This is a genomic window from Kineothrix sp. IPX-CK, assembly GCF_039134705.1.
Taxonomy (GTDB): Bacteria; Bacillota; Clostridia; order Lachnospirales; family Lachnospiraceae; genus Kineothrix; species Kineothrix sedimenti.
Genome location: NZ_CP146256.1, coordinates 634,386 through 749,728, shown reverse-complemented (window position 1 = coordinate 749,728; position 115,343 = coordinate 634,386). Strand labels below are relative to the sequence as shown.

The 115,343-nt window shown below is 41.1% G+C and carries 116 protein-coding genes, 1 tRNA gene and 2 pseudogenes (1 of these 119 only partly in view); 19 read left to right on the top strand and 100 right to left on the bottom strand.

The features are described from left to right. The 21 genes from V6984_RS03505 to V6984_RS03405 all read right to left on the bottom strand — a co-directional run. Window positions 1-150: the beginning of a carbohydrate ABC transporter permease gene (locus tag V6984_RS03505; RefSeq protein ID WP_342758422.1), read on the bottom strand. The gene continues 702 nt to the left of window position 1, outside the view; the window shows 150 of its 852 coding nt (coding positions 1-150); its start codon is at window positions 148-150; the stop codon falls past the left edge of the window. Window position 151: 1 nt separating this feature from the next. Further along, window positions 152-1,045 carry a sugar ABC transporter permease gene (locus tag V6984_RS03500; protein ID WP_342758421.1) on the bottom strand — a complete coding sequence of 298 codons (894 nt, stop codon included), beginning with the start codon at window positions 1,043-1,045 and terminating at the stop codon, window positions 152-154. A 157-nt stretch (window positions 1,046-1,202) separates the two neighbouring features. Then, on the bottom strand, window positions 1,203-2,525 hold the full coding sequence (locus V6984_RS03495) for an ABC transporter substrate-binding protein (RefSeq protein WP_342758420.1): 1,323 nt from the start codon (window positions 2,523-2,525) through the stop codon (window positions 1,203-1,205). Window positions 2,526-2,723: 198 nt separating this feature from the next. Next, the gene (locus tag V6984_RS03490; RefSeq protein WP_342758419.1) at window positions 2,724-3,077 is read right to left on the bottom strand and encodes a phosphatase PAP2 family protein; all 354 of its coding nucleotides are present in this window, start codon (window positions 3,075-3,077) and stop codon (window positions 2,724-2,726) included. Between the two features lie 429 nt (window positions 3,078-3,506). Continuing rightward, window positions 3,507-5,519: a beta-galactosidase gene (locus tag V6984_RS03485; RefSeq protein ID WP_342758418.1), complete on the bottom strand. Its 2,013-nt coding sequence runs from the start codon at window positions 5,517-5,519 to the stop codon at window positions 3,507-3,509. 20 nt (window positions 5,520-5,539) lie between these two features. Beyond that, window positions 5,540-7,594 (bottom strand): beta-galactosidase, encoded by a 2,055-nt coding sequence (locus V6984_RS03480; RefSeq protein ID WP_342758417.1) that lies wholly within the window; start codon window positions 7,592-7,594, stop codon window positions 5,540-5,542. Window positions 7,595-7,640: 46 nt separating this feature from the next. Further along, window positions 7,641-8,525, bottom strand: a complete 885-nt coding sequence (locus V6984_RS03475; protein ID WP_342758416.1) for a carbohydrate ABC transporter permease — start codon at window positions 8,523-8,525, stop codon at window positions 7,641-7,643. A gap of 3 nt (window positions 8,526-8,528) precedes the next feature. Continuing rightward, entirely contained in the window at window positions 8,529-9,464 is a 936-nt protein-coding gene (locus V6984_RS03470; RefSeq protein ID WP_342758415.1) for a sugar ABC transporter permease, read from the bottom strand. A gap of 118 nt (window positions 9,465-9,582) precedes the next feature. Next, entirely contained in the window at window positions 9,583-10,992 is a 1,410-nt protein-coding gene (locus V6984_RS03465; RefSeq protein ID WP_342758414.1) for an extracellular solute-binding protein, read from the bottom strand. Between the two features lie 65 nt (window positions 10,993-11,057). Then, window positions 11,058-12,167, bottom strand: a complete 1,110-nt coding sequence (locus tag V6984_RS03460; RefSeq protein ID WP_342758413.1) for a LacI family DNA-binding transcriptional regulator — start codon at window positions 12,165-12,167, stop codon at window positions 11,058-11,060. A gap of 228 nt (window positions 12,168-12,395) precedes the next feature. Next, window positions 12,396-13,697 (bottom strand): nitrogenase component 1, encoded by a 1,302-nt coding sequence (locus V6984_RS03455; RefSeq protein ID WP_342758412.1) that lies wholly within the window; start codon window positions 13,695-13,697, stop codon window positions 12,396-12,398. Next, complete coding sequence (locus tag V6984_RS03450) at window positions 13,609-14,901, bottom strand: nitrogenase component 1 (RefSeq protein WP_342758411.1); 1,293 nt, start codon at window positions 14,899-14,901, stop codon at window positions 13,609-13,611. The genes V6984_RS03455 and V6984_RS03450 overlap by 89 nt, the downstream gene beginning before the upstream one ends. Beyond that, window positions 14,898-15,647, bottom strand: a complete 750-nt coding sequence (locus tag V6984_RS03445; protein ID WP_342758410.1) for a nitrogenase iron protein NifH — start codon at window positions 15,645-15,647, stop codon at window positions 14,898-14,900. Before V6984_RS03445 ends, V6984_RS03450 begins: the two co-directional genes overlap by 4 nt. Then, window positions 15,644-16,441: an ABC transporter ATP-binding protein gene (locus V6984_RS03440; protein WP_342758409.1), complete on the bottom strand. Its 798-nt coding sequence runs from the start codon at window positions 16,439-16,441 to the stop codon at window positions 15,644-15,646. The genes V6984_RS03445 and V6984_RS03440 overlap by 4 nt, the downstream gene beginning before the upstream one ends. A gap of 62 nt (window positions 16,442-16,503) precedes the next feature. Beyond that, the gene (locus V6984_RS03435) at window positions 16,504-17,535 is read right to left on the bottom strand and encodes an iron ABC transporter permease (protein ID WP_342758408.1); all 1,032 of its coding nucleotides are present in this window, start codon (window positions 17,533-17,535) and stop codon (window positions 16,504-16,506) included. Then, window positions 17,532-18,539 carry an iron ABC transporter permease gene (locus tag V6984_RS03430; protein WP_342758407.1) on the bottom strand — a complete coding sequence of 336 codons (1,008 nt, stop codon included), beginning with the start codon at window positions 18,537-18,539 and terminating at the stop codon, window positions 17,532-17,534. Before V6984_RS03430 ends, V6984_RS03435 begins: the two co-directional genes overlap by 4 nt. A gap of 436 nt (window positions 18,540-18,975) precedes the next feature. After that, a complete protein-coding gene (locus V6984_RS03425; protein WP_342758406.1) occupies window positions 18,976-20,007 on the bottom strand; it encodes an ABC transporter substrate-binding protein in 1,032 nt (343 codons plus the stop codon). Between the two features lie 114 nt (window positions 20,008-20,121). Further along, the gene (locus V6984_RS03420; RefSeq protein ID WP_342758405.1) at window positions 20,122-20,937 is read right to left on the bottom strand and encodes an AraC family transcriptional regulator; all 816 of its coding nucleotides are present in this window, start codon (window positions 20,935-20,937) and stop codon (window positions 20,122-20,124) included. 229 nt (window positions 20,938-21,166) lie between these two features. After that, a complete protein-coding gene (locus V6984_RS03415; protein WP_342758404.1) occupies window positions 21,167-21,643 on the bottom strand; it encodes an LURP-one-related/scramblase family protein in 477 nt (158 codons plus the stop codon). Window positions 21,644-21,661: 18 nt separating this feature from the next. Next, a complete protein-coding gene (locus V6984_RS03410) occupies window positions 21,662-21,856 on the bottom strand; it encodes a YwbE family protein (protein ID WP_342758403.1) in 195 nt (64 codons plus the stop codon). Between the two features lie 119 nt (window positions 21,857-21,975). After that, window positions 21,976-22,404, bottom strand: coding sequence for an NUDIX hydrolase (locus tag V6984_RS03405; protein WP_342758402.1), 429 nt, complete (start codon window positions 22,402-22,404; stop codon window positions 21,976-21,978). 317 nt (window positions 22,405-22,721) lie between these two features. Between V6984_RS03405 and V6984_RS03400 the strand changes: the two genes are divergently transcribed. Beyond that, window positions 22,722-22,901 (top strand): hypothetical protein, encoded by a 180-nt coding sequence (locus tag V6984_RS03400; RefSeq protein WP_342758401.1) that lies wholly within the window; start codon window positions 22,722-22,724, stop codon window positions 22,899-22,901. 212 nt (window positions 22,902-23,113) lie between these two features. Here the strand turns inward: V6984_RS03400 and V6984_RS03395 are convergent, their stop codons facing one another. The 11 genes from V6984_RS03395 to V6984_RS03345 all read right to left on the bottom strand — a co-directional run bounded on the left by V6984_RS03395 (window position 23,114) and on the right by V6984_RS03345 (window position 36,005). Beyond that, the gene (locus V6984_RS03395) at window positions 23,114-25,276 is read right to left on the bottom strand and encodes a methyl-accepting chemotaxis protein (RefSeq protein WP_342758400.1); all 2,163 of its coding nucleotides are present in this window, start codon (window positions 25,274-25,276) and stop codon (window positions 23,114-23,116) included. Between the two features lie 349 nt (window positions 25,277-25,625). Then, a complete protein-coding gene (locus tag V6984_RS03390; RefSeq protein WP_342758399.1) occupies window positions 25,626-26,576 on the bottom strand; it encodes an oligopeptide/dipeptide ABC transporter ATP-binding protein in 951 nt (316 codons plus the stop codon). After that, a complete protein-coding gene (locus tag V6984_RS03385) occupies window positions 26,567-27,556 on the bottom strand; it encodes an ABC transporter ATP-binding protein (RefSeq protein ID WP_342758398.1) in 990 nt (329 codons plus the stop codon). The genes V6984_RS03390 and V6984_RS03385 overlap by 10 nt, the downstream gene beginning before the upstream one ends. A gap of 13 nt (window positions 27,557-27,569) precedes the next feature. Then, complete coding sequence (locus V6984_RS03380; RefSeq protein WP_342758397.1) at window positions 27,570-28,427, bottom strand: ABC transporter permease; 858 nt, start codon at window positions 28,425-28,427, stop codon at window positions 27,570-27,572. Next, window positions 28,427-29,389 carry an ABC transporter permease gene (locus V6984_RS03375; RefSeq protein WP_342758396.1) on the bottom strand — a complete coding sequence of 321 codons (963 nt, stop codon included), beginning with the start codon at window positions 29,387-29,389 and terminating at the stop codon, window positions 28,427-28,429. The genes V6984_RS03380 and V6984_RS03375 overlap by 1 nt, the downstream gene beginning before the upstream one ends. 78 nt (window positions 29,390-29,467) lie before the next feature. Beyond that, on the bottom strand, window positions 29,468-31,144 hold the full coding sequence (locus V6984_RS03370) for an ABC transporter substrate-binding protein (RefSeq protein ID WP_342758395.1): 1,677 nt from the start codon (window positions 31,142-31,144) through the stop codon (window positions 29,468-29,470). Between the two features lie 44 nt (window positions 31,145-31,188). Continuing rightward, window positions 31,189-32,025 (bottom strand): SDR family oxidoreductase, encoded by an 837-nt coding sequence (locus tag V6984_RS03365; protein WP_342758394.1) that lies wholly within the window; start codon window positions 32,023-32,025, stop codon window positions 31,189-31,191. Continuing rightward, entirely contained in the window at window positions 32,004-33,290 is a 1,287-nt protein-coding gene (locus tag V6984_RS03360) for an alpha/beta hydrolase (RefSeq protein ID WP_342758393.1), read from the bottom strand. Before V6984_RS03360 ends, V6984_RS03365 begins: the two co-directional genes overlap by 22 nt. A gap of 13 nt (window positions 33,291-33,303) precedes the next feature. Then, window positions 33,304-34,347 (bottom strand): amidohydrolase family protein, encoded by a 1,044-nt coding sequence (locus V6984_RS03355; RefSeq protein WP_342758392.1) that lies wholly within the window; start codon window positions 34,345-34,347, stop codon window positions 33,304-33,306. 251 nt (window positions 34,348-34,598) lie between these two features. Continuing rightward, window positions 34,599-35,066 (bottom strand): DUF2798 domain-containing protein, encoded by a 468-nt coding sequence (locus V6984_RS03350; protein ID WP_342758391.1) that lies wholly within the window; start codon window positions 35,064-35,066, stop codon window positions 34,599-34,601. A 42-nt stretch (window positions 35,067-35,108) separates the two neighbouring features. Next, window positions 35,109-36,005: an alpha/beta hydrolase gene (locus V6984_RS03345; protein WP_342758390.1), complete on the bottom strand. Its 897-nt coding sequence runs from the start codon at window positions 36,003-36,005 to the stop codon at window positions 35,109-35,111. Window positions 36,006-36,157: 152 nt separating this feature from the next. On the opposite strand from V6984_RS03345, the gene V6984_RS03340 reads away from it, so the two are divergent. Beyond that, the gene (locus tag V6984_RS03340) at window positions 36,158-37,033 is read left to right on the top strand and encodes a LysR family transcriptional regulator (RefSeq protein WP_342758389.1); all 876 of its coding nucleotides are present in this window, start codon (window positions 36,158-36,160) and stop codon (window positions 37,031-37,033) included. Between the two features lie 134 nt (window positions 37,034-37,167). Here the strand turns inward: V6984_RS03340 and V6984_RS03335 are convergent, their stop codons facing one another. The 14 genes from V6984_RS03335 to V6984_RS03270 all read right to left on the bottom strand — a co-directional run bounded on the left by V6984_RS03335 (window position 37,168) and on the right by V6984_RS03270 (window position 48,166). After that, window positions 37,168-37,641: a pyridoxamine 5'-phosphate oxidase family protein gene (locus V6984_RS03335; protein ID WP_342758388.1), complete on the bottom strand. Its 474-nt coding sequence runs from the start codon at window positions 37,639-37,641 to the stop codon at window positions 37,168-37,170. Between the two features lie 27 nt (window positions 37,642-37,668). Further along, the gene (locus tag V6984_RS03330) at window positions 37,669-38,574 is read right to left on the bottom strand and encodes an AraC family transcriptional regulator (protein WP_342758387.1); all 906 of its coding nucleotides are present in this window, start codon (window positions 38,572-38,574) and stop codon (window positions 37,669-37,671) included. Between the two features lie 147 nt (window positions 38,575-38,721). Next, window positions 38,722-39,123, bottom strand: coding sequence for a (deoxy)nucleoside triphosphate pyrophosphohydrolase (locus V6984_RS03325; protein WP_342758386.1), 402 nt, complete (start codon window positions 39,121-39,123; stop codon window positions 38,722-38,724). Next, window positions 39,120-42,131, bottom strand: coding sequence for a DEAD/DEAH box helicase (locus tag V6984_RS03320; RefSeq protein ID WP_342758385.1), 3,012 nt, complete (start codon window positions 42,129-42,131; stop codon window positions 39,120-39,122). Before V6984_RS03320 ends, V6984_RS03325 begins: the two co-directional genes overlap by 4 nt. A gap of 15 nt (window positions 42,132-42,146) precedes the next feature. After that, window positions 42,147-42,854, bottom strand: coding sequence for an HNH endonuclease domain-containing protein (locus V6984_RS03315; protein WP_342758384.1), 708 nt, complete (start codon window positions 42,852-42,854; stop codon window positions 42,147-42,149). A gap of 695 nt (window positions 42,855-43,549) precedes the next feature. Then, window positions 43,550-44,593 (bottom strand): helix-turn-helix domain-containing protein, encoded by a 1,044-nt coding sequence (locus V6984_RS03310; RefSeq protein WP_342758383.1) that lies wholly within the window; start codon window positions 44,591-44,593, stop codon window positions 43,550-43,552. A gap of 139 nt (window positions 44,594-44,732) precedes the next feature. Further along, window positions 44,733-44,975: a hypothetical protein gene (locus V6984_RS03305; RefSeq protein ID WP_342758382.1), complete on the bottom strand. Its 243-nt coding sequence runs from the start codon at window positions 44,973-44,975 to the stop codon at window positions 44,733-44,735. Between the two features lie 4 nt (window positions 44,976-44,979). After that, window positions 44,980-45,282: a hypothetical protein gene (locus V6984_RS03300; protein WP_342758381.1), complete on the bottom strand. Its 303-nt coding sequence runs from the start codon at window positions 45,280-45,282 to the stop codon at window positions 44,980-44,982. A 272-nt stretch (window positions 45,283-45,554) separates the two neighbouring features. After that, window positions 45,555-45,692: a hypothetical protein gene (locus tag V6984_RS03295; RefSeq protein ID WP_342758380.1), complete on the bottom strand. Its 138-nt coding sequence runs from the start codon at window positions 45,690-45,692 to the stop codon at window positions 45,555-45,557. Window positions 45,693-45,737: 45 nt separating this feature from the next. Next, on the bottom strand, window positions 45,738-46,016 hold the full coding sequence (locus V6984_RS03290) for a helix-turn-helix transcriptional regulator (protein WP_342758379.1): 279 nt from the start codon (window positions 46,014-46,016) through the stop codon (window positions 45,738-45,740). Between the two features lie 216 nt (window positions 46,017-46,232). Next, a tRNA-Glu gene (locus V6984_RS03285) sits at window positions 46,233-46,302 on the bottom strand. Between the two features lie 53 nt (window positions 46,303-46,355). Beyond that, window positions 46,356-46,853, bottom strand: a complete 498-nt coding sequence (locus V6984_RS03280; protein ID WP_342758378.1) for a rhodanese-like domain-containing protein — start codon at window positions 46,851-46,853, stop codon at window positions 46,356-46,358. 5 nt (window positions 46,854-46,858) lie between these two features. Then, window positions 46,859-47,176, bottom strand: coding sequence for a multidrug transporter (locus tag V6984_RS03275; protein WP_342758377.1), 318 nt, complete (start codon window positions 47,174-47,176; stop codon window positions 46,859-46,861). A gap of 171 nt (window positions 47,177-47,347) precedes the next feature. Beyond that, window positions 47,348-48,166 carry a hypothetical protein gene (locus V6984_RS03270; protein ID WP_342758376.1) on the bottom strand — a complete coding sequence of 273 codons (819 nt, stop codon included), beginning with the start codon at window positions 48,164-48,166 and terminating at the stop codon, window positions 47,348-47,350. Between the two features lie 1,291 nt (window positions 48,167-49,457). Between V6984_RS03270 and istA (V6984_RS03265) the strand changes: the two genes are divergently transcribed. The 3 genes from istA (V6984_RS03265) to V6984_RS03255 are packed head-to-tail and all read left to right on the top strand — an operon-like array spanning window position 49,458 to window position 51,961. Beyond that, window positions 49,458-50,939, top strand: coding sequence for an IS21 family transposase (gene istA, locus V6984_RS03265; protein ID WP_425324244.1), 1,482 nt, complete (start codon window positions 49,458-49,460; stop codon window positions 50,937-50,939). Beyond that, window positions 50,932-51,768: an IS21-like element helper ATPase IstB gene (gene istB / locus V6984_RS03260; RefSeq protein ID WP_342755953.1), complete on the top strand. Its 837-nt coding sequence runs from the start codon at window positions 50,932-50,934 to the stop codon at window positions 51,766-51,768. Before istA (V6984_RS03265) ends, istB (V6984_RS03260) begins: the two co-directional genes overlap by 8 nt. Before the next feature lies 1 nt (window position 51,769). Continuing rightward, the gene (locus tag V6984_RS03255) at window positions 51,770-51,961 is read left to right on the top strand and encodes a hypothetical protein (RefSeq protein ID WP_342755954.1); all 192 of its coding nucleotides are present in this window, start codon (window positions 51,770-51,772) and stop codon (window positions 51,959-51,961) included. On the opposite strand, the gene V6984_RS03250 is transcribed toward V6984_RS03255, so the two are convergent. The 4 genes from V6984_RS03250 to V6984_RS03235 form a co-directional block, all read right to left on the bottom strand. Next, the gene (locus V6984_RS03250; RefSeq protein ID WP_342758375.1) at window positions 51,925-52,836 is read right to left on the bottom strand and encodes a KilA-N domain-containing protein; all 912 of its coding nucleotides are present in this window, start codon (window positions 52,834-52,836) and stop codon (window positions 51,925-51,927) included. The genes V6984_RS03255 and V6984_RS03250 overlap by 37 nt on opposite strands. A gap of 30 nt (window positions 52,837-52,866) precedes the next feature. Further along, window positions 52,867-54,093 carry a tyrosine-type recombinase/integrase gene (locus tag V6984_RS03245; protein WP_342758374.1) on the bottom strand — a complete coding sequence of 409 codons (1,227 nt, stop codon included), beginning with the start codon at window positions 54,091-54,093 and terminating at the stop codon, window positions 52,867-52,869. A gap of 91 nt (window positions 54,094-54,184) precedes the next feature. Next, the gene (locus V6984_RS03240; RefSeq protein WP_342758373.1) at window positions 54,185-54,382 is read right to left on the bottom strand and encodes an excisionase; all 198 of its coding nucleotides are present in this window, start codon (window positions 54,380-54,382) and stop codon (window positions 54,185-54,187) included. Next, window positions 54,379-55,389, bottom strand: a complete 1,011-nt coding sequence (locus V6984_RS03235) for a replication initiation factor domain-containing protein (RefSeq protein WP_342759934.1) — start codon at window positions 55,387-55,389, stop codon at window positions 54,379-54,381. Before V6984_RS03235 ends, V6984_RS03240 begins: the two co-directional genes overlap by 4 nt. Before the next feature lie 479 nt (window positions 55,390-55,868). Between V6984_RS03235 and V6984_RS03230 the strand changes: the two genes are divergently transcribed. Continuing rightward, window positions 55,869-56,477, top strand: coding sequence for a helix-turn-helix transcriptional regulator (locus tag V6984_RS03230; protein ID WP_342758372.1), 609 nt, complete (start codon window positions 55,869-55,871; stop codon window positions 56,475-56,477). Between the two features lie 156 nt (window positions 56,478-56,633). Here V6984_RS03230 and V6984_RS03225 read toward each other — a convergent pair whose 3' ends face one another. Then, window positions 56,634-57,101: a hypothetical protein gene (locus tag V6984_RS03225; RefSeq protein WP_342758371.1), complete on the bottom strand. Its 468-nt coding sequence runs from the start codon at window positions 57,099-57,101 to the stop codon at window positions 56,634-56,636. A 135-nt stretch (window positions 57,102-57,236) separates the two neighbouring features. On the opposite strand from V6984_RS03225, the gene V6984_RS03220 reads away from it, so the two are divergent. Both V6984_RS03220 and V6984_RS03215 read left to right on the top strand, forming a co-directional pair. After that, window positions 57,237-57,479: a helix-turn-helix transcriptional regulator gene (locus tag V6984_RS03220; RefSeq protein ID WP_342758370.1), complete on the top strand. Its 243-nt coding sequence runs from the start codon at window positions 57,237-57,239 to the stop codon at window positions 57,477-57,479. A gap of 111 nt (window positions 57,480-57,590) precedes the next feature. Beyond that, the gene (locus tag V6984_RS03215; RefSeq protein ID WP_342758369.1) at window positions 57,591-57,833 is read left to right on the top strand and encodes a helix-turn-helix transcriptional regulator; all 243 of its coding nucleotides are present in this window, start codon (window positions 57,591-57,593) and stop codon (window positions 57,831-57,833) included. Window positions 57,834-57,863: 30 nt separating this feature from the next. On the opposite strand, the gene V6984_RS03210 is transcribed toward V6984_RS03215, so the two are convergent. The 10 genes from V6984_RS03210 to dinB form a co-directional block, all read right to left on the bottom strand. Continuing rightward, window positions 57,864-58,556, bottom strand: a complete 693-nt coding sequence (locus V6984_RS03210) for an MAE_28990/MAE_18760 family HEPN-like nuclease (protein WP_342758368.1) — start codon at window positions 58,554-58,556, stop codon at window positions 57,864-57,866. Beyond that, the gene (locus V6984_RS03205; RefSeq protein WP_342758367.1) at window positions 58,525-59,634 is read right to left on the bottom strand and encodes a DUF262 domain-containing protein; all 1,110 of its coding nucleotides are present in this window, start codon (window positions 59,632-59,634) and stop codon (window positions 58,525-58,527) included. The genes V6984_RS03210 and V6984_RS03205 overlap by 32 nt, the downstream gene beginning before the upstream one ends. Window positions 59,635-60,087: 453 nt before the next feature. Beyond that, window positions 60,088-61,326: a tyrosine-type recombinase/integrase gene (locus tag V6984_RS03200; protein WP_342758366.1), complete on the bottom strand. Its 1,239-nt coding sequence runs from the start codon at window positions 61,324-61,326 to the stop codon at window positions 60,088-60,090. 169 nt (window positions 61,327-61,495) lie between these two features. Then, the gene (locus V6984_RS03195; protein WP_342758365.1) at window positions 61,496-61,705 is read right to left on the bottom strand and encodes a DUF6462 family protein; all 210 of its coding nucleotides are present in this window, start codon (window positions 61,703-61,705) and stop codon (window positions 61,496-61,498) included. 4 nt (window positions 61,706-61,709) lie between these two features. Further along, the gene (locus V6984_RS03190; protein ID WP_342758364.1) at window positions 61,710-62,282 is read right to left on the bottom strand and encodes a hypothetical protein; all 573 of its coding nucleotides are present in this window, start codon (window positions 62,280-62,282) and stop codon (window positions 61,710-61,712) included. Window positions 62,283-62,481: 199 nt separating this feature from the next. After that, window positions 62,482-62,802: a helix-turn-helix transcriptional regulator gene (locus V6984_RS03185; protein WP_342758363.1), complete on the bottom strand. Its 321-nt coding sequence runs from the start codon at window positions 62,800-62,802 to the stop codon at window positions 62,482-62,484. Window positions 62,803-63,043: 241 nt separating this feature from the next. Further along, entirely contained in the window at window positions 63,044-63,304 is a 261-nt protein-coding gene (locus V6984_RS03180) for a hypothetical protein (protein ID WP_342758362.1), read from the bottom strand. A gap of 160 nt (window positions 63,305-63,464) precedes the next feature. After that, complete coding sequence (locus V6984_RS03175; RefSeq protein WP_342758361.1) at window positions 63,465-63,707, bottom strand: hypothetical protein; 243 nt, start codon at window positions 63,705-63,707, stop codon at window positions 63,465-63,467. Window positions 63,708-63,715: 8 nt separating this feature from the next. After that, window positions 63,716-63,937, bottom strand: coding sequence for a DNA-binding protein (locus tag V6984_RS03170; RefSeq protein WP_342758360.1), 222 nt, complete (start codon window positions 63,935-63,937; stop codon window positions 63,716-63,718). 17 nt (window positions 63,938-63,954) lie between these two features. Continuing rightward, entirely contained in the window at window positions 63,955-65,202 is a 1,248-nt protein-coding gene (gene dinB / locus V6984_RS03165) for a DNA polymerase IV (protein WP_342759933.1), read from the bottom strand. 280 nt (window positions 65,203-65,482) lie between these two features. Between dinB and V6984_RS03160 the strand changes: the two genes are divergently transcribed. The 3 genes from V6984_RS03160 (at window position 65,483) to V6984_RS03150 (ending at window position 66,876) form a co-directional block, all read left to right on the top strand. Further along, complete coding sequence (locus tag V6984_RS03160; protein WP_342758359.1) at window positions 65,483-66,184, top strand: LexA family transcriptional regulator; 702 nt, start codon at window positions 65,483-65,485, stop codon at window positions 66,182-66,184. Window positions 66,185-66,272: 88 nt separating this feature from the next. Then, the gene (locus V6984_RS03155; protein ID WP_342758358.1) at window positions 66,273-66,557 is read left to right on the top strand and encodes a helix-turn-helix transcriptional regulator; all 285 of its coding nucleotides are present in this window, start codon (window positions 66,273-66,275) and stop codon (window positions 66,555-66,557) included. Then, window positions 66,547-66,876 (top strand): hypothetical protein, encoded by a 330-nt coding sequence (locus tag V6984_RS03150; protein WP_342758357.1) that lies wholly within the window; start codon window positions 66,547-66,549, stop codon window positions 66,874-66,876. The genes V6984_RS03155 and V6984_RS03150 overlap by 11 nt, the downstream gene beginning before the upstream one ends. A 105-nt stretch (window positions 66,877-66,981) precedes the next feature. On the opposite strand, the gene V6984_RS03145 is transcribed toward V6984_RS03150, so the two are convergent. From V6984_RS03145 to V6984_RS03055, 18 genes and pseudogenes are all read right to left on the bottom strand, one after another. Beyond that, the gene (locus tag V6984_RS03145; protein ID WP_342758356.1) at window positions 66,982-68,802 is read right to left on the bottom strand and encodes a restriction endonuclease PLD domain-containing protein; all 1,821 of its coding nucleotides are present in this window, start codon (window positions 68,800-68,802) and stop codon (window positions 66,982-66,984) included. Further along, window positions 68,799-68,975, bottom strand: a complete 177-nt coding sequence (locus V6984_RS03140) for a hypothetical protein (protein WP_342758355.1) — start codon at window positions 68,973-68,975, stop codon at window positions 68,799-68,801. Before V6984_RS03140 ends, V6984_RS03145 begins: the two co-directional genes overlap by 4 nt. A gap of 77 nt (window positions 68,976-69,052) precedes the next feature. Continuing rightward, on the bottom strand, window positions 69,053-69,367 hold the full coding sequence (locus tag V6984_RS03135) for an HIRAN domain-containing protein (RefSeq protein WP_342758354.1): 315 nt from the start codon (window positions 69,365-69,367) through the stop codon (window positions 69,053-69,055). 247 nt (window positions 69,368-69,614) lie between these two features. After that, window positions 69,615-70,451 (bottom strand): ExeA family protein, encoded by an 837-nt coding sequence (locus V6984_RS03130; RefSeq protein WP_342758353.1) that lies wholly within the window; start codon window positions 70,449-70,451, stop codon window positions 69,615-69,617. Next, window positions 70,423-71,037 (bottom strand): Mu transposase C-terminal domain-containing protein, encoded by a 615-nt coding sequence (locus tag V6984_RS03125; RefSeq protein WP_342758352.1) that lies wholly within the window; start codon window positions 71,035-71,037, stop codon window positions 70,423-70,425. Before V6984_RS03125 ends, V6984_RS03130 begins: the two co-directional genes overlap by 29 nt. A gap of 68 nt (window positions 71,038-71,105) precedes the next feature. Beyond that, window positions 71,106-71,494, bottom strand: a pseudogene (locus V6984_RS22300) (recombinase family protein); the annotation flags it as partial. After that, window positions 71,485-72,342: pseudogene (locus tag V6984_RS03110) on the bottom strand (2-isopropylmalate synthase); the annotation flags it as partial. The pseudogenes V6984_RS03110 and V6984_RS22300, both read right to left, overlap by 10 nt. A gap of 371 nt (window positions 72,343-72,713) precedes the next feature. Further along, the gene (locus V6984_RS03105) at window positions 72,714-73,199 is read right to left on the bottom strand and encodes a cytidylate kinase-like family protein (RefSeq protein WP_342758351.1); all 486 of its coding nucleotides are present in this window, start codon (window positions 73,197-73,199) and stop codon (window positions 72,714-72,716) included. A gap of 107 nt (window positions 73,200-73,306) precedes the next feature. Beyond that, complete coding sequence (locus V6984_RS03100) at window positions 73,307-73,903, bottom strand: GtrA family protein (RefSeq protein WP_342758350.1); 597 nt, start codon at window positions 73,901-73,903, stop codon at window positions 73,307-73,309. Between the two features lie 49 nt (window positions 73,904-73,952). Beyond that, complete coding sequence (locus V6984_RS03095) at window positions 73,953-76,346, bottom strand: glycoside hydrolase family 2 TIM barrel-domain containing protein (RefSeq protein WP_342758349.1); 2,394 nt, start codon at window positions 76,344-76,346, stop codon at window positions 73,953-73,955. A gap of 11 nt (window positions 76,347-76,357) precedes the next feature. Beyond that, entirely contained in the window at window positions 76,358-76,891 is a 534-nt protein-coding gene (locus tag V6984_RS03090; RefSeq protein WP_342758348.1) for a hypothetical protein, read from the bottom strand. Between the two features lie 28 nt (window positions 76,892-76,919). After that, on the bottom strand, window positions 76,920-77,324 hold the full coding sequence (locus V6984_RS03085) for a hypothetical protein (RefSeq protein WP_342758347.1): 405 nt from the start codon (window positions 77,322-77,324) through the stop codon (window positions 76,920-76,922). Window position 77,325: 1 nt separating this feature from the next. Continuing rightward, window positions 77,326-80,241 (bottom strand): glycoside hydrolase family 3 protein, encoded by a 2,916-nt coding sequence (locus V6984_RS03080; protein WP_342758346.1) that lies wholly within the window; start codon window positions 80,239-80,241, stop codon window positions 77,326-77,328. Window positions 80,242-80,251: 10 nt separating this feature from the next. Further along, entirely contained in the window at window positions 80,252-82,663 is a 2,412-nt protein-coding gene (locus V6984_RS03075; RefSeq protein WP_342758345.1) for a glycoside hydrolase family 3 C-terminal domain-containing protein, read from the bottom strand. Between the two features lie 156 nt (window positions 82,664-82,819). Beyond that, on the bottom strand, window positions 82,820-84,139 hold the full coding sequence (locus V6984_RS03070) for an ATP-binding protein (RefSeq protein ID WP_342758344.1): 1,320 nt from the start codon (window positions 84,137-84,139) through the stop codon (window positions 82,820-82,822). After that, complete coding sequence (locus V6984_RS03065) at window positions 84,139-84,843, bottom strand: LytR/AlgR family response regulator transcription factor (RefSeq protein ID WP_425324247.1); 705 nt, start codon at window positions 84,841-84,843, stop codon at window positions 84,139-84,141. The genes V6984_RS03070 and V6984_RS03065 overlap by 1 nt, the downstream gene beginning before the upstream one ends. A gap of 210 nt (window positions 84,844-85,053) precedes the next feature. Then, window positions 85,054-86,154, bottom strand: a complete 1,101-nt coding sequence (locus V6984_RS03060; RefSeq protein ID WP_342758342.1) for a hypothetical protein — start codon at window positions 86,152-86,154, stop codon at window positions 85,054-85,056. After that, window positions 86,151-86,726, bottom strand: coding sequence for a hypothetical protein (locus tag V6984_RS03055; protein ID WP_342758341.1), 576 nt, complete (start codon window positions 86,724-86,726; stop codon window positions 86,151-86,153). The genes V6984_RS03060 and V6984_RS03055 overlap by 4 nt, the downstream gene beginning before the upstream one ends. A 93-nt stretch (window positions 86,727-86,819) precedes the next feature. On the opposite strand from V6984_RS03055, the gene V6984_RS03050 reads away from it, so the two are divergent. Next, window positions 86,820-87,023 (top strand): hypothetical protein, encoded by a 204-nt coding sequence (locus tag V6984_RS03050; protein WP_342758340.1) that lies wholly within the window; start codon window positions 86,820-86,822, stop codon window positions 87,021-87,023. Here V6984_RS03050 and V6984_RS03045 read toward each other — a convergent pair. From V6984_RS03045 to V6984_RS02980, 14 genes are all read right to left on the bottom strand, one after another. Then, on the bottom strand, window positions 86,975-87,904 hold the full coding sequence (locus tag V6984_RS03045) for a DUF5688 family protein (protein ID WP_342758339.1): 930 nt from the start codon (window positions 87,902-87,904) through the stop codon (window positions 86,975-86,977). The genes V6984_RS03050 and V6984_RS03045 overlap by 49 nt on opposite strands. A 321-nt stretch (window positions 87,905-88,225) precedes the next feature. Further along, entirely contained in the window at window positions 88,226-89,056 is an 831-nt protein-coding gene (locus tag V6984_RS03040; RefSeq protein WP_342758338.1) for an ExeA family protein, read from the bottom strand. Next, window positions 89,028-90,434, bottom strand: a complete 1,407-nt coding sequence (locus V6984_RS03035) for a DDE-type integrase/transposase/recombinase (RefSeq protein WP_342758337.1) — start codon at window positions 90,432-90,434, stop codon at window positions 89,028-89,030. The genes V6984_RS03040 and V6984_RS03035 overlap by 29 nt, the downstream gene beginning before the upstream one ends. 73 nt (window positions 90,435-90,507) lie before the next feature. After that, the gene (locus V6984_RS03030) at window positions 90,508-90,987 is read right to left on the bottom strand and encodes a DUF6431 domain-containing protein (protein ID WP_342759932.1); all 480 of its coding nucleotides are present in this window, start codon (window positions 90,985-90,987) and stop codon (window positions 90,508-90,510) included. A gap of 187 nt (window positions 90,988-91,174) precedes the next feature. Next, window positions 91,175-91,849 carry a hypothetical protein gene (locus V6984_RS03025; RefSeq protein WP_342758336.1) on the bottom strand — a complete coding sequence of 225 codons (675 nt, stop codon included), beginning with the start codon at window positions 91,847-91,849 and terminating at the stop codon, window positions 91,175-91,177. 25 nt (window positions 91,850-91,874) lie between these two features. Then, complete coding sequence (locus V6984_RS03020) at window positions 91,875-93,092, bottom strand: hypothetical protein (protein WP_342758335.1); 1,218 nt, start codon at window positions 93,090-93,092, stop codon at window positions 91,875-91,877. Between the two features lie 77 nt (window positions 93,093-93,169). After that, window positions 93,170-93,370 carry a hypothetical protein gene (locus V6984_RS03015; protein WP_342758334.1) on the bottom strand — a complete coding sequence of 67 codons (201 nt, stop codon included), beginning with the start codon at window positions 93,368-93,370 and terminating at the stop codon, window positions 93,170-93,172. A 159-nt stretch (window positions 93,371-93,529) separates the two neighbouring features. After that, a complete protein-coding gene (locus V6984_RS03010; protein WP_342758333.1) occupies window positions 93,530-94,423 on the bottom strand; it encodes an HNH endonuclease signature motif containing protein in 894 nt (297 codons plus the stop codon). Between the two features lie 11 nt (window positions 94,424-94,434). Beyond that, entirely contained in the window at window positions 94,435-96,135 is a 1,701-nt protein-coding gene (locus V6984_RS03005; protein ID WP_342758332.1) for a nuclease-related domain-containing DEAD/DEAH box helicase, read from the bottom strand. Between the two features lie 10 nt (window positions 96,136-96,145). Beyond that, window positions 96,146-98,026 (bottom strand): DUF1998 domain-containing protein, encoded by a 1,881-nt coding sequence (locus tag V6984_RS03000; protein ID WP_342758331.1) that lies wholly within the window; start codon window positions 98,024-98,026, stop codon window positions 96,146-96,148. A 4-nt stretch (window positions 98,027-98,030) separates the two neighbouring features. Further along, complete coding sequence (locus V6984_RS02995) at window positions 98,031-101,177, bottom strand: helicase-related protein (RefSeq protein ID WP_342758330.1); 3,147 nt, start codon at window positions 101,175-101,177, stop codon at window positions 98,031-98,033. Between the two features lie 9 nt (window positions 101,178-101,186). Then, window positions 101,187-103,715: a UvrD-helicase domain-containing protein gene (locus V6984_RS02990; protein WP_342758329.1), complete on the bottom strand. Its 2,529-nt coding sequence runs from the start codon at window positions 103,713-103,715 to the stop codon at window positions 101,187-101,189. Between the two features lie 2 nt (window positions 103,716-103,717). Further along, window positions 103,718-105,163: an Hsp70 family protein gene (locus tag V6984_RS02985; RefSeq protein WP_342758328.1), complete on the bottom strand. Its 1,446-nt coding sequence runs from the start codon at window positions 105,161-105,163 to the stop codon at window positions 103,718-103,720. 2 nt (window positions 105,164-105,165) lie between these two features. Further along, complete coding sequence (locus V6984_RS02980; RefSeq protein ID WP_342758327.1) at window positions 105,166-106,119, bottom strand: hypothetical protein; 954 nt, start codon at window positions 106,117-106,119, stop codon at window positions 105,166-105,168. Window positions 106,120-106,402: 283 nt separating this feature from the next. Here V6984_RS02980 and tnpA point away from each other — a divergent pair, with 283 nt between their 5' ends. From tnpA to V6984_RS02950, 7 genes are all read left to right on the top strand, one after another. Continuing rightward, a complete protein-coding gene (gene tnpA / locus V6984_RS22295) occupies window positions 106,403-106,756 on the top strand; it encodes an IS66 family insertion sequence element accessory protein TnpA (RefSeq protein ID WP_425324227.1) in 354 nt (117 codons plus the stop codon). A gap of 50 nt (window positions 106,757-106,806) precedes the next feature. Further along, complete coding sequence (gene tnpB / locus V6984_RS02975) at window positions 106,807-107,103, top strand: IS66 family insertion sequence element accessory protein TnpB (RefSeq protein ID WP_342758326.1); 297 nt, start codon at window positions 106,807-106,809, stop codon at window positions 107,101-107,103. Between the two features lie 97 nt (window positions 107,104-107,200). Beyond that, on the top strand, window positions 107,201-108,256 hold the full coding sequence (gene tnpC, locus V6984_RS02970) for an IS66 family transposase (RefSeq protein WP_342758325.1): 1,056 nt from the start codon (window positions 107,201-107,203) through the stop codon (window positions 108,254-108,256). Window positions 108,257-108,331: 75 nt separating this feature from the next. Beyond that, the gene (istA, locus tag V6984_RS02965; protein ID WP_425324244.1) at window positions 108,332-109,813 is read left to right on the top strand and encodes an IS21 family transposase; all 1,482 of its coding nucleotides are present in this window, start codon (window positions 108,332-108,334) and stop codon (window positions 109,811-109,813) included. Further along, window positions 109,806-110,642 (top strand): IS21-like element helper ATPase IstB, encoded by an 837-nt coding sequence (gene istB / locus V6984_RS02960; RefSeq protein WP_342755953.1) that lies wholly within the window; start codon window positions 109,806-109,808, stop codon window positions 110,640-110,642. The genes istA (V6984_RS02965) and istB (V6984_RS02960) overlap by 8 nt, the downstream gene beginning before the upstream one ends. 1 nt (window position 110,643) lies before the next feature. Continuing rightward, the gene (locus tag V6984_RS02955) at window positions 110,644-110,835 is read left to right on the top strand and encodes a hypothetical protein (RefSeq protein WP_342755954.1); all 192 of its coding nucleotides are present in this window, start codon (window positions 110,644-110,646) and stop codon (window positions 110,833-110,835) included. 133 nt (window positions 110,836-110,968) lie between these two features. Further along, window positions 110,969-111,571 carry an IS66 family transposase gene (locus V6984_RS02950; protein ID WP_342758324.1) on the top strand — a complete coding sequence of 201 codons (603 nt, stop codon included), beginning with the start codon at window positions 110,969-110,971 and terminating at the stop codon, window positions 111,569-111,571. Between the two features lie 28 nt (window positions 111,572-111,599). Here the strand turns inward: V6984_RS02950 and V6984_RS02945 are convergent, their stop codons facing one another. The 7 genes from V6984_RS02945 to V6984_RS22290 form a co-directional block, all read right to left on the bottom strand. After that, the gene (locus V6984_RS02945; protein ID WP_342758323.1) at window positions 111,600-111,755 is read right to left on the bottom strand and encodes a hypothetical protein; all 156 of its coding nucleotides are present in this window, start codon (window positions 111,753-111,755) and stop codon (window positions 111,600-111,602) included. Window positions 111,756-111,770: 15 nt separating this feature from the next. Next, window positions 111,771-112,889, bottom strand: coding sequence for an HpaII family restriction endonuclease (locus tag V6984_RS02940; protein WP_342758322.1), 1,119 nt, complete (start codon window positions 112,887-112,889; stop codon window positions 111,771-111,773). A 13-nt stretch (window positions 112,890-112,902) separates the two neighbouring features. After that, window positions 112,903-113,898: a DNA cytosine methyltransferase gene (locus tag V6984_RS02935; RefSeq protein ID WP_342758321.1), complete on the bottom strand. Its 996-nt coding sequence runs from the start codon at window positions 113,896-113,898 to the stop codon at window positions 112,903-112,905. After that, window positions 113,891-114,319 carry a very short patch repair endonuclease gene (locus V6984_RS02930; protein ID WP_342758320.1) on the bottom strand — a complete coding sequence of 143 codons (429 nt, stop codon included), beginning with the start codon at window positions 114,317-114,319 and terminating at the stop codon, window positions 113,891-113,893. The genes V6984_RS02935 and V6984_RS02930 overlap by 8 nt, the downstream gene beginning before the upstream one ends. Next, on the bottom strand, window positions 114,312-114,518 hold the full coding sequence (locus tag V6984_RS02925; RefSeq protein WP_342758319.1) for a helix-turn-helix domain-containing protein: 207 nt from the start codon (window positions 114,516-114,518) through the stop codon (window positions 114,312-114,314). Before V6984_RS02925 ends, V6984_RS02930 begins: the two co-directional genes overlap by 8 nt. A gap of 322 nt (window positions 114,519-114,840) precedes the next feature. Beyond that, window positions 114,841-115,122, bottom strand: a complete 282-nt coding sequence (locus V6984_RS02920) for a hypothetical protein (protein WP_342758318.1) — start codon at window positions 115,120-115,122, stop codon at window positions 114,841-114,843. A 13-nt stretch (window positions 115,123-115,135) separates the two neighbouring features. Further along, complete coding sequence (locus tag V6984_RS22290) at window positions 115,136-115,297, bottom strand: type II toxin-antitoxin system HicA family toxin (RefSeq protein WP_425324246.1); 162 nt, start codon at window positions 115,295-115,297, stop codon at window positions 115,136-115,138. Window positions 115,298-115,343: the final 46 nt, after the last annotated feature.

The following is a 115,343-nucleotide window of genomic DNA, read 5'->3' as shown; positions in this document are numbered from 1 at the left end:
TATCACTCCGCTGTCTGTCTTAAAGGAGGATACAAACAGCCATATAATAGGCACCAATACTAAAATAACCATGCCAAAGGTGAGAAGGAATCCCATCAGCTTTCCCAAGTTCCATTTTTTCTTATTTGCATAAAAAGCTTGTTTCTTCAACCTATTCGCCTCCCCTCTCCAATACAAATCTTCTAAGTACAAAGGTTATGACAGCTATAATTATAAACAGATACACGGAAATGGCGGACGCATATCCCAAATCATAGGGTGCCGTCTGAAATCCTCTGTCGTAAATATACTGCACCACGGTTTCCGTCTTATTTAACGGACCTCCCTGAGTCATTACATAAGCCTGATCAAACATCTGCAATGCGCTGATCATCGTAGTTACAATACAGAAACTGACGGTAGGCCATATGCCGGGAATAGTAATATGTATGAATTTCCGGAATAAATTAGCGCCGTCTATCTCCGCCGCCTCATAAAGGGATGCCGATACGTTAAGCACGGCTGCCGTTATCAGCGTCAATGTATATCCAAAGCCTTTCCATGCGCTGACCGCAATAATAGTGGGCATCGCAAGCGCCGGATCTTTCAAAAAGGAAACGCTTCCTGCCCCTGTCAGCCTGAGCAGATAGGGAACCAGTCCCATATTCGGATCCAGGAGCATTGACCATACAATACCTATGGCAGTCATGGAACAGACAAAAGGCAAATAATAAATAGTTCTCAGCGCTCTTGTATACCGGTTATTCTTCGCAACAAACAAGCTGAACAAAAGGGCGAGTCCTATCTGCAGAGGCACTTCGAACAGGGCAAAGTAAAGGCTGTTAAAGGTAGCACTATTTACTCTGCTATCCTTAAATAGCCTGACAAAGTTTTTCATTCCTGCGAAAGAAATATCATTCATAAAAATATTCATATTCAACAAACTGATGATCAATGAAGCACCAAGGGGAACAAAGACAAATACTGTGAGAATCAGCATGGATGGCAGGATAAAGAGGTAGGCACTTCTCTGATATTGAAGTCTGCTTTTTTTCTTTTTATTCATCACTTATACTCCTTTATAAATTGCAGCTTTCCGGTCTCTGACTTCTTAAGGGCCGGAACAGAACTGAAATAATACATACTTTACCGCTCACAGCCTTGAGGAGAAGAATCCTGACAAGTCTGTCAGGATTCTTGGGAATCAATATACTACTCGACCTCTACTGCGCGAGCACCGTATCCATGGCGGAAGATGCTTCCTTAAGAACAGCTTCCGGCGTTCCTGCACCCGTAATTATCTTTTCAAACATTGGGATCATGACATCGTTATCTATCTGGCTTGCAAGAGAATATCCCAGATTATAGGAACGTCCTATTTCCGTTGCTTTGGAAATCGAATTCAACACCTCATCGCTTTGAATCTCAGGATCCTCTGCCAAAGTTTTCGACCATACCGGGAATCCGTTTCTCTGTGACCATTCCTTTAAAATTTCATCGCTCAGCCAATACTTCATGAATTTATATGCCGCTTCCTTTTCTGCCTCGCCGGTTCCTTTCGGAATTACATAGCTGCATCCTCCTGCGGGTGAAAAGGCGCCTGCGGTACCTGACACACATGGTGCAATACCGAAATTAATTCCCTGTGCTCTCAGTCCGTTGATCTGCCACGGCCCGCTCATGTACATGGCAATCTGACCGGCCTGAAGCATAACGTCCGCATCGGAACCAGTTATGTTCTCCGGAGTTACCTTCTTATTGAATGCCAGATCCTGCAGATATTCCAAGGTCTTTAGGTTTTCCTGAGAATCTAATAAATTCTTATTCTCCGAAGGGTCATTGGCATCTCCGCCGTTTGCCCAAAGGAACTGCATATACGTTGTGTTTGTCGGCAATGCAAGGCCATATTGATTTTTGGAAGTATCCGTAAGCTTTTGTGCATATTCCGCAAGCTCATCCATTGTTGCCGGAGGCGTATCGGGGTCCAGGCCTGCTGCCTCAAATAAGTCCTTATTCCAATACAGATAAGAAACATTATACTGCATAGGTGTTCCGTAAAGCTTACCCTCCACGTAGGACAGCTCGGTTACATTTTCCAGAAAGTTGCTTTTGTCCACGCCTTCCTTCTCCCAGAAATCGCTGATATCCTCCAACGAATCGTTGCTTACATAAGGAGCGATATTTTCCACGCCGAACAGGACAATATCCGGTGCGGTTCCAGTTGCTATCGATGCCGGAAGTTTTTGCTGCAAAACATCATTGGGCATGATATCCATCTCGATCTTGATGTTATCTGTATTCGTCTTATTGTAGTTATCTACGATCTCGCGGAGAATGTCTCCGTCCGAACCCGTAAACACATTCCAGAACTTAAGCGTAACCTTATCCCCTGTCCCGGCCTTTGCCTCATCACCGGCCGCGGTTTCTGTCTGCGTTGTCTCCGCTTTCTCTCCGGTGGTTGTCTCCGCCGTACTATTACTTCCGCATCCTGCTAACAGGGAAGATACCATAGTCACAGCCAATACGATACTTAATAGCTTTTTCATTTCTATACCTCCTGAATAATAGTGTCGTGTGCGTCCACGTGTACGCACCCGCGGTTTATGGCAAATTCTTAATTAACATTTATATCTTGAATTTGCCTCTGCACTTATGTATTTTTTCATGCGTACACGTGTACTCTATAAATATTATTATGCACATTTTACAGTAAATGTCAACAATAATATCATAAAACAAAAAAATTACTTCGGATGTTCAGAACGGTGCATGCCTTTAAACAATGCATTAATTATCACCTCTGCCATATAACTAATCGTTATCCCGCAAAGCATTCCCGCAATAACATCGCTGGGATAATGAACGCCTAAATACAATCGCGATATACCAATCAAAAACGCCAGTATAAGAATCGGTATCCCTATTTTTTTAGGCAGCTTTCTGTAAAATATGTATCCTGCCGCAAATGCACTGGCCGTATGGCCGGATGGAAAGGAAAAATCTGCCGGTTTATGGATAAGCGGTACAAGGGTCGTTATTGTATCAAACGGTCTGCTTCTTTCCACCAGATTTTTCAGCACCATATTATTGATAATCATTGACAAAATTAGGGCACACATTCCCATACAGCCTATTTTTCTCGTTTTGGGGAAAACGAAAAGGAGGATAGAAATCAACGTCCATATAAATCCCCTGTTTCCTAAGTTGGTGATAAAGATAAAAATTGATGTTAAAGTATTATTTCTCAGAAAGTCTTGTATAAATAATAGGATGCTGCTGTCTAAACGAATGAAAGCTTCAATCATACCATTTGCCTCTTTTCCATTTTCTCTTCATCTTAGAAAAATATATGTGCCGCATACGAAAAAGATGAGAGTACGGAAAACGGTATTGCACTCACCGGGCAGACTCATATTTTAGATTTTGCAATGGATTATTTACTATGGACCGCACAAAAGGAAAGATAAAAAAATAAGCCGGCCGGAAATCTGTTCCGGACGACTCATTTTTAATTTTTATTACTGCATTCAGGCTTCGGATTCCACAACGATCCGAATTCCCCACGCCTCCAATACAAGAGTCTGTCCGTTTTTCACACTTTCCTCTTTCAAAAGCTCCTTTCCATCTCCATGCAGATAAGGCTGCCTGATCTCTTTTTCTGAATAATTCAGGTAAAAGTGCACCTTTCTGCCGGTTTCATTCACACCGTTTCGTATGATGACCGGAAAAGCTGCTTGTTGCTCTATTCCCCATATTCCGGTCTGTTCCAGTACTCTTTTTAAAATTTCCTTTGTGTAAGCAGGCGTAGTCAGACATGCCACATAAGTTGCCATGCCTTTTCCAAAAGCATGCTCTGTCACAGCCGCATATCTGCCCCAGAACGGATGGTCATAGTGTGCCAGTACATCTGCGCCTTCCGTTTCCACAAGCTCCATAAAAACCGTGGCACTGCATTCTTTTGCCGCTGCCGCATAGACCTGATCCGCCAGCCATACATCGTCCGGCTGTGTAAACTCGTCATACCGGATACCCAGACATTTCTGCAGGACAGCGGGCTGCCCCTCATGTCTTACTGTTAAGAACTCGTTGGCAAAGCCGCTGCGGAAGGCCGCCACAAGATGTCCGCCCCTCTCCGCAAAATCAGACAAAGCCGTTAGCAGCTTGGTGGGCGCGCTATAAAGTACAGGAACTACCAGCAGCTCATACTGTTCGAAATACTCTGCATCCTCCGGGAATAAAATATCACATTCCACATTCAGCTCATACAAAGCGTCATAGTAACGCCTTACCACGTCATTATATGTCGTCTCCCCTCCCGGCAGAGGGAATTCGCGCAGGCCGGTCAGCGATTCATTGCTGACTAAAAGCGCTGCGCGATTTTTCTTTTTCAAGTTTATAAGCGACGGACCAATCCTTGCCATATCCGCACCGATTCCTGATATCTCCCTGTAGATCCTGTTCGGTTTCAGATCATGGCTCAATATCCCTTTCCAGTACGTTTCAAAGGAATTATGAATCGAATGCCAGTGCCAGTACATGAGAGCTGCAGCACCGCTCGCTATATGGCTGAACGCATGCAGCCGGAGCTGCCCGTCATAAGGCGTCCAGTTCACATGCCCTTGTGCCTGTGTTTCCAGTACAAAATAACTCCGGCGCTTTAAGCTTCGCACCAGGTCTCCTCCGAATGCGATTTCCTTTCCGGTCAGCTTCGACTGTGTCAGATGATAGATATCGCAGCCTGCAATGTCGAGGCACTGCACTGCCTTCTTATGATCTGCCTCTGCCTGCACTCCATAAGTATAATTGCGCCATTCGAAATCCAGATTATGGGTGATGAACTGTCCCTGTCTTATATATTCCCTGACGATTCCGCTCTGCCATTCCAGAAATTCAGTAACGAGCTGCCTTCTGAATTTTTCGAATTCCGCCCGGAAGCTCCCGTTAATGGAACCTGTTGGATCGGGCACATTCTCCCAAGCATCCACCCGGTTGCTCCAGTAGGAAAAGCCAAATTCTCGATTCATTTCTTCAACATCCCCAAAGGTCTTCTTCAAATATCGTACGAACAGACGTTGTACATTCGGCCCCGATGTATGGTAATGTTTGGTCTCATTATCCAGCTGAAAACCGATAACATTGGAGTACCTTTGTACGCATTCCATTAGCTTGCGTATAATACGCTCTGCATAATAACGGTAAGCAGGACTTGTAATGTCCATATTCTGTCTGGCCCCGTATTTCTCCTTTCCCCGTTCCGTCACGGCGAGTATTTCGGGATTCTGGGACGCAAGCCAGGGCGGAATGGCATAGGTAGGCGTCCCTACTATGACACTGATGTCATATCTTCCGGCCGCCTCCAGTACCCGCTCCACGTGTGAGAAATCAAATTCTCCGCTAACTGGCTCCTGCGTGGCCCAAGTGGATTCCGCAATCCGGATCACATTGATGCCAGCCTCGCGCATCAGGCGCATATCCTCTTCCAGCCGCTCCACGGGCATATATTCATCATAATAGGCCGCCCCAAATAAAAATCTGTCCATGCTCCTTAAACACCCTTACCTTACTCCGGCAATTCGATTACCATCGTTCCATAGCCTTCCAGCTTCTGACTGCCGATAATCTCCTGCCCCGTATAAAGGTCCTTTCCTTTTTTATGCAATGTAATATCAATAGGCTCATTCTTGTAATTCAAAAGGAACATACAGCATCCCTTCTCACCGCTCCTTACCGCAATTTCACAACATTCCGGCACGGTGACCACATCGGCATAGGGGGCTGCCACACCAAGCTTCTCAAGAAAGATTCTTGCGGACCTCTCATTCCAAGCCGAACCGTAATACCATGCCTCTCCCTTTCCAAAGCGGTTACTGATCAGCGCTCCTGCTCCCGCGTAATAATCCGTCGTGTATATCGCTTTACACTCTGCCGCATTTCCGACGGGCTCCAGTAAATCCGTAAAGACACTGGCTGCAAAGCTGCTCCCCTCCCAGTCCACGTTCACAGTTTCTGCGTCCGGCGCAATGAACGAATACTCCAGTATATCGGTTCCGGTCAGTTCTCGCAGAAGTCCCGGCAGCTTAGCCATCACACATTTTCCTGTCATATCCTTATAAGCGCTTCTGCATCCAAAGACAAGCGTTCCTCCGTCTGCCACATATTTCTTCAGAACTTCCGCCCGTTTTTCATTAATAAGCGTTGGATGCGGGTAAAAGAGAACCTTATATTTGGCCAGTCTCTCCGACTCCGTTTCATCCTTCAAATACACATAATCAAAGGGAGTATGCGTCTTCTGTGCCGCTGCAGACAATGCTTCCTGACTGCTCTTTTCCACTCTCCGATGCCATGCATCCACTTCCGCATCCCACACATTATCATAATCCTTCAGTATGCCCACCTGTGCCTGATACACCGAGCCTGCTGCCATGCCCAGCTTCTTTATCTTTTCATGTACTTCACGCACTTCCTTGATCCGGCGATTCTCCCGTCCGGAATAATCCAGAATACCATGCCAGTAAATCTCCGTTCCCATGGTACAGGTACGCCATCTGAAATAGCTGACAAAGTCCGCTCCGTGAGCAATGGACTGCAGCGTCCACAGAGTAAGCTGTCCCGGCCTGGGCGCCGGCGCTTCCATATGAGTATTCCAGCCATTGGCCCCGGACTGCTGCTCCATAATTCCAAAGACCGGCGATATGGAACGCACTTCCGTCAGATTCCGGCTCCACTTTCTATCGCGCAGCTTTTCATCACCATCTTCGTACATATCCAGGCAATAGGCAAAGTTCGGATAGGAATCGTAGGTCATGAAGTCCAGGCTTTCATCCGCCATCTCATGATTATCCAGATGTCCGAAAATCCCATTGGTGGTAACGAAATCTTCTGGTTTTTTATGTAAACGTATTATTTCACTTTGTCTTTTGACAAACTTTCTCGCACTGGCCGATATAAATCTGAGGTAATCCAGCATCTCATGAGGATTGGTTGAATTGCTGTAGGTCTGCCTTGGCAGATGCACCTCCTCCCAGTCCGTATAGGTCTGGTTCCAGAAGGCTGTGCCCCATGCCTCGTTCAATCCCTCAAGCGTATTATATTTTTCCTTAAGAAAAAGACGAAATGCCTTTGTATCGCTTTCGGAATAAAAGACGTTTTTCTCACAGTTGATCTCGTTGTCGATCTGCCATCCGATGATACATTTTCTGGGACCATAATGTACTGCCAGTTCCGTCGTGATCTTCCCGGCTTTCTCCTGATAAACCGGAGAATTATAATTATAGTGCCTTCTTGCACCGTGGCGGTAAAGCACTCCGTTCATATCCGCATTCAATACCTCAGGATATTTCTCCGTCAGCCAGGCCGGAGGTGTCGCTGTGGGCGTACAAAAAATTACTTTCACCCCCACTTTCTCCGCCAAATCCAGGAACCGGTCAAAGAAATCAAACGAATATGTTCCCTCCGTTAACTCTACCTTGCTCCATGCGAACTCGGCAATCCGTACGACCTCAATCCCTGTCCCAAGCATTCTCCGCAGATCTTCCTCCCATAAATTTTCCGGCCAATGCTCCGGATAATAACAGGTTCCAAGAACCAGTCTGTCCCCTTCCAGAATCATACTCATAAATATTCTCCTTTCTTTTCGTTTCATCGCTATGTTTCTGCAGCCGTTATTCTTTTACCGCACCTGCTGTAAGGCCATCCATAAAGAATTTTGAAGCACATAAAAAGCAAATGAGAAGAGGCAGTACCGCACAGGTACTTGCGAGCATCAATGCCCCGTAATCCGTCCCCCTGTCCGATACCATGGCACGAAGCAGAAGCGGCAGCGTATACAGCTTCTCCTTACGCAGGATAATCAGCGCCTGCATGAATTCATTCCACATATTGACGAACTGCATTATTCCAAGTGACGCATAAGCCGGCTTCAGAATAGGCGCGATTACCCGGAAGAAAATCAGCCACTCACTGCAGCCGTCAATCCGCGCTGCCTCCATCAGTGATTTGGGAACATTGTTCTGACAATACTGTCTCATCCAGAAAATACCAAAGGCATTGGCACAGCCGGGAATGATCAAGGCATAATAGCTGTTTACCCATCCGAATTTACTCATCATAATAAACCACGGGATTATACCTGCCGTAGCCGGGACCATCATCGTTCCGAGCAGGATGGCAAACAGCTTGTTTTTTCCCGGAAAATCATAGACCGAAAATGCGTAGCCTCCGATAGAGCAAAAGAGCAGCACCAGAAACGTATAGGAAAAAGTAACGATACAGCTGTTCAAAAAAGCCCTCGGAAGATTGACCGCCGCCGTCATATTTTTGAAATTAGTCATCAAATTGCTTCCAAACTGCACGATTGGCGGGAAGGAATATATTTCGTTCGTAGAAAGAGTCGACATGACGAACATCATATAAAACGGAAGCAGCATAATAAGTGCAATCAATCCCAGAATAAAATAAAGGGAAATTTTCTTTCCTATCGGATGTATCACAGATAAAAGGATTAAAACAGCAGCTGTTACAGCGATCATGATTAAAAGTGTTTTCATAAGCTATCTCCCTCCTCTTCTCTTTACAGCATCCTTCTCTTCTGTCACTTTGGTCAAAATCACTGAAATTATGACGATGATAAGCGTGATCACATAAGCGATCGAGGATGCGTAACCATAGGCATTTCCACCCTGAGGCGCTTTATTGAGCAAATACATCATAAGTGTCAGTCCGCCGTTGTTCGGTCCGCCGCTCCAATTACTTCCGGTCAGGATGAAAGGCTCGGTAAATAAACTGAACATACCGATGCTGGACTGGATCAATGTAAACAATATGATTGGCTTCAAAAGCGGTATTACGATAGAAAATACCAGTTTTCCATGATTCGCCCCGTCAATCCGTGCCGCTTCATAAATATCATTGCTGATTCCCTGCATTCCGGCCAGATAGATGACCATATTCCAGCCAACCCATTTCCAGGCAAACATAATGATAACGGCCACACGAATCAGCGAGCCGTCTCCGGCAAGCCAGTTTACCGGCTCTTCTCCGAAAAAACTTAAAAGATAATTGATCAGTCCGTAATTATTTCCAAACAGATTCTGAAAGATGATGGAAATTGCAACGGAACTGGTCACCATGGGCATGAAATAAATTGTCTTGAAAATGTTCTGTCCCCTGACCAGCTTGGAATTCAAAATATACGCCAATACCAGTCCCCCTAACAGGATAGGGATATGCGCAATAATGCCGATGAGCAGTGTATTGGACAACGCCCTCCAGAACAGCGGATCCTGAAACAGGTTAAAGTAATTTCCTAACCCCAGAAAGTGCATGGCTCCGAGTCCATCCCAGCGGAAGAAGCTCAGTGCAAAGCCAGCCGCCATCGGGAATAGACCAAAAATGAGGAACAGTATATAAAACGGTGCTATGTAAACATAGGCTACCCGATATGTTTTCAACGTCTTCACAAAGCCTTTTTTCTTATTTTCCTTCACATTTCTCTTCCTTTCCTAATCCGATTGTGTGCCGCCTACCCGTAATAGAAATGGCCGGACCCTTCATCCGGCCATTCTCATTTTATCCGACAGCTCTTTCTTTGTGCTTTACCATGCTTTATTCTTCCCAGGCTCCGGCATCCTTCAGCGTCTGTATCTGCTGTTCCTTCAATTCTGCGCAAGCTGCCGTGATGTCCTTGCCGAGACGTTCCCTGATCTGCTCCGGCGTCTCTCCCGCTTCGGCTCCGGCATTGAAGGAACTGTACAGATATCCTTCCGCCGTCGTATCCATGATCGTATTGTTCACAACCGGTACTTCTGCCGCAATTTGGGCTGCAAGCGCATTCGGTGCCTGCCCTCCGAAATAATCATCCCCTTTGGTATACAGCTCAGGAGCTGCATCCCAGGCAGGCGTATAAGCCGGGAAATAATCAACGGCCTTGAACATTGCATTCTGTCCTTCTGTGGTTGCCAGCATATATTTGATGAAGGCCCATGCTGCTTCCTTATTCTGTGACTGCTCCGGAATGACAAGGAAAGAGCCTCCCCAGTTAGTAGACGGCAGACCTCCCGGAAGAGAGGCAGCGCCCCAGTGTCCGGCACCGTCCGGGTCAATATCCGTTTTTAAGAAACCGGAGAACCAGGAACCGGCTGCTACCGATACGCAGGTGCCGGCCGAATATGCTGCATAGGCCTCAGCGCTCCACATATCCACATTCATATCCCAGCCGTTATTACGGATGTCAAGACATGCCTGCAGACATTCCAGATCTCCTTCTCTTTCCAGATTCAGATTCAGCTTTTCATCGTAATAGTCGCGATTGATGAACATCCACTGGTACGGATAGGCTGCAGAAGGCAGGAGCCATCTCTCACCAGGTATGGAAACCGCCTCTGCGACCTGCAGTACACCTTCCCATGTGCTCATCAGTTCGGCAACCTCATCCGGATCAGTGGGCAGTCCGCATTCGGCAAAAACATCAGTGCGATAATAGTATAATGTGGGCCCCAGATCCCATGGTATCGCTACCAGTTTCCGTCCGTCCGAGGACGTTGCCTGATCCCATTTGAATTCAACAAAATCATTTTTTAAATCTGCTGCACCCAGCGTGTTCAGATCACACAATGCGCTGCTGTCCCTGTACTGGGAAATGTAGGCGCCTTCCACCATTGCCACATCGGGCGCCCCGCTCCCTGCGGTCAGCGCTGTCTGCAATGCCTGGTGGTGCGCAGTCGTATCTGTAAATACTAATTCCACTTCAATATTCGGATATATCTCGTTAAAGCCGGCCATCGCTGCTTCAAATCCATCGTCGCCGGAGGGCCAGCCGCCTACTTCGATATGTCCTGAGACAGAAGACGGATCCGCCTCCACCGCTTCCGCAATGGCCGCTCCCTCTTCTTTGCTTGTAGTACCGGACGCGGTACTTTCCGCGCTCTGGCTGCCTCCGCATCCCGCCAGCATAGAAGCCGACAGAGCAACACTCAGCGTCATGGCTATCAGTTTTTTTACCGTTATCTTTTTCATCGAATACCTCCTTAAAACCGTTGACTAGTTATCTATTACTCAAACCGTGCATGCTTCCGGTTTTTTCATCTTTCTATCGTTCTAACGCTTTCCCCTTCTTCAACACAAAGCGGAATCCTTGTCACGTATTTTACTTTTTTCCCTTGAAGGACATCCAATAGCACTTCCATACATCTGGCTCCCTGCATTCTAGGGTTTAACTTCAGCGAGGTCAGAAAAAGATCCGCATATTTCCTGGCATATATTCCATCAATGCCTACGATGGATACATCTTCGGGAATTCCATATCCCAGCTTCTTAAGCCCTCTGTAAAAACCAAGTGCCATATCATCATTAAAGCAGAGCGCCGCAGTAGCATCACATTTTCTTTCCCGGAAAATCTCTGCCGCCAGCATACCCTTTCCAAAAAAGTCTTCCGGTATTGTAATGTTATCCTGAATCTTCTCTTCCATGAAATTCATTACACGTTCGTCATTGATAAGACCTCTCTTGCTGATTCCAAAGTAATATTCCCTCATCTTCTCTCTCAGCTCATACTGCATAAATTCCTTGTAGGCACAAGTCCGCGCATTGGCATTCTCCAGTTCATAGGGCATAATCATCGCAATCTTACGGTGCCCTCTGTCCCACAAGTACTGCAGTACCATCCTCGTTCCCTCCCACAGATCACATTCCACTATCGGCACGGATTTTACAAAAGAAATGGAATCTCCATAGGACGCACTGACTACCGGCAGATTATAATTCTTTCCGGCTCCTTTCAAATAAACATCCGTTATCTTTTCGCTTGGGAGGATCAGCCCGTCTACCATAATGCTCCGCACACTTTTAAAATCAAGCTTGCCATGCACCACCACCATGTAATCATGCTTCTTCGCCACCTCCAGCATTCCCTCATATACTTCGATATTGAATGCGTTTTCTAATTCCCTGCAATAGAAAAGAATCTGTTTTGTCCTCTGTGTCATTAATGACATGGCTACCGGATTCGGATGATATCCCATCTGTTCTGCGATCATCAGAATCTTTCTTTTCTTTTCTTCTTCTACATATCCGCTGTTATTGAGTGCCCTCGAAACAACGGACACTGATACGCCTGCACGCTGTGCAATATCTTTTCTCGTTACCATGCTGCATTCTCCTCTGCCGCACTGTTTTTCTGCTCGCTTCCACATTTTTCGCCATTTTCCAATTTATGTATTTTGTATATTTTTACCTTGTTTTTTCATATTCTTTTGTCTCTTATGCCATCTTGTATGATAAAATTATATAGAATAAACTCATTTGTGTCCATTATATAATATGTGGTCGCGTAACCACATTGGCAATCTATTAAGAAGACATGCCGCCAAAAAAGGACAGCAAACAAATTGTCTGCTGTCCTGAATAAATTGTAATTTTTATCATGCTTCACAGGAATTTATCCATAGGTTAATCAGATTCAGAGCTCCCCGGTATCCGACAAACGGCGGTTCAAATGGGTACAGACGCCATTTAAGATCCGGATTTGAAATCTGAAGTTCCGTCTTTTTCCCACCCCATTCCAATGCCTCCGCGCTGCACATCAGCAATCCCTTATCATGCCCTTCTATAATTTCAATCCATTCTTCCTCTTTCAGATACGGAATTCCCTCCTCTTCCATTGCCGGACTGTCACACCAGCACCTGGCCTGCGGGAAGGATAATTCCGTACAGCCAAATTCAAGAATTCCCTTTACTACATCTATATGTCCGCCTAGCGACAGGGCAAGGTTCTCCGGCTCCGACCGAAGCAGCCTCTGGAAATTAGGCGAAACGGTACGGTATCTGGACCATACAAACTGCTCCTCCTTCCGGATAAACTCCCGGCTGCCTTCGTATCCGATCACCTCGGCAATTTCTTCCAGCCACGCCGTAGTACCCTTTACGCCATATGGTCTGCCGCATACATAAGGCGTCCCAAATCTTTTATACAGTTCCCGCGCTGCTTCCTTCCCTTCCCGGCGGATCACCAAATTGATATGAGCAGAGCCCATCTGCTCTATTCCGGCAATTTCCGTATCGGACGACAAAATACAAAGAGGTTCCATCTGAAATGTCTCCCTAAGCAGGCGCACCAGCTCTTCTTTGTCTTCCTGAAAGCGAAACAGGTCCGCACAGGAGCCAATCAGGTTGTATGTTCTGTTCGGAGTCAGACCGGCAGATCCGGTCAGCTCTTTCACCAGCGTGGTCAGCGTTTCTCTCACACCGTCATGCAGCTGCTTGTCAAAACCTCCGCTTCCCAATACGATTAGCCGGTTATCTGGAAATCTCGCCTGAACCTGTCTGCAAAAGCCGTGCAGATCGATGCCGATCACCTCCGGGACCGCGGAAGGTGTAAGAAAAATAACCCGCGGGTTTATCTCCTTTATCACGGTCTCAATTACCTTTTCCAGGCGCGAGGTATCTCCCATAGAAATATCCGACTCATTCAAATGCGTGGAATAAAGCCTGCATGCATCCTGAATCCCTATGCGTTTTAAAGATGTTCCCGCATACAGCATGTGTCCCATACACCCGAATTCAATCACTGCGGCATCCCTGATTGTTGCCAGCGTCCATAATACACCCATCCGTCCGGATGGAACCGGTTTAAATCTATGCAAGCCCATGGCATTCTTCCTCCTCTCCTTTATTCTGATCCAATGCCCCCATGATCCGGTCCAGTATTGCCATTGTCCGCTCATAGCCAATCATCCCGTAGAAATCAAGCATATTATCCACCCATGTCACACACTTCTCAGCATCCGCTAAATAACCGATCCCAAGATCCGGAGATAATTTCTCCAATAATCCATATGCTCCGGATTCATTGACAATCCTGCACACAAGAGGATCATATCCAAGTTTTTTAATTTCAGATACATATCGATGATCCTCCGGGTAGAATTCCTCAAGATGAAGCAAAACCGGGTACATTCCAAACTGCTGTATCAAATAACCGGTCAGAGGAATCGGCAGGTCCACCCTCAGGGTCATCAGGAATCGTTTATCACGGAGTAATTTCCCTGCCGCTTCCTCCTTCATCCTCAATGCCTGTTCATCCTCTCTAAACATACATACAATCCGGCATCCCAGGATATCTTCCACCCTCCGATACGCCTGTTCAATACCTGGCGTATCGTAGATCTCCTGCAAAGCGACACACTCGATGCCGAACTTCTGCTCCATTTTCCGCGCCATAGGCAGGGTATAGGGAGAGACTACAATATTTAATACCGCATCCGGGGCTTCTTTTATCTCTTCCATGGAAGATTTAGGACCAAGATAACGGAGCTGATAGCCCGACTCTTCAAGATAGGCAAAAAGCTTGGGTTTCGGACTATGCTCCTCCTTCGGTGACCTGCCAAGCACATTAACGCTTCTCTGATTTCTCTGCTTGGGCTGCATCAGCATAACCAATGCTTCCATCGTCTTATAGGAACCTGCAGGATAACTGATATTCTTGAACTGTCCCAGCAGAATACAGGCTGTCTTACTATTTGTCTCAGCCTCTAATTCATATGCGATGCTTTCAAAGTCTTCTCCTATCAGATCCGGAATACAGGTTCCGATTACCAGAATATCTTTCGCACCTTTTTCTTCCATTTTTCTGACAGCTTCTATTACTCCGTCCCGGCATCCGAATACAATTTCTCTGGAGTCAAGAACGTACAGCCAGTGGAGTTCCCCTTTCCTTCCCTGTGCCGACTGACTGAACATCCGGGAATAAGTTGTGCATTCCGGCATGCCTACCAACAGTGAGGATAACCCCTCAATCTCTTCACAAATTACGGAAGCCATCCTCATCGGGCAATGGGTCCCCGGCGCGACATCCGGTGTCAAAAACGGGATTCCCGCATTATTTCTAATCTCCGATAGCGGCTTCAGATGTCCGAAAGCATCCTTCATTGCTCCACCTCCAGCATCCGCGCTGCCAGTGCCTTATATTCCTCTGCCATTGAGGATTCAGGGAACGCTTCCACTACGGTTAATCCAATCTCCTCTGCTTTTTGAACAATTGGGTTTCTCGGCATTTTATGTATGATTTTTGTACCGATTTCGTCAGCGGCCCTTTGCACCAGCGCCTCCTCCTCCAGAATGTTTTTGGCATTCAGAATCAGCCCCTTTAGTGATGCGTACCCTCTGCTGCCAAAGCTTTTCACAGCATGGGCAATATTGGATGCCGCGTACAATGACATCATCTCTCCTGAGGTTACAATATACACTTCATCCGCATATCCTCCTCTGATTGGCATCGCAAAACCTCCGCAGACCACATCGCCCAGAACATCATACAAGACGATGTCAGGCGCATATACCTCGTATGCATGCAATTCATTCAGCTTCTCAAAAGCTGTGATAATCCCTCTTCCCGCGCAGCCTACCCCCGGAACAGGACCTCCTGATTCCACACAGTATACACCGCTGCTGCTTTTCACCACAAAATCTTCCAGTGCTGCATTTTCCTTGGTACGCAGAGTATCGAGCACTGTCGCGATATTTTTTCCTCCTGTCAGATTTCTCGTAGAATCTGCTTTGGGATCACATCCGATCTGCATTACGGTATATCCCATAGCGGACATCGCCGCTGCCATATTGGAAACTGTTGTAGACTTTCCAATACCTCCCTTTCCATATACTGCTATTTTTTTCATACTTCCTCCGTCTTTACCAAATCATAGGACAGGCAGATCGGCCTTCCTGTTCGCTGGTCCATTACAATCTGAGCATCAATCTGGTAAGTTTTCATTAAAACCTCTCTGGTCATAATTTCCTCCGGTGTGCCTTCTTCGAGTATTCTTCCATTCTTGATCGCAATCATATAATCTGCGTGTCTGGCCGCAAGATTAATATCATGCAGCACCACTGCGATGGTATAACCATTAGCCTCATTCAGATGCTTCAGCAATTCCAACACCTCCAGCTGATAGGACAGATCCAGATATGTGGTCGGTTCATCCAGTAATATTACATCTGTCTTCTGTGCAATTGCCATCGCGATCCACGCCCGCTGCCTTTGCCCTCCGGACAGGGTATCCACCGGAACACATGCGAGATCACTAAGATTTGTGATCCCAAGTGCCCAATCCACGATCTCATGATCTTCTGCTGACAATGCTCCAAAACCTTTTTTATGGGGATATCTTCCGTAAGAAACAAGGTCGCCGACTGTCAGGCCCTCCGGTGCCTGTACCGACTGGGGCAGAATCGCCATCCGTTTGGCCACCTCCTGTGTAGACAGACGATGAATATCTGCTCCATTCAGATACACGGTTCCTTTTCTCGGCTGCAGAATTCTCCCGAGTGCCTTTAATATAGTAGATTTTCCGCATCCGTTCGCCCCTATCATTACAGTAATTTTACCCTTGGGAATCGACATATACAGCTCTTTTACTATTAATTCTTCCCGATAGCCGATATTGAGCGCATCAGCCTTTAAAGCATCCATCCGTTTTTATCCTCCTTCTTACCGCTTATCTGCGCCAAATTTTCTCTTGTATCTATTTTCTGTCATTTTCTTTTTATAAGTAAAAAAATAAAATACGGCGCTCCAAGCAGTACCGTCATGATTCCGGTTGGAATCGAAGATGGCTGAATGATGATTCGGCCGACAGTATCTGCCAATGCAACCAGAACGGCTCCAACCAACGCACAGCCCGGCAGCAATATCTCATGTCTTGAACCAACAATTTTTCTTGTCAGGTGGGGGGCGAGCAAACCAACAAATCCGATATTTCCTCCAATCGCAACCCCGGATGCTGCCAGCATAACAGAACAGCCCAGCAAGATTCTCCTCTCTTTCTCCATAGATACGCCAAGTGAGACAGCCGTCGGATCTCCAAGACTGCATATATCCAAAAGTCTGCTTCTATACAGGACAAGCGGCATCAAAAGCAGCATCCATGGCAATACCACAAATACATGGCGCCAGCCGGCTCCCCAAAACTGTCCTGCCTGCCAGGCCGCAAAAAATTCAAACTGTGTTTCGTCCATCTTCACTACAAGCAGCGTAGTCAGCGATGATATCCCCGCCTGTACCGCTAATCCCGTCAATATCAGGCGTACCGGAGTCACCTTATCCTCTGTACGGTATGCAAGCAGATAGACTAATATTGCCGCAAGACCGGCACCTGCAAAAGAAAGAAGCGGAAGTCCCATGAGCGCCAGACCGGACTCCCCTCCAAGGAACAGGATGTACAGCATAACCATAAAGCCTGAGCCGGCATTAATTCCCAATAGTCCCGGATCCGAAAGCGGGTTGCGGGTAATACTCTGCAAAATACACCCGGAAAGTGCCAGCCCGGATCCAATCAATGTACTCAAGATAATTCTCGGCAGGCGAAACTGAAACAATATCTGTTTCTGCTGCTCTGTTCCATTTCCAATCAATGTCTGAATGGTATCCATTACCGTAAAGCTGGAATAGCCGGCTTTCATACTAAGAAATAAGGTTCCAAGCAGCAGCAGAATCGCGGCGGCGATAAAAATCTGCTGCCGTGCTGCGACTCCTTTTGCAGCATAGGACCGTCTTACTTTCTTCATCCCATTCCCCTCCTTTGCTTTCTGGCCAAATATAAAAAGAACGGAACTCCGATTAATGAGGTCAATACCCCAACGGGAGTTTCAAAAGGCGGATTAATGCTCCTTGCCGCCAGATCCGCCGCAACCATCAAAAGTGCGCCGAATACCGCACTGGCCGGAATGATATGCCGGTAGTCTACTCCCACCAGAAAACGGACAATATGAGGAACGATCAAACCGACGAAACCAACTGCACCAACAACGGATACCGATATTCCTGCCAGTATGACCATCAGTAAGGATAGAATTCTCCGGTATTTCCTGCAATTCAGTCCCAGTCCCTGCGCCACCTCTTCCCCCAGGCTCAGAAGAGTTATCTGCCTTGCTGTCATTACTGAGAAAAACAGAGCTCCAACGATTATCGGGGTCATGATTCGTATCTGATTCCAGTCGGCAGCGGACACTCCTCCCATCGTCCAAAAAGTAATACTCTGTGATACATTAAAACATAGAGCGATTCCCTGACTGAGTCCGGTCAGAAGAGCACTCACTGCCGCGCCAATGATAACCATATTGAATGATGTTTCTTTTTCCCTGCGAAGAGTCGTAATTCCATTGACAAATACGGCACTGAGTGCCGCTCCCGCAAAACAGAAAAAGATTTTCTGCAAATATGACAACCCTGAAAAAAAGGCAAAGCATATAGAAAGAGCGAAGCCTGCTCCAGCATTCAGTCCCATCAATCCGGAATCCGCCATCGGATTCCTGGTCATTCCCTGCATAATTGCCCCGGCCACCGACAAGGATGCGCCGACCAAAAGTCCGGCAATAATTCTGGGCAGACGATGATCCATCAGTATCAGATGATATTTATTCTGAGCATCAAACTGGACAATAGCTTCCCTGATTGTGGAAAGAGGTATCCGAATCGAACCCTGAGTTACGGAATAACAGGAAACCACAATCACCGCAGCCAGCCCTCCGAACAGCACATAATAATATTTTCCTCTCTTCCTTGTTTCCATCTTCTTCTCCATTCTGTTATACTCTCGCGCATCCTGCCCGAAGGGCTTTTATCTTATAGGACGTACTTTTCTATAAGGATTAGGGTGTCAAAAGGTCTTTTTTAAAAATATTCGAGTCAATATGACCAATACAAAAAGAGCGACTACGCCTATGTAAATATTTAGAAGTTCTTTCTCAGAATATTTGAGCCATACCAGAAAACAAAACTGTTTGAGCGCAGCGAGTTTTTTGTTTTCTGGTATGTTTGGCGCGAATAGACTGAGAATTAGAACTTCTTATATATTGGAATTCGGAGTAGGAGCCTTTTTGTATTGGACATATTGTCTAAAGACGTTCGCCAAAAGTCCTTTTGGCACCTTAATCCTATAAGATAAAAGCGTCAGAGGCATACCACTCTCTCCCCTGACACTCCCTGTACTGCAATTATTAATTGCTTCATTCTTCCGTATAAAGCTCCATTAACTTCTCGGCCGTCAGCTTCATTGCGAGCGGTCCATTCGAATTCATATTTTCATCAAAATAATAAATCCGGTTATTCTGTACCGCGTCCAAAGACTGCCATACGGAGGAGCTTTCGAGGCTCTGGACAAATGCTGTAGTTGCTTCATAATTATGCTGGAATACAATGTAATAGGGATCCATTTCCGCTACCGCTTCCAGCGATATAGTCTCACTGGATTCCGGATAACCCTCAGGTTTGGTCAGACCAAATGTTTCATAATAGGATGGGGTTCCAACTGCAATAAATCCTTTGCCATCAGTACGAAACAGTGCATAGCTTCTGTCCTGATACTGACTGACCTGTTCCCCGGCATCAGCAATCGTCGATTCCACTTCCGTAATAACGTCCAGTGCTTTACTTTCCTTGCCAATAATCTGCGAACAGCTTAACAGCTGATCCTGCCATGTGTCACTATAATCCAGAAGAATGACCGGAGCGATTTCGGTCAGCTGGTCATATACCTCATCTATGCCCCCATGGATGGAAAATGTGATAATGACATCTGGTGCCGATTCCAGCACTGCTTCCAGATTAACCTCCCTTGCACTTCCAAGGTCCATGATTTCCACTCCGCTCATATAAGGAGCAAACAATTCCGAGCTCTCCAACGACTCTGTCTGACCCAGAAGATTGCCAAGCGATGCGGCAGTGGGGGTTACTCCAAGAGCAAACAAATGCTCAAGATAAAATGTATGTAATAAGGTAATTCTCTCCGGCATACTTTCAAGAACAACCTCATGCCCGGCCGCATCTACTATTGTTCTTGGCCATTCTGCTACTGCTTCTTCACCGGCCGAGTCTTCCTCTGTTACTTCTTCTGCTTCTGCCGTGGGAGCCAGAGCCTCCTGAATCACCGGCACCTCTTCTGCGGAAACGTCTTCACTCTTATTCGTTCCTGCGGAACATCCTACGAGCAGCATGGACATTACTGCTGCAGATAATATGAAACTCATTGGTTTTTTCAATTTTTCTCCTCCTGTCTTAAAATAGAATTGCATGAGTTAGCCTTTTCTAACTCATGCAATTCTATCATACCGATATTTATAGATGGAATGGAGAAATCTTTAAATCACCATGGATTATTCCTTAATAACTTTCCTTAACTCGCTTGGGGAACAACCTATTCTTTTTTGAAAGATACGGCTGAAATACAAGGGATCAGAATATCCAACCTCCCCGGCAATTTCATGGACGTAAGCGTCTGTTGTCAGAAGAAGCTCTTTAGCGCGGTTCATGCGGTACAGAATCAGATAATCCCCCGGCCCCATACCGGCATACTTATGAAAAATATAGTAAAGCCGGTTCGGGGTCAGCTCATACATTTCTGCCAGATCTCCTACCGAAAGTTCCTCCGAATAATGCTCATGAATATAATCACTGATTCTTTCATAAAGATCCCTGTCATGAGAAACAAATCTTTTTTCCGTACACACGAAAATCTCCTCCAGCACGCACCGAAACAGAGTCTCCCGTTGAAATTCCGATAAAGTATCCGGGATATGGGATATCTTCCACAACCGGTTGAGCAGTCCCTTTAATCTTGGGCTGTGACCAATGGTAAGTTCAAAATGTGTATCCGGCAGCCGCAGACCATTTCTATGTTCATTCTTAACTTCATAAAGAATTGCCATATACTGCAATTCCTTGTTTCCTATTACCTTTTTATCGAGCAGCATCTCCGCTCCCCCATGAATAATCTTCTTAGGGTCGGTTATATACTGGATCCCGTTAAACCCAAACTCTGCTTTCCCGCTAATCGGAATCAAGATTCCCGGAAAAGGTGCTGTTCTTTGCCTGCCCTTTCTTCCCGGCTCAACTTTATAGCGGTATACTTCCTTCACACGAAAATCCGATTTGGCAAAGCTTTCCACCAATTGATTAAATTCAAACTCCATTTATTTTCTCACCTTTTTATCTGACTGTGTTATCTTAACAAATCCCTTTAGTTAGTTCAATCTAACCGTATTGTATCATACCTTTCCTGACTGGTATAATACATTTTCTTCCCGGTAATTTCTCATTTTCTGCTACATAAAGGTCGGTATTGCTGCTCTCCCTCTTTATCCCCAAAAGGCTGGATAAAAGCATTGGACTGACGAATAAATATTCCTGATTCCCATATATCTAAGAATTTTCCTGTATACAGTTTGCGGCATCAATGGCAATAACAAGCATCATCCCCATCAATTCATCCGCCGGATCATCTATATCTATCACATAGGTATCACCAAAATGGAGTAATTGCTTAGAAATATGTATAATGGCGCTTTCTCCGGAATACACATCATAATCCCACCCGAGGAAATCTCCTTCCACGCTCCAGCCGTTACAATCGATCTCATACTTTGGTCTGAATAGAGTAAACCGTTTCTGGATTCTTCCTCTAGTCACTCCACCAATCTCCATTTCAAATGCCGGGAGAAACGTAAACAGTTTTTGTTTTATCATCCCTATTTCATTCCGGTTGGCGTCGTATACATGGAGCTGATGCCCCAGCGCTATCAGCTCTGCTTTCACCCAAAATCTGACATTGCCGCTTTCATCATACACATCATAGGAATCTGTCCATGAAAATACACGTTGTTTTATAAGTAATTTCATATTTGCATCACCTTTCATCTATTCACAAATCTTCTGTACTCTTCCGACGATACCGCCTTCTAACATTACCTTTATCCCTCTCGGGTGATTTGCTGAATTGGTAAGTAATCTTTGTACGATACCTTCTGTCAGTTTTCCTGTTCTCTGATCCTGCTTCTGTACTACAAGCACTTTTGCACCTATTTTAACATTACTTCTAACTGTTCCATCCATCGCCTTATCTCCAATCGCTTTTTACTCTTATATACAATATTTACTAATTTAATTCTTTGCTTTTTTCTCCTTATCAGCGGTAAGGTCATAGCTTCATGGCAAAAATAGGATGATTCCTATTATATAAAACCTCTCTTTTTCGCCTCTTCCATTAATTTAGGCTGTATATTCGGATAAGTCCAGTTCTCCGGATATCCACTCATCAATATGTTTTTTTCAATTTCACTATGAAGTTCTGTTTCAAATGTTTTTACTTCTGCATAAAATAACATTCCAAAACTTTCTCGTCCTTCAAGATCATCCAGAGCCGTTACTGAATATATGCAAATTGGCCTTATATCAAACTCTTTAGCGCCTGTTTCCTCATATAATTCTCTTTTTGCCGTATCGAAGATATTTTCTCCCTTTTCTCTGTGACCTCCGGGTACTTCCAGCGTGTTTCTATCTTTGTGCTTACAATATATAAATTCTTTGCCTTTCTTTGCAATAATAACTGCAAACTTCAAAAGATTATCATCAACATCATCATAGATTTTTACAGCTGTCATTTATTCACTATTCCCTTCAAATATAACTTTATCTTAACTTTCTACAGATGATAGGTCTCTACTAATGCAACCCTAACACACTACCACATTACAATCAAGTAAAAGAGTAATCATTCCAGCCATTGTAACAAGATATTCTTATTTCTTATGTTTAGGGAATCCATCGGACAGACAGTATGAGCTGTAAGTATAGCTCGCGATGAATAACAGTACAAGTTTTGATAGTCCGGAGCATATAATAGTAATAAAGAATGTCTCTCTGTAAAGAAGATTAAAACGAAACTTATAGAAGATAAAAGCGCTAAAAAGGGAAAAATATGAGAATAACGGCAGTAGAAAGTGTAGAAACAAAGAACTGGAATGATTCCAGATTCTTGTCACAAAAAAATATGACGACACAGACAGTCCGTGAAATAAAAAATGAAAATAATAGCTTCGCTGCTACGCTGACTAAAATTATGAATAAAAAGGACACGGCAGAAGGGCCTTATACATAGGTCCCTTAGTATATCTATACCATGAATACTCTTTAATATATTTTCCGCTTTCCTGCATTGCGAACTCCCATGTCCTTGGGAAAAGACATGGGAAATCCAAGCTTTGCTATGATACTATATAAAATTCAACATATTATCCCCTCATTCTTTTGCATAATAATAATATGAATGAGAAAAAATCTTGCCACAGGCCCGGCTGATGATGAATTATATCAAATCCGGAAATATCCAATTGCTTCCGACAATTTCTGAATATCGTTCTCCAGTTCTTTAGCCTTATTCGCCATCGAATTAATGTTTTCTGTCTGCATTGCTACCGTTGCATTGACCTCCTGTGTGGTAGCTGCTGCCTGCTGGGAAATGGCCGAGATACTTTCCATAGCAATCATAGTATCTGTTCTGGACTGTTCCATTACTTTCGTTTCTACCGTAATATCCTTCATGTTTTTTGTCAGAATATTAACTTTTTCCTGTATCTCTCTAAAAACAGCTATCGTACTTTCCAGTGCACTTTCCTGTGCGAACACAATTTTCCGGGCCTGACTTGCAGATGTTGTCGTGTTTTCCGTCTGTCTTTGTACTCCGTCAATGATTCTTCGGATTCGTTCCACAGCTTCTACAGACTGATCTGCAAGCTTTCTGATTTCATCGGCTACGATAGCAAAACCTCTGCCTGCCTCTCCGGCACGTGCCGCTTCCACAGAAGCATTTAGTGATAATAGATTGGTCTCGTCAGCGATTTCATTGATAAAATCTACGACTTCATAAATACTGCGCGACTGTTTACCAAGCTCTTCCATACCATCCATTACCTGTCTGGTGATCTGTGTCGTCTCTTTTCCTTTCGTACGCAGTTCCTCTACAATATCCATTCCTTTAGCTACTGTTATATCGGTTTCTCTGGTCTTCTCCATCGTATCAGAGATATACCCCGTTACATCTTCTATCTTTGAAGACAATAGTTCCATCTGCGTTACACATCTTTGTGTATCCGCTGCCTGTGACTGATTACCCTGTCCGATTTCATCAACTGCCTGGGCAATTCCTCTTGACCCTTCCAGAATATCTTCTGCCTGATCAGACACCTCTATTGCAATCGTATGTACTCTGTCTCCGAATTCAGTAACCTGTCGGATCAACTGTCTGACCTGTTCCACCATATGGGTCAGCGCATATGCCAGTCTGCCAAGCTCGTCCTTTTTCTTATCCTGAAAAATAACCGTCATATTACCTGCCGAAGCTTTTTCAGACATTCCTACCATGCTATTGATACGATTCCCAATTCCCAGTGCTAACGTTAATCCAATAATCAGAGAAAGCAATGCTGTTGCAATCGTGATCATAATTGTAATCTGTTTAATCTGCTGCACCTGGCCGGTTATGTTTTGTTCCGGAATCATACTGCATACCATTGCGCCTGTTGTCCCTATTTTAGAATAAACAAACAACTGAGTTTGATTATTCCATTCTGTTTCCAGATAGCCATTATCTGTCTGGCCCTCCAAAGCCCTCCTGAAACACTCCATATCCTTAAAAACAACCTGAATATCTGTATCATTGCAAGTAATCTCTCTTCCGTCCGGGGTAATAAAGCTGACGATGCTGCCTTCTCCCAAATCCATTTCTTCCAGGACAGAACGTACGGTATCCATATTCAGATCAATAATAAAGAATCCGTTTCCTTTACTTAATTTTCGTACATAGGAGACCGCATAGTAATCCGATGATTTTGAAAGAAGTTCATCAAGATAGACATGTTCCCCATACCATGCTTCTTTTTTGCCGGCTGTCCATATCTGTCCCTCTTCACCTTGTGTAAAAGTCTGATAGGTATCTGCCGGCAGTTCCCCGTCCGTTGAAAAGGGTTTGGTAACAAAAGTCCGGTAACCAACCTTACTCTGTCCGCTATTAGCATCCGAGGAAATCTCTTTCGTCTTTGCCGCCGTTCCTTCTCCAATAATATGTACCCCGCTAATAGATGGTACCGCAGTCTTTATAGCCATTAAGTCTGATTTAATCTCCCGGTACATGGTATTGCTGTCTCCGGCTTGTACCGGATCCCTTGTATAATACGAAACAATCTGAGAATTATTCCCCAGTTCCTTTGCTTTTTCAGACAATGTGCTCATCGTCAGATCGAAATATTTTCCAATTGCACTCATTGTTTCTGTAGCAGAGTTTTTGTAATTATGTACAATCGTTGTTAAGGCCAGTCTGTATGATACCGTTCCCAGCAGCATGATAAATCCAACCGGAATAATAAATCCAACAATCAAATTTCTTAAGATTCCTCTGTGAAAGCTTTTTTCATGATTTACTTTGACGTTTTTTTTGCTCCTTTTTACTTCTTCTTTTTTCTCTTTTCTCACTTGCATCTGCTAAGCTCCTTCCCTTAATCCCAATACGTTTAACGTTAAACTTATCGTTTTGCATTTTTTTCTTTTACTTTCATAGCAATCCCAGTAGAATCCCCATTATTCTATAGATTACTATATAAATACAATATTTAAAATGGTTTAACGTTCAACTTAAAACTATCATTCCCACTCTGCTTTGTCAAGGAAAACCATTTTCATTTATATTCTCATATCTCTCTTGGTCTGATCACAAAATACTGTTAGATAATTTTCTCAATGAATGCAAAAAGGCTCTTCGTATCAGTATTTCTACTAATAACGAAGTGCCTAATGGTTTTGAGGTTCTACTAAATCAATCCATCCTCTCCTAATTAATATCTTTTACCCTGCAGCAAGCTACATAATGGTCTTTTTCAACCTCTTCCAGCTTTTGAGGTTGTTTACATTCCTTTATTGCGTAAGGACATCTCGCTGAAAATCTGCAGCCCTGTTCCGGATTAATCGGCGAGGTGATTTCTCCCTTTAGCTGAACCCGCTGCATGGGATGATAAATATCTGTAGATGGAATAGCTGACAGCAAAGCTTTCGTATATGGGTGAAGTGTATTTAGAAACAAAGCTTCTGTGGGCGCTTTCTCTACAAGCTGTCCCAGGTACATTACACAAATTGTATTGGAAATATGTCTTACTACAGAAAGATCATGTGTTACAAACATATATGCAATTCCTGTTTTTTCCTGAAGATCCATAAGTAAATTCAATACTTGTGCCTGAATCGAAACATCTAATGCTGATACGGGTTCATCACAAACAATAAAATCCGGATTCAGCGCTAATGCCCTGGCAATGCCCACTCTTTGACGACGCCCCCCATCTAATTCATGGGGATAGGATTGTCTTAGTCTCTCGTCTACGCCCACTAATTCCATTAATCTATGAGTCTGATCTCTTAATTCAGCTTTTGTTTTGTAAAGCTTAGAATGCCTTAAGGGTTCCATAATCGTAGATTCGATACGAATTCTCGGATTAAGGCTTGAATATGGATCCTGAAATACAATCTGCATTTTCTCTCGTACCCGCCTTAATTCATTTCCCTTTGCATTTGTAATATCATGTCCATTTAATAAGATCTTACCACCCGTTGCCTCCTGCAATCTTATCATGGTTCTTCCCAACGTGCTTTTTCCACATCCTGATTCTCCAACAACACCTAACGTTTCACCTTTTTCAATCTTGAAAGAAACATCGTCTACTGCGTGATTAAGCCCAGTTGGAACTTTAAAGTACTTTTTTAAATTTTGCACTTCAATTAATGACATGTTTTCTCCTCCTGTTTTAAGTTACAGCACCGGCAAAAATGTCCTTCCGCTATTTCAACAAATGGGATTTCGTCTTTACTGCATTCCTCTGTAACAAATGGACATCTTGGTGCAAAAGAACATCCCGTTGGCAGGCATGTGGGATCAGGCGGTGAACCGATTATCGGGTTTAATCTTTTCTGTCCCTGTGTCATGCTCGGCAGTGAATTAAATAGTCCAATCGTATATGGGTGGAATGGGGATAAAAATAAATCTTTTTTTGTTGCATACTCAATGATCTTACCTGCATAAACAACTGCAACATTATCACTTGTCTCTGCAACGACACCAAGGTCATGCGTAATCAAAATCATTGATGTATTATGCTTTACTCTTAAGGTTTTAATCAAATCCAAGACCTGTGCCTGAATTGTAACATCAAGCGCCGTGGTAGGTTCATCTGCTAATAACAATATAGGATTGCACGCTAATGCCATCGCAATAACAACCCGCTGTTTCATACCTCCTGAAAACTCAAACGGATATTCCGCATAACGTGCCTTAGGTATTCCAACTAATTCCAGCATTTCCTCAGCTTTTCCTATTGCCCCTTCCTTCGTGTAATCATTATGCAAAAGTAAGCCCTCTGTAATCTGATCACCAACAGTCATTAGGGGATTTAATGCTGTCATCGGATCCTGAAAAATCATTGCGATTTTTTCACCTTTGATTTTCAATTTCTTTGCATCAGGCATACTAATGAGCTCTTCTCCTTCAAGCCATATCTCTCCCCCGATAAGTTTGGCCGGCGGGTTAGGAAGAATGCCCAAAATCGATTTGGCAATTGTTGTTTTTCCTGCTCCGGTCTCTCCGACAAGCGCTAACGTTTCACCCTTGTTCATATCGAATGAAACTTTGTTTACTGCCTGGACTATTTTTCTGCCTGATGTATATACTACCTCCAAATCCCGTACGGATAGGAACTTTTTCTCATCATTCATTTTTTATTCCCTCTTACTTTCTTAATTTTGGATCCATTGCATCTCTTAATCCATCACCGATTAAATTAATCGCTAATACCGTCAATGCAATAAATAGTCCCGGGAACATAATTAAGTATGGATAGTTTAAAATATGAGTACGTGCATCAGCCAGCATCGCTCCCCATTCCGGAGTGGGTGGCTGAACGCCAAGTCCAATATACGAAAGCGCTGCTGCCATCGTAATAGTCATTCCGATTCCCATAGTTGCATCTACGATTACAGGAGAAATAACATTTGGCAATAAATGACGAAACATAATACTGATCTTAGAACAATTAATTGATTCTGCAGCTTCGAGGTACTCCTTTGAACGTTCGGAAAGAATCTGTCCGCGAATCAGGCGTACACCAATTGGAACATTTCCAATTGAAAGTGCGAGTACTGTATTAAAGAAACCTGCTCCTAACACAGCAGAAATCAAAATGCATAAAAGCATACTTGGCAATGATGACCAGATGTCCATGAAGCGCATGATTATTGTTTCGGCCCGGCCTCCTAAATAGCCTGCTACACTTCCAATAATTATTCCGATTACCGAACCCACAACAGCTGCACATATCCCCAGCGCCAATGAATACCGTCCTCCGTATAATAACCGGCTGAACAGATCACGTCCCATTCCATCGGTGCCCATTATATGCTTCGCGCTCGGTCCCTTAAACATGTTTTTCAAATCCATTTCATTTAATCCATATGATGCTATAAATGGTGCGAATATACACGCTGAAACAATTATAAATAATATTATAATTCCAACTTTTGCTCCTGGATTCGACCAGATTCTACTCATGGTCTCTGCAAAAAGAGAGGTCTTTTTTTCTTTTCTCATTATTTCATCCTCCTTCTCGCATTAGAATACTGCGCTTTAATTCTAGGATCTACAAATGCATAAATAAGGTCGACCAACAGCATTGAAAGTGCTGTAAACACTGCAAAAAACAGGACACATGCGCGGACTACCGGATAATCACGGCTATTAATTGCAGTAAGCAGGTAAAGGCCAACACCTGGAATCGAGAATACGCTTTCAATAACTGCCGACCCGGCAACTACACGTGCAAACCCATTTCCTATTGATGTAATAATTGGCATTAGTGCATTAGGAAGCATATGCCCATATACTACTCTGCGTTCCTTCTGTCCTTTTGCCCTTGCTGTTGTTATATAGTCCTCGCGAAAGACGCCTAAAATGCTGGCACGTGTTTGCCTTGCGTTAACTGCTATACCGCCAAGTGCACTGCAAATTATCGGCATGATATAGTACTGCGGTCCGCCAATTCCATATGATGGAAGCCATCCCAGTTGCGATGAGAATAATAGAATCATTATTAACGCCACCCAAAAATCAGGACATGAAATAAAAACCATTGCTATTCCCATGGTAAGCGAATCGTACCATTTTCCTTCATGCGTTGCAGCAAAAATGCCCATTAATAATCCAAGTGTTAAATTCAATGCCATTGCTGATAAACCAATGATCAAGGTTCTTGGAAGCCTGATAACCAATTCATGCAAAACAGGTTTATCATATACCCACGATGTACCTAAATCAAATTTAATAAATGTGTTGTACATAAATTCTCTTAACTGTTCAAAGTACGATTTATCAAGTCCTAATAAATGACGTAAATTTGCAACATCTTCCGCCTTTGCATTTCCACCGGCAATAACAACTGCCGGATCACCTGGCGTAAAATAAAGGATCGTGAAAATCACCAATGCAGTTCCAAATACGATCACCATCATCCATAACAATCGCTTTAATATATATCTTCCCATACTTTTCTCCATTCCAATGGCATACCTTAAAATAGCAGTATCCAGTTCTTCAGTATTATTAAAGACTGGATACTGTTATTTTACATAAAACTAATCAAGATAGTAGTCACATGAACCTGCTCGAAGAAATTCACTTTCACGATAAACCAGTGTTGCAAAATCCTCACTATACACTGCATTTGTTGCAGGTGAGCATAATGCATAGTAATAGCCATTTTCTAAAATGTAATTGACAAAATCTGTTTCATTTTCTTCAGTATGTCCGGCAAGTGAGTTCACATTTAGCAATTTTTCCTGTAATGTATCATCTGCAATAAATGCCATATTATATCCTGTTCCGAATTCAGTGTTGTTCATAGGACGATTCCACTCCCCGACCTGTGAACCTCCGCCAATCTGGCTGATTAAAATATCCCATTTGGCATAGTCAAGCATATCCGTCTGTGCAAGAGCCGCTTCTTCTGCTACGATTTCCACATCAATACCTGCCTGTAATAATAAAGCCTGAATCATTGTCATCATCGTCTTTATTGTCTCATCACTGGGTGCGAGTAATGTTAACGTTTCACCGTTATATCCGGACTTCGATAAATATTCTTTGGCTTTTTCAAGATCACAGGAGGCCATATAATTGTCCGGATTTTCTTCCCATGAAGAGTAATAATCACTAAAGAATGCTGTACCCAATGCTTTGGCGGCCACCGTATTTCCTGTCGCGGCAGAGATCGCTTCATTGTCAAGCGCATAATAAATCGCTTTTCTAAGGTTAACATCAGCGGTCAGTTTACCTTCATAATTGTTACACATCAGCATATACAGACCGCTGCCCTGCGTTACATAAACATCATTTCCTTCTGCATACTGGCCACCCTCCGCAAAATCGGCAAGGTTTTCAGCAGGAATATATTCAGAGTACTGGATCTGTCCTGTGCTAAGCGCTATTACATGCTGGGATGTTTCTGCAATTATATTGTATTCTATCGTCTGAACATTAGCTAAATGTTCCGGATCACGTAATTCATCTTTTTGCCAATAATCATCATTCGCTTCCAATACACAACGAGAACCTGATACAAATTCTGAAACTTTATATGGCCCCGTAGCCACAGGTGCATCCGTAAAATTACCTTCTTCATATGCTTTTTGAGAAACAATACATGTTCTGCACCATGGCCATTCCAAAGCGCCAAGGGAATCAATTGGTGCTGTCCATGTAAATCGAACGGTATAATCATCCACTTTTTCTACACTTTTAAAACTGTCGAATTTGAATGCATTGCCTGAATCAACTAAAAGATTTAAAGAAAAAACTACGTCGTCTGCTGTGATATGATTTCCCGCTGTATCATAAATGTAGTCATATATTTCTACATCCCAGTGAAGATCGTCAACTTCTGTATATCCTTTTGCCAATATCGGGATATACTCATTGTTTCTGAAATCAAAAAGTGGTTCATAGAAATTATAGTAAATAAACAATTTACTATTATCACCATTCATGGATGTCGGTCCGAGATCCTTCGGATCACTGATCATGCCTATGGAAATTTTGTCATACCGTTCATCACTTTCTGCTGTTGTTTTTCTTGAAGCATCTGCAGTCGGTGCAACAGCCGCCTCCGACATTTCCGCCGATTCAGATTCAGCTACATCATCCTGTGTCTCTGTTTTTACTGCCTGATCACCTGCGGAACTTCCGCATCCTGCGACCAGTGAAGCCGTCATTGTTGCGCATAATAATAATGCCGCGATTTTTTTTCCTTTCATATTACCCTCCTTTTGTATTTTACCCCATACGGGTTAAAATCCCACTATAATAGATTCATTCCACCACTTAGATCAAGAAAAGTTCCTGTTGTGAATTCAATTTCCTCGCTTGCAAGATAGCAAATAGCTTGTGCAAGATCTTCTGCTGTTCCCATTCTGCCTGCAGGCACATTTGGCAAGAATTTCGTTGTGTCTTTCATCGGCGGTAAAGCCTTATCTCGTATACTTTCCGGTTTTATTCGTTCTATCGGTCCTTTAACTATACAGTTTACGTTGATATGTTCACTCGCCAGCCTCGCTGCGCAATTTTTAGTTAATGATGCTACAGCGCCTTTCGCAACAGCGTTTGAAAAGCTCTCAAGAATCCCCCCCTTAACTCCTTCTACGGTAGTCATAAATATTACTCTTGCCGCTCTGCTTTTTCGAAGGTATGGCAAGCCGCTTTTTAAAAGTGTATAGCTCCCGCCCACCAGGTGATCTATACTCTTCAATAAAGTTTGTGTGTCTACAGAATCAATGCTATCCTCAACACCATCATCTCCGGTATTACAGATAATGACATCGATGGAACCAAATGTATCATAAATGTCTTTAAAAACCTCTTTATCCGACTTAGGCGGTGTCTGACATTTCCCATCTTGTACAGCCAGGCACTTCCCTCTATAATTCATTTCGTTGATTTCACTCATTAACGCCTGTGCCTGCGTCATTTGATGTGTCATCATAACAACATTCATTCCATATTTACAGAGCTCCCTGGCAGACATTATCCCGTCACCGCCCGTTGCTCCTGCAAAAACACAGGTTCTTCCTTCTAATGTTAACATTATATTTGTTCCCTCCTTTATGCGAAGTTCATTCACATGAATCTTCTCATCCAAGTACCCATGTAGTCATACAGCACTTTCTCTGTATTCCCAAAACTTCCATGTTTTTTTTCCGCTGAATGATTTGGTGTAAACATATGTCCTGCCCCGTGAATAAACGCAATTGTTTTATCTCCCATTTGAGCATTTTCAAATATCATCTCGGCTGCAAGATACTCATAGCTTCCCGTCAAGCCTATTGTTAAAAGCGGCACATCTATGTGCTTAATATTCGATATAGGAGATGCATAACAGGAATTCCAATCAACCCCGACAATATCATCTTCTTTTACTAAGAACTCATCCGTTGCGTTAATCGCCTGCGAACTCAAAAAACCTTTTACTGTAGTAGCATTAGCACCCATGTTATAAAATCTTGAAAAGCAAAAATCTATTTCCGGCGTTCTCACACAATGAATGATTTCATTTGTCACTGTGCCATCTCCGCGTAACAGATCATACGGTTTTTTAGTATGGCTTAAGAAGTGCAAATCTTCCGGAATCAATCTGTTGTTCGGTTTCGGCTGATTGCCCGCAGTAATAATAAACGGCTCGTCGTCCGCATAATTTCCCCTACCGGAATTAATTAACTCAAGTCTGTTTAATGCAAGCTTTATGAGACGTCTATTTCTGTCTGCCTGTGCCTTAAAATATTTCTCAATAAATGCTTTCGTATAATGCGCTCCTGCCGGATCATAACCATTTGCAGGATTAAAGATATCCAATTCCGGGTCAAGCCTCATCCCATTTCCCTCTTCAATGACCGCAGGATCCAGGCTTAATAATGTCATAACTCCATTTCCATAGTTCGCATCAATCAGCATAATTCCATCTGCCGGAATAAGTTCTTCCTGTATTGTCGTTGCATAAATTTTTTCATTACCGCGATAAATTTGAGCGCCTTTCTCAGCAATACTTTGGTATGCTGTCATCAGCGTTGCCCCTCCACTATGTCCCATTAAAATAACCTTTTTAACATCCGGGAGGCTCTTCAAAAAATTCATTGCTTTATTTAATGTTCTAAATTTATTTTCTATTTCACCGAATTCCGAATCACATGCCAATACTTGAAATCCCTGGCTTGCAAGCTGTGGCCCCATGTTCTGCGACATATAATTCTGGTCACAATGCATCAACAAAACCGCAATATTACTAAGTTCATTCTTCTTTTTTGCTGTGTAGTACATGCCGAGTGCACCAAAGCCCATCTCAACAAGTTGTTCCTCCACACCTTCTACAATGTCTCTATAGTAAATCCCTTTTGAATTTAAGCGATACATTTTATACCTCCTGTTATTCCTCAATTTTATAAAGCTTCTGCGCATTTTTTCCCAGAACCAGTCTCTTATCAGATTCGGAAATGTCAAGGTTACTTACAAATTCAACTCCTCCTAACAGCCATTCCTTGCGCACAGGATAAGATGTCCCAAAGATCACATGGTCTGCCCCCAGTATTTTTATTGCGCATTCCAATTGTACCTTTCCCCATGGCTGTGCATGAGACATTTCGAAATATATGTTATTTTTAAATTGCTCTTCAACTTTCTCATTATCAGTTTCAAATCGATTTACTGTTTCTGTCTTTGTCTTCTTTGGAAATAACATATTGCTGATTGCAAAAAATCCGCCTCCAAGCATAGAATGCACAAATTTAATATTAGGATACTTCACAAAAAATCCGCTAAATAGTTCTCTGCTGATCGCAAGTCCCTGGTCTACACATCTGCCATAGGAGCGTCTGACATTATTAAACTCATAAAATGAGCTATACTCCACAGGTACCGGTGTGTGATGTATATACACTGTCATACCTAATTCATTTACTTTTTCAAAAAATAAACCAAACCTTTCATCATCCAAATAAACGTCTCCATAATGTGCTGACATTTGAAGCGCATTTATATGAAGCTTATCATGGCATCTTACAAGTTCATCTATGTTTTCCCGAGTCGGGTAAGGCGGAACAATGGCAAGTGGTATTAATCGCCCATTACTCCTTTTGGCATGTTCATACATTTTATCATTGAAATATCGACTCATCGAAAGTCCCATCCATTCCTGGCAACAGGGAACTTTTAAAACTGCTTTTTCAACACCTGCAATATCTAGATCATTTAACTGATTTTCTAATATATAATCGTGCTGTGCGTAATTCAAATTTTGAAATCCTTTTGGCTTCTCTAAGACGATCTGCTTTAAACCGTTCTTTTTTGGAATTTCTTCTGAATAACCATACCATCCATATTCGCCCGGAATTTCATCTAGAAATTGTTTCATCAACTCTTCATCATCAAAAAGCTCTTCCGGAAACCAATACATATTTGCATCAATAATCATTTTTCTCTCCTAACGTGCTTTTTATAGCGCACGCACAGAAATGTATATTCGCATTATCATTTGCCATCTCGCAATATTGTGATATGACAATTTGACGAATTATTTTCTTTACGCGTCTTATAGCGCTTGTATATTTTAATAATTAATTCTATATTTCGAATTATACTTTATACACATTCCACAATCAAACCGCTTTGGATTATATTTTATGCAGTATTCGCATAAATAAAATTTTGCAACAAAATGAATAGCTATGAGATTTGTTTCTCCCTAAAAATTGTCCGAAAAATCAGTCTTACAATGGGCCCCACGTAGAAAATCTGTATGATCAAAGCAAATGGAAAATTTACCAGTAATTTTTCCAACCACAATATAATAATTTCTTTTACGAATCCATGATGATAAAATGCTACTGATAATGTCATGACCGGCGCCATAATGCAAACAGTAAAACAAGCCATCGCCACCAATATGAAAATTGGTTTATCTACTCCGGGCGTAAACACCCTTGATGTCAATTTTCTTGCAAGTGGCCCTGCTATGTATTTTTGTGCAAAAAATGCTACGATCATTTCAAACCACATTCCTTTTATTGCGTTAATAAATGTTTCATAACTTAATCCAAATTCTAACGCCATATTGTAGCAAGTCATGCAATAAACCATCGTAAACACCATAATAATTGTAAATATAAAATCTTGAAATTTTGTTTTTGGCATCTTTTCCTCCATAATAATCTTAATTTGATTTGTTTTTAGCATCTAACAATTATGTCTTTTTAAAAATTTCAAGGCCAGATCTGCCCAAATAGTGACATCCTCATTGATCAGTTCCGGATTACATGTAGAGTTCTCATTAGCCAGTGCGAGTCCATGAAATCCCTCTTCAAACACATGAATTTCATAAGGTATATGAAAAACACTTAATCTTTCAGCAAATCTGAGCGATTGCTCTGCATAAACGAGTTCATCTTTTGATGTATGCCACAAAAATATTGGTGGTGTTTTTTCAGAAACATAATAGTATGGACTCGCTTTTTTATACTGCTCTTCGGTAGCATCGACTCCAACACCTGCTTCCAAAAACATTTCAAGAAAATCTTTTTTCTTCATCCCGATGCTCGGTGAAAAAGGATTGATCTCCGGTTCACTTATGCTTCTTTCTATTTGATATAAATAATCAAGCATAGGATAACAAAGAACTACTGCATTCGGCCTTATCTTCTCAGGATCAATACCTGGTTCAAGTTGGTTCAAAATTAAATTATCATCCCATTGTGTTGCAAGAGATGCACAAACCTGCCCTCCCGCCGAGAAACCTATTACAGTTATACTATCCTGGTTTATTTTCCATTTCTCTGAATTTGTTCTAATGATCAGCATTAGCTTCGCGAGATCTGTAACGGGCTCCGGGTAACAAGCAAGCCCAGTAGCTTTCGTGATGTAATCGAGTGTGAAAACTTGATAACCTTTACTAAGAAAATACATCGCCACCGGCTGTTTCTCACGCTCAGTAATTCTCATAAATCCGCCGCCTCCGCATATTACAACAGCCGGATGCATCCTCCCCGAATCCACTTCAGCTGAATTATCAAGTAAATACATCGTATAACTCGCTCTGCGTTTATCATTCCAAACTTTTTTCTTTTCAACAATCATTTTAACCTCCGAATAGATATCCCGCTTTAGCGGAATTCCTGTTATGCTGATTTTAATTTACTTATTGTTGACAATCAATTCATCTTCATCTACAATTTATCCATAATCAGCATAAATGATTTTGTAGTTTAAAAATCAGTATGGAGGTATTTATGGATCTTGACTATATCAGGGACTTTGTTATTTTAGCTGAGGTCGGAAACTATTTGGAAGCCGCAGATCAACTATTCATTTCACAATCTTCTTTAACACGGCATATACAGCAACTGGAAAAAGACCTCGGTGCAACACTTTTTGATAGAACTACACGCAAGGTTTCATTAAATCGATATGGACAATTGTTTCTTCCTTACGCAAATAAAATGGTGCAGATTCAATATGAATATGAAACAGCGTTTTACAATGAGCTAAAAAACATAAATAGTAATTTGAATATCGGCTCTATTCCTTCAATGGTTCAATACAATATTACCGATTTGCTGATTAAATTTAAAAACAAGAATACTAGTTTTAGTTTAAATGTGATTGAAGCTGAAACACATGAGCTAAAAGAAATGCTTCGAAATAATAAATGTGATGTGGCATTTATACGCGAAACGGATTATTCAGATAACGAATTTATACGCATCCCATATTCCATTGATTCGATGGTTGCGGTTCTTCCATTAGATCACCCTCTGGCAAAATCAGATAGCATAGCTTTAGAACAATTGAAGAACGAAAAATTTATTCTTTTACCGGAACATTCACTCATGTATGATTTATGCGTCAGTGAATGTAAAAAATCCGGATTTGAACCTGAAATTGTATTTACAGGTCATAGAGGTGAAAACTTAATTGATATGGTCAGCAAAGGGGCCGGCTGCGCATTATTAATGAAACGTCCGGCGGTATTTTTATCAAATGCCAATACCGTTTTAGTCGATATCTATCCGCAAGTCTGTACAAAAATTAGCCTTTGCTATAAAAAAAATCATGAGCTTTCAATTGCTGCCCGACATTTTATCAATTGTCTGACCGCACGTTAGTTCATATATTTGCTTTAAAGATTCGGATGTATATAGAAATCTGTATATAGAAATCCCCCAAACGTAGACATCTTGCCGTTTAGGGGGATTATGTATGCTTATTTAGTTTTGGTTATCAATGCTCAAATCCTGTCCTAATCGCAAGACTTATTGATAAAATCCATGTGATATAGTTTTTCCCAATGGTTTATATTTAAAATTCCCTTTGTGAGATGAATTGCTAAAAAAACGCAATTTTCATCCTTTTCATTATTTGCCATGTCATACCACTCGGAAAAAGCTTTGCGTAGCTTGTCTCTTATTTCGACATTTCGGGGATCAAGCACCCAGCCGAGATTTTCACCTACTCCACAAGCAGTAAACATCTCAGGACAAGCCGCAATCGAAACTTCCGGGTTTTGTGCGATTTGCAGCATTTTATTTGATTTTCCATATGTGACAGCATAAAATGTACCATCTTCATAATAAGCGTCCACAACACGGACACTAGGGCAGGGTTTTCCGTCGGCACCAGACTCAAGCGCAATTGTCGCAAGCGAAATAGTGTTATCCTTGCCGCCTCCGAATTTCTCCTCCATTAATTTTAATCCTTCTTCATACATACTCATTTGTTTTCCTCCTAATTGATTTTATTATTAATCCCTTTTCTTAAAAGGAATCCACAGCTCTACATAAGCGACGTCGGACGTACTTTGGTAATACATCTCGGGGAAAAATCCATCGGCAATCAGATCGTGCTTTTTCAGCCAAAATCGAGTATACTTCATCGCTTTACCCATACAAATCTTCATCTGGCCGTGATTCTCTGCCTCAAAGCCACAGACTACATATTCCCGTACAGGCAGTTGCCAATTTGCAAGGTTGTGGTTTTCCTTATCTTTTTCGACTTCTGCACCAATAAAATAACTCGAATAACCGTCAGGCGCATCGCCGTGATAAGAAACACCGATCAAACGTCCTTTGGAAATATGCGGAATATTCGGAAGTTCCCTGAAAAATCTGTTCCAAATCTCACTAACCGTATCGACACCGGTTCTTTCGCCGAACATCTTACCATACTTGAATGGATAATATCCTGTCACACCAAGAAAAAAAATCGGCTCTTCAAGAAATTTGCGGTTCATTTCCAGAACCAATCCATCACTGATCAACGGCACGCCTTCATCTATTATGATGTAGCCAAGCAGTAAATCAGGTTTGTCAAAATTCTGTAAGCTAACAGGTTTATCGCGATACTGCGATGGGGTAATACCGTAGGTTTCCTTAAAGGCTCGCGTAAAAGTTTCGTGACTGCCAAAACCGTACTCCATTGCAATATCGATAATATGTTTTTTCTTATCACGCAGTAAAGCGGCAGCTCTTGCCAATCGGCGTAATTTAATATAATCCCGGACCGATGTTTTTACCAGTCGTGTGAATAATCGCTGATAATAAAAAAGTGAAAGTGAGGCGATTTCTGCCAGTTCTTCGATTTGCATTTCCTCGCCGATATGTTCCTCGATGTGATTCAGCGTTTTCTGTATGGCTTCCCATGCATGCATATAACATTCCTTTCCATAAAAACAGTATACCACGGACGAGAAACAAATGCTTGACCGTATCTGCCCTTTTTGGGCGAAAAAGATTTTCCGGAGGCAGTACGGGCGTGGAAAACAAATAAACTTATTATTATCCTCTTCTCGTAGTATTTACATTTTTTTCTCAATAGAATGTATTAATGATATATCCGCCGGAAGCCATTCCACAGAATCCAAGTCCTCTTTTAACAGCCACTTTGCTGCATCATGTTCTTTAAGCACCAAATCACCAGAGATTATCTCCGCCCAAAAACAATCCATCGAAAGATGAAACTTAGGATAATCATATTCTATCGTATCAATCAAGTCTCCTACTGATATCTCCGTATCTAATTCTTCCTTTATTTCTCTTTTTAGAGCCTCATGAGGAGTTTCCCCCTCTTCGATTTTGCCACCCGGAAATTCCCAGCCACCTTTGAATTCTCCATAACCACGCTGGGTAGCAAAAATTATTGGTTCTCCCTTTTCATTAACAGATTTAATCACTGCAGCCACTACTCTAACTATTTTCATCCTGTCTTCACTTTCTCTTTCTTAATCTTACTCCGTAAATAACGCAACAAATCTTCTCTAACTGCATGATGCATCTTCATCTGGAATTTCGTTATATCACGTTCTTTTCCATTATTATCCATCTTACGAGCTGGTTCTATTTCTATTACGTTAAACTGTCCCATATAATAGAAATAGATTTCTGCATCACTCTTCTTAACAAAAAGATGTTTTCGTGGTGCTGTCAATACATCCGCAACATAGGAACTATCAATTCCTCGTCCCATCTGAGAATCCCATCTAAAAATCATATTATCTTCAAAAGCATCTGCATAATCAGGCTTCCCATCTACATAATTCTTATCATCAGAGCCTTCTTCTTTATGATAAGTTACAAAAATAAATACATCATCATCTATTCGCTTCATTCCATACATTGTTGATGATAGATCCTTACCACAATTCATCAAAAGGCTTACATCACGCCTTGAATATTTTTCATACAAAACAAATGGGGTATTCTCAACTTGGTCAATGGAATACTTGTCCCTATATCTTCTAAGTCCTACTTCAACAATATCATTGATCTGTTTGTAAAACTCCATATGCTGAAGACGTTCCGCAAAACTGTTAAGCCTTTGTAATGTTCTTTTTTCATCGTAATTTATAATGTCAATATGACAATACTTTTTGTATTCATCTTCTTTGCTTACAAATTTTCCCTGCAGAATTTCTATCGCATTTTCAAAAGACATCAAGTCAACCTCATAACCATATGCCTCTTGAAACTCTTGTTTCATTTGGTCTACATAGATTACTTCATTATTAAAAAAATGCTTTAATATTTCAAGCTCATATGGCCTTAATCCGCTAAGAATCGTCTTTGATAGATATTCTAAGGTAACCAGTTCCTGCTCTGTTACCTTTCCCATATATAGTTCCTTCTCTACAAACTCCAAGAAACTTTGGTAGGTTTTATATTCCCGGATAATTACAAGCGGATCTATTTCTCCATTTTCATAAAAGTCAAAAAGATAAGGCACTCTGCCCAATCGATTTTTCAGGGAAATATAGCTTTCTTTGATAATTGATTTCATCCCCTTAATCTTATCAATGGACGAAAAAATCTTATCTTTAGCAATCTCATCAAAATGAACCGTAGAAGCTCCAGGAATTGTACTATTACCACTAATAACATATTTACGAATGGTGTCTGGATTATAAGAACGATCTCCTGACAAAGCAATTGGAATCATAAAATTATTATTATAATTACCAATAAAATCCAAAATTACAACATACTCTTTTCCCTCCGCTTTTCTAAGACCTCTTCCTAACTGCTGAATAAATACAATTGGTGACTGCGTAGGACGAAGCATAATTACCTGATTGACCTCAACAATATCTACACCTTCATTCAAAATTTCAACAGAAAAAATATAATCCAATGGTCGTATTTTATCACAAGCTTTGTCTTCATCCATTGCTAATCTTTCAAATGCTTCCTGACGTTCATCCTCCGAAGCATTGCCATTCAGAGCAATTGTTCTATATAATTTCCCGGTTGCCGGATTCATGATGTGATTAAATTTTTCAGAAAGTCTTTCGGATTCATCTAACCGGCTACAGAATATTAGCCCCTTTACTCTATCTCCACTATATCCGTAATAATTCGCTTGCTCGATAATATGTCGTATACGTTCATCACCAGTTATATGGTTAAAATCTCTTTCTGAGATATTCTTTGTTTTGATCTGCTTATCATTTATAATTGAAATATCGCTGATTCCAAAATAATGAAATGGACAAAGCATATTTTCTTCCATAGCTTGCTGAAGACGGATCTCATATGCAATCTGATAATCAAAAATTTCGTAGATATTTTTACTCTCAATATTATCATCTCGCTTATCAGGCGTTGCCGTCATACCAAGCCAAAGCTTAGGTTTAAAATAATTCATTACCTTCTGATAAGTATCTGCAGATGTATGGTGAGCTTCATCCAAAATAATACAATCAAATTCTTCCGAAGCATATTCTAATAAATGCTCATCTCTATTTAATGTTTGAACTGTTGCAAACACATAATCACAATCGTATTCATGATATCCTGCACCAGCTAAACCCATCGATACTGACTTTGCAAATACCTTTTCATAAGATTTCTTTGTCTGACGTGCAAGCTGTCCTCTATGAACTAAAAACAATACCCTCTTAAAGCCAAGCTCACGCATGGCAAAGGCTGAAGCATAAGTTTTACCTGTTCCCGTTGCTGAAATTAGAAGAGCTTTTTTCTCACCAGACTCTAATATTTTTCTTAGATTTGTAATAAATCCAATCTGCATACTGTTTGGTTTTAATCGATATTTTTCAATAGATGTAATTTCATCTAACTTTGCAATCTCACGCTGACGCTTGATTGTTTTGTATTGTTCTGAATAAGTCTCATAAAATTCATCAAATTCAAGTGCATACCTGGATTTCCAAAGTTCCTTAAATTCCGCAACAATCTCCTGTGCCATCTCTCCCTGCTCAGTAGATACGAGTTTTGTATTCCACTCCCGATTACTTGTCAATGCTGCACTTGTAATATTAGAACTACCGATTATAATCCGATAGATTTCTTCCTTCTTAAAAATGTATCCCTTCGTATGAAAACCTTCATCAGCAGCTTCTACATCATACATCTTAAGCGTGATATTCTTTAGCCTATTTAATTTTTCTAATGCTTTAGGCTCACTAAAATTCAAATAATTAGTAGTGAGAATCTCTCCATGAATGTTTTTCTTCTCAAGTACCCTAAGAGTCTGAAGCAAAGGTGTAATTCCGCTCATTGTAATAAATGCCACACTGATCTGGAACTGATTGCATGCCAAAAGCTCATCCTCAATGGACGAGAGTACTTTCTTTCCTTCTTTATGATTGTTTGAAACAAACTGTGGCTTGTAAGCCAGATTAGACGAAAATGTTCCATCTATGTATGCCGTTTCAAAACCATTCCTTATTTCAGCTAATTTTTCATTTGTCATATATCTAGTCCCCTTTTACCAAATCTGGTACCCTTGTCTTCTTTCCGAATCATAGACTGGCTGCATGTTTTTTTCTAGTATACTATAAAATTCCTCTTCTGAATTTCCTTTTCTATAGAGCTCCTGATTTGCCCATATGGAATGCAGATTGTCTCGATAGCAAGCCTCGTACTTCCTCCTGAACTCTGGCTTTCTGTCATCATGAATCATGCCATACAAAATAAACTGGTTACCTGCGAATCGTTTGAAAAACGGATCCAATTTTGGAAGTTTATTACTTTTTGATGAATTTAGTGAGGAATCTATCGGCATTAAATTCCATAGTTCATCATTCATTACAAAAGACCACAGAATAAAATGATCCAAATCATAATTATCTTTAACAATAGGAGAATTTTTAAATACATCCACGATTGGTCGATTGTCCAAAACTACTTCCCACAGTTTTCTTACGTTGTTTAGTTTGCGCATCTTTTCATCCATTGGCGCAAGTTTATAAACAAGTCCTGGAACGTCAGGATTATTATTTTGAAGCCACTTGACTTTTTCATACTGAATCCATCCAAGAATTGAAACGGTATGATCCTGTATCATCTTTATCCAGGATTCATTAAAATAGACTTCTTTCTTAAGCTTACTTCCTGTACCAAGTGTATATGGCAATTTCGATGTATTTCCCGGAAACCCACTTAATTCCTGTAAAGTCAGAACAGCTCTTTCCATTCCATCTTTGACCTGACCTTCTATTAAAGTTGGTCTCTTTTACATCTTCAGAAATAAGAGAAACGACTGCCTCAAGCCAATAGAATTTATAACAGTATGACGGATTCTCATCATATGAGAGAATCCTTCTATATCAAGGCTGTTGTAATTTTTGCCATCAATATTTAATTGATATCCAATTTTCTCAGTATCAAGTTGAGCAGTCTACCATCACCCCATTCTGGTCCATCTTCTCTACGATATGTACTTTTTAGTATATTCTTATAAATGGATATTTTCAACAAATTTCAAGTATTTTTGATTTGTCCTTGATTTGTCATAAAAATGTATTTTTAAATTCCACTTCCCCATTTCCTAATAAAATTTACTTTCGCACAGTCTAGTTATGGGTATATTATGTGCGCCAATAACCAGATCTCTCTCTGAAACCCAGTAAATTTTTATCTATGCTTATATCCTGAAAGTGTGAAATCTTCCTAACCTTGAAGCATGAATATAATGTAGATTTTTCAGTTTTTTATTTGCTTACTGCCTGGTTGGAAAATATTATTTTAATATTTCTTAAAATAAGAATACCATATGAAGCTTTTATGCGCTTTATTCACTTTACTACTTCTTTATCTATAATTATCTTTCTTTGCAAATAAACAAGAAGACACAAGTTTTGACCCGTATCTCCTTAATGCATTACAGTTTTATTTTACTAATTTGTGATATAATTCTTTATATCTTGGCTCATTTCTTATGAAGTCTAAACTTGGATCATTATCAAATGATTTTAAAATAATAGTTTTCATTTTATCAAGACCATCATCTTCACTAAATTCCATGTGCTTATAAAGTTCCGAACTTCTCGGCTGTCTCATGGTCTCATAGTCATTCATCGTTTTCTCAAGTGCATCTATTGCCAACTCTTTGTTTCCCATTTCTGCATAAATTGTAAAATAAGAAGAGTTACCTGCATAATTTCCAAGATTAAATAATAAAGACACTTGACTCACTAAGTCCGCATACTTTAATGCGGAATCATATTCTTGCCGCTTACATAATAAAGTAATTATCTGCATTAAATTACTCAACAAACCATTAGAACTTTGATATAGCATACCCTCCAATTCTTTAAAAGCATCCTCGAATTTCTCCTGCTCTGTGTATAGCTGAATCTGCGCAAGCCTCTTATCAAAACCGATTGGCGGGATCTTATCCAGCAGTTTTTGTGCTTCCTCATACTTTTTATCTTTCATAAAACTTTGCGCCAATGACATTTGTGCCGACCTAGCCAATTCCGCATCATCACAAAATGCTACTTTTTCGAACCACTTGATAATTTGGTCCTCATACTTTTTAACATCTACGACATCTTGCAATTTCATCACTAAATAGCCGTTCAGTATCTGCGCTGACCATAATATCAGCCGATTGCAATTCGGGTATTGTTTAATCAAACCAATTGTTTCTTCAAATGACTCTTCAATTCCCTTAACAGTAATATTTTCGGATAACAGATTGATAAAGGTTACTATTTCTTGTTCGGATAGCTCTTCCTGAAACGATAATAATTCATTTACATCAATTTTCAGAAGCCTTGCCAACGGTGACAGAATTGAGATATCCGGATATGATATACCATTTTCCCATTTATTTACTGCCGGTGCTGATACACCTAATTGATTCGCCATCTGTTCCTGCGTCATACCAAGTTCTTTTCGGTACTTGCGAATTGTATCACCAATGTTCATAACAACAACTCCAATCCTATATATTTGCAAGGCCTTTGCTACTTACAGAATATCAAAGGCAGTAATAAATAACAAGTGAATGGTTGTTATGTTTTAGTTAAAATAATTAACTGCTAGTTATAATTACTTATATTTGTCTTCAATAATATAATCCGCATTTCATCATACTATATGCGAAACAGAAAACATCGACATCAAACCCATCTCTGAATTCTCTGCCGATCTTATGCTCTTCCTGTTTTGCTTTACTTCTACTATACGCTTTGCCATTTGGTACTGTCCTTGTCACTGGATTCAAACCATTCCAGGTATGTCTCAAGCCGGAGTAGTACTCCTTCTGGACCTTCTTGCTCTTTTTATCGAGCGAAATATACTTTTTCATACAATTACCGCTCCTCCTCTATCATCCCAATCAGAGTCTCGCACACCTGCGGGTAATCTGTATGCCCGCAAAGCAGCATCTTGTCCTTAAGCCTTGTCAGTGCATACTCAAATCTTTCAGCATCCCGTTTCCAAACCTTGCAGAAAACAATACAATACGGCGAATCCGCTCTTACCATCTCACCCTTGATTCGCATCGTAATCTTCTCCTGTGCAAACAATCCGTCAGCAAGATAGTTACTGTGGTCAATATATGCATACGGAACTGTCAAAAGCGAGAACTCCCTAAGCTTCCAAAAATTCTTCATCTGTACCTCCCGATATTAAAACAGCTGCAGAAAACCCAGCAAATCTCCTGCATCATGTGCTTATAACCGAACTTCCACACTGCAATTTCTTGCAAGTTTTCTACAGGGCTACTGCTAAGAATTTCCGCATTTGATTTTAAATAATCCTGATCATTAACTGACAATGGATAATAAATAATAGACAGAATGGTGTCGATGCTCATTTCCTTACCGCCAACCTGCACCCTGGCATTGGCATTTGTTACATTTAATGCATGCTTGATGATTGCATTTTATTCATCAACCTCTGCAATAGTTGCTGCCACTTCGGCATAATCATATTCCGTTACTACAGGTTCCTCATTAATCGCAGCAACATAAGTGCTAAATACCGCTTCCTTATTTACCCAGAATATTTTATCCTCTTCCAATCGCTCCTCGTAATGTAATAATAGTAAGCTGCAGATGATGAATTGTCATTGTACCGCTGGTTTAAAAAATGAACCCCATAAACGAACTATATCCCCGTCAATGACGAGGATATCTTCAATACTGGTATGCAGTAATCTGCTTAAAATTATGAAATTGTCAAGACTCGGTAATGACCTTCCGGAAATCCATTTATAAATTGCCTGAGGATTTTCAAATCCCATGACACTCTGGACATCCTTAACCGTATAGCCATTTTCCATGAGCAGTTTCTTGATCTGTTTTCCGGTCTCCTTCTGCTGGATTGACAAATACATTGGTTCCATTTCATACCTCCTATTTATCCACCATCCCGAACATAATTCTTATCTTACCATCTATTTTCTGGATAATCCAGATAATATTGCTATTTAATATCAATTATAAAAAATGAGTATTAGAATGTCATTGAACTGTTAGTTTAAAACGTTTGGGGATGGATTCGAACTCGACATTTGCAGCTTGAGAGGCCGCTGTACTAACCATTAGACGAAGGCGCCAGATGATCCCCGCCGGACTTGAACCGAGCATCCAGTCTTGAAAGGGCTGTGTCCTAACCTTTAGCTAGGGGACTATAGCACTCATATCAGGATGCAAACCCGAATCAATCGCTTCGTAGTGTTCATCTACTTCTCGACCTCTCCGGTCCAATCAATGATTCCGCCAAACTCGATAATATTGGTATATCCCATAGCTGTAAGCTTTGCAGATGCCTGCTTGCTTCTATTTCCGCTTCGACAATACACATAAATAGTCTGATTCTTATTAGGCAGTCTCTCTGGCTGTGTACTTACAATATCCTCATTCGCTATATTGATCGCTCCCGGAATATGCCCCTCTGAGTACTCATCTGCTCGTCTAACATCCATGATGATATAATCACCACTCGTTGCAAAGATTTCCTTCGCCTCTTCCATTGTGATTGATGTATATTCAGCCACTTGCTTATCCTCTCCCGATATTCTTCCAGCTATAAAGACTGCTGTCGGACCATCTGCTCCGCCAATAATTGACACCGGTGTACCATCACGATTAACTGACACATGTTGCTTTACTATTATTACAGTGCCAATGGCAATCATAGCCATCGCACCTATAATCAAAATCTCAGTTCTCTTTTTCATCTCTCCTACCTGCCCAGGTTAATCTTCACAGCATCAATTAAATCCTCGCTGAAACCTTCCAAATCATCCATTGTTATAACTTTATCCCGGACATACATTGCAATATCCCAGATTGCATTCGACTTTCTCATCTCTAGCAGCACACCATGATGTTTCTTATCCTGTTTAATTCTCTTTTCAAGCTGCCAGAAATGATCTGATGCATTTCCCGGTGAGCTCAACAGTTCTATGTATTCCTTTGTCAGCCGTTCCATATAATGCTCCTGCCATTCAGGAAGTCTCTCTTTGAACAGCTTCCAATCCTGCTTTGAAATTTCAGCCATTTAAGTCATCTCCCTTGGTCTATATCATATTAATTGTACTCACTTACTAATTTTCTAAATTCAATCTCCAACGGTTTCCAATCCGGATTTCTGTCATCTGCCATCGTCTCAGCAAGTGCCTAATCTCTTATTACTGTTAAAATCTCATCTTTTTTCATTATGTTTTTCCTCTTATCCTCCTTCTATTATGTTCTTTAATTCACCAACCTTCTTATTTCTCTCTATATTGTCATATTCCAATATACAAAGTAAAAGCATCTGATATATCTCATCGTACCATTCTTCTAGCTCTTCATTTGAAAGATTTTTGACATATCCAATCGCATTTTTTCCTTCGATATTATTATGTCTTATATTCATCTTATTAAGTAAATAGCCCGTACTACTTTCTAATTCTTTATTGATTTTCTTTAGTTCTCCCCTTATCGGTTCAAACTTGTCTGTCAGTATCTTTAAAATCTTTTGCTTTCCAGAGATATCACCTTTCATAGAATGATGATTATATTCTATAACTTCATATGCTAAGTTTGGTTCTACAATTTCAGCTACTGCAGTCATTGCTGCATTCTTCTCCACCAGCAATACTTTTTCTTGTTCCCCAAATACTTTTACCTCATATCCTAAATAATCTACTACACTCTGTACATTCTCATATAAATAATTAAATTCTTTTGTATAAAATTCATTCTCGCTCATTGTCATATCACATTGCCAAATCAGATTGAAAATAAACTCCAAAAAAAATAAATAGGTATTTTCATCAGCGCTTTTTATAATATCATCGTCTGTAATATTCAACTTAATTCTCATTTCTTCTGTACTTAAGAAACGATTTCTATTTTTCCAATTTGAAAGGCAATATTCATCAAAATATTCTTCCAACGTATAATTATCTATAACACTTTCATTATACATTTCTAATATTCTTCTCATCTCATAATTGATATCCATTTTCTTTTCTAGTACATCAAATATGTTTTTCCTACTCACCCAGATGCTACCCCTTTTCTACAAAATATATTATTATATTATCAGATATCTTAACAATATTAAATACTTATTTCTTTGCGTTTCCGCAGAAGTCTCGTTTTAGGATTATATATAATAAGCAACTTTCAAAAAATGTCCAAAATATAAAGAATCTCACTCTTTTTTGATGTAAAAATTGAGTTATCAAACAAAAATCTTACTAAACAAAAAAGGTGATTCCCTATGGCTAATTTTACATCTAATACCTATACTTTAAACAAAAAATTTTAACTTTTAAAAATAAAATTTCTAGATGTCTTCTGACCGATGTTGCCCACCAGCTTCATGAAGATAAAAAAATAAATATTGTTGATCGTCTCTCCAGACATCTTGACAAGGGCATTCCTACAAGAGCGGGTTTCAATGACTGCCAATTCTAATCGCTTGGTATGATAAGGGATGGTTCGGAAAGCACCACAACTAAAAATGTATACAAAAAGGCTATCATGTTACAGAGGCCTGTGTACTTACTTCCAATAACCATCCTGTCAGTATCTTTTCAAGAGTTCATTTTTCTTCTGAAAAAGATTATACATCCGCTAATAATTATAGATTGAATAAATTTGTTTCACCAAAAACCAATTCTTTCCCCAGATTTAATTACTGGCTATCTACGGTTAAAGTCAATCAGACAACTTGTTCCCATAGAGTGCAGCACAAAAGGACACTTTCCAAATTTTTGACTTGAAAAGTGTCCTCTAAGTGCATAATCTAAACTTTTATTAATGATGAAAAACCGAAATATGACCAATTATCACTAATTATGAACTGTCATTCTCCTGTCAAACTCTTGTCAAAAGGTGAACATACCTCCCGCAAAGCATTGATTTTACTGACTTTATTTATCCAAAGTTTTCATGGTCGGGATTAGTTTTGGGCGTATTCCATAAGTTCACACAAAGTATTATATGCCTATTTTAAAGAGTTCCCTTGATTATTAGATTTTATAAGTTTTTATATCCTCACACCATTTTATGAAAAATTGGTGTCAAATCTGGTGTCAAGCGTTCTTCTATTCATCTTTCTTTTGCCCCAGTTTCGTTAACGCCTTTGCCGAGATAGCTTCCAGTGTCTCAAGCTGTTTTACGACGGATTCACGAATCATAACTGTGAATGGCATAATAAAAATACCCACTTTTGGCGGAGAAAATTCCCCACCTTGTTATGCCTAACGTAAAGACCAAGTTATACTGAAAGCGTAACAAAGGACTCTCCCCATAAGGAGGAAAATTTTATTATGCTGGAGGTAGACATGAAAACTACAATCATGACTCTGTATCAGAAAGGATACAACAAAACCCAGATTGGGAAGATGCTTAGCATTGACAGAAAAACAGTACGCAAAGTGCTCAGAGAAGAAACGCAGGGAAAGGAGCTGCCACAGGAAACACAGGAGGGAACCTGGCCGTCCATGCTGGATGAATACAAGGAATACATAGAAATCCAGTTATCCAAGGAATTGTCCATTACCCGCATCCACCAGGATCTGCAAAAAGAGTTCGGCGTTGCCTGCGGTTATACCACCCTGCGCGATTATGTGAAAAAAATAAGGAAATCCCAGCCTCACGCCTACATGGTGCTGCATTCCCTGCCGGGCGAAGAGGCACAGGTAGATTTCGGTTATATCGGAACCTTGAGAGTAAATGGAACACCGCGCAAAGCATGGATCTTTGTCATGTCTTTGAGCTACTCCCGCTACATGTACGTTGCTGTTACTCTGGATCAGAGCGTGCAGACCTTCATCCGGTGCCACACAGAGGCATTCCGGTACTTTGGCGGAGTTCCCCAGACCGTAAAGATCGACAACTTAAAGGCTGCTATCGTTGAGGCAGACTTTTATGAGCCGACCGTGCAGCGCACCTATGCCGCTTTTGCCGGGCACTATGGCTTCCTTCCCAATCCGTGCCGGGTATACACACCAACCGATAAAGGGAAAGTAGAATCGAACGTGAGATACGTAAAAGAAAACTGCTTTAAGGGACGGGATTTTAAAGAAATCGAAGAAGCAAAGCGGTTTCTCCTGTCATGGCTGAAAGAAACGGCAAACCGTCGGATACACGGGACTACAAGCCGAAAACCGGAAACCGTATATCTTGAGACAGAAAAAGCATATTTAAAGCCGCTTCCTGCGCAGGACTTTCTCTTTTCAAAATCCGGGGCCGCCACCGTAAGGACAGACTGCCATATCGTTCATGACGGCAATTATTATTCCGTGCCTTACACTTATATCGGAATGGAAGTGGATGTCATCGAAGTGAATCATTTATTGAAAATCTACCATGCCGGAAAAGAGATCGCCCTCCACAGTCTGTGCGGGAATGCAAAGGGCGAACATGTGACGGATAAGAGTCATTACCCATCTACCAAAACAATAACACAGGAGGAGCTTTTGTCAAGCTATCGCGAAAAAATGGCACAGGTGGGGACAGGCGCGCTGGCATTTCTGGAAGCATTTAAGGATACGGAGATGTACCAGTGCCATCATTACCGGAGCATTTCCGGTATCCTGGCACTCCGAAAAAAATATGGGGAGGATGCCGTAGACAAGGCCTGCCAAAGGGCATGCCATTATGGAAACATTACCTACCGGGCAGTAAAAAAGATCTGTGAAAGCGGTCTGTACCATCTTCCACTGGAGGATGAACAGGAACTGTCCATGGAAGGAAGAAGCAAAATCAGGAAACTGTCGGATTACCGTCAAATGACAGGACTGGGGGTGATCTCCCATGAATGATTCCTTACAGGAAAAGATAAAAAAGCTCCATCTTGCCGGAATTCTCCAAACAGCGGATATGCGGGCCCAACAGGCAGCAAAGGAACAGATGTCCTATATCGAATTTCTTGAACTGCTCATAAATGATGAAAATCTTAACCGCTCAAGAAACAGACGTAACGATCGGATGAAGCGTTCGCGCATGCCCCAGCATAAAACAATGGAAGAATTCAACTTTTCATGGCAGCCCTGCCTGAACCGTCAGGTCATCTATGCCCTTGGGACCTGCGAGTTTATCCGGAAAAAAGAAAATATAGCTTTTATCGGACTTCCCGGAACCGGTAAGACTCATCTCTCCATCGCACTTGGCATAAAAGCGATTGAACAGGGGTACACGGTGCTGTTCACCACGCTTTCGGAAATGATGGAGGATTTATACATATCCCGTGCGGACAACTCTTTCCGCCAGAAACTGAAGAAATACATTTCACCGGATCTGCTGGTAATTGATGAGTTTGGGCTCAAGAAGCTGGGCCAGACAAATGTGGACGATCTTTATGAAGTGATTTCCAAAAGATACGAGACAGCCTCTACCATCATTACTTCCAATAAGCAGTTTGATGAATGGGGGAGCATTCTTTTTGACCCGGTACTGGCAACGGCCATTCTTGACCGTTTTGTGCACCACTGCAGCTTTATAACTATAGAAGGTGAAAGCTACCGGATGAAAGAACGGGAACGGATCAGCGCTGTGAAACGGCGGGGCAGACCGAAAAAAGAGAGTTCAGGAAATGGAACAAAGGAAGGTTTGAGCGAAATGGAAGAGACCGAAGAAAGCGGGGATTTATGAGATGAAAGAAAACAGGCTGACACGAAACGAAGCGATAGAAGCGGCGGATATACTGAGAGATATGCTTGATGATGAGCAAAGAAAAGCTGAACTGCTCAAACAGCGTAATAAAGAGCTGGAATTATTGCTTATGAAGAATGATATCGCAATTCCTGATTATGAATTATGGCATGGCGTATTACCCATGGTGTAAAAAGACAGTAAAAAACTGGAAAAAGCATCCATAGCGGTGCTTTTTCCCGGGTAAATAAAGTGGGGAATTTTCTCCGCTATTTTTGGGACTTTTTTATTGACAATCACAATCATAACAAGACGTTGTGACTGGCTCTTCCCCTGTTCAATCAGAATGGCATTATAGCTTTCCATATTTGCCAAAACCAAAAGCTGATTTATGTTTGCTTCGTCTCTGATATTGCCTTTCTTATCCGGGTTCTTTTCTCTCCATTGTTTTGCTGTCGTACCGAAAACGGCTACATTCAACATATCCGCTTCACTGGCATACTTCATGGAAATCTGGCTTGCTGTCAGTTCCGGCGGAATCAGCTTCTCTTTGATTGCATCGGTATGTATGCGGTAATTTATCTTTGAAAGTTCTCTGTGAAGATTCCAGTCAAGAGACAGGCGGCTGTTTTCGTCATATTTCAATCTCTGGTAATCTTTGATGATATACAGCTTAAATTCTGCCGAAACCCACGAAGCGAATTCAAAGGCTATATCGGAATGTGCATATGTGCCGCCATAACGTCCGGCTTTGGAAACAAAACCTACCGCATTTACTCCTTCAATCCATTTTGTGGGAGACATTGTAAATGCATTTGCTCCGGCTTCACTTCTAAACAGGTCGAATTCGACCTGTTTAAAATCGGGATTGTGGAGACTTTCCCATAATCCTAAAAATTCAATCGTATCACGACTACGCAACCAATTCTTAATTACATCATGCGGCATATCACTTTTGTAACGAGCTATATCTGTTAATGAAATAAATTCATTTTGAAAATCAGTCGTATAAATACTAATGTCAAGACCTTTGGCATGAATGGTTTCTTTGACTGGTGCTTTTGGCATATTCTACCCCTTTCTCTCTTTACAGGTTCATCAAGATATTTTTATCTTTCCTTCCAAATTGGAAAACGCTTCTTTTTTCTTCTCATTCGTTGCTTCGGCATAGACATTCATCGTAGTGGTAATATCACTGTGCCCCATAATCTCCTGAATAACCTTCAAATTAGTTTCATTTTCACAAAATCGGGTACAAAATGTATGCCGGAGATTATGGACTGAAAAATCACGTATTAAAAGCGGTTTTCTGCCTTCCTTCTCTGCCTTCAACGTTTCTTCGCTGTTACAATCTCTTATAATACGTTTGATCGCACGGTTAATTGTTTGCGGATTATGAATATAACCCACTTTATTTGTAAACACAAATCCTCTATAACCATCAATCACGGTTGTATTAAATCCTGTTGCCATCTGCTTTTTTCGTTCCTGCAATAATGCTTTCCGCACTTCTTCCGGCATTGGTACAATACGAACACCGGCACTCGTTTTCGGAGTCGTCGCATGAAATTCACTTTTTCCGTTGTCCTGCTGTCTGTACACCATATTGTGATTAATAGAAATCATCTGGTTATCAAAGTCACAATCTTCCCACCGCAAGCCAACAACCTCTCCTACTCTGCAACCAGTACCCAAAAATACCGTAAATAATGACAGCCAGTGATTATATGTTTTCGATTTTGCCACAAATTCAATGAACTTTTCTTGCTCCGCTACAGATAATGCATGGCGCTTCGGTTTTTCCCAATTATGCCCCTTCTTGATTTCCATCATTACTCCATCAGAAGGATTACTTCTGATATATCCGTCTCTGACAGCCAGTGTAAATACCGGATGTAACACTGTATTAATAATCTCCATGCTGTTCGGCTTGAAGCCTTTTTCTTCAATCAATGAAACATAAAATTTCTTAATATCCGAATACTTAATTGAAGAAATCCTTCTTTGCCCAAAGGTATCATGCACATATTTTCTATACATATAATTGTAATTGGTGCGTGTAGATTGCTTCAAATCTACTTTTCCAGACATATACAATACAAATATTTGATTTAAAGTGATATTGCAAGCTGTCGCAGTAATGTTATCCATTAAATCCCGCTGTATTGTTTTTTCTTTCTCTCTTAATTCTAAAAGTGTTCCTGCATAAATAGTATGACGTTTCCCATCTCTTAAGCTATAACGATATTGATACCTTCCGTCCGACCTATAACTCTCGCCCTCCTTCAATACTCTGCCTTTCGGGTCTTTCCTTCTCTCTGCCATACAATCGCTCCTTTCTTTTATGAGAAGAGCCTTAATATGATATTCTAAATCTATCATACTCCGGCTCTTCTCTCAATACGTAAATATATTGTTAAATAGAATATGCCTTTTCAATATAGGCATCAAACTTTTTACGTTTTATCAACCGCTTATTTCCTACCCACAAGACGAACGGACACTGCTCATCGTTGGATAACTCTCTGATTTTATTTAATCCTATCCCAGAGTAAGCCGCTGCTTCTTCTACTGTTAAATTTGCTTTTTCCCATACTGGAATCTCCCTTTTCAAGAAACTCCCCCTTTCTTCATATCGTCCTGCACATATGGTATTAAATCTTCTCTGTTTATCCTGCTTAAATGCCCTATCATCTTGTTACCAAATGACGGACTGTACCTGATACGCTTCAGCATATCCTCTATCCGTTCCAGACCGCCTAGTGCCTCATGCTCTTCCAGAAAACAGAATCCCTTTACCGCAGACAATACACCACCTTCTTTTAACCACCTCTGTGTTTCTAAGAGGGTACTTTGGGGAGTTTCTATATGTAATTGTAAAGGTTCGACCGCCCCTAAAAAACGTTTCCAGAACTGACACGTTCTCCAACGGCTTCTGTTGCTCTGTTTCTCGTCTGGTATGATAAATCTTAAATTTCCTGCCAAAAGGTCGAATGCCAGTTTTCCCAAGTCCAGTGGATTGTCCTTGAAAAGCATAGCAAAAGTATGAGCCTTATTCTCGCGTAACTGTATCTCCGTCCGTTTCCAGCTCCCTATCTCTTCATACGGCTTCTGGTACTTCATGCTGACTTCCTTATCCTTGTCATAGAAGCGATAGGACAGATTGGACTTCCCCGTTCCGATATACACTGTTTTAGCAGTATCACAATACTCGGTATAACTACTTTCCACAAACCGGTAACTGTTGCTGTTTCCTATAAATTCTTCCCTCTCACATTTACGCTGTATCTGCTCCGGTGTAAAGTACGGTGTTTCATTCCTGTCATCTATTGCTATGTCCAACCTTGTAAAGTGGAACTCACTGCCGTACAGCCATTCACAGCGCCAGAATAAATCCCCAAAGGAATAGCCTTGCTTGTTCAGTATGTGGAAAATTTCGTCACATCCTCTACCGCTCAATACCAGATAGCAACCAAGACTGTCCGGATTCTCTTCTGTCTGTTTGGAATCTCCGAATACCTTAATGCTCCCTGCCTGATACACACTCTGATAGGATTTGTGTTTGACCTTTGCCGGATATTTTGTAAAAATATCTACCGGAAGTTCCAGCACCTTCCGAATGACCTCATCCGCTCTTGCTAAATCAAATACAATGCTGATGTAATCGATCTTGATACTCAGATTATCACGTTTTGCGATTGTTTATCCTCTCCTTTCCAGCGCGCCCATTTCAGCACACCTTTTAAACATCTGCAAACGTTGATTTCTGGCTATTTTTGAATTATCAATCCTGTATATACAGGGCGGTGTTACATATACGCCCTGCTGGAACGCCTACGGCGTTCCTTCCTGCCCTTTCTCCGCTTTCCGCCTTCGGCACAGCGAAGAAAGTCAGGAACCCTAGTTTCCCTATTCCAAAAGAAAAGTAATGCTTTTAGAATTAAAACCTTCATGTTATAATGCTTATGTAAGCAGATAATTAACGCCATTGAACTTAATCAATCATTTTAAATCAATAATAATGCCTTTGTGCTTATTTGTCAACATATTTTATACATTTTTTATCATTTTTAAGTCTTATGGGCTGAAAGGAGATTTTTATGGACTACCGACTGTTAGGACACAACATTCAAACTATACGAAAACTGAAAGGACTGACACAGCAGGAACTTTCCGACCAAATCGGAATTAATCTACAAAGTCTATCCAAGATTGAGCGTGGTATCAACTATCCTGCCTATGACACATTAGAAAGGCTGACCGAAGCATTGGATGTTACCCCGAATGAACTTCTTTCCGGGAAACTGAAAAGCACTTCCCATATAGAAGCTGATATTTTGGATTTTCTGGAACGCGAGGAGCGGCTCAATGTGGAACTTGCACACGGTCAATATGACAATCCTTTGGATGAAGACGAATGGATTGAATATGAGCTACAGAAACTCCGAGAGTACATTTCTGATTACATCAATTCGGAAAAACGAATGGCTTCTGACCTTTATCCGCTAAAAAAACTCATTCAGCATCAGAAATTCCAAAAACTTCTGGACAGATATGATGATTATCTTTGCTTTGATTTCTTCGGTGAGACAATAGAAGGTCATAAATACGTGAATCCTTATGCGAAAGAAATTATTACTAAAATGGTAGCTAATGAAGAGGGTTCTATTTTCACTTCCATAGAATTTCCTGATGATTTTGAGGAATAATTTATTATCCACTCCGCGAAATATAAAAATAAAAGCCTTATCAAGAATGCCCGCACTTATATGCAAGTTCTTGATAAGGCTTTTCCCTTTCATAAGAAAGGGAAGCAAGAGGATAAGGGGAATTTCTGTAAAGGGGTTATCTATCTTTTATTCCTCTTACTTTGCGTCTGCTGAATCTATAAAGATTTTCTCTGTCATACATTGTGAATTTTCTAAAATTTCCGTAGCTTTCCTACTATTTTCATCTTCCGAGTTATGCAGATACTTCAATGCATTTGCTACATCTTTAAAAAGAGTGACATACATTGCCTGATAATCCGTTTTCTTTTCTCCTGATGATTTACCTATATTCCGAGCCATATCCTGCATAAGTAAAATACCTGCTTGCAATCCTATTTCCGTATAAACATTGGCAGCTTCGCTTGTAAACTCATTTGCCAAATCGAGCAATATGGAACTTCTGTCTTCATCAAACTCCATTACCTCTTTTTCAAATTTATGATAAACATCATCCATCCTTTTTTCATAATCTCTATCATCCTCATCCAGCCCAATGCCATAAAGAAGATAATCTGCTACACCCCTTATCGTAGCTCGCTTAAATATTTCTTGCGTAAATCCCATTTCAATTCCCCTCTCTCATAACCGTATACCGTTAAATTATCACAATTTATCCCTTTTGTCAACCGTGTGCCGTTAATATTGTTTCTCATTTACTTTTATACTTGAGTTAACCGTACAAAGTTAAGGAGGATTGCTATGACTTATTCTGATGTTATTATCAAACGCTTAACAGAACTATGCGACGAGAGAAGCATTACAACCAATAAACTCGCCACATTGTCAGGCATTACACAATCTACCGTAGATAATCTGATAAAAGGAAAAACCAAAAATCCTAAATTGAAAACTTTGCATAAGCTGGCTGTCGGATTGGGGATGACCGTATCTGAACTGTTGGATTTTCCTGAAATGAATGAGACTGCATTTGCAGACGAATAGTATAACGGTGCAACATTAAATTTTGTCATTTTCTAATGTTACACCGTTAATCTCGCCATCTATTTGTTTATATACTTTATTTAGCTTATTCATCTACGAAAGGAAACCTTTATGACTTATTCTGATGTTATCATTCTAAGACTTTCACAGCTATGTGAAGAAAAGAATATTACCATTAATAAACTTGCTACGTTATCCGGTATTACGCAATCTACCGTAGAAAATATTATGTCTGGGAAAACAAAAAATCCCAAACTGAAAACCTTGCATAAGCTGGCTCTCGGTTTGGGAATGACCGTTTCGGAATTATTGGATTTTCCTGAAATGGATGAGACTGTATTTGATGACGAGTAAAACTTACTCCCCCTTTACTCTTAGATTGTTTTAAGAGTAAACCTCTTTTAAATAGTTTTCTCTCTTGGCAAACAAATATATTTGTCGCATGACTTCTTCCATAATAGTCAATACTTTTTTCTCCCAATCACTATACTCTTTGTCATCTATTCCATCTTTACTCGTACCATGCGATAAGGCATTCCTTCTATTTACCAATGCATCAATATCTCTTTGGTATTCTGAAAACAAATCAACTGGCAATCCCACTTTGAACATATTTTTTTGAAGAACTATATACCACAAGTTTGATTCCGTATCAATAGTAGTATCTTTTATATTAAAGACAGTATTTTCAAATTCTCTTAAATTTTCAAGAAAATGAACCCTACGATAAAATCTATGTAGCTTTGTTTCTTCAGGAAGTCCCTTTTTGAACACTTTACATTTTATATCCTTTGTTTCATATGCTTTAAATTCCGTTTCCATACTTGATGCTAACAAATTCTCATTAAAAGCTTTTCGTTCTAAGCCAAGCGAATTTAGATATTGAACGTATGACAATAAACTTATCTTAATAAAACCTTCTAAATGAGAATATAATATCATCACTAGGCTTTTTCTATATTTATCTTTTTCTTCAACACTGTATATATTTACAAGTTGATTTTTAAAAAATATCAGATCTTCAATTCTCCAAGCTAATTCTCCTTCAAGAACCGCTCTTAATTCCTCTGTCGTCAATTATTTCTTCAACCCCCACTTTAAATAAACTAATTCGCTTAGTTACTCCATTTATACTTCCTGTTTTATATGACTGTAATTCTTCTCCATATTTTATGGCATTTATTTTGTCCACTACTAATGTAGGCATATTGATTTTTTCAATATCTTCTATTAGCTCAGCAATAGCAATTGTAATACCATCATACAAATAGGTTACAAAATCATTTTTCATATTTCCATTTTTTGTTTTACTTGAAAAAATATCTTCACCAAGATTATCCGCTATAAATTTAAAAGTTTTAGAAAATAGCTCCTCTTCTTCACGATAATTAAAGTCTGAAAGACCATTTGTTATTTTTTCAAGATATCTAGTCAAAAATTCTGTTACTGGATATTTGTAATTTGAAATGTCATTCTTGACAGCAAAGAATCTAAGTACCAACTCTTGGTCATATTTCTTACTTATTTCTTCCTCATTTATTTTTTGAATAACCGACTTGAAATTATCATTGGCACTGCATTTTTCAATAAAATCTAAAGCATTTGAATTTAATAATCTAATTGTACAATTTCTTATTTCTTGTGCTGACAATAATTCTCCACCTGTATTCAGTCGTTTAAACATATGATATTTTAAGCTAGATTCACTTTCCTTCCGAATAACTTCCATACGAACAAAACTTCTTTTTATTTTAATTTGTAATGCTTTAGGCAATCTATCATATGTCACTCCATCTAAATCAGGAACTATATCACATCCTTTCAATTCCAAAAACTCATCTTCCGTTTTTCCAAGTTTTTCTCCTCTAAAATGTAAATAGCTAGATATACGTTGTAATCCGTCTATGAGTTCATAAACCCCATCGTTAACTTCGATGACAAAAATTGGCGGAACTGGCATCTCTAACAATAATGATTCTATAAAGCGAGATTGTTTTTCCTCATCCCATCTAAACAATCGTTGATAATCAGGGGAAATAACCAATTCACCATCTGTATACATATCGTACAATTCATTAAATGAAACATCTAAACTTTTTGTTCGAATTTGAATTATTTGATTATCCACATCTTCTATTAAATTATCTATTGACATATAATCTCCTTCCTTAATTAAGATACTTGCTGACTTATATTATATTTCAAATTCAAATATAATTCCACTGTTTTCCAACAAAATAAACTTTCAATCTAAACTATGTAAATAATAAACACCATTGCCTTTCAGCAACAGTGTCCATTCTAATTTCATCATATTAAGGCTCTTAAATTGGTGTCAATCTGGTGTCAAATCCTCTTTTTGTCCTCTGACACTTCTCTCGGAATCCTTTAAATTCAGGCTTTTCCAGCCCTCTTACTTATCCAGGCTTTTCATCGTCGGGATGCCACAGGTTATCTCCTTGCTATCGCCTATGACCACTTGTTATCACGTTTTTGCTGTATTTCCACCAAGTTGTGATAACTTGTTATCGCTTGTTATAAAACTGAATTTGCTGTCAAATTGTTGCACTTACTGATTTTTGTTGTCAGACTCCAGCCGGGTCCTTTCTCAAAAAATGCTATCCAATTTTGAAGCTAAAATCTCAAATGATTCCTGTTTTTTACGCTCTGTTGCCTCGGCGTAAATGTCCATCGTAGTCTCGATATTACGATGTCCCATAATTGCCTGAATTACTTTCAGGTTCGTCTCAGTCTCACACAGTCTGGTTGCAAAAGTATGTCTCAAATGATGACACGAAAAATGCGGAAGCAATAGCTTCTCACGCTTCTCCTTTTTCGCATTCAATACTTCCTCTGCATTGTAGCTGTTCCTGATGCGACGGATGGTGTCATTCACTGTCTGCGGATTTGGAATATTTCCAAAACGATTCGTAAATACAAACCCAGACATCCCGTCAAGCACCTGTATATTCTCTCCGGTTTCCTTCTGTGCTTCACGCTCCATCTCAAATGCATCCTTGACCATATCAAGCATCGGAATGGTTCTGATACCTGCCTCGGTCTTTGGAAGTGAAACTCGCATAACACTTGTCTTGGTATCCTTCTGGGAATAATACACTACACTATGATTGATACTGATAACTCGCTTCTCGAAATCAAGGTCCTGCCACCGAAGTCCTAAGCACTCCCCGATACGTGTACCGGTTCCCAACAGAACTGTGAACAATGGCCACCAGTGATAATACACCGGATGATTTGCGATGTACTCCATGAACGTTCTCTGCTCATCCACAGTAAGCGCATGTCTGACTCCACGATTCTTACCACCCTTCTTAGAAATTTCCTTCATCACACCATCCGTAGGATTCTTTCTGATAATATCATCTCTCACTGCCAACTGAAATGTTGGATGTAAAAGACAATGCACAGAATCCAATGTACCAAGTGCGATGCCCTTGTCATTTAATAAGTAGTAATAGAACTGCAATACATCTGAATACTTCACATCTACCAGCTTCTTAAATCCGAATTTATCTCGTATAAGATGGTCGTAAGTATAAAGGTACCCGTTCCTCGTAGAATCTCGCAACTCAAACTTCGTTGCCATGTAGCGGTCAAACGTATCATTGACAGTTGCCTTACCGGCTGCATATAAATCCAAACCGTCAAGCTGATCCCTTTGAAGCTTCTGCTCCTTCTCCCGGAGCTCGGTTAAGTCATTGGCATAAATAAACTTTCTTCTCCCCAAAGGGTCTGTGTAAGTATACATATACCTCTGATCACTTTTTCTTTGGACTTCTCCCTTTTTCAGAGCACGTCCACGTAAATCTTTTCTTGCCTTTGCCATTCTCTATCCTCCTAAAAAAAGAGGACCTGATTCGTAAACGAACCGCAAACGCAAAATATTTGCTACGATATATATTATATCTCTTACGGTTCGGATTCGCAATATAAATCGCGAAAAATCAAGCCCTATTCATCATTTTATTGTTACCCGCACACTCCCAAGGCTTTCTTTAATATTCTCTAAAAGTCTCCAGATATTTTTCAAACAAATCACAATTTACAAGCACCAGTTTATCCACCTTATAAGTTGCCTTTGCTTCTCTGGCAAGGGTCTGAAACTTCGAAAGCCCCATGCTGTATTTCCTTGCCCCTTCATCGTAACGCACAAACTTCTTCGCATATAATGCTGTCTCTTCCACATCTGTTCTTCTAAATCCCATAATCTTATGCTCCTCTTCTATTCATAACAGTAAGCTTCGGCTCAACCTTTTCAATCAATCGTTTCTTAATTCTGTACACATGCTTCACTGCGGACCGGTAATCAATTCCCAAATCCACCGCTAAGTCATCCATCGACTTCTCCCGAAGGAGATACGGTCTGATAATGTTCTGGTCCTTCAAGCACATGGTTCCAAGCTTCGAAGTGAATATCTCCAAATCAGTATTTACGCGGTGGTAACAGGTCACTTTACGAATCAGTTCCTGCTTGTTATCCGTATCCTCGAAGAAATCCTCATCCAGCAGCCCTTCATCAATCGCCTGCGCCACTGTCATGTGCTCGATTGCCTTATTCATAGTCGGATTACTGATTCCCATGGATACCTGAATCCTTACACCCAAATCTCCATTTTGTGAGTGGCGATTATAAGCCTTTTGCTCAATCACTTCCATTATCAGCTCTTCCCTGTAATCCTTTAACAGCTCCTGTAGAATAGAAAAGTTTTCATACAGAAAATCAAATTGTTCTGCTGGCTCTCCACCAGCATATCTGTCAATGCTAATTGCTCCAGATTTCATACATGCCTCCTTATGAATTTCTGAAGCAGAACCGGTTTTGCTTCTTTATCTCGTTGACAAGGTTTATTATAGCTTGTGATGGCTTGCCGGTCGTTACCCAGTTATTGTACAAAAAGTACAATGGCATTGTACTTGGAGACAAAAAAATATCCTCCGGGGAATTTCTTCTCCGAAGGATATTACAGCCCACATAATTGTTTTACTTCGCCAACCCATTCAACACCTTTACCTGCTCCACAGCAACTCTTCTCAATTCCTCCGGCATATTCTGCAACATCATCGCTGCACGCATTACATCCTCATCAAATTCCTCTTTTTCGCCCTCAATCAAATATCCAACCGTAGTATGCAGCGCATTTGCAAGTTCCTTAATGGTTCCCAGCTTCAAATCTACTACATCCCTTTCATAAGCGGATATTGTTGATTTTGGCATATACATTACCTCAGCGAACTCCTGCTGTGTCATTCCTAATTTTAATCTGCATTCCTTAATTCTCTGTCCTACTGTCTTTTCCATCATTCTCTCCATTTCCGGAGTCCGAAACGGAGAAAACGCATAAAGAGCCGACAAAACGTATGACAATAAGACCGGTAGCTAATAATATATGCCACCTGGCGTTATCTCCGTTTTGTCGGCTCCTGATAGTTCTCTGCTAAATCCAGCTCTTTAACAAACTCTTGGTAATCAGTGCCGACCCTGATGGTTCCAGCCAAATCCGACGGTTCTTCTGATTCCTCATTCTATTCGATTGTATTCTTGCTTAATAATTTGCTGCTCGCTTCATCGGTTGCATCTGCTTACAGCCCTTGGTCTTCTGGACGCTTACCTTGACCTGTCCTACCTGACCATTCCCTCTGCGATTCTCCAGCACCATCACTCTCTCGTTATCCACAAGGGCAACAATTTCTCGGTTGCATTTTCCGCAGGTTATCTCAATATTACACTCTCCCTGACATTTCATCAGAACTCTGCCACACACCGGGCAGCTTACAAATCTCTTATCTTTTCTATCTATCATCATCAAAATCCTCCTGTTGACTGTAATTACTCAACGGTAAAGGGAAAGGAAAACCATTGATGACTGTTAAATGACGAATGAGTTCCGATGTGCCGAAGTCCGCACCACTCGTCCTTTGTACTTCTCGCTGACCTTTTTTCCTGACTAACTCCATTCCTTAGAATTATCGCCCCTCCACAAACCACATATTGTTATCCTCATAATACAGATGACTTTCCTTGCCATCTATGATGCAGGTATACCTCATCCCCACACCACCTGCCTTCAAACTGGCAGCTCTGCATATATGCTTGACACGCTGTATCTCATACCGGTGTCCGTCCGTCCAGATAAAGCTCCGTGGTAATAACCGGCCATCCTTAGTAAACGTAGCATCTACGTCCACATAAACCTTACATGATTCCATACTGCCTCCTATACCACTGTAATCGTCCTTGGGCTTTCCGTAAGTTTTCTAATCTTACCTAGACTCTCCAATTTTTTTAATCTACCATGTACGGTTGATGTCGAACGAACTCCAGTCATTGCGCATAATTCTCTCACTGTTGGAGAATACCCTTTCTGCGCTATATACAAGGAAATTACATTATACATTTCTTTATCCTTATCCGTCATAATCTGTCCTCTATTTGCCATGCACCAAACCTCCATTCTTATCCGAAATAGCCATGAGGGTGAACCGTATGCTCTGCTTTCGCATCCACAGAGGACAGCATCTTATCAAAATACATAATCCCACGCTGCACACTGTAAAAGCCAAACCGGCGACGGATATCATCCACCGCCGTATCCACCTTCATCTGCTTTTCTCTAAATTCTACACTTGAGAACAAATCTATCTGCTCCCAATAATTATCATTTACAAGGTCGGCTCCTCTCACACCTACGCTTCGAATCGGTTTCTGCCAGTTGTAATTCTCCTGAAATAACCGGAATGCTTCCTCCGCTATCTCTCTCGTCACATTGGTAGCATGGTCGATTTTCCTCTGTCTGGTAAATGAAAACAACTCATTATCCCGGACACTGATTTCTACCACTCGGCATTTAAAACCATTTTCCCGCAGCCTTGCAGCTACACTCTCTGCTAATATCGTAAGAACAATCTTCACATCCTGCTCATTCACCAAGTCCCTCGGTGTTGTGGTACTGTTGCCGATGGATTTAATAGGAGCATGCGCATCCTCATACTTTACCGGTGAATCATCGTAACCGTTTGCAAAAGCCCACAGAATATCTCCCATCTTGCCAAGTTGCGAATGCAAAATCTTTTCATCCGTCCTTGCCAAATCTCCGATACTTCTGATGCCTAATTTCTGCAACTTCGCTGATGTACTTCGCCCCACATAAAGCAAATCGGATGCAGGCAGTACCCACGCTTTCTGTCGGAATTCATCCCGATACATCGTCGTTATCGCATCCGGCTTTTTGTAATCGGAACCAAGCTTAGCATATATCTTATTAAATGACACACCAATACTTACCGTGATTCCAAGTTCTGACTTCATGCGATTACTGATTTCCTGAGCAATCCGATATCCATCTCCCTTTAGGCTCACGCTGTCTGTTACATCCAGCCAGCTTTCATCAATCCCATAGGCTTCCTGTAAGTCGGTATACTCTCCGTAAATCTCATGCGCCATTTTGGAAAACCGAAGATATAAGTCCATTCTTGGTGAGATAAAATTGATTTCCGGACAAACCTGTTTTGCCTGCCAGAGTGCCATGCCTGTCTTCACACCGCATTTCTTGGCAATGTAGTCAGCTGTCAAAACAATTCCATGTCTTGCTTCGGGGTCTCCTCCTACTGCCAAAGGCTTCCCGGCTAACTCCGGATGATGCAGATGCTCAATGGCCGCATAACAACAATTGATATCTGAATGCAAAATCGTTCTGTCCTTCATCCCTTCCACCTCCTCCATATCGGTCTCGTTTTCTCCGTGGCACGGTATCGAAGCGTCCTCGCAAGATATATCATAAATCAAACTCCAATTGAAATCAACGGCAAAATTTTTGCCAATTCAATTTATTATTGATTTTCTCTTGAAAAATATTTTTCTTTCGTATATCATTTGATTATGAACAGTGCAAGGCACTTTGTGAGGTAAGTGTGAAAATAAATTTTCACGCGCAAATTTGTATCTGCGCTCCAAATTTGCAGATACAGGAAAGGCATATACTATTATGGAAAAGAAAATCGGCGTTACACTCGCCACATACAGAAAAGCTAAGAAAATGTCACAGATAGACGTATCAGAGAAACTCCGCTTCTACGGAATCAATGTATCGAATGCGGCTGTCAGCGCATGGGAAAAGGATATCAGCTATCCGAATGCGCAACAATTCCTTGCTTTGTGCAAGATACTTGGCATCACTGATATCTATAATGAATTCATTGGTTTTAATCCGGATGACCCATTAGCAAAGCTGAATGAGGAAGGAAAAGCAAAAGCTTTAGAATACATCGGACTGCTCCTGCTCTCTGAACAGTTCCAAAAGCAGGAAGCTACCATTATTCCTTTCCGCAGACCTATCAAATGGTCCACCTTGGCAGCATCTGCCGGTACCGGTGAATTTCTGGATGATGAAAACTTTGAAATCATTGAAGTGGGCAAAGAAGTTCCCGAAGAAGCCGACTTCGGACTGGCACTCAACGGTGACAGTATGGAGCCTCGCTATCATGATAATCAGGCTGTATGGGTACAGCAGACAAATTCCTTAAGCAGTGGCGAAATCGGTATCTTCTACCTCGACGGTATGACCTACTGCAAGCAGCTTAAGGATGATAAGGACGGAGTATACCTCATATCCCTTAATAGCAAATATGAACCTATTAAGGTTACTGACGAAAGCTCCTTTAAGATTTTTGGTCGGGTTCTGAATTAAGACCGTATTATTGGACACATAAAATTATAGAATTAGACCATAGGCTGGGGCAGCCCGGCTACCACATTTTTGTGAATGGAGTGATTCGATGGAAGTAAAAGATACAGGATACTGCAAGACCAAACATGGAATGCAGTCATACCCTAATAATTTATTACAGTTCCGCCAGCAGGCTAACATTTCACAAGACAAACTGGCAGAAGCTGTAGACTGTAGCCGGAGAACTATCGGCTATATTGAAAGAGGTACACATGACCCTTCCGTGCAGATGGCGTATAGAATAGCAAATTATTTTAAGGTTGCTCTACCACTTATTTTTCCGGATAAAAACGAAAAAAAAGATGAAGAGAAAGGAGGCCGTCATGGAACGTAATTATCAAATCATAGCTGTCGACTTTGACGGCACCTTATGCTTTAGTAAGTGGCCCGATTGCGGCGAACCCAATCAGGCACTTATCAATTATCTCAAGAAATGGAAATCCGATGGCAACAAGCTCATCCTCTGGACCTGTCGCATCGGCGAAGCTCTGTCGAATGCTGTCGCTTGGTGTCAGGAGCACGGTCTGGAATTCGATGCTGTCAACGACAACCTTCCGGAAATTGTAGAATACTATGGCAGTAACAGTCGGAAGATTACCTGCGACTGGTATATTGATGACCGGTCTCTACAGCTGGAAAGTTTCAATGCATAATTTTTTGAAAATTTCATATCATTGCATCTCATCCAACCTCATGATATTCTTGAGCTATACAAGGAGAAAAAGCTTCGCCCCACAATTTGGGGCAAAGCTCCTTGCCTAGAATATACTTTTCTTAAATTTTGTACCAAAGAATTCACACGCCATGTCCAAATCCATCACCAAACTTCTAGATGCCACCTTGGCATTCAACTTCGGAGGTAATTCATCACAAATATATCTCAGCTCATATGTATTTGCTCCCTCCGGATAGGTATATATCAGCTTGTTTTTCTTCCTATCAATCGTGAATTGCTTCTTCTCATTCTCCCAGGCATTGATAATCTTTGCTATAGCATTTCTACCTACCACCTTTTCTCCAAAATAATCAGTATAGCTTAGCACTGCAAAGTAATCCGGTTTTTCGTCAGAAGCAAACTCGTCAATAATATCCACCAATACTTCCGACGATATCGCAAAAATATCCGGCAAATAATCTACATTTCCCAGTTTCATATGTTCTACCATATCTGCAATCTTGGGAAGCATCCTGCGCACATATTCACAGTAAAAACTATTGGTAATATTACGCATGCTTTCGTTTATTTTTTTGGAATTCTTAATACCGGCTTCTTTATCAATCTTTGCATTGATTCTACATCCAATCGCCCTCTTAGATATCGGTGCCTCTAAAGAAGGTAATCTATTTGTAGTAATAGCTACCGCCGGATAATTGATAAAATGGTCTCTGATACCCCATTCATCATCCTTAATAATCTTATCTGCATGACTGCGGAACTGCGTTTTATCAAGGTCATCAATATTCAATGGAACTCCTTCACAGCCTCTCTTCAATGCCTCTATATTTGATGCCGTAAAATCAGCTGTGGAATTTAATGGTATCCTCGCATTACACATCAGCTTCGACAGCATTTTAAGAAACGTCGATTTGCCTCCGTTTGATTCTCCGTAAATCACACCCACCACCGGGAACAACGTGACCTCGTAGCTGTTTTTAAATGCCACGTATCTTAAGTATGGCATAAATAAGCTCGCAAAATACCAATTCATAAAAGCATAATAATCCTTCTGCGCTTGCTCCACATCTCCATAAAACGTATTCAAACTACTCAGATAACTCAGCAGAAAACCAATATCCTTCTTTACTTGCTCCGGTTCCGGATTCAGATTGCATTCCTTACCGTTAAAACTCAACTTCTCCATATCATAATCAATATGCAGTTTTGGCAGTTTCTTTTGTTTCTCCTTCTTCTCTGCCAGATGCTCCTTATGCGTTCTCTTGAATTTCTGTATATGCTCCGATGTCAAAATCAACTTACCATCTGACTTCTTAGGCTTCGGTAACATCGGCTTCAACTCAGCCTCCAAACCTTTTACGCTAACTATCAGCTCCGTCTCATCCGATTCCTCTTCATCCTTTTCAATGATAAGTATTTCCCGCTTCTCAATCGTCTTGACAATCGGTATTTCCTCTGGATGTTCTTCAAGGTATCCATCATCTTCCATAGTACGCATCATAACCGTCTGATTCACATTATCAGAGCAGACTTCCTTAAAAGAATCGAATCGGTTCTTATACCACTTATATGCCTCTGCATCGTCGTAGTAGGTAATATTCTCTCTCTGAATTCCGCAGAAAGCAGACGCTGACATATTTGCACTTCCAGTTACAACTCTTGTCCTGCCATCCTTGGCTCGCAGACAGAACACTTTTTCATGTGATTTTATATCTCTCGACACATACAACCGCAATTCCTCTGCTTCCATTCTCTCACACATCTGCAAAGCAGACTTGTTCTGTGTGATTTTCTCAATAAGCGTCCGTTCAACTGCCATAATGGCAGCCATCGTATCATCCACTAATCCTTCACAGCCAAAGATAACTTCTGCATACTCAAAGCGGTTTAAAAGTTGCATCATAAACTGAATACCTGATGAAAAGTAATAGCATATATTTCATCATATCCCTCGAATAAATCCTGCCAACTAACAGACTGTGCTTCAACAAACTGCGACTTTACCACCTGCAACCGTTTGGTCACATCAAACTCCACTCCAGTCTCTTCCATGTCGAATAAACTCATTTGCTCCATATAGATCAACCTCCTTTAAACGCCACTAAGCCCAGAGGATATTCTCCCCTGAGCAAATGGCAAAATTATTATATTTTTTATTCTTCTACATGAGTATCCGAAATCTTTACTTCACACAACACACCGCCCAGCAATTTGTATTTCACGATGCCAACTGCCTCATCACCAATTTTGTCATACAGCCTGCCTGCACTCATGCTTTCTCCCATTACTGTATAAGGACTATTTGCCACATATCCAATCAACCCCAATCCTTCAAGCTCGACTTTGATAGCCTCCTTATCCACTTCATTATCTGGTTCTTTCACAAGCTTCACTTCCATGCCTGCTTCCATAAATTCGTTGCCATAATGATGTTTCATTCCGGCGATTGTAAAAAACATTTTCTCCATGCTGTTACCTCCTTCGCATAGCTGATTTCAAATAAAAAGGAACCAAGATTAAGGCTGTCTTCCTTTATCTTGATTCCAGTATAATTTTTTATATGTCCGATAAAACGGACTTGTCCTTCATGGTCAATACTAAATTTCGCAATCTAATATTGTTAAAAATCTCATGAGCTGTCACAGTTTTGCTCTCACTCACTGTCACAAACTCGTTCCTCTTTCTGTCACTGTTTCCGGGGCTTTCGCCCCGGTTTTACTCTATTCCACCTACCATCTCGTGGTCGGCAACAAACCTTACCATGTGTTCGTCTATCAGCCGTTTCTGTTGCTGGTATGCATACATCAGTGTCTTCTCACTGATTCGGTTGATCATTCTCGGAATCCCCGCAGATACCTTGAAGATTGCATCCTCGGCTCCACTGGTAAACACATCCTGTTTCACCCCTGCGTATGCCATATGTACTGCGATATATTTCCCTGTTTCTGCCCTATCCAGACGATTTAACACGATATTCATATCGATTCTCTGGCGGATTGCGGCGTAGCTCTGCAATCTTAACTTCTGATCCCACAGTTCCGTCTGTCCCACCAAAATCAGGCTCATCGGGCTGGCAGAATCAAACCGGTAGTTCAGCAGGAACCGGAATTCCTCCAGTGTTTCTTTTCCAAGCAGATGTGCCTCATCCAGCACACATACTACCCGTTTTTTCTGCACACTTCTGACATTCTCAATCTCCTTCTGAAGCTGCCTCTTGGAATCTCCTCTGTAAAAATGCGATTCCAGTCCCATCTGATCCAGAAGACCTGCATACAGCCATCTTGGTGTCAGCTTTGAATCTGACAGATACAAAAGCATGTACTTATCCTTTGGAAGCCTTCCTTCAAACATCCGGATCAGTGTGGATTTCCCACACCCCGGGTCTGCCGTAACCACTGCAAACAGCTGTCTGTCTGCTGCATAGGTCAGTCTTCCGATTGCATCCTCTATCTGCGGTGATACATACAGCCTGTCCGTTGGTACATCTCTGGAAAAAGGAGTGTTCATCATCTCAAAGTATGCTTCATACATTCTGACCGCCTGCCTTTCCATAATCACCAAAGGAAAGGGCATTCGCCATCAGCTGATGATCCTCTTTATATTTCTTTTCCAGTGCATCCAGAAACCTTGATGTCTCCGGCACCCTGTCTGTCATTCCAACCGGTAACACCGGCTTCCTGTCACAAAACGCTTCGATTCTTACACGGTGTGCCATGACTGGCTCCATATCCCGGTACAACACTTTTATTGTTTCCGTATTCATCGGGTCATATGCGATTTCCACCTCTGCATTTGCCAGTGCTACACTGGCCTCGTATTTGATGTCCCCAAAAGAAAAACATCCTGCGTTATCCAGTTTTCTGCTTTCATGATGGAGAAATGCTTCACTTACTACTGTCGTATCCAGAAACACCAGCCCCCTGGTATCCCTTGTAAACTCCTGTAAGGGCGATATCCCTTCCGAAGGCACCTTTACTCCGTGGGAGTCATAATACTCCTTTATCCCGTCATGGGCTTCTTTCTGGTAGTCCTGCTCCAGAAAATATTTCCATTTCTGGTTTAACTCCTCTAAAGAATGCACCTGTGCTATCCGTATCTCTGCAATGAACTGGTCTACCTTCTGGTGAAATTTTTCCACCTTGCCCTTGGACTGACAAGCCCTTGGTTTCGCATGAAGCACCCGGATTCCCATCCTTGCAAGAGCCGTATGTCTTTAACAATGATCGTGGATATGTTCCCCTCAAGAACCTCTTCGATCATTGCCTTAAAGCCTTTACGGTCAAAGGTGGTACCGCTGATTCCATCATCGGTGAAATGACGGACGGGATCGAAGCCGTGCTTTTTAGCGTAGTCCTCTAAAAGCTGCTTCTGATTAGTGATACTGTTGCTCTCGCCCTGCAATTCATCATCCCTTGAAAGGCGTTCATACAGGGCTGTGTACTGGTGTTTACTCATATGAGCCTCCTTTCTTTTTCAAGGTGATATTATTATTGTCCTACCCAAACGTAACCGTTCGGATCAGTCACCACATAGGATGAATGCATCTGTAAAAGGTTCGGTTTTATGAAAAATCGTGTCTTACCTGAACCAGATCCACATTACCGGTACGTTCGCCATTGCCGAACAAAGTACCTTCCACACGATCTGCTCCGGCCAGTACGCCGAACTCCGCATCGCTGATACCGCAGCCTCTGTCGTTATGGGGGTGTACGCTGAGTACTACATTATCACGATATTTCAAATGCTTGTGCATATATTCTACCTGACAGGCAAATACATGGGGCATTGCCACCTGTACGGTGGTGGGCAGATTGATGATTGCCTTACAGTCAGCAGTGGGCTTCCATACATCCAGTACTGCATTGCAGACTTCCAATGCATAATCCACCTCCGTCTGGGAAAAGCTCTCCGGGCTGTACTCAAAGGTGAAGTTACCTTCGGTCTCCTCTGCCAGATTCTTTAACATCCGGGCACCGTCTACTGCCAGCTTCTTGATGGCTTCCTTATCCTTTTTAAATACCTGTTCTCTCTGTTCTACGGAAGTAGAATTATACAGATGGATCACTGCGTGGGGCGCACCCTTGACTGCTTCGAAGGTCTTGCGGATGATATGCTCTCTTGCCTGCGTCAATACCTGAATGGTCACATCCTCCGGGATCATGTCGCGCTCGATCAATGCACGGATAAAATTGTACTCCGTATCGGAGGAAGCGGGAAAACCAACCTCGATCTCCTTGAAACCGATCTTTACCAACATCTTGAAGAATTCCAGCTTATCTTCCAGACTCATGGGATCGATCAATGCCTGGTTGCCGTCTCTTAAGTCAACGCTGCACCAGATAGGGGGCTTGGTAATACTGTCCTTTTTTACCCAGTCGTAGGTCACCTCGGGGGGCATAAAATAAGTTTTCTGATATTTTGCTGCAATGTCTGCGCTGTTCATGGAAATCCTCCTGCCGTATGATTACTTTTTATTTTCAAAACCTGCTGTTTTTACTATTTTCACTTATCTGATTGCATTATCTTAACACTCATAATTTCTGTAGGCAAGTTATGTTCTTATCATGTTAATTGATGTATTTTAATCTAACATTTATGTCACATTCTCCGAAATCCATTAAAATATACGTTTTCTGCCTTATCTGTTGGTTTTTATCATTTGATTAAAAATTTTTATTTTATCTACTGTTTTTAGCTGTATTAAAAAATATTATTTTCACTTACTCTTTTTTCATTCTTGATTAATTTTATCGTTACACTCGAAATGTTTTTCACAGAAAAACAGATGTCCGTTACAGACATCTGTTTGAATGATTAGATGATTTCCACTCTCTCGAAATACCGGATCAGAATATCCGCGCAGTTCTCGATTCCCAGCTTCGTGGTATCCAGGATCATGTGATAGTTATTCACATCTCCCCATACCTTTCCGGTATTTTCGTAGTAATAATCAGCGCGCTCCGCGTCATTTTTCTCGAGCATGGCTTTCGCATCCTCATGAGAAAGCTTCTCTTTTTTCATAATACGTGCAATGCGGTCTTCCTTATCCGCACACACATACACATTAAACACATTCGGCTGATCCTTCAGGATCTCAGATGCACAGCGTCCCAGAATGATACAAGGCTGTTTTGCAAGTCCCTTTATGACTTCTGCTTCCGTCGCATAGCTGTCGCCGTCCAGTTCGTGCTCTATGTATGCCTTATCATATACCGGCACTCCCAGTTTCTTTGACAGTTCCTGCGCGATCAGACTGGCTCCCGTTCCGAATCTTCTGCTGATCGTAATTACAAGGTTCATAACAAAGTCCTCCTTTGTCTCTTGCATTCCTCCCCGGTAAAGTTCCGATAAGAAGGTATTCTCATTTTATGCTATAAACCTTTTCTTTGCAAGAGGGAACCTTTGCATCAGGCAGTCTTTTCTCCGCCTTTGTCCTCACGAAATATTATTTTCAAAATCGGATAATACACCCAGAAAGAAATAATGCAGTTAATGATCATTGTGATCAGATCTGCAATCGTCTCTCCCTTTTTACCCATGTTCCAGGTATGAATGAACAGTGTGTAAATAGGTTCCTTATACCAGCCCTGTAATGCTGCAGCACTTAGCGTAATAATTATATAGGCGATTACGTACCACATTGCCGCTTTATACACATTGCCTTTGGATTTAAAGGTAACATTCCTTTGTAAGAAAAAGTTGATCACCTGTGCAATCGCCATAGTGATCTGCACTGCCAGAAAATAGGCAAGTCCTCCGCCTCCGCCGGCATCCAGTGTGCCCGCTGCGTAATTGAAAATATAATATGTAGATCCGTCTGCTTCCCGGTCCACCGGCCACAACTGAAAATTAATATCCGTCAAACCGGTATGTGCAAATATTCCTTTAAAAACAGGCATCAATATCATCTGCAACACCGTTACTCCGTTACTGATGATAAAAAACTTCAGGAATTCCATGATATTTTTATGGTCTTCGGCGAAATTACGCCATTTTTCTTTCATTAAGTCATCACCTCTGTCTTGCTCGTATACACCTCATCCTTCTGTTCTTTTATCCCGATATGACCGGTACCTGTATTTCCTGTTCCAGACTTCCGTCATTCGCTCTGGCGACGATCGTGTCGGCCTGCTGCGCCTGTATGATTGCAAGTGCCTCTCCGTAATAGGAATCCGCATAACTGTTAAGATATCCTTCGGGATTACAAGGGCAGGCATTGCCAAATCCGAGGAGTTTTCCTCCTGTCACCGAGATCTGCATACGATGATGTTCCATCGGTTTTAAAATCCCCTTTTCATCTGTGTATCGCAGTCTCACATAGAGAAGTTCCCCCGGTCTTACTGTGCTCTTTTCCGGAATCATTAGCAGGCAGGTAGTTGCTCCGGCTGTAATCAGTTCGCAGCAGCCTGCTTCCTCTCCGGCCTCATCATAGACAATAGCTTTCAGGCATCCGTTTTCATAAGGAACGGTGAATCGGATCCTGCAATCCTTTTTCCTTTTCTTTTTTGCTATCTTCCTGCCATTTAAAAACAATGCCGCCGCGGACTCTCTCGTGTATACTTCCACTTCCGCACGTTTCCCTTCGCATCCGCGGAAGGACCAGGATTCCATGGCATCCGTCATCTTCCAGGCGGAAGGAGAATGCTTTCCAGTCTGGTATACCGGCCGCACTGCCAAAAACGGTCCTTTTTCCTGTTCATACACCACCTTTGTATACAATGCTTCTCCCAAAGGCTTTCCGGTGATATCGATTCTTCCGCTTCCCGCTGTAAGCCAATGGCTTTTCGGTGCATTCTTCGGTGCATAATCCTCATATTCCCAGGCTCCGACTCCGGTCTCGCCGATGTAATCCATTCCGGCCCATACGAAATCTCCCAGTATTCTTGGATGTTTTTCCGCAATTTCATAAAACTTCGCAGCGTCCCTGCAAAATGTTTCCGTTCCCAAAATCAGTCTTTTCGGATATTTTTTCAAATCATGCCGATATCGCAAAATCCCGTAATTATATCCCGCAATATCCATATTTTCATAGGCATCTCTTGTCTTTACGTCACAGCCGTGCAGACACGCCCCCATTTTCATGAAGGTATCTCCCACCATTCCTGCCAGACGGTTATAGAATTCACTGCCTACCGCTTTCTTTTTGGGAGATGTGTCTTCTGCTTTTTTATCACTGTACACACCAAATCCCATAGAACTCAGCAAATTGAAGAAAATATTGACACCGCAGGTTACCGGCCTCGTACGATCCAGGCGGTGCAGATAGGCTGTCATATCCTTCGTCAGCTCTATCCCTTTTTCCTGTGCCGTTTCCGCCACTTCGTTTCCGGTGGAATACATCACAACACAGGGGTGGTTATAGTCTTTGTTCACCATGTCCAGCAGATCTTTTTCCCACTGGTTTTCCATATACAACGCATAGTCATAACGTGTTTTATGGATATACCACATGTCAGTATATTCATCCAGCACCAGCATTCCCAGTCTGTCACAGGCATCCAGCAATGCTTTGGAACAGGGATTATGTGCAGACCTGATCGCATTATATCCGGTCTCTTTCAAAAGTCTTACTTTACGTTCCTCGGCATCCGGATAACAGCAGGCTCCGAGAAGACCGTTATCATGATGAATGCAGGCTCCCTTAAGAATCGTTCTTACGCCGTTTATGCAGAAACCTTTCTCTGCATCCCAGCTAAGTTCACGGATTCCAAAGGTTCCTGTGCTGACATCTGCCCCGGCGGTAATGCGATATCGATACAGGTACGGATTCTCCGCACTCCACAATCTTGCATTTTCTACCTTGATTAACAAAGCTACGTTTCCGCATTCATCCGAATCTTTGCTTTCCGTGATAAAATATACTTCGTCATCCTGCAGCCCGTGTCCTATTTCCAGGGTGATCCTACACGGTGCCTGCGCGTATATTTCGAATTTCACAAATGCCGGTGACGTTTTCACAGTTGTGATCCTGATGTTTTCCGGCTCGACAGCACTCTTTTCTCCCACATATAACCATGCCGGTCTGTATATGCCGGCTCCGGAGTACCACCTGCTGTTCGGCTGGTCGGAATTTTTCACATAGACTTCTATGGTGTTTTCTTTTCCGTACTGTAACCGGTCATCCAACGATAGTAGGAACTGCATGTATCCATTTGGGCGGCAGTAAATCTGTTCTCCGTTCAACCGGATATCCGCATTACGATAAATGCCCTCAAACTCGATCAGAATATGTTTTTCCCTCCAGTTTTCGGGCACCCAAAAAGATTTGCAGTATAAATAGTCGTTTCCTTCAAAATATCCGGTATTTTGTGCTCCCGGGCTGTTCTCTGTCCGCTTCTCATGAAGCATGGCATCGTGGGGCAGGGTGATTTTTTCCCTGCCCGGATGCTCTGCCCGATTCGTCAGCACCTCATATTCCCAGTCCGCATTAAAATCGATTTTCTTCATCTAAGATACCCTTACTGCCAGGAGCCCCAGCCGAGATCTACATCATTTAATACTTTGAAAGTACCGCTTGCCATATTGTCATTGCTGGTTCTGTTCAGCTCGATCTGGAAGAACTCGTCACCGGTCTTGTCCATGTACTCGTCGATTGCTTCCTGTGTAATAGACATTACGGTTTCAGTGGTAGCTTCGTCATTCTGTCCATGCTGCAGATACTGCATGAAGGAAGAATACGGGGTGAAGTTACAATCCAGTGTATATCCGTTTACACTTACGACCTGTCCCTCATCAATACGCAGAGACGGTGCTGCATCCGTATAAGGTTTTACGCCTACAATGTGGAATTTGGTCTCGGAATCCACCATGAGATACCAGGTTACACCGTTTGCATCGGTATTTCCTCCGTCTTCGTTTTCATAGATGTAGTTGCCCTGAATAGAATAAGTAACATCCTCTTTGTTTCCGCCACTCTTGCTTCCGCAGCCTGCCATTGCCACTACCATGATTCCTGCCAGTAATGTTGCTAAAAATCTCTTCGTTTTTCTCATCGTTTTGTTCTCCTTTTTGAATTTATCATTATTGTTTTGAAAAAACCGCAATACTTTCCGTAACTACCGCTGCCAAATAACAGATACAGCCCACGATCAGCGTGCTCTGGATTCCATATCCGATATCGGAGATCCCTGCTGCCGCATATCCGATGCTGTCCGCCTGAGATGACACGAACATCAACATGCAGTACAGGGAAAACGCGGCAGATATTATGGATAAAAATCCGTCTGCATAAAACAGGAAACAGGAGGTTGCTGCAAGCAGCGCTGCTATAATGGCAATCACCGTCAATACAATACTCACTTCTCCGTTTGTATTTCCTGTTGTGACAATATACATCACTAATCCGACGACAATTCCGACAATCGCAATGATGGAGCAGATCAGGCCTTTCTTACTTTGTTTGATACCGATTTTAATCTTTTCCATATTATTTCACCTCCTTCTGACGCGTTTTCTTGCCGATCAACTGCATTGCGACTGCTCCTGCCAGCAATACTGCAATTACAATTGTTATAATGATCATTGTGATCTGATACCAGGTCATTTGGTTGGCTACAACGGTATCACTGCTTAAGTTGTTTGTAAGAGAAGTATTGGCAAACAGATACAGATTTCTGTGACAAGCCTCTCTCACGGCTGTGAATAATGTTGCATCGCTGCTGATCTTCTCAGGAGTCAGGGAACCGGAACCGCTGATATAAGCCTTCGTCATGGTATCGAATTCTGTCAGTCCGGCAACTACTGCGAACGCTCCGCTGCTGTTTTTCTCTTCGGAGGAATCCGATATGATCGCTCCCTTGAATCCCCATTCATCCTGTACGATATTGCGAAGCAGGCTTTCCAGTGCAGAAGCCGGCATACAACCCATGTGGTTCTTACCGCACATCGCATCCAGTGCTTTTCCTGCTGCCATAGGTCCTTCAAATGCTCTCAGATAGATCTCACGTATTGCCTGTTCATTGGCAAAGGTTGCTACCTCGCCTCTATTTACTTCCTGATCGTTTAATACAAAATGCTTAGGTCCGCAGCTCAGACCATATTCGATGGAGCCTTCACTCATTTCTTTTGCGAAGTAATAAGCGATCACACCGTCTTCACTGAAATACTCTGCATTTCTTCCGCAAAAAGGTGTTCTGTGCGTATCACATCCGGGACCCCATACACACTGATATCCGGTCCACAGTCCGTCATTTCCGTACATTTTGCCGATCTCAAGTGCCAGTTCATGATTGTAGGTGCTTGCCCACATCGGCTCTGTGGGATACATGGTTGCAGATACGGCATATTCGATCTTATCTGTTTCGTAACTTCCTACGATTCCCAGAGGTCCGTCAAACTGCAGATACTCAGGCATATTGATAGAGCTGATTGTTCCACTGTTGGCAAGACCGACAATTCTTGTCATCTCATCCAGTGTCAGCTGATTCAATGCATCTTCCCAGATAGGATCATCATAATCTTTTCCGTATAACTCATAGAAATTCACATTTGTTGCGGTTGATGCGTAGTTGACGCCTTCCTTTACGTTAGACAGATCATTATCAGTGGTCTCTACAGAATAAGAAGATCCGTCTGACAGCAGCTGCTGCATCTGATCGGTTGCGCTTAAGCTGATCGGGCCGCTCCAGGTTCCGCTCCAGTCACTTCTGGATAAGTAGGTCACTAAATCTTCACCATAGTAATTCAGATCTACGCTCTCCAGCTGATTGGTGATTTCTGCTCCTGTATAAGAAGAAGTTGAACAGGTCTGTGCATCCACTTCTCCGCTTCCGGTATACTCATAGGTAACTGCCTTCTGTGCATCTCCTTCGGCATCCATTCCGTCTGCTGTCGTATATCCTTTTGCTGCCAGAATATTATTGGCAGCTTCATGCGATCCATTACCGATTGCGAAATAATAGGTTCCGTAATCCAAAATGTAAGTTCCCGCTCCGGTATAATCATAGCTTGCGAGATGATCCATATTGACTGTGATTGTAACGGTCTCTTCACCGGTTCCAGCCGCAAGTGTCTGTGTCTTGCCGTAGCCAACCAGCTGTACAGATGCTTTTTCCACCTTATTTTCCTTATCATATTCGGTATAAGGTGTCTGTGCATAAAGTTCTACGACACTTTTTCCGTCGTAATCTCCGATGTTCTTTACATCAACGGTTACCGTAACAGTTCTGTTCTCCGTATCCCAGGATACATCTGTGATTTTCTGTGTAAACTCTGTATAGGAAAGTCCGTATCCGAATGGATATACGATTTCCTGCTGATAGTTCCAGTCGCCTTCACTGTTCACAGCACCTGCCGCAGACACTGCATTTCCCTGTCCCATGACTGCATCTTCATATCTTGTCTCGTAGTATTTATAACCTACATAAATACCTTCCTGATATACCACATAGGTATGATCGTAATTGCTGAAGCTGAAGTCACCGTAATTCTGTGACGCAGGAGAAGAGAAATTGCTGTATGCATAAGTATCTACCAGATGTCCGGAAGGAGATGTCTCACCGGTAATGACATTTGCCACGCCGTACAAACCATACACACCGGTACCACCTACCTGCAGAATCGCATCAATCTCAGGATCATCCTTCAATTCGCCGATTTCCATTACGTTATCACTGTTGATGATAACGATGACTTTATCCGAGCATTTCTTAGCTTCCTCGATCACTGCTCTTTCTTTTTCCTGAAGCTGCAGTGCATAGTGTGTGCCGTCACCGTCAAGAATTGCCGCAGGATCGGTAGGTGCATCATGTCCCTCTCCGAAGTTTCTGGAGATTACCACAAATGCCGCATCACTGTATTCCGAATAACTTGCCTTTACATCGGAAGGATAGGAAGCCGGATCGATTTCACCAATCTTGATCTGCTCTGAAGATCTTCTCTTGCCTTCCTCGCTGCTGGTGTAATAATTCCAAAGAGTCTCATTGATGGAGACGCCTACGGAATCAAATACGGTCTTCAAATCATCATCTCCTGATATTTTTCCGCCGCCGGCAGACAATCCCACTACAAAGTCGGTACTGTTTCTTCCAAAGAGACTGATCTTATCCGTCTTGTTGATAGGAAGTGCATCATTTTCATTCTTTAATAATACACAGCCCTCTTCTCCGATCTGTATACACAGATCCCTTTTTGCTGCCAGCAGGTCTTCAATGCTGGAATAGTCTGACACGAAATTATTATCTCCGTCAGCTCCTGTTACACTTCCTGTCGTGGTTCCCATATATCTGGTAATTGTGTTCTGCCATGTAAAAACAGCATCCGTACCTGCCGCAGATACTGCAAGCAGCAGGCTGAGGCCCAGACTTAATGCTTTCCACACTCCCTTTGCTTCTTTCTTTTTCATAGGTTCCTCCTTATATATTTTGCTTCAGTTCTTTTTCATACGCTTTATTTGCTTTTTGATTTCTGAAGAACTCTTTTACCAATGAACATAAACCGGAACAAAAATGACCGTTTATCATCTTTAGCATACTGTCTACCATTTTCATGGATACCATGCCTTCCGTCATCTTTGCAATCGCCCGAAACGGCATATTATAGCGGAACAGGGTATTTAAGTCAACAGGCTGTCCCTCCTTTTCCGCTCTGTCGATCTTTCTTTTCATACCATGGGCAATCAGCCTTGCCACAGGATTTCTCGCATAAATCATGCTTGATAGCGGATCATTTCTGTTTAGCAGAATTCTTTTTGCAGAATTTCCCTTTTTGTCTTCTTTTTTGAGGCTATTTTGCTTATCCTGCCGCAAGTCCTCGCTTTCTTCCGTCTCTGTCCGGGTTCCTTCCACGAAGACGGAGGATTTCAGGCGAATGTCCTGGCTGCTTGCTCCCACCAGAATCTGATAGGTGCCTTTCTCCGTCTTCCACTTCCCACATCTCTCACAGAAGAAGCGGAAGGTCTTATCGTCAAAAGGAATCGCAACCTCTTTTTCCTCACCCGGAAGCAAGTGTACTTTGTAAAATCCTTTTAATTCCTTCTCCGGTCTCACGATCCGGCTTTCCGGAAGACTTATGTACATCTGAACGATCTCACTTCCTTCTCTTGGTCCCGTGTTTTTTACATATAATCGGATTCCGTTTTCGTCTGTCCTGAGATCTCTGTACGCAAATGTGGTATAGGACAGTCCGTAGCCGAAGGGGTACGACACCGGTATTTGGTTTTTGTCAAAATAGCGATAGCCGACAAAAATTCCTTCTTTATATACCAGATCACGTTCCTTTGCCGGATAATCCGGATAGGACGGCGTATCTTCATAGCTTCTCAGCCAGGTCTCGGTTAATTTTCCGGATGGATTGCATTCACCGGTCAGCAATTTCCACACAGCTCCGGCTCCCGCTTCTCCGGCAAGTCCATCCAGCAAAATTGCCTTACAGTCTCCTTTCCACCAGGTATTTACCATGCTTCCTGTACTGAGCACCGCCACTATATTGGGATTTTTACGAGCTAATTCGTGAAGCAATTGTATCTGGTTCTGTGCGATATTGATATCCTTTCTGTCCTTGCCCTCCGTCTCCAGGGATTCCGCAAGACCCAGAAAATACAATACGATATCCGCCTGCTCGGCCAGCTCCAGCGCTTCTTTTTCCCGCTTTTTATCTTCTTTTCCGTTTCTCTGATAGCCTCTCGCCGCTCCTACGATAGGAAGTCCCATTTTATCGGCAAGGTCGACGATCGTTTCCACCCCGATTGCTCTTACACAGGAGGATCCGGCTCCCTGATACCTCGGTTCAAAAGCAAAATCTCCGATGATCGCTATTTTCCGGTCTTGCTTTAAAGGAAGGATTGCATCCTCATTTTTCAGCAAAACAGCACTTTTCTCCGCTGCTTCCTCCGCTATTTTATGATTCTCGGAATAAACCTTCACCGGATTTTCCAACTGCTGTCTTTTTTCCGCGACCTTCTTTGGTATTGTCAATGCGGCATCCAGCAATTCATCCACGCGCTCATCTATTTGTTCTTCCGTGATCTTTCCGTCCTCAAGAGCCTGCAACAATTCTCTGGCACTGTCCAGTCCACATCCCGGCATCTGAAGAGTAGATCCGCTTTTTACGCCTTCCGTAAAATCGTTTCCGCCGCCCCAGTCTGTCACTACAAATCCGTCAAATCCCCATTCTTTTCTTAAAATCTGCGTTAACAGGAATTCATTTTCATTTGCATAAATGCCGTTTATCTCATTGTATGCTGACATGACCGCCTGTGGGTGACCTTCTTCTACGGCAATTTCAAATCCCGTCAGATACAATTCCCGCAAAGTTTTTTCGTCCAGTTTCGCATTCAGCGCCATACGCCGTTCTTCCTGGCTGTTCACGGCAAAATGTTTTGCGCATGCCCCGACGCCGTTTTTTTGAATTCCTCTTATGGCTGCTGCAGCCATTTTTCCGGATAAGTACGGATCTTCCGAAAAATATTCAAAATTTCTTCCGCACAACGGATTCCTCTTTATATTGAGTCCCGGCGCAAGTAAAACGTGAATGTTTTGCAATACGGCTTCTCTGCCCAAAGCCTCTCCGACTTTTTCCTCCAACTGTTCCTCCCAGCTGTTGGCCAGTGTGGACGGAGACGGGAAACAGGTTGCCGGAACCGAAGGATTCAGTCCTAGGTGATCTCCCGCGCCTTCCTGCTTTCGCACACCGCTCGGCCCGTCAGAGAAAAAGAGACCGGGAATTCCAAACTGCGGATATTCTCTGGATTCCCATTCATTTTTTCCGGTTAAAAACGCGACCTTTTGCTTTGCTGTCATCTGTTTTATCAGGTCTTCGTGCCGCATTCTCTCTATCCCTCCTTCCGTTTCGGTTTATGAATTACTTTGTGATTATGATTATACATACAAAAAAATCTAAAATATCTGTTTGGCACAAATGGTCGTAAATGTGTCACAAACTGATATTTTAGATCTTGTGTGGTATGTTTTCTTTTTGATTGCTTATTCTTTCGGAATCAGAATCCTGATGGAAAAGAAATGATCCTTTACCCCAAACTGCACGGTTCCGTTATACTTTTTTACGGTATAACTGATGCTTTTGATTCCAAAGCCATGGTTTTTTGCATCCTTTTTTGTCGTGATCGGAAATCCGTTTCGGATCGTCACATCCTGGTTGCAATAATTCCTGATTTCCGCATATACAAACTGTTTTCTCGCCGATACCTCCATGTGAATGATTCGTTTCTCCGGATCCAGGATCAGGAGCACATGCTCTATTGCATTGTCCAGCGCATTTCCGAAGATGGTGCAGATGTCCGTCACATGCATAAATTTCAAAAGGCTTCCGTCTGCCACGCAGGTAAATTCTATCTGATAATTATGCATCAGCGGCATTTTCCCGTCCAGCACTCCGTCCAGTACCTGATTTCCCGTCTGTCTCTCCGGTTGATATGCCGCAAGCTCTCCCTCCATTTGATCGATCCAGAGAGAACGTTTTTGCGGATCCTGTTCTGCCCGAAGTCCTGCAATCTGATGTTTCAGATCATGATATTTCATATTGATCAGGTCTGTTACCTCCTGATAATTGCGGTAACTGTCGTATTGTGCCGTCAGCATGCTCTGAATCTTTGACAGTTCCTTCTCCGCACTTACCTCGTATCTCAGACTTTGATATGCATATAGAATTGCATGACCGGCACAGTCCGATAACGTACGAATGGTAAATATATCCGACAGAATCGTTCCGCTGAACGGCGTGTTCTGGTATACAAAACTCAGATTGCTGATGGTGTACGCACAGGCAACGATCAACAGGGTACTGAACAACTCCTTATTCCCCACTTCCAATTCCGTGTCCCCTCGCTTCATCCGTTTATCGATTACCCAGTATATTCCTGCCACCGTACCATAGACCAGGATCAGAATAATCCAGTTCGGGAAATCTCTTTTCTCTCTTCCGTTATGAACAAAATATTCCAGCTGCCATTCCAGAGATGCCATAAATTCTGCCGACAAAAAGGCCTTCATGCAACAATAAAGCACCATCTTCTCGGAAATATCTATTGTAAAATACAACAGACAAAACATCATTCCCACCGGGAGCAGTACACATAACAGCCATACTTGGATCGGAACATCTCCCGTCCACACAAGCCACACCGTCATCAAGATCAATGTGCACAGTGCCGCAATTGCAAAACGTGCCTTGCCTACTTTTCTCGGATAAAAAAAGCACGGCAGCATGCAGCAGATCCACTCCGCCAAAGCGGTATAATATCGTGGAATATTCTGATAATCGTCCGTCAGTACTTCTCCTATCATTAGTGTTCTCCCATGTATTGTGTCAATGCTGTCATAAAATCATTTCTTCTGGCTCTGCTGATCAAAAGGGCTTCTCCCTTTATTATACAGCAGCCGTCCTTTACGCCATCCACATATTCAAGATTTACAAGATATCCTTTATTACTCCGGAAAAATCCCAGCGGAACAAATTTTTCCTCTGCATCCTGCATTTTGGCTCTCTCTTTGATCTCACCGTCTGTGGTATGATAGATCAGATTGTGCCCTTCACTCTCAATATAGTAAATGGAAGACGTATCCGTCCTGACAATACCGTCCGCGGTATTTACGATAACCGGATTCCCTGCCTTGTGTGGAATCCGCTTAATAGCCCGATCCAATTTCTGGGAAAAAGCAAAATACGACACCGGTTTCAGCACATAATCCATGGCATCCACTTCATATCCGCGGATCGCATAATTTGTCATATTTGTGATAAACATGATCACGACTTTGGTATCCCGCTTCCGGATCGCTTCCGCCGCAGACATTCCATCCATAAATTTCATCTGAATGTCCATCAGAATAATATCATATTCGCCTGTATATTTTTCTACAATCTCATCTCCGTCCGAAAAACGAATTACTCTTATACTCTTCCCGGATTCTCTCTGATATTTTTCTATATATTCTGTCAGCTGCTTTGCATAAGCCTCTTCATCTTCCACAATAGCTATCGTAATCATAGGATCAACTATTCCTTTCCGCTGTAATGGCTTTATCATAACACATTTTTATTTAAAATCCAGTCCCCAGTTTTGCTCTGATTTTCCGTCATATTTCCCTTGACACCTCTCCCACAAAAGTACAATATGAACGTATACACCGCTATCCTATTTTCTAAAATTCTGCCGGTGATACAGCGCTGCATTCTTCTGGCCTTTGGAGGCGTTTGTTTAATATCGGAAATTCATAAAATTCTTATTATATTCATGAATATATTCATAATATTCTTCTGTATCATTATTAATTTTCATGCTTTCATTCATGATGGAAAAACCGCTTACGTTCATCAATAGGATCAATGCTACAATAACCCCAAGCGAGGCCCTTACAATTTTACATTTCCATTGTCTGAGCAAATTACAATATCCTATGACGCTATAAGGCATAATAAACAGAAAATACGGTAATACATATCTGCATTTTGTCTCCCAAAATGTCCAAAACACAAAGGCTCCGATCATTAACAGAAATGGCAGTAATTCTCCAATACCTGCTTTTTTTTCTGTAATCAGGTACATGAGAATACCAAACAAATACACCGACTGGCACACATCAAAGAATGCGATCAATAGAATATTGATCTTGCCGCCATCAAATATGGTGGATTTCACAAGTGGTGACAGTTCTACATTCGAGACTTTATTACTCTGCAAAGTGAAACATTCAAAAGTAGGATTGTTCCACAAAATTGCCCATTTTCTGTTAAAAAAAGACCAGGCATATTCCGGATCCGCCGCAAAATGCCGCAGCGATTCCTTGATGTTATCCTGACTGACTTTCGCTGTAGCATGGGTGTCATAATTGTTTTCCACAAAAGTTGCTTCATTGTAAGTATTATACCATCCGGGCGCACTTTCTGTGTCCTGCAGTCCCATGGCAATATGCGCCCATTTAGTGTTACCGGCACCAGGTTCTACCTGTAAATGGGAACTGATATAAGCTGTAGGGATACTGCTTATTGTAAAAGTCAGCACTGTAACCACTATCAGATTTCCTGTCATTTTCAGTTTCTCCTGTTTTCCCGGAGTACGATCTGTAATAAGGTGCATGAAATAAAAAACCACGATTCCCACAAAAACAATGAGACAATTTTGTTTAAATATTACGGCCAGGGCCATATTGATGCCGCAAAATAAAGAATAATGCATCTTTCCGGATTGTCGGTAGAGAAACGCCATCCAGACAGCTACTACGGCAAATGCGTATCCGATATGATCTCCATAAATATTATTGACTAAAAATGCATAGGGCAGATAGGTGGACAAAATCATTCCCTGTACTGCTGTAAATGCATTTTTTCCAAACAGCAGACAGCAGATCGATACAGCCCTACAATGGTTACTACATAGAAAAATATGAGAATCACGTACATCACGTAAAAGCTTTGCACCGTATCCACAAACCGCAGCAAAAAAGCCACCAGTAATATCATGCCGTTCTGATGCGGCCACATATAAGCATATCCACCGGGTTCCCATGGAGTGGTATCCCCTCCGAGAAAAGCCCCGGCACACATATAAATCTTTTCTGAATCACCAAAGAACCAAAATCCTGTCTGGCTGACCCACCATAGCAGAAAAATGGTCATTCCGGTAATGCAGGCATAAAAAACATATTGTCCATAGCGATCCAGAAATTGTTTTATTCTGCATTTTCCGGCAATATAGCACAGCAATCCTGTAATACCGATGCATAAAATCTGACGCCAGGGATTATTTTTCATGTAATATACTTGCTCAGTTACCCTCTGCATATTACAAATCGTAAAAAGTCCTTGCAAAAACAGATATCCTATAATAATGATCGATATGATACGGACAATTTGGGAATATATTTTTTCCATCTGTTCGACCTTTCCATATAAATTCCTTTGAACATATCATATTTTTATAGTCGGTTCAATAGCGGTTTCCAGCTCTTAATAATTTATCAGATAATGCTCTTTCCTCTTTCTTCGGATTTTGTCTTCACTGACAACAGCGATCCCGAGAAACAGGATGTTCAGTATTCTGCGGAAGAGCTGATTACTCTCCTCGGAGAGGACACCCAGTACTTCGGTTCTCAGGCCACCCATGCTACTGTAGCTGGCGGTCAGATTACAGCAATGACCATTGTTGCACTGGCAAGCACTCCGGCATAATCATCCGTGTGCTCATAGCTTGCAAAGGCATTCTCAATATTGAAATTGACACCCACATTGTTGCCTTCCGGAACAACCGACATAGCTTCATAATTCTGATTTGTCTTCTCCACATTATTGAAGCTGATCCTTACATCATCATAGTCTCTCTCATAGAGCTTTTCTTTGATATCCTCTGCAAATTCCTGCTTAAATGTTTCGTAATTCATAGTTTTCCTCTCTTTCTCATCAGAAACCATAAAATCCATAACCCTGTATTCATCTGGGATGTTCTCACGGTCTCCATCGTAATATTCTGTAAAAGATTCCTGTGTATCTCTCACATATCCATAATCTGTAAACTGTCCCATTTCGTTAATGGCCACATCTCTGCCGTAGGCCTCATAATCAATGTAATCAGCAAGATAATCCGGAACTTCCATCATACCGAGTTCTTCGATATAGTAATGTCCCAGATCAGCATTGCTTTCTACTCCCGGATAAATTTCATACTTATCCAGGTTATCAATAAGATTGATCACATCTTTAATGCTGCCTGTATAATCACTGATCTGCATTGCCGCCTGAAAATGGTTATAATCATGATCATCCAGCTCATCGAGCTTGGAAGCCAGATAATTGAGTTCATCCAGGTTTTCATATTCTCCCAGCTTTTCATACAGCCCATCAACATAACAGTCATAATCACTAATGAACCATTCTTCATAAGGATTACCGAAATCATCTTTTGAGCCGATTCCAATTCGTTCAAATACTTTTTGCAGTTCTTCTGATGTGGTGGGAAACTTCACCCATTCGCCGACCAACTCACCCTCGTTGTATTTTCCAAGATTGGTGATGAAGGCTTCAAACGGACAGTCATGGTCATATTCATATGCCATGCAATTTCCTCCTGATTTTATTATTCAGGTCGTCACCTGATTTTGGCATCAAAAAAGCGCCATACCCATCACCGATCCGGTAATGAGCTGACGCTTCATTCTTGATCCATATTCTTTTGCAAAAGAGAAACAAATGCCTGACCGCTCTCGCGTTTCATGTCTCATTTGTCTATGATAATATTATCACACCCCTATTCAGAAAAAAAGAGTCAAAATAGTAGTCATGTTAAAAATCTCATGAGCTGTCACAGTTTTGCTCTCACTCACTGTCACAAACTCGTTCCTCTTTCTGTCACTGTTTCCGGGGCTTTCGCCCCGGTTTTACTCTATTCCACCTACCATCTCGTGGTCGGCAACAAACCTTACCATGTGTTCGTCTATCAGCCGTTTCTGTTGCTGGTATGCATACATCAGTGTCTTCTCACTGATTCGGTTGATCATTCTCGGAATCCCCGCAGATACCTTGAAGATTGCATCCTCGGCTCCACTGGTAAACACATCCTGTTTCACCCCTGCGTATGCCATATGTACTGCGATATATTTCCCTGTTTCTGCCCTATCCAGACGATTTAACACGATATTCATATCGATTCTCTGGCGGATTGCGGCGTAGCTCTGCAATCTTAACTTCTGATCCCACAGTTCCGTCTGTCCCACCAAAATCAGGCTCATCGGGCTGGCAGAATCAAACCGGTAGTTCAGCAGGAACCGGAATTCCTCCAGTGTTTCTTTTCCAAGCAGATGTGCCTCATCCAGCACACATACTACCCGTTTTTTCTGCACACTTCTGACATTCTCAATCTCCTTCTGAAGCTGCCTCTTGGAATCTCCTCTGTAAAAATGCGATTCCAGTCCCATCTGATGACCTGCATACAGCCATCTTGGTGTCAGCTTTGAATCTGACAGATACAAAAGCATGTACTTATCCTTTGGAAGCCTTCCTTCAAACATCCGGATCAGTGTGGATTTCCCACACCCCGGGTCTGCCGTAACCACTGCAAACAGCTGTCTGTCTGCTGCATAGGTCAGTCTTCCGATTGCATCCTCTATCTGCGGTGATACATACAGCCTGTCCGTTGGTACATCTCTGGAAAAAGGAGTGTTCATCATCTCAAAGTATGCTTCATACATTCTGACCGCCTGCCTTTCCATAATCACCAAAGGAAAGGGCATTCGCCATCAGCTGATGATCCTCTTTATATTTCTTTTCCAGTGCATCCAGAAACCTTGATGTCTCCGGCACCCTGTCTGTCATTCCAACCGGTAACACCAGCTTCCTGTCACAAAACGCTTCGATTCTTACACGATGTGCCATGACTGGCTCCATATCCCGGTACAACACTTTTATTGTTTCCGTATTCATCGGGTCATATGCGATTTCCACCTCTGCATTTGCCAGTGCTACACTGGCCTCGTATTTGATGTCCCCAAAAGAAAAACATCCTGCGTTATCCAGTTTTCTGCTTTCATGATGGAGAAATGCTTCACTTACTACTGTCGTATCCAGAAACACCAGCCCCCTGGTATCCCTTGTAAACTCCTGTAAGGGCGATATCCCTTCCGAAGGCACCTTTACTCCGTGGGAGTCATAATACTCCTTTATCCCGTCATGGGCTTCTTTCTGGTAGTCCTGCTCCAGAAAATATTTCCATTTCTGGTTTAACTCCTCTAAAGAATGCACCTGTGCTATCCGTATCTCTGCAATGAACTGGTCTACCTTCTGGTGAAATTTTTCCACCTTGCCCTTGGACTGACAAGCCCTTGGTTTCGCATGAAGCACCCGGATTCCCATCCTTGCAAGAGCCGTATGAAGCTGGTTTGAGGTGTACTGTGTTCCATTATCAAGATAACAGGCATCACACTTTCCATACTTTAAGATTGCCTTATGGAAGGTGTCTTCCACCACTTCCTGCCGTTGGTTATCATAGAACTCTGACTGCACTATAAACCTCGAATGGTCATCAATCAGCGAAGAAAGGTAGGTCTTAACCAGCGTTCCGTCTCTCAGGCGGATATCCGGTCCATACTTGATATCTCCCTGCAACAGTTCCATCCGGTGCGGTCTGCAGAACCGCCTTGATGTGGTTTCCCGCTTTTCCGCGTAGCGTTTCATCTGCTTGACACCCATTCCTGCGTTATACAGATACCTCTGCAGTGTTGACGCTTTGATGACTCCCGGCGCTGCATAGCCTTCTGTCTCCAGTATCTTTATGATCTGGCGGACACTTCGTTTTGGCACCTCACGTTTTAACTGGATTGCTTCCCCTACGATTTCATCGTAGTTCTCCGGCAGTGCCTGGCTTCTTCTCTTTTCACGGTTCATCGGACGCAGTCCTGTGAACGCATCCTCCCGGTACTTTGCTTCATACCGGTACAGGCTTCTCTTGGAAATCCCGTATTTTTCTGCTATCTCTTCCCGAAGCTGCCGTTTTTTCGCTTCATCCAGCTCCTCATCCAGAAGCGGTGCTATCATCTGATAGCGTTTCAGTGCTTCCTCATCCTGCCATTTCTTTACTTCCCTGCTCTGCATAAGCGTTACCTCCTTTTGGGATAACCTTATTACAAAGCGAAAGTGACAGCACACAAAAGTAGGTGCATAAATCCTACCTCTCCGGATTCGGTTCTATCCGTCCTCCGGAGTTATATATAAACCGGGTCACTACTGAGAGCCACCCTGGGCTTATCCGTTCCCTAAGTTCCTTCAGCAAAGACTCTCTGGATTTCAGGAACCCGATATCCAAATCCAGGAGATGATGCAGCATCGATTTCATCTGTCCATTGATATTTGCTTCATTATGGCTTAACCACCATTTCCAGTGATTCATGGTTGCTTCACATGGATAATCCTCTGTTCCCGGATCATCCGGTCCAAGTACATCATCCACTACATCCTCTATGATTCCGGAACCATAATGCTTGTACGGAACCATACAGTCCGGAAGCTCATTATGAAGTCTTCTGCATTTTTCGTTGGTACATTTCAGGCGGTTAATAGCAAACCAGTTTTTCCTGCCACCGGCTTCTTTATGAACCCGTAGCTTCCTGTCCCTCCTGCATAGAGGGCACCCACACTCAGGACAGATGGCATCTTCTTCACTGATTACAAAAAATATCCTCTTTACACTCTAACCGATACTTTGATATGATAACCATGGTAGTGATACCATCATGGATCCTGGAATGCCCGACTCGCCAAAGAAGAGATTCCAGGATCTCTTTCTTTCTATTATTCTTTGGTGACAGTATATCGGTTAATTCCGTGACAGGCAATCAAATCTGTATCAAGTCAAGCTGAGAGGGGCGCAACACTAATATAAAATTCAAAAAATCATCACCCAGCTTTGTTGTTCGTTTGGCATATATTCCGTTACTGATCATAGAAGAGTGCATGTAATTTCCGCTTGTCAACATCCCTTCATTTTGCAAATCAGTTACAATTTTATCTACCAAATCAGTTCGTTCCTTCATATAGGGATATCGTCTATATAGCGGTCCCTCCGCACTTCCCATAGACTCATTGCTCCTACCAATTCCCATTTCCGGATTATAAAAATGTGTAAGTATTTTCAGATGCCAAACCGTGTATCGTTCCAACAACTCCATATAAATCATCAGGATACTTTCTTCTGAATTAAATTCAATCGAATTAAGAACTGCATTTGCTAAATATTCTCTCTTTTCACGTTCTGCTGTCTTAGCGGCTATTTCAGTAGCCTTAATTATAGCAGTAGTAAAACTTTCGTTCTCTCCAATAGTGTCAATATCTATTACACATTGATGCAATTTTTCCTCTATAACTTCCATCCATTCATCTTGTCGTTTTTGCATCGCCTTTGATTTTACTTCGTCAATTATACACGACAAAAGCGTACCCCCAAACGGAACCATACTTGTTGCAGTCTTAACTGCAATCTCTGCGACTGTCATAACATTATCCTTATTCACACTTTTCTCCTTTACTCACACTACTCTATAGCAGTTTCCTCAGCTCACGCTTAATATTCTTCACCTGTGTAATTGCCTTGCTTATCCTCTTCTGTGCCTTATTTATCTGTAGATGCGTCAATGCATCCAAAAATCCATCATCAAACCACAAATCAATTGCAGTCGCCAGTCGTGCATACTTAAGCTGCACCGTCTTATTCTTCGACAGCTCACGCAATTCTGCATTCAAGTCATTCAAAGCCATCTGCGCCTGTCGAACCTCTGCATCTGCCTCAGATAATGTTGCCTGCTTTAAGAAAGAAGTTAAAAATCCAGTCGTAAGCATGTCCAAAACGCTTGCCGAACCACTATCATTCATTGCCTGCTGTGCATATGCCAGACATTCCAACGCATAATCCGCAGCATCTATAGCCGCATGGACCTCATAACTGATATCTCCCGGTTCTTCCTCTTCTTCTCTTAAATCCTCCGGCAATCGGAGATTCTGCTCCTTTGCCACTTCAATAATAATGTCATCGCTGACATTTCCGTACAACTCCTCTAACGATTCTTCTGTCAACAATAACCTTGACAAAAAGACCACCTGCTTTATGGTATCCTCATTACAATGTGATGTAAGCTCCACTATGTTTTCATCTTTAAATCTAACACCGGCATCCAATGCCCTCATAATCAGTCTGCTAGCTTCATATTCATCATCCCAGAATAATTCCTGCACTACTTCCAGCACTTCATCACCACTGCCAAAGTCCGTTACGGATTGCAGGCGTGCCTTGGCATATTCCGGCTTCCAATCATAAAAAGCATCGTAAAATCTGCTCCATGAAATCGGCGTACCAGCATCCGGACATAGCTCTTCCTCATACTCTTCTGCAATATCCGCCGGAGCAGATATCTTATATCGCTTCGCTAATTCGACGATAAGCTCATCATCGACACAACAGTACAAGTCTTCTAAATCCTGCGCAGTAAACGCTTCCGCAGATTGATACAATGCTTTCTTAAAACTATCCTCTGCACACAGCCCAGCGATTTCCGCAAGGTTTTCTCCGGAGAACTTTACACCGTACTGTACAGCTCTGTTCAGGAGCCTCGTCGCTCCTTTTTCATCCTCAAAGGCGATAATATTGAGTGCATCGACAATCTCATCCGGTGCACCCATATCCTCAAGGGATGATATCTTATTTACAGCGGTGCTTACCGCCCAGTCATTTATTTTTTCGTAGTAATCAGACCACCGCATGTAAGCACCCTCCTCCGAATCAACAAATATCCCTCTCATACCCATTCCATCATTTCATTAACATTATTTACAACAATTTATATTCCAAACATAATATAAGCATAAATATTTCCTCTAAATTCGCTTGGAATTTCATCTTGTCTTTTTACTATATCACCAATGGTCTTAAAGCCATTTTGACGTAGATATTCCATTGTTTCCTTGCGTACTTTTAGAGTTTCTATACTCTGCCGTTTGACTTTTTCGGGTACTTTGTGGACTATTGCCTTTTCTGACATAAATAGCCCTCCTTCCTATAATGTCAAGCCCTAAATCATGAGTTTTTCAAGCATTTCTTTAAATATAACGCATGTAAACACCTGACTATATAAAATAGATAAGTGGAAAATTTATTTCCTATTTTATTGCAATTTAAATTAGTTCTTAATTAGAAATATCTACTCTGCAATACTTAAGAATTGATCTTTGTTAAGTCTAATACCACTGTTTTGTAATCTGTCATCTCTGGCAATATAGATTTGTTCCAATGCTTCTTTCTTTTGTGACAGTTCTCCATAATGAAGCAACCGATGGCAGATTGGGCACAAGCAGACAATGTTTGCATATACATCCAGACTAACATTAAACATACCCTGTGCTTTCATTGGTACAGCATGATGCCCTTCCATATATGGTTTCATTGTTGCCGCAGCGATAAAGGTAACATGACCTGAATCTACTTCACACTTATATTGAGCGATTTCAATTGCCTGTTTTTTAATTATTCCGTTTCTTCGCCACCCTGTTGTTTGAATATTTACATTTTCTCCAACAGGAACTGCAAAATCAAGAATCCTGACTCTTTCTCCAGATTCTTCGAATTCTATTCCTTCTGCAAATCGAATGTAATTATTCAACCCTGCACTATACATCCTTCGCCCACGTTCATTCTTTTCCACGAAATCAGGTTGTTGATATAGATACTCCCTTATAATCTCCAATTCTCCGATATTGTCAATTTCATATATTGTGCTTACAAGCTTCCCTCTTTCAACAAGGAACTTGGATATTGTCTGCAAAGCCCCAATATAATGATTTACCGAACTATCCGAGTTGCCCCGCACCTGCTTTAGATATCTTATGTAATATTCTTTCAAAACATTGAAATCTGACATATTTTTCCGCCTCATAAGCCAATCTCTTTCCTTAAAACGAATTTGTAGCTTCAAACTTATGTGCCTTTCATTCTGCTTCTCATACAAAGAAGCATGTCTTATTGTTGATTTTCCTTTCAAAAAAAGCATTTCTGAAAAGATACTTCTTACAATTGATGTCGTCTGTTCTTTTTCCATTCACAGCAAGTCTATTGGGATAATACTTCCATCCCTTCTAGTATTCTACTTTCATACTCACCCTTCATTGATTTCGGATAAAAATAATACAGCATAATTTGTGCACGAGACATTGCAACATAATTTATTCTCCTGTTATTCATACTCTCAAACCCATCAATGTCGACATAGAATACAATTTTTCGTTCCAAACCCTTGAAGGACTGAACCGTCATATAATTTAATTGAGTTTTCTTTAAGCCTTTAAAACTTCTTACTTCTACAAGTTCTGTATCAGCTAATGTCCTTGTTTCCGAAAGCATTGAGTTTTCAAATTTTTTCGGTGAGAGAATGATAATATCCTTAATATAGGTTCCTCCTGCCATAAGACTTCTTATTTCTTTATCAAGCTTCTCCACAAAATCAGCTTTTGTATCAAACTCTATTGCTCTCACTTCGGGTCCTGTTAATTGCATATACTTTGACGGTGGAATACTTGTCAACATTGAATTACGACGAGCTATCTGTGCTGTATTTCTGCAGTTTTTTAACAGTCTGAGCATACAAGGATTATACTTTTCTTTTATTGCTTTTACCGTATCTGAGAAATAATTCCCTTTTAGGAATATATCCTGATTAGGATCTGCAAAAAATATCCATTCCCCCGAATTTAATCCCTGCTTAACAAATGAATCCAGACAGCGCATTGTACTTTCAGAAAGAATATCTTGAGCTTCATCAACTATTATTAAATCAAATATCCTTTTAGGTACCACTTTTTGTTCAATGAAGACTTCATTCAACTCTTCTAGTTCCAGTTCATGACTATTAGCTATATACTCTCCCAATAGAGCATGGTATGTTCCGATGTAAGAACCTTCAACCACTTTGACATTCTCTTTGACATATGATGCCATATTATTGTTAAAACATATGTAGGCAACTTGCCTATTCTTACACATAGTGGTTTTTAATTTTTCAACCGCCAACAAACTCTTTCCGGTTCCGGCAGCACCATATACAAAAGCTCTGGCATTATCATCTATACTGCTTAAAACATCATATTGCTCTTCTGTTAATCTCAGCATTTCATTATATGATGTGTCAATTTGTAATTTCATAGATTGTACTGCGCAGAAATCAGCCTCAAACAATGTAACTATCTGTTCAATCTGTTCTGCATTCATAGAAATTGTTCTTTTACTCTGTTTTTTATATAAATCATCAGACCAATATCGAAGACTTTTCAGCAAAAAGTCCCCAAATAAAGAAACCTCATTTCTTCCATCAAACATCACATCTTTAATTACACTATCACCTTCGCATTCAGCTATACATTCAGGGAATACTACCGCGCATCCCACACAAAATCTACTCTCTATAGATTTCTTTCCATATGTACCTTCTAATGTTGAAGCAATTGCTTTCATACATCCGTGAGATTGCCAAAAAGGATCCTGTATATCAAATTCCTGTCCCTTTTTATTGATGCTCTTCCATTTGGTTTCTTTTTTTTGAATAACACCACCCTTTACTTCTATACACAAAATACCATTAGCGCATATGTACAGAAAATCCACTTCACTCATCGTCTTCTTTTCATGATTGTTCTGTGGATGTGAATAAAACACAACTCCAGGAATATCTTCCTTCGACAACCAATCATAGACCATGTATTCTCCCGTTCTCCTTGGATCATTTCTTTCAATAAAGGATGGTATCATTTTTGCCATTTTGTCACCTCTATAATAATTTTGAGAAAAATCCCATTTCTCTGTTTTCCGGTGTTCCTACCACTGCCGCTCTGTCTAATAAACAATTTGCCGATTCGCAACTTGTTTCAGGAAGTAATCCGCAAGCATGACACGCAGCAAAATTTAAACTCTTAAATCCCTGTCCTCTGGAATCAACACATATAGGATCATTTGAACACCAAGTTGCATTTTCAAGCATTGAAAAGATGGTATTGGTTAATCTATAACCTTCGCCTTCTCGTGCCAATCCTCCTAAACTTCCGTCACTATCTGTTGCCGATGTATAAATGAGAATTCCACACATCTTTTCATCGGAATCACAAAATGTCGAATATATCTTTTCTCGTAAAGATGCCGACTCATAACCGCATTGCGCAGTAAACTGTCTAATCAATAAATGTGCTATGGTATGTAATAAGATGTACCTGGGACGATTTTCATCAAACATATTATTTCCTATCCATGAATTTTGGTTCCGCGCAGCCAACAACTTATAACGTTCACCATATTGTTTCTCCCACGCTTCTACAGCACTTTCTTTAAATTGAATAAATATGCCCTCTCCAAACATCTGAATAGCAGGAAGCCAATTATAGTCTTGCTTAGAAATCGGCGTAAAGTCCCTATCGAATATTCCTTTTTCTGCTCTTATTTTGGGATCAGGTTCGTGAGTAGGTTCAATTCTTCTAAAGCCCTTTAACACTTTAACCTCTCGTAATCTGCTTACAATCTTTATTGCTTCGATATATTCTTGAATTTCCTCAGGAACTTCACTGCTCTTTGTTCTGAAGAAATCATTCTCTTCATTTCTATCTTTATCGCAAAAAGCGGCATATTCGTCCAGCCTTAATACTTCCTCTGTTATCTCTCTCGTATCTTTATCTCTATACTTCAGCAATGCTTCTTTTTTAAACTGCTCATATCCGCACCGATATACATCCTTCTTTTGTTCATAATGCTTTATAAGCATTTTTTCTATTAGTCCTTCATCATCCAATTCAAAAATAGCTAACAGTATATCATCATATCGTTGCAGCGTTTTCTGTATTTTTGAGCTCCATGGCGGAATAGTAAGGGCACTTTGTGTTACCGGATAATACACATTATTTGCGCTGCGTTGCATGGTTCGCATTGTTGCATTACAATTTTGTGGTTCCCTATACCATGGTTTACCTTCTTCATTAAAACCAAGCCAAGGCATATACCCTTTACACTTATAAGAAATAAGTGCATTTTTATCCATACAACCTGCCATTGATTTTGTAGCACCACACTTACATCGAATTACAATACTGTCCAATCCTCCAGTATTTCCTTTATACTCAAGGAAAAGCTGAGAACCATCACATTGCTTGTCTGTTCCTCTATGTACCCACCAACTATATGGAAATTCGTCAATATGTCCGTTAGGACATGCAACTACAAATCGAGATGGAATCAATGCTATCGGTTTACCATCCGAAGTCTTACATTTACTGCAATACAATGGCTTATTGTATTCTGTATTATTACTTTCAGGTTTGCGTATTTTAAAATAGTAATCTAATTCATGACATTCCGGACAATAGTAGTAACTTGGAAATCTGTACACCGGGATAGAAAACTTTTTCTCTGCATGTTCATCAGTTGATACCTGAACAAAGAAATCTTTTCCCAGCATTTTTTGCAAATTTCTTTCCTGGAATTGAGCGTCATCGGGAAGCCTTCCATCCGTAACCTTCCAATAATCAATTCCTGCCATTATTCCGGAAAGTCGTGGAAAATCAACAAGTGCACCACTGCCGTATGTTGACACGGTCTGAGATCTTCTTATTTCCCCTGCTTTTTTTATATAATCAGATACATTCTGTCTTTTTATTCTAGGCGGCATATTATCACTCCTTTGTAGTAACCAGGACGCTGGTTTCAACACTTCTCATGGTATTTAGCACTCTAAATCTGCTATCTTCTTCATAATCAGCATCAAACAAACATTCACTCTCCTTGGTGAACTTTCCTCTCTTATACACAAATTTTTCCTGATGTGCACATCGGTTTTCCCATTCTTCCTCAATATCATCTATTTCTCTTTTAACGTTATCAAGTTCATCAGGATCCACTCTTTTTACATAGTCAAAAATATAGTCTCGTACTGCACTTACTCCCGGCATACTTCTTGAGTAATTAATAGCATCTTTATCCTTAAACAGTCCCGGTACCGTATATCTGCAAAGAATTACATACATGGTTTGCAATGCTCTATCCCTTGCTCTGTCTGCAAAAGGAGTTATACTTGTTGCTTCTACGAATTTATAGAATGAGGCATGATACTGAGTAAATGTTTCATAATGTGAACGGTCTCTGGACTTCGCCTGATTATATGTTGCTATAACCAATCCCGGATTTTCTCTTCCCACACGGCTGGTCGCCTGAATATATTCAGCTGTAGTTTTGGGCTGCCCCACTACAACCATGCACCCTAATCTACCTACATCAACGCCGACCGAAATCATATTTGATGACAACACAAAATCATAAGGATGTGTCGAATTATCTCTCTTGAAAGGAATTGGCAGTTCTTCCTGTACTACCTTTCCAATATCCTCACTCTTCTCTCGACTTGTAAGTTCTTTATATTTTGTGTATCTTTGATTTTTTGCAGTCATCGGATATAATTTATCAAACTTAGAATTCTGCAGATAAACAAATCTGTCTTGAATGTCATCTACTACCCTAATGATTGCACCGCCCAGTTCTCGAAGAGTATTGAAGTATGATGTCAAAGTCCAATACGCATCAATTACCTGTTCTGAATACTCTTCTTGCTCGCTCAGATACCTTGTTGCAAAAAGCAACGATGCCATTACTCGAATCATCATAGTTGTCGGACTGGTGCCAATTCCCATACACCCCAAATATTTTCTTGCAGGTTTTTCATCTGCCTGAGACAATTCTGCAAAAAATGAATTATTAATATTTATCCCTTGTGGCGGAAATTGTGTATATCCTGCTGCATATAATCCAAGTATTTGTTCTTTGGCATTTCGTATTGTTGCAGTAGAAGCTATGACCTTTACACCTACGTCTTCTCGATTACATAGTTTGCTGATCGCAGCCTCATATAGTCCCGTAATGGTTCCTAGCGGTCCTGATATCAAATGTAATTCGTCCTGAATAATCAATTCCGGTGGATACTTCTTTGTTAATCCAAACAAACTACCACATTCTTCTTTTAATGCGACCTGTGCAAACTTGTCAATTGTAGCAACGATATATGTAGGAGTGTATTTATATATTTCCTCATCAATCAGATAGATTGGAAGACCGTTTTTAAATTCACACTTCTCAGAGGAGCATTTAATAAGCATACGGCTTTCTTGCTTATTGCATGAGTAGTTCTCAGCTGTAATAGGAGCTCCGCAATGAGGGCATCTGCTAATCTGAACCGGATTACCAATCTCATATCCAAAATCTCCCGGTTCCCCTCCTTTTAATATTTTTTCTGCGTCTTCTATCTTATTAGGAGTCAGCGCCTGACCTGCCCATAAGCCTATACCAATCTCTCCTCCGGCAATATGCTCCTTCTTCCTGATTGATTCACAAGCACATATTAACGAAGATGCTCTTTCAAACTGCTGAAATGTAAGTAGGCGCATTGTATAACGCATAAGTACCGTCACCCCATCACCGTCAGCACCTTTTCGTAAACGTCTCAAAAAAATGACAAAAGCAGCAATCCCTAAATATGCTTCTGTTTTTCCACCACCGGTTGGAAACCAAAGTAAATCTACATCCTTTCGCTCTTCCCCTGTCGGATCCGCAAAAGAACATATTTCTTGAACAAAGAAAGCTAACTGAAACGGATACCAACATATGCTATCATCAGATTCGTACTTTCCGCTTCTTACTAACATCGCTTTTCGTTGCTCAAACATCGCTCTGTTAGCGAGCGAAAAAGCTCTATATACTTTCTCATCCGCCATAAAATCTATCGATTTTTTAATGCGTTTACATGTCTTTCTACACTTTTCTAAGTTCGTTTTTGCTGAAAGATGAAATTCTTTTTGTAAAGAAGTAATCTTCTGTTCCTGTTCATCTATCCATTTTTCATATTCATTTACAAGCGACATAAGACCGCTCTTTATTTCATTAACAGAAGCTTCTGACAAATACTTCATCGAAAGAATTTTTCCACTGAAATTTGTGGATGGCTTCATTTGCTTTACTTCATATTCCGGCAAAAATCTGGAATATACATGTTTTAACCCATCAACTTCATTTACTTCAACAGCGCACCCATGTCCTGATGCATAGTTTTTGACTTCATGGTATAACATGTTAAGCTCATTTATTTCCTCATCAGTTGTCATACCTATTTTGTACGCTAACTCTGCCAAAGTATTCGGCTCATTTTCGTATATTTCAATTTCTGGTTGAAAAAACGAATACGCTGACTCCTGTCTGAAATCCCCATTACTTTGATTTGTGTTTGTCATAGTAACTGTAACAATGCGTGCACCGTCTTTCATAATTCGATGAAGCAACACTCTTATTTCCAATCCATCGGTAACAAGAATTTTTAACGCTTTACCTATTTCTAACTTATCGACATTTACATTTTCCTCAATGTATGGCAGTACTTCTCTTTTCCAGTAATCCTGCTTCAGATTCTTTTCTGTTTCTTCCAGCGCTAATTCTTCCTTTATTTCAGAAAAATCTTTCTTTTCATAGCGCGCTGCTCTACCTCTTACACAAAAAATATTTTTTTCTTTCTTTATTGCAACTGACACCCCAAATGATGATGGATTCTTTCCATTACATAGAGAGATTGTATTTTCTTCATCTAATTCTCCACAGTCTTCGGATGACATTCCAAGCAAAATATCCGCTTGTGTATCAATAGGATATAGTTTTCCTAAAATGTAATAATCCAATGGACGATCGCCGCAAATCACTTCATTTTCTTCAACCGGTCCCAATAAATCCTTTGATATTATTTCAGTAATAATATTTCTGGCATCATAATATTCAGTAAAACCCATGTCTTCCTCCTAATAAACATCATATATAAGGTGACCAATTCCACAAAAATCAACCCAATTCCATAGAATTCTTCCGGTATTATCCGGTAGCAAATGAGTAAACACATCTGTTACATATAATTCTCTTATCTCTTTAGGCCATTGACAGCTATCATCAGTTTCAATCATGGCCTCCAAATCATTCAAAAACAATGAATTCAAATCACCAATTCTCTGTTCTCGGCCGGAATTAACGTGATAAATACTGTATCTAAGAATCTCATTCGCCTTACTTTTACGAAGAATAATTTCATCTCCTGTTTTGATATTATTAATTATGTATTTCTGGATATCAGTACCGATTTCAAGAAAAGAAGTCTTATCTATATCTGAACTTCGAACTTCCATATACTTAAGCACTTTATCAACAAATTTAACCCATCTCTTACTTCCTGTCTTAAAAATTTGCCAAATTCTGATATCGCTATTTATTAAATGTGCTGTATATAAACCAATTTTAGGTCTGGTTACTGCAACATATAAGGTTTTAAATTCTCCGATATCTGTTTTCTTAGTACCCATAAGCCCTTTAACAAAGTTTTGATCAACAATTACACTGTTATATTCTCGTCCCTTTGCTCTATGAATATTTGATACTATAATCTTTGATTCTGAATAGTTATGAAATACAGGATCATCGGCTTGTGACGAATATATCGCTGCAATAATCTCTTCTACTCCCAAAAGAAGATTATCTCGTTTACGCAATAATGTTGCTAATCTGTCCCATACCTCTTCTGCATTTGTAAATACATCAAAAGTTCTGATATTATACCGTTCGATAAACTCATTTCTTGATATTTGTTGCTTTCCAAAATCAAAGAAAACCGCACCTACCCATGATGCAAAACATTTATCATGGTCATATGCATTAACAATATGCGAAACGCCTCTTTTTCTAAGTTGAGATGATAATCTAAGAACTTGACCATTATTTCTGCAAAGCAAACACACTTTACCATCCCCGGCAAGTCCCTCCAAAAAGCTTTCCCCAATATTATCAGATATATTTCTTCCACTGAACTGTCCCATGCTATCAAACATTTTTTTTACTTCAGATTTCATTTCAGGTATCTTTTCATTAAGAATCGCTTCTCTAAGCCCTTGCGTCATACATATCAGTTCAGATGTTTGTCTATGATTTATGCCCAGTTTGTACATAGATGCTTTTTTATACAGCAGTTCAAATAACATCTTATAAAACTTCGTAGATGTCATTGGAACAGATACCTCTTGCTGATTATAATCATATATTGCTTGGCATGAATCTCCCAGCACCGTCACTCCGCATCCAACTTCTATACATCCACGAATAATTTCTAATACTAATCTTGCCCTTACATCTGTCAAATCCTGAATTTCATCAACAATAAAATGTTGCCATCCACCTAATATAATGTCCGGATATTTATGTATAATCTGAGTTGCTCGAATAATACTTCCGTCATAACTTAATGACCTCATATCAATTTCTTGCCATCCCGGTTCATCTTGCATCTCGGTGTTATATACATTAATTAACCACCATGCAAACGAATGAAACGTTCTCACATCAACATTTCTTATTCCTCTGCTTATTCCGGCAGTTATTGCATCATTTTTCCTCTTTTTTATTTCAGCTACTGCTGCATTTGTAAAACAGAGAACCATTATAGACTCAGGTTCTACTTCCAACTCATCTATCATATACTCCAATTTATTCATCAGCGTATATGTCTTGCCTGTTCCGGGACCCGCATCAACAAAAATGTTTTCCTGTACACCTGCACGAATAATCACATCCTGCTCAACTTCCTCAAAAGCACTATATAACGTATACTTTTGAAGATATAAATCTGCTTCTCGGTTTTTGATATCGACTGTTTCAACATCACTAACTCCGGCTGTTTTGTGATAGATATAATAGTACGGATCTTTTTCATCTAATTCTGATAAATCCGCTTCTGAGACAGGGACAAACATCCCCTCTGCTTGCTGAATCCTCTCAACTTCTTGACTTATATATGAAGTAAATAAAGTTCCCCCTCCACTAACAGGTACATTACCTACTTGTTGATTCACCGGTTTCCACAAACTTATTCCAGCATTTCCTGAATAGTCAAACAGTCCTTTCCCCTTATCCCACCAAAACCTATCAGATTTTGTCTGCCACACCGAGCCATTGTAATTAAGATACATCTCGTCTATCAGTGGAAACAATTGTTCTTCGTCGTAGTCAGAATATCCATAAGACTTTTCCATCTCTTGATTATGTGCTTGTATTTTATCATCTGTCCTTCTTACAGAAAATCCATACTCTCCGCACAAAATCTCTTTCTGCCAAGATTTGAATACATACATTCTTGAGTTTAAGGTTCCCCCATTTATTTCACGCAACTTACACAATGCATAAAAATCAGAAATCTTCGAAAAGAACTGCTGATCACCACTCTTCATTTTACCAGGATCAGATGTGATAATGTTAACATTGCTGGCAAATGAAATATTACTCTCTCCCATTGTTACCTTCCTTCCAAATCATAGAAAACTTTAAGCTTATCATATGTCCATGTATGTAAAATTGTTTTCATAAATTGGCTGCTTTGAACCTTTAATCTAAACAAATTGTCATCATCAATAAAGCAGGACAGCACAAACTGTTCCTCATAAAAACCACCTGCTGGCACTTTTACATTTTGTACAAACGAACGCAACTTTTCATCTTTCGAATCCGTAAATACAAATTTTGCAAACTTTTCATCCGTAACCAATGCAACACTTATCTTCTTTTCTCTGCACGGAAGTAATTGGCCTTTATTAAGTAATGTATAGAACTCTCCATCACTTAACATAAGTCCCAAGTTTTGATTCAATCCATATGTTCCTGATGACATACTTATTAATGAAGCCCCTTTTGCAATATCCCACATTACCATTTTAGGATAGAACAACATATCTGCACCATATTCACTAATTAGTCTCTCCTTTAAAGGTCGAAGTTTACTTGAACCACCAACACATAAGATACAATCAATATTAGCTCGATTTAGTCCTGATTTTTCAATAGCAGATTTCAAACAAAACATAGCCTTGTTTATCTCCGGCTCAATCAATTCACTAAATTGCTCATACTCAATCATACCTCTTACTGTTCCAAGTTCATCATAATTATTCAGATTGATTCTTGCATAATCCTCATCGTCACTTAGTTCTATTTTTGCATCTTCACATCGTCCTATCAGTATATCCTTTGAAACAACGTCGATATCTTCAAATGCCTTTGCAATTCCTTTTTGTTTACAAAATTCCAAATGCATTTTTCTGGCCAACTTCAAATCTATATCATCTCCTGCTATCTGCATTCCCTCTGTAGCCAGTTCATATACTCGTCCACCTTCAATTTCCAGAACAGCGACATCCAAAGTGCCACCACCCCAATCGAATACCGCTACATGATGATAACTTCTCAATGCAGCATAGTTACTGCAATATGCTGCAGTTGGTTCACTCACGAACATTTTCACATCAATACCTGCTCTTCTTGCAGCCTCACGAAGATTACGTTTTTTATCTGCAGTGAAACCTACCGGAACTGCTACAATCGCTTCTCTGCATGTTCTTTCTCGACCTATTTTCTCTTTCAACCCCTTAAATATCTCGGCAGCAATATCTATTGGTGTCCACTTTTTTCCGGCAATCTCATACGATACATCATTAGCGATAATTGATTTAATGGATGAAAAGTATACATACTCTCCTTCTAATTCATTTCTGTGTGTCTTCGCCTCTCGACCGGTAATAACTTCACCAGTCTCCTTATTTATAGCAACTAATGAAGGAAAAGGTCTTCCCTCATCATCTCCATAATTAATCTGCCTAACTGTTTCCTTCGTATCTCCTGTCATGCTGGATGCTGCACTATTTGTAGTGCCGAAATCAATCCCATACCAACTTGATTGAACAGCCATAATTATCTCCCCTCAATATCAATACCTTGCTTTTTCAGTTTTCTGAATACATCGTCCAATGAATCTCTCATGTTAAGTCCGAGATCCACTGTCATATCCATTGTCAAAGCAATTACAAACTCATCATATGTTTTCTTTAATGCAGATGCTATTTGGTTTTTAAACTCTACTATCGAACGATCCTTGTCTTCATCTATAATGTCTATTACTGATGATTGACGACTAATTCTGTCTTGAAGTTCCTTTTCCCTGTTTTTCAATTCCGACATTTCTTCTGTTAATTGTTGGAGTCTGGAACGCAATTCGGCATTTTCTTCACTGCTTGATTTATACAATTCCTCCGTTTTTTCTACTTGCATCTTACATTTTGCAAGTTCTTTTTCTTTTTGCTTAACTTCATCTGAAAGCTTTTGCAAACTTTGCTCGTACACGTCAACCTTCATTGCAAATTCCATGATTTTTTTGGCAAGTGGTCCTTTAAACTCCAGCTTTTCTCCTGCCGATATAATTCCTTTTGAATCTAAACCCGAATTACAAACGTCCTGCTTTTCAGACTCAACTTTTGGGATATTTTCATTCTTTTTATCTGACAATCCATTTACTGCACTATTCTTTCTTACCCAATCCCTTAATATGTTCCTTCTTGTTATTTCTTCATCACCTTTTGGGGAAATCTCTTCAACCGCTTGATTCAGAAATTCCATTAGTGCTACGGTATATTCTTGGGAAAAACCAAATTCTTCAATAACAGGCAATTTCGCACTATACTTCAATTCATTCATGAAATTGTGCTGGAATATTTTTCCGACATCAGATAATCGTTTCCCGTCCTTTTTTAGTGAATAATCTACAATACTATGAAACAAATCACAAACAATAATTTGATTGCTATTTTGCTCTGATATGAAATAAGCTATTACCATCAATGCAAATCTAAGTTTAACTGCATTTTCCAAACTGTTGAAAGCACGACTTTTTGTCAAATACTCATATGCTGCCAATTGCGTTTCATTTTGCAATCCACAACACCAAGTTGCAAATGTATTGGCACTTTTAAATCTGATTCCGGAGGTAATGAAATATACATTTTCAGTAAGCGTCCGATAAACGACGGATTTACACAGAAACGAAGAAATGAGATTCTCTATAACTGAAGACAAAGCGAAGTCTTTGTGAGTCTTTACAAGTGTTGCAAAGACTTACAAAGAAAACAAAGTCTCAGTTCGGAGGATCAGGCATATGCGAAAGATACAACACGATGCAGTAGTAAGCGAGTGGAAAGAAATTATCACGGCTTGTCGCGAAAGTGGACTGCCAGTAAGCCAGTGGTGCCGCTCGAATAATGTAAAAGAATCGCGTTATTACTATTGGCTGCGAGTAATCAGAAGCGAGGCTCTTGCACTAAGAGTAGCCAGTAATAATAGCAAGCCTGTTTTCGCAGAGCTAACAGCACCTGCTATATCGTCTGTTCAGTCAGCTGAGCCAGGAGTCTGTGCAGTGATCAGGCTTAACGATATTAGCGTTGAAATATTTAACGGTGCAAATCAGTCAACAATCTCTGCCATAGTTGCGACCTTGAAAGCACAATGTTGAACCAACTACCGGCAGGAACAAAAATATACGTAGCATGTGGGTATACAGACATGCGTAAGCAAATAGATGGGTTGGCAACTCTTGTACAGCAGCAGTTTAAACTCGATCCTTTTGCTCAGGCAATCTTCATATTCTGCGGCAGAAAGCGCGATCGTATAAAAGTGCTGCACTGGGAAGGCGATGGATTTTTGCTCATGTACAAACGGCTCGAGGGTGGCAGTTTCCAGTGGCCACGCTCAGAAGAGGATGTGCGAGAACTCACGATCCAGCAATATAGATGGCTTCTGGAAGGTCTTAGTGTTGAGCAAAAAACAGCCATCCCAACAGTGACTGCCAGACAATTATAAAAGTCGCAAAAGCACTGAAATATCTGCATTACAAGCTTCTCTTACAGTCCGTTTTATGGTATAATAATTCCAGAAAATATGACGGGTTGGTTAAGTAATGGCAGTGCAAAACATTGATGTAAACATGCTTATGGAGATGATCCAAAACAAGGATCGTGCTCTTGCCGAATTCAGCAAAACCAACCAGCAGCTTACAGAACAAATAACTCAATTAACAGAACAGGTTACTTATCTTACACAAAAACTATATGGTCGTAAAACAGAGAAATCAGCCGTCGTCCTGGATGGTCAACTTGTAATCCAGGAGGTGGCTGAAAATTTATTTAACGAGGCAGAAACATATGCTGATCCGAAGGCTGTAGAACCAGAGGTTTTTGAGCAGCCACTCAAGAAGACAAGAGCTGGCTACAAGCGCAAGAGCTTCTTTGAGAATCTGCCTGTTAAGGAAATGATCTATTCGCTCGACACTGACGGTCAGGGATGCCCTGCCTGTGGTGGTAAGATTAAGAATGTCGGTAAGAAGTTCGTTCGTTCAGAGATCAATTTCGTACCTGCTCAGCTGAGTGTATTAAACATATACCAAGAAACATGCGAATGTCCCGCTTGTAAAGTCAGAACCGGTAAGACAGCATTTATTGAACCAAAGGTACCAGCACCTGTATTGCCGCACTCATATGCTTCAGCATCGAGCATAGCGTATACGATGTACCAGAAGTATGTGCAGAGTGTGCCGTTAAACAGACAGGAGAAAGACTGGAAGGCAATGGGCCTTAATCTTACCAAGAGCACATTATCCAACTGGATCCTGCAGTCATCTGAGTCATGGTTGTCACCAATTGTTGATTATATGAACAAGCAGCTTTTGACTGAAAAGCACCTTCACATGGATGAGACTCCAATTCAAGTACTGCAGGAACCTGGCAGGAAGAACCAAACCAAATCTTACATGTGGGTCATGGCAAATAGATCAGACAGTATCCACCCGATTAGGGTATTTAGATACGCACCTGGCCGGTCCGGAGAGTATGCCGCCAAGTATTTGGATGGATATGACGGATATCTGCATACTGATGATTACTCTGGATGTGAATGGCATAATAAAAATACCCACTTTTGGCGGAGAAAATTCCCCACCTTGTTATGCCTAACGTAAAGACCAAGTTATACTGAAAGCGTAACAAAGGACTCTCCCCATAAGGAGGAAAATTTTATTATGCTGGAGGTAGACATGAAAACTACAATCATGACTCTGTATCAGAAAGGATACAACAAAACCCAGATTGGGAAGATGCTTAGCATTGACAGAAAAACAGTACGCAAAGTGCTCAGAGAAGAAACGCAGGGAAAGGAGCTGCCACAGGAAACACAGGAGGGAACCTGGCCGTCCATGCTGGATGAATACAAGGAATACATAGAAATCCAGTTATCCAAGGAATTGTCCATTACCCGCATCCACCAGGATCTGCAAAAAGAGTTCGGCGTTGCCTGCGGTTATACCACCCTGCGCGATTATGTGAAAAAAATAAGGAAATCCCAGCCTCACGCCTACATGGTGCTGCATTCCCTGCCGGGCGAAGAGGCACAGGTAGATTTCGGTTATATCGGAACCTTGAGAGTAAATGGAACACCGCGCAAAGCATGGATCTTTGTCATGTCTTTGAGCTACTCCCGCTACATGTACGTTGCTGTTACTCTGGATCAGAGCGTGCAGACCTTCATCCGGTGCCACACAGAGGCATTCCGGTACTTTGGCGGAGTTCCCCAGACCGTAAAGATCGACAACTTAAAGGCTGCTATCGTTGAGGCAGACTTTTATGAGCCGACCGTGCAGCGCACCTATGCCGCTTTTGCCGGGCACTATGGCTTCCTTCCCAATCCGTGCCGGGTATACACACCAACCGATAAAGGGAAAGTAGAATCGAACGTGAGATACGTAAAAGAAAACTGCTTTAAGGGACGGGATTTTAAAGAAATCGAAGAAGCAAAGCGGTTTCTCCTGTCATGGCTGAAAGAAACGGCAAACCGTCGGATACACGGGACTACAAGCCGAAAACCGGAAACCGTATATCTTGAGACAGAAAAAGCATATTTAAAGCCGCTTCCTGCGCAGGACTTTCTCTTTTCAAAATCCGGGGCCGCCACCGTAAGGACAGACTGCCATATCGTTCATGACGGCAATTATTATTCCGTGCCTTACACTTATATCGGAATGGAAGTGGATGTCATCGAAGTGAATCATTTATTGAAAATCTACCATGCCGGAAAAGAGATCGCCCTCCACAGTCTGTGCGGGAATGCAAAGGGCGAACATGTGACGGATAAGAGTCATTACCCATCTACCAAAACAATAACACAGGAGGAGCTTTTGTCAAGCTATCGCGAAAAAATGGCACAGGTGGGGACAGGCGCGCTGGCATTTCTGGAAGCATTTAAGGATACGGAGATGTACCAGTGCCATCATTACCGGAGCATTTCCGGTATCCTGGCACTCCGAAAAAAATATGGGGAGGATGCCGTAGACAAGGCCTGCCAAAGGGCATGCCATTATGGAAACATTACCTACCGGGCAGTAAAAAAGATCTGTGAAAGCGGTCTGTACCATCTTCCACTGGAGGATGAACAGGAACTGTCCATGGAAGGAAGAAGCAAAATCAGGAAACTGTCGGATTACCGTCAAATGACAGGACTGGGGGTGATCTCCCATGAATGATTCCTTACAGGAAAAGATAAAAAAGCTCCATCTTGCCGGAATTCTCCAAACAGCGGATATGCGGGCCCAACAGGCAGCAAAGGAACAGATGTCCTATATCGAATTTCTTGAACTGCTCATAAATGATGAAAATCTTAACCGCTCAAGAAACAGACGTAACGATCGGATGAAGCGTTCGCGCATGCCCCAGCATAAAACAATGGAAGAATTCAACTTTTCATGGCAGCCCTGCCTGAACCGTCAGGTCATCTATGCCCTTGGGACCTGCGAGTTTATCCGGAAAAAAGAAAATATAGCTTTTATCGGACTTCCCGGAACCGGTAAGACTCATCTCTCCATCGCACTTGGCATAAAAGCGATTGAACAGGGGTACACGGTGCTGTTCACCACGCTTTCGGAAATGATGGAGGATTTATACATATCCCGTGCGGACAACTCTTTCCGCCAGAAACTGAAGAAATACATTTCACCGGATCTGCTGGTAATTGATGAGTTTGGGCTCAAGAAGCTGGGCCAGACAAATGTGGACGATCTTTATGAAGTGATTTCCAAAAGATACGAGACAGCCTCTACCATCATTACTTCCAATAAGCAGTTTGATGAATGGGGGAGCATTCTTTTTGACCCGGTACTGGCAACGGCCATTCTTGACCGTTTTGTGCACCACTGCAGCTTTATAACTATAGAAGGTGAAAGCTACCGGATGAAAGAACGGGAACGGATCAGCGCTGTGAAACGGCGGGGCAGACCGAAAAAAGAGAGTTCAGGAAATGGAACAAAGGAAGGTTTGAGCGAAATGGAAGAGACCGAAGAAAGCGGGGATTTATGAGATGAAAGAAAACAGGCTGACACGAAACGAAGCGATAGAAGCGGCGGATATACTGAGAGATATGCTTGATGATGAGCAAAGAAAAGCTGAACTGCTCAAACAGCGTAATAAAGAGCTGGAATTATTGCTTATGAAGAATGATATCGCAATTCCTGATTATGAATTATGGCATGGCGTATTACCCATGGTGTAAAAAGACAGTAAAAAACTGGAAAAAGCATCCATAGCGGTGCTTTTTCCCGGGTAAATAAAGTGGGGAATTTTCTCCGCTATTTTTGGGACTTTTTTATTGACAATCACACTCTGGATACAACAGACTGAAAACCGTGAAGCGATGCCTATGTTGGGCTCATGTCAGGAGACGATTCAAGGATGCAATAACTGTAAAGAGCAAAGGATCTGTTGAAACACTGGCGGAGATTGGATTCCGATACTGCAGTGCGCTTTTCGAGTGGGAGAAGAAGTTCAAGCATATGGACTCTAAAGAGCGCAAGGAAGCTCGGCTGAAGCATGAGCGGCCTGTTCTTGATGCGTTCTGGCAATACATTGATGATAATATTGGTAAAACACTGCCAAAGAGTAAGCTTGGCATGGCCATGGCCTATGCACTTGATAACAAAGCGAAACTGGAAACTTACCTGGAGGATGGCAACTGCTCAATCTCTAATAATGTTGCCGAAAACAGCATTAGACCATTTTCGATAGGTAGAAAAAACTGGATTTTCGCAGGCTCGCCTAAGGGAGCCGATGCCAGTGCTTGTGTTTATTCTCTGGTGGAAACTGCCAAAGCTAATGGTTTGGATCCGTTTATGTACCTGCAGTGTCTGTTGATGCTGGCACCAGGTAGCAACTATCTGAAAAACGAAGATGCGATGAAAAGCATGATGCCTTGGAGCTCTTTAATGACTGCAAAATGCAGCATTAAATGATCGAAGGCGCCGTAGCTGTCAATACGTATTATGTCTGACGCTTACCATTTTCATCATTAATTCCCTCCTCCTTTAACGCTTCAAACAATATTGACCTATACTTTTTCTGTTCTTCTTTATTTAAGGACTTTTTACTATCAGCACTTGCCTTATCCAACAAGTCATATAATACCTTCTTTTCCATTTTGACCTCCTGCTATTATCTATATCTAATTTGAAAATTTAGTCTGAAAAAAAACTCTTCTCCCTCTTTGTACACTTTTGCATAGTTACCATGCCCTTCGTCTGTCGATGGGTATTCCAAATAGCAATTATCATATAAATAGGATTTAAAAGCATCTGATTCAAGTGCATAATGAGCCAACACTTCACCTTCTGCACTCACCTTAATAAATCCACCATTCACTTGACTTTCTCCATTCCATAATGTAGATGCTGTCATCCCACAATATGCAGCATACAGAAACGACTTAATCATATACGGATACTTTATCTCCGGTCTGGTAAGATTACAAGGATTTGTCTCGACTAAATACTTCGTTACGTCCGAAAGATCATTCTTCGGAAAATGTTCAAAGAAGTGATTCCATAGCATTCTTTCTACAACATCTGCCAATCTTGGATCAATTAAATCAAGATTTTCTTTAAAGGCTTCGCACCCTGCACGCTGTGCATATGGAAAACCCACAAAGTCCAATTGGCATCCATTTTCAATAAGCATGCTACATCTTTCACTTACCGCAGCATGTCCCTTATCATCTACCAGCGAATTAATGCTATTCATTAACTCATCATTCATACCCTCCACTTTATATACAACAGCGGAAGCCTTGGCTGTATTAAATAACGTCGGGTTCTGACCGAATTCTGATTTTATTGAAAAGCCAATATGTTCACGAATAATTGAAGCTCGCGGATCGCATATCGATAGAAACAAATCACTTTTATCAATACTCTTTGCTTTGATATGAAGCATTTCTATTTCATTCAAAAACTCCATAATTTCATCCGATACTTCAAACGATCTTCCTCTTCCACTTACAATTTCCGAAGAAAGCCTATCTGCCATCATCATAAAACGCAAAGAATTAATTGATGTCTTAAAATTATTATTTACTGAAATTTCAATACTGACATCTCCCAATTCTTTTACATGATAAGTGACAACTCTATCAACTGCTTCATGTCGTATTAGGTCCAACACACTCATCCATTCATTGGGATTTTTTTGTCCATTTTTATCTGCAATATATAATTTACCATCACCAAGAATTCTAAGTGCAGCATATGGTTCACCCCATTCACCTTTATTTGCCATCCAACTCACCTCATCATCTCTTATCTAATTCTTTTTTTATCACTTCTGCTATAGCTTCAATGACATTAACAGTAACTGAGTTTCCGAATTGTTTATACATATGAGTATCTGCTAACTCCCACTTGAAATCGTCCGGAAACCCTTGCAATCTTGCCCACTCTCTTGGAGTCATCTTCCGAATATCATCACGATTAATTTCTCCTTTAATATGCGTTGTCGGTATCATACTATGTTCTCGATGATCAATAATCAGATTTCTCTCTCTGCCCATTCCACCACAAACAATAGTTCCTGCTATGCCATCAAGATTTCTTATTTCGTATCCAAATCCATTTCCTTTTGACTCGTGTCTTGCCCTATGCTTTACCAATGTATCCATATATTTTGTTGACAAATAATATTTTGAATTAATTGGAGCTTCGTCAAGAATATCCCTAATAGTCTTGGAGCTATCTTTTCCTTCCGGAAATTGAAATTCAGTTACGCCTAGGTCTTTTCTAAAACATACAATGTATATTCTTTCTCTGTTTTGTGGCACACCAAATTCTTTGCTGTTCAGCACTTTTGCAAAAACATCATATCCCAAATCTTCAAAGGTCTGTTTAATAACCTTAAAAGTTCGCCCTCTGTCATGAATAGTTAATCCTTTTACATTCTCACAAAAAATTACCTTTGGTTTATGGTATTCACAAATTCTGGCAACATCAAGAAATAATGTTCCTCTACATCTACCATGATAGTCGTCTTCAAACCCACCATGCTTGCCTGCCATCGAAAATGCTTGACACGGAAAACCTGCAAGACAAATATCAAATGACGGAATATCCTTTTCATCAATCTGTGTTATATCTCCTGCTATCTCGCTCCCTGGGTAATTTAAGATATATGTCTTTTGTGCCGGTTCATCCCATTCGGATACAAATACAGTTTCTATATTATCTCCAAATGCATTATCAAATCCCCTTCTGATTCCACCAATTCCGGCAAATAAATCTATGCTCTTATACATGATATTCTCTCCTGATTCTTATTGTTCGCTCAACAACGTCTGCGCATTCTTGAGTCTTTTTCAATATGTCTTTTCCCCAAAACCTCAGTACAATCCATCCTTCTGCTTTGAGATGTTCAGTCACTTCAATATCTCTTTGGATATTTCTCTCTATCTTAGGAATCCAAAATTCTTTGTTCGATTTAAAATCCTCTTTTCTGTTTTCCCAATCATATCCATGCCAAAATTCACTATCACAAAATACGGCCACCTTGTCTCTAAGAAATACAATATCTGGTTTTCCGTAAACTGCCTTTGCATTTTTTCTATAGCGAAGGCCTCTGTGCCACAGTTCTAATTGCAATTTACGTTCAATATTTGAGCCACTATTTCGTATAGCCTGCATATTACGTTTTCTTTGTTCAGGTGTATGTCTATCCATCGTTTTCTCTTTTCTGGAGTTTTGCATACTTTCCGGTTTTTACTCTTTCATCTTTTGGCTTTTCTGCATCCTCAGGTATCAGCCAGTATGCACCAACCTTGTATGCACCATCAATTCTTCCTTCAGTACATAATCTCCGAATTCTTCTTGTTGATATGTTCCACTTTTCTGCTGTTTGGCTAATTGATAGATATTCCATTTATTGCCCTTTCTACAATGTTGAATCAAACACTATTACAGTCAATATTATAACCCTAACTCGGAACAAAATCAATCTGTATCTATCTTCATATAACTGGATTTTGACCGTGGATTTTGGCATTGTAATGTATTCGAAAAGTATTGTCCTTTAATCCACATAAATATAAATATAACACGACAACCTAACCATCCGTCGGCGTTAATCGAAATCTCCCACATAATATAAATAAATATATTGAACGCACACAATAGTAGTTTAATTAAATTCGTAACATACACTTCAAGGCAGGTACTCTCATTAGTCCCCTGCCCTTTACAAATTAGAAGTTATCATAATCATCCAGATCCATCCCTACTTCTTCCAAAGCTTCTCTTCGTTCATCTTCATCCATATCAGCTAACTCATCTACATCGAGCCCAGCCATTTCAAGTTCATCTGTCAACTCGTCTTCATCCTCTTCCAAAGAATCACTTCCGGTATAGAAGGCATCATCTCCCGTCAGTGCAATTGCCTCCTGTCGACTGCCTGCCATCATCTGCAATCCTACATATGTTTCAAATCCATCTACTTCTCCATCTCTGTTAAAATCCATCCAATCCATAGTTGCTTCCTTCCTATTTCGCATATTCTAAGTCATATTGTTTTATCAACCTTCGTGCTACCATACAGTTCAAATCCTTGTTTACCGCTATTGTGTTCTTCCCATTTGAATACATAAAATGAGAACCCTTACAGCGAATAAAATCGTACCCATTTGCACGAAGTATTTTTTTCATTTCTTTTGCATCTACCATATATAAACCCTACCTTCCCTTTTACTGT

Bases quoted from the DNA above. Each gene is read 5' to 3' on its own strand.
- V6984_RS03500 (WP_342758421.1), bottom strand. From the start codon at position 1,045: ATGAATAAAAAGAAAAAAAGCAGACTTCAATATCAGAGAAGTGCCTAC.
- V6984_RS03495 (WP_342758420.1), bottom strand. From the start codon at position 2,525: ATGAAAAAGCTATTAAGTATCGTATTGGCTGTGACTATGGTATCTTCC.
- V6984_RS03490 (WP_342758419.1), bottom strand. From the start codon at position 3,077: ATGATTATCAATAATATGGTGCTGAAAAATCTGGTGGAAAGAAGCAGA.
- V6984_RS03485 (WP_342758418.1), bottom strand. From the start codon at position 5,519: ATGGACAGATTTTTATTTGGGGCGGCCTATTATGATGAATATATGCCC.
- V6984_RS03480 (WP_342758417.1), bottom strand. From the start codon at position 7,594: ATGAGTATGATTCTGGAAGGGGACAGACTGGTTCTTGGAACCTGTTAT.
- V6984_RS03475 (WP_342758416.1), bottom strand. From the start codon at position 8,525: ATGAAAACACTTTTAATCATGATCGCTGTAACAGCTGCTGTTTTAATC.
- V6984_RS03465 (WP_342758414.1), bottom strand. From the start codon at position 10,992: ATGAAAAAGATAACGGTAAAAAAACTGATAGCCATGACGCTGAGTGTT.
- V6984_RS03460 (WP_342758413.1), bottom strand. From the start codon at position 12,167: ATGTGGAAGCGAGCAGAAAAACAGTGCGGCAGAGGAGAATGCAGCATG.
- V6984_RS03455 (WP_342758412.1), bottom strand. From the start codon at position 13,697: ATGAGCGGACAATGGCAATACTGGACCGGATCATGGGGGCATTGGATC.
- V6984_RS03450 (WP_342758411.1), bottom strand. From the start codon at position 14,901: ATGAAGGATGCTTTCGGACATCTGAAGCCGCTATCGGAGATTAGAAAT.
- V6984_RS03445 (WP_342758410.1), bottom strand. From the start codon at position 15,647: ATGAAAAAAATAGCAGTATATGGAAAGGGAGGTATTGGAAAGTCTACA.
- V6984_RS03440 (WP_342758409.1), bottom strand. From the start codon at position 16,441: ATGGATGCTTTAAAGGCTGATGCGCTCAATATCGGCTATCGGGAAGAA.
- V6984_RS03435 (WP_342758408.1), bottom strand. From the start codon at position 17,535: ATGAAGAAAGTAAGACGGTCCTATGCTGCAAAAGGAGTCGCAGCACGG.
- V6984_RS03430 (WP_342758407.1), bottom strand. From the start codon at position 18,539: ATGGAAACAAGGAAGAGAGGAAAATATTATTATGTGCTGTTCGGAGGG.
- V6984_RS03420 (WP_342758405.1), bottom strand. From the start codon at position 20,937: ATGGAGTTTGAATTTAATCAATTGGTGGAAAGCTTTGCCAAATCGGAT.
- V6984_RS03415 (WP_342758404.1), bottom strand. From the start codon at position 21,643: ATGAAATTACTTATAAAACAACGTGTATTTTCATGGACAGATTCCTAT.
- V6984_RS03410 (WP_342758403.1), bottom strand. From the start codon at position 21,856: ATGGATGGAACAGTTAGAAGTAATGTTAAAATAGGTGCAAAAGTGCTT.
- V6984_RS03405 (WP_342758402.1), bottom strand. From the start codon at position 22,404: ATGACAGCTGTAAAAATCTATGATGATGTTGATGATAATCTTTTGAAG.
- V6984_RS03400 (WP_342758401.1), top strand. From the start codon at position 22,722: ATGAGAATAACGGCAGTAGAAAGTGTAGAAACAAAGAACTGGAATGAT.
- V6984_RS03395 (WP_342758400.1), bottom strand. From the start codon at position 25,276: ATGCAAGTGAGAAAAGAGAAAAAAGAAGAAGTAAAAAGGAGCAAAAAA.
- V6984_RS03390 (WP_342758399.1), bottom strand. From the start codon at position 26,576: ATGTCATTAATTGAAGTGCAAAATTTAAAAAAGTACTTTAAAGTTCCA.
- V6984_RS03385 (WP_342758398.1), bottom strand. From the start codon at position 27,556: ATGAATGATGAGAAAAAGTTCCTATCCGTACGGGATTTGGAGGTAGTA.
- V6984_RS03380 (WP_342758397.1), bottom strand. From the start codon at position 28,427: ATGAGAAAAGAAAAAAAGACCTCTCTTTTTGCAGAGACCATGAGTAGA.
- V6984_RS03375 (WP_342758396.1), bottom strand. From the start codon at position 29,389: ATGGAGAAAAGTATGGGAAGATATATATTAAAGCGATTGTTATGGATG.
- V6984_RS03370 (WP_342758395.1), bottom strand. From the start codon at position 31,144: ATGAAAGGAAAAAAAATCGCGGCATTATTATTATGCGCAACAATGACG.
- V6984_RS03360 (WP_342758393.1), bottom strand. From the start codon at position 33,290: ATGTATCGCTTAAATTCAAAAGGGATTTACTATAGAGACATTGTAGAA.
- V6984_RS03355 (WP_342758392.1), bottom strand. From the start codon at position 34,347: ATGATTATTGATGCAAATATGTATTGGTTTCCGGAAGAGCTTTTTGAT.
- V6984_RS03350 (WP_342758391.1), bottom strand. From the start codon at position 35,066: ATGCCAAAAACAAAATTTCAAGATTTTATATTTACAATTATTATGGTG.
- V6984_RS03345 (WP_342758390.1), bottom strand. From the start codon at position 36,005: ATGATTGTTGAAAAGAAAAAAGTTTGGAATGATAAACGCAGAGCGAGT.
- V6984_RS03340 (WP_342758389.1), top strand. From the start codon at position 36,158: ATGGATCTTGACTATATCAGGGACTTTGTTATTTTAGCTGAGGTCGGA.
- V6984_RS03335 (WP_342758388.1), bottom strand. From the start codon at position 37,641: ATGAGTATGTATGAAGAAGGATTAAAATTAATGGAGGAGAAATTCGGA.
- V6984_RS03330 (WP_342758387.1), bottom strand. From the start codon at position 38,574: ATGCATGCATGGGAAGCCATACAGAAAACGCTGAATCACATCGAGGAA.
- V6984_RS03325 (WP_342758386.1), bottom strand. From the start codon at position 39,123: ATGAAAATAGTTAGAGTAGTGGCTGCAGTGATTAAATCTGTTAATGAA.
- V6984_RS03320 (WP_342758385.1), bottom strand. From the start codon at position 42,131: ATGACAAATGAAAAATTAGCTGAAATAAGGAATGGTTTTGAAACGGCA.
- V6984_RS03315 (WP_342758384.1), bottom strand. From the start codon at position 42,854: ATGGAAAGAGCTGTTCTGACTTTACAGGAATTAAGTGGGTTTCCGGGA.
- V6984_RS03310 (WP_342758383.1), bottom strand. From the start codon at position 44,593: ATGAACATTGGTGATACAATTCGCAAGTACCGAAAAGAACTTGGTATG.
- V6984_RS03305 (WP_342758382.1), bottom strand. From the start codon at position 44,975: ATGAAAAAGTATATTTCGCTCGATAAAAAGAGCAAGAAGGTCCAGAAG.
- V6984_RS03300 (WP_342758381.1), bottom strand. From the start codon at position 45,282: ATGAAGAATTTTTGGAAGCTTAGGGAGTTCTCGCTTTTGACAGTTCCG.
- V6984_RS03290 (WP_342758379.1), bottom strand. From the start codon at position 46,016: ATGGAACCAATGTATTTGTCAATCCAGCAGAAGGAGACCGGAAAACAG.
- V6984_RS03280 (WP_342758378.1), bottom strand. From the start codon at position 46,853: ATGAAAAAGAGAACTGAGATTTTGATTATAGGTGCGATGGCTATGATT.
- V6984_RS03275 (WP_342758377.1), bottom strand. From the start codon at position 47,176: ATGGCTGAAATTTCAAAGCAGGATTGGAAGCTGTTCAAAGAGAGACTT.
- istA (WP_425324244.1), top strand. From the start codon at position 49,458: ATGAAAACTACAATCATGACTCTGTATCAGAAAGGATACAACAAAACC.
- istB (WP_342755953.1), top strand. From the start codon at position 50,932: ATGAATGATTCCTTACAGGAAAAGATAAAAAAGCTCCATCTTGCCGGA.
- V6984_RS03255 (WP_342755954.1), top strand. From the start codon at position 51,770: ATGAAAGAAAACAGGCTGACACGAAACGAAGCGATAGAAGCGGCGGAT.
- V6984_RS03250 (WP_342758375.1), bottom strand. From the start codon at position 52,836: ATGCCAAAAGCACCAGTCAAAGAAACCATTCATGCCAAAGGTCTTGAC.
- V6984_RS03245 (WP_342758374.1), bottom strand. From the start codon at position 54,093: ATGGCAGAGAGAAGGAAAGACCCGAAAGGCAGAGTATTGAAGGAGGGC.
- V6984_RS03230 (WP_342758372.1), top strand. From the start codon at position 55,869: ATGGACTACCGACTGTTAGGACACAACATTCAAACTATACGAAAACTG.
- V6984_RS03225 (WP_342758371.1), bottom strand. From the start codon at position 57,101: ATGGGATTTACGCAAGAAATATTTAAGCGAGCTACGATAAGGGGTGTA.
- V6984_RS03220 (WP_342758370.1), top strand. From the start codon at position 57,237: ATGACTTATTCTGATGTTATTATCAAACGCTTAACAGAACTATGCGAC.
- V6984_RS03215 (WP_342758369.1), top strand. From the start codon at position 57,591: ATGACTTATTCTGATGTTATCATTCTAAGACTTTCACAGCTATGTGAA.
- V6984_RS03205 (WP_342758367.1), bottom strand. From the start codon at position 59,634: ATGTCAATAGATAATTTAATAGAAGATGTGGATAATCAAATAATTCAA.
- V6984_RS03200 (WP_342758366.1), bottom strand. From the start codon at position 61,326: ATGGCAAAGGCAAGAAAAGATTTACGTGGACGTGCTCTGAAAAAGGGA.
- V6984_RS03195 (WP_342758365.1), bottom strand. From the start codon at position 61,705: ATGGGATTTAGAAGAACAGATGTGGAAGAGACAGCATTATATGCGAAG.
- V6984_RS03190 (WP_342758364.1), bottom strand. From the start codon at position 62,282: ATGAAATCTGGAGCAATTAGCATTGACAGATATGCTGGTGGAGAGCCA.
- V6984_RS03185 (WP_342758363.1), bottom strand. From the start codon at position 62,802: ATGATGGAAAAGACAGTAGGACAGAGAATTAAGGAATGCAGATTAAAA.
- V6984_RS03180 (WP_342758362.1), bottom strand. From the start codon at position 63,304: ATGATGATAGATAGAAAAGATAAGAGATTTGTAAGCTGCCCGGTGTGT.
- V6984_RS03175 (WP_342758361.1), bottom strand. From the start codon at position 63,707: ATGGAATCATGTAAGGTTTATGTGGACGTAGATGCTACGTTTACTAAG.
- V6984_RS03170 (WP_342758360.1), bottom strand. From the start codon at position 63,937: ATGGCAAATAGAGGACAGATTATGACGGATAAGGATAAAGAAATGTAT.
- dinB (WP_342759933.1), bottom strand. From the start codon at position 65,202: ATGAAGGACAGAACGATTTTGCATTCAGATATCAATTGTTGTTATGCG.
- V6984_RS03160 (WP_342758359.1), top strand. From the start codon at position 65,483: ATGGAAAAGAAAATCGGCGTTACACTCGCCACATACAGAAAAGCTAAG.
- V6984_RS03155 (WP_342758358.1), top strand. From the start codon at position 66,273: ATGGAAGTAAAAGATACAGGATACTGCAAGACCAAACATGGAATGCAG.
- V6984_RS03150 (WP_342758357.1), top strand. From the start codon at position 66,547: ATGGAACGTAATTATCAAATCATAGCTGTCGACTTTGACGGCACCTTA.
- V6984_RS03145 (WP_342758356.1), bottom strand. From the start codon at position 68,802: ATGATGCAACTTTTAAACCGCTTTGAGTATGCAGAAGTTATCTTTGGC.
- V6984_RS03140 (WP_342758355.1), bottom strand. From the start codon at position 68,975: ATGGAGCAAATGAGTTTATTCGACATGGAAGAGACTGGAGTGGAGTTT.
- V6984_RS03135 (WP_342758354.1), bottom strand. From the start codon at position 69,367: ATGGAGAAAATGTTTTTTACAATCGCCGGAATGAAACATCATTATGGC.
- V6984_RS03130 (WP_342758353.1), bottom strand. From the start codon at position 70,451: ATGGAAAGGCAGGCGGTCAGAATGTATGAAGCATACTTTGAGATGATG.
- V6984_RS03105 (WP_342758351.1), bottom strand. From the start codon at position 73,199: ATGAACCTTGTAATTACGATCAGCAGAAGATTCGGAACGGGAGCCAGT.
- V6984_RS03100 (WP_342758350.1), bottom strand. From the start codon at position 73,903: ATGAAAGAAAAATGGCGTAATTTCGCCGAAGACCATAAAAATATCATG.
- V6984_RS03095 (WP_342758349.1), bottom strand. From the start codon at position 76,346: ATGAAGAAAATCGATTTTAATGCGGACTGGGAATATGAGGTGCTGACG.
- V6984_RS03090 (WP_342758348.1), bottom strand. From the start codon at position 76,891: ATGAGAAAAACGAAGAGATTTTTAGCAACATTACTGGCAGGAATCATG.
- V6984_RS03085 (WP_342758347.1), bottom strand. From the start codon at position 77,324: ATGGAAAAGATTAAAATCGGTATCAAACAAAGTAAGAAAGGCCTGATC.
- V6984_RS03080 (WP_342758346.1), bottom strand. From the start codon at position 80,241: ATGAAAAAGAAAGAAGCAAAGGGAGTGTGGAAAGCATTAAGTCTGGGC.
- V6984_RS03075 (WP_342758345.1), bottom strand. From the start codon at position 82,663: ATGCGGCACGAAGACCTGATAAAACAGATGACAGCAAAGCAAAAGGTC.
- V6984_RS03070 (WP_342758344.1), bottom strand. From the start codon at position 84,139: ATGATAGGAGAAGTACTGACGGACGATTATCAGAATATTCCACGATAT.
- V6984_RS03065 (WP_425324247.1), bottom strand. From the start codon at position 84,843: ATGATTACGATAGCTATTGTGGAAGATGAAGAGGCTTATGCAAAGCAG.
- V6984_RS03060 (WP_342758342.1), bottom strand. From the start codon at position 86,154: ATGATTTTGTCCACCTATCTGCCCTATGCATTTTTAGTCAATAATATT.
- V6984_RS03055 (WP_342758341.1), bottom strand. From the start codon at position 86,726: ATGGAAAAAATATATTCCCAAATTGTCCGTATCATATCGATCATTATT.
- V6984_RS03050 (WP_342758340.1), top strand. From the start codon at position 86,820: ATGCTCTTTCCTCTTTCTTCGGATTTTGTCTTCACTGACAACAGCGAT.
- V6984_RS03045 (WP_342758339.1), bottom strand. From the start codon at position 87,904: ATGGCATATGAATATGACCATGACTGTCCGTTTGAAGCCTTCATCACC.
- V6984_RS03040 (WP_342758338.1), bottom strand. From the start codon at position 89,056: ATGGAAAGGCAGGCGGTCAGAATGTATGAAGCATACTTTGAGATGATG.
- V6984_RS03035 (WP_342758337.1), bottom strand. From the start codon at position 90,434: ATGCAGAGCAGGGAAGTAAAGAAATGGCAGGATGAGGAAGCACTGAAA.
- V6984_RS03020 (WP_342758335.1), bottom strand. From the start codon at position 93,092: ATGCGGTGGTCTGATTACTACGAAAAAATAAATGACTGGGCGGTAAGC.
- V6984_RS03015 (WP_342758334.1), bottom strand. From the start codon at position 93,370: ATGTCAGAAAAGGCAATAGTCCACAAAGTACCCGAAAAAGTCAAACGG.
- V6984_RS03010 (WP_342758333.1), bottom strand. From the start codon at position 94,423: ATGGAAAAAGAACAGACGACATCAATTGTAAGAAGTATCTTTTCAGAA.
- V6984_RS03005 (WP_342758332.1), bottom strand. From the start codon at position 96,135: ATGGCAAAAATGATACCATCCTTTATTGAAAGAAATGATCCAAGGAGA.
- V6984_RS03000 (WP_342758331.1), bottom strand. From the start codon at position 98,026: ATGCCGCCTAGAATAAAAAGACAGAATGTATCTGATTATATAAAAAAA.
- V6984_RS02995 (WP_342758330.1), bottom strand. From the start codon at position 101,177: ATGGGTTTTACTGAATATTATGATGCCAGAAATATTATTACTGAAATA.
- V6984_RS02990 (WP_342758329.1), bottom strand. From the start codon at position 103,715: ATGGGAGAGAGTAATATTTCATTTGCCAGCAATGTTAACATTATCACA.
- V6984_RS02985 (WP_342758328.1), bottom strand. From the start codon at position 105,163: ATGGCTGTTCAATCAAGTTGGTATGGGATTGATTTCGGCACTACAAAT.
- tnpA (WP_425324227.1), top strand. From the start codon at position 106,403: ATGCGAAAGATACAACACGATGCAGTAGTAAGCGAGTGGAAAGAAATT.
- tnpB (WP_342758326.1), top strand. From the start codon at position 106,807: ATGCGTAAGCAAATAGATGGGTTGGCAACTCTTGTACAGCAGCAGTTT.
- tnpC (WP_342758325.1), top strand. From the start codon at position 107,201: ATGGCAGTGCAAAACATTGATGTAAACATGCTTATGGAGATGATCCAA.
- istA (WP_425324244.1), top strand. From the start codon at position 108,332: ATGAAAACTACAATCATGACTCTGTATCAGAAAGGATACAACAAAACC.
- istB (WP_342755953.1), top strand. From the start codon at position 109,806: ATGAATGATTCCTTACAGGAAAAGATAAAAAAGCTCCATCTTGCCGGA.
- V6984_RS02955 (WP_342755954.1), top strand. From the start codon at position 110,644: ATGAAAGAAAACAGGCTGACACGAAACGAAGCGATAGAAGCGGCGGAT.
- V6984_RS02945 (WP_342758323.1), bottom strand. From the start codon at position 111,755: ATGGAAAAGAAGGTATTATATGACTTGTTGGATAAGGCAAGTGCTGAT.
- V6984_RS02940 (WP_342758322.1), bottom strand. From the start codon at position 112,889: ATGGCAAATAAAGGTGAATGGGGTGAACCATATGCTGCACTTAGAATT.
- V6984_RS02935 (WP_342758321.1), bottom strand. From the start codon at position 113,898: ATGTATAAGAGCATAGATTTATTTGCCGGAATTGGTGGAATCAGAAGG.
- V6984_RS02930 (WP_342758320.1), bottom strand. From the start codon at position 114,319: ATGGATAGACATACACCTGAACAAAGAAAACGTAATATGCAGGCTATA.
- V6984_RS02925 (WP_342758319.1), bottom strand. From the start codon at position 114,518: ATGGAATATCTATCAATTAGCCAAACAGCAGAAAAGTGGAACATATCA.
- V6984_RS02920 (WP_342758318.1), bottom strand. From the start codon at position 115,122: ATGGATTGGATGGATTTTAACAGAGATGGAGAAGTAGATGGATTTGAA.
- V6984_RS22290 (WP_425324246.1), bottom strand. From the start codon at position 115,297: ATGAAAAAAATACTTCGTGCAAATGGGTACGATTTTATTCGCTGTAAG.